Below are 115,343 nucleotides of genomic sequence, written 5' to 3' on the forward strand. Positions count from 1 at the left end.
ACTTGTACATTATGCCTCATAGAAAAAGTTTTCTGGTACAATAGTGACCTTTATTAGCAAAAATATCCTAAAAATCTTTATGAAAATTGGTCTATTTTACGGTTCCAGCACCTGTTATACCGAAATGGCGGCAGAGAAAATTCGTGACATTCTCGGTGAAGAGTTTATTGATCTTCATAATGTTCAAGAGTGCGATATTACTCTGATGCAAGAGTATGACATTCTTATTTTAGGTATTCCAACCTGGGACTTTGGTGAGATCCAAGAAGATTGGCTCGCTATTTGGGAAACGCTACCAACATTAGATCTCAAAGATAAACTCGTTGCTATGTATGGAATGGGTGATCAAATTGATTATGGTGAATGGTTTTTAGATGCATTAGGTATGCTCTACCACCATTTACTGCCAAGTGGTGTTAAATTTATCGGTTTTTGGCCTATTGAAGGGTATGAATTTACCAGTCCTAAACCACTTACTGATGATGGTAAACATTTTGTCGGGCTCGCATTAGATGAGGTGAATCAATTTGAAGAAAGTGATGAACGTTTATCACAGTGGTGTATGCAAATTTTACGAGAAATAGAAGAAAACTTGTAAATCGCAATCAATCTATTGCTTCAGGTTATCTACCGCAAGGTAACACTTTTAACCTTAGTCAATCAGTAAGCATTCTAACGGTTTATATACATACCCAGAATTAAATATCTGGGTATTGCATCAGCAGTTGTGAAAAATTTCGCCACTCATTTTCCGGCATACTATCAAAAGCAACCCATAGCGTGATTTGCTTATTATTTAAGATAGAATCTAACGTTATTTTTGCACCAAATCGGCTGATCCACGGTTGTTTTGCAATCTGCCATTCATGATATTTCCATTGAATACGATTGCCATTAAGCAGCACTAAATCCCCTTTCCTTTTATTGATATTTTTTTGGCTAAAATACCAACCTAATATAAGTAAAAGTAACAAAGGAACCCAGATATAAATAAAGCCAGGTGGCCAAGGATATAACAGCAATGCTATTTCAAAAATAACGTAAACACTAGTTGAAAATAACTGTGTAAACCAAGAAACTGTTAAATGTGATTTCCATAAAGTCACGAGTGATATTAGCTCCTGCTTTAATATCTTATTATTACAACAAGATATCGTCGTCGTTTTTTAATAGCATAACTGATTTTTGTAAAAAAAGGAGAATATAAAAAATAAAATGACGATCCTCTATTTTTTCTTTGAAATGCCACGCAAAATTATTGTCACTAAGATTTAATATTACCTCATTAAAATTTTCTATTCTTCGTTTTTTACTTACTAAAACGCCCTTATTCATTTAATGAATAAGGGCGTGATACTTAGTACTTCAGGCTTTATTTAATGCACTTGGTTTTATATTCTATTTTTATTAGTACTAATACTTATTAACAATTTCAGCCATACGAATTCTATTACGCTCTTGAATTAACTTTACCATGTAATAAAGATCTTCATCATCAGGGCGGCCGTGGTTCATCAACCAATTAAATAAATCAGGATCAGCACATTCAAGTAAACGAACAAAGAGCCTTTTGTCGTCATCAGAGAGTGTGTCGTACTCGTTTTCGAAAAAAGGCATGATAGAAATATCTAGTTCACGCATTCCACGGCGACATGCCCAATTTATTCGTGCTTTATTTTCTATATCGATAGTCATATTCTGCTCTTTAATATGTTCACTTCAAGAAATACCACTATTTCTTCCTGCCTTGATGATAGTCTTATCGCACTCTTTTTAACATCAAAATGATCACAATTTGTCGCTTTCGTCCAATAGCAACGCTTTGAAGCATCAATAAATTGTTATGCACAAAATTCTTTCTGTGCGCTGAAAATAATAATGACTTGCATTGTCTTGTGACTCTTTTACCATAAACAGTGTATCGGATTAACTACATAGCGGGTGATGTCATGACTCAAAATTCTACTCAGACAAAACGCCCTCATGCCGCAATCAATTTACCACTCACCTTGATCTCTTTAGATGATTGGTCATTGATAACTGCAACAGGGGCTGATAGTGAAAAATACTTACAAGGCCAACTAACAGCGGATATTGCCGCATTACCGACTACAGAGCACACTTTAGCCGCTCATTGTGAAGCTAAAGGGAAAATGTGGAGTACATTGCGCATTTTCCATCAACAAGCAGGATTTGCTTATATATTGCGGAAAAATGTTGCTGAAAAACAACTTACTGAGCTTAAAAAATACGCCGTATTTTCAAAAGTGACTTTTACTGAAAATACAGATGCGGTGTTATTAGGACTTGCGGGGCAAGGCGCGGCACAAGCCTTAGCGGAATTCTTCCCTGAGATCCCCCGTAAAGCCAATGAAGTGGTTAATCACCAAAATAGCTACTTACTGCAACTCCCGTTACCTACAGAGCGCTTTTTAATTGTTACAGATGAAGAGACTGCCAAAAAACTAGCCACGACATTGCCCGCAGAAACCAGTGATAGTGACCAGTGGTTAGCCCTTGATATTGAGGCGGGTTATCCCATTATTGATACCCCTAATATCGAACAATTCTTACCACAAGCGACTAACTTACAAGCATTACCATTAAGTATTTGCTTTAAAAAAGGTTGCTATACAGGTCAAGAAATGGTGTCTCGTGCCAAATTCAGAGGCGCAAATAAACGTGCTATGTATCTGTTATCAGGTGGCGCAGCACAATTGCCCGACATTGGCGGTAGCGTTGAGTGGCAATTAGGTGAAGATAAATGGCGCAAAACAGGCACGGTATTAAGTGCGGTTCGTATGGCCGATAACACGATTATCGCCGAAGTGGTGATGAATAATGATATGGATGCTGACAGCGTATTTCGTGTCCAAGGTGATACCACCAGCCGCTTAACTATTAAACCTTTGCCTTACTCTTTAGAAGATGAGTGATAGCACTTCCATATGAACGGATTTTTATGACACAACAAACTAATGGGGCTTTTGGCCCCTTTTCAGATACCATCAATTTTATTATTGAACTTGATAAACTCAAACGCGTTTACCGCAAAAATAATGTATTAGACAATAGCCGTGCTGAAAATACCGCTGAGCATAGTTGGCACTTTGCTGTTGCAGCAATGAGTTTTCAACCTTATGCCGGTGATATTGATATAGGTAGAGCGATCCAGCTAGCTTTAGTGCATGATATTGTCGAAATCGATGCTGGCGATGTGATGGTTTATGATGTTGCTGCTCGTGAAGCGATTAAAGAGCAAGAGCAAAAAGCAGCCAGACGTATTTTTTCGTTGTTACCTGCACCACAAAGTGAATATTTTCTTAATCTCTGGCTTGAATATGATGCAGCACAAACCCCTGAGTCACAATTTGCCAATATTTTAGATCGCGCAATGCCAATGTTAATGAATCTACATAACGAAGGGCAAAGCTGGGTTGAAAATAATATCCGTTTAGAACAAGTGATTGCACGAAATCTATTTATCGAAAAACAGTGGCCAGAATTTTGGCAATACCTCTATCCTCAATTACTAGAGGCTCAGAAAAAAGGCTGGTTAAAATAATTTTTTGCTGTTCATTTGATACTGACCAAAAAAATACCGAAGGTAGATTTTGAATTTACCCTCGGTATTTTATTTAGTAATAGCGCTAAATTAACCTTTATTCATAATCACTTATTGGTGCACAAGAACAATGCAAATGACGATCACCATAAACATCATCAAGGCGTTTTACTGCCGGCCAATATTTATTGCGTTTCGTTGCTTCACTTGGGAATACCGCACATTCACGGCTATAGCTATGTGACCATTCTTGCACTAATTCATACTGTGTATGTGGTGCATTCACTAGCGGATTATCATCAATCGGCCATACCCCGTCATCGACTTGTGCAATTTCAGCACGAATCGAGAGTAACGCATCAATAAAGCGGTCAATTTCAACTTTGCTTTCAGATTCGGTTGGCTCAATCATTAATGTCCCCGCAACAGGGAATGACATGGTTGGCGCATGGAAGCCGTAATCAATTAGACGCTTAGCCACATCCATTTCACTGATACCATAGTTAGCTTTGAGTGGACGAATATCAATAATACATTCATGGGCAACATAACCTTCCGCCCCAGAATAGAGGATGTCATAGTCATCTTTTAAGCGTTGAGCAATATAGTTAGCATTTAAAATCGCTACTTGGCTCGCTTGTTTAAGCCCTTCTGAGCCCATCATACGGATGTACATCCAGCTAATAGGTAATATTGAGGCACTACCAAATTGTGCTGCTGACACGGCACCTTGGGTCGTAACACCGTCCATTTCCACGACACTATGTCCAGGTACAAATGGCGCTAAATGTGCTTTTACGCCAATAGGTCCCATACCTGGGCCACCACCGCCATGGGGGATACAGAAAGTTTTATGTAAGTTTAAGTGTGATACATCAGAGCCGATAAAGCCTGGCGTCGTGATCCCCACTTGCGCATTCATATTGGCGCCATCAAGATAAACCTGTCCGCCATATTGATGAATGATCTCACAAACTTCACGTATACCCTCTTCATAAACACCGTGAGTTGAAGGATAAGTCACCATCACACAAGAAAGCTCAGCTTGGTGCTTCTCTGCTTTCGCTTTTAAGTCTGCAATGTCGATATTACCATTTTCATCACATCCCACGACAACCACCGTCATACCCGCCATATGGGCTGATGCAGGGTTTGTACCATGGGCTGAGCTTGGAATTAAACAGATATGGCGATTTCCTTCTCCTCGGCTTTGATGGTAACGACGAATAGCTAACAATCCAGCATACTCCCCTTGCGCCCCTGAGTTAGGTTGCATACACATCGCATCATAACCCGTTATGGCAGCCAACCAATTAGATAGCTGCTCAATCATTATCTGGTAGCCTTGCGCTTGATAAGGTGGGCAGAATGGGTGCATTTCGGTAAATTCAGGCCATGTGATCGGCAGCATTTCAGCCGCAGCATTAAGCTTCATGGTACATGAGCCTAACGGGATCATTGCTTGGTTAAGCGCTAAATCTTTATTTTCTAAACGATGCATATAGCGCATCATTTCAGTTTCACTGTGATAAAGATGGAAGTTTTCATGGGTTAACACCGCATCTTTACGCAACATTGCCGTTGGAATTGAGATCGATGAAGAAGCTACCAGTGCATCTAATGTATCAATGTCATCAGAGAAAGCTTTACCACTGATAATCTCAATCAATCTGACAACATCTTCGCGAGTCGTCACTTCACTTAAAGTGACACCTACTGCGCCAACAATATCGGTTCGTAAGTTAATTTCAGCATCTTTAGCACGTTGTAATACACCCGCTTTATCCGCTGTTTCAACGGTTAAAGTATCAAACCATGTCTGATGGCGTAATGTCATGCCATTTTGAATTAAACCCGCGGCTAAAATATCCGTTAAGCGATGAATACGCTGAGCAATATTTTTTAGACCTTCAGGCCCATGATATACCGCATACATGGCAGCAATATTGGCCAGTAATACCTGTGAAGTACAAATATTCGAGTTAGCTTTTTCACGGCGAATATGCTGTTCACGAGTTTGCATTGCCATACGTAACGCTCTGTTACCTGCAGCATCACGCGAGACACCGATAATACGTCCTGGCATGGCTCGTTTATATTCATCTCGACAGGCAAAGAAAGCAGCATGTGGACCACCATATCCCATTGGCACCCCAAAGCGTTGGGCTGAGCCTAATACAATATCCGCTCCTTGTTGCCCTGGAGCCGTTAATAGCACCAGTGCCATTAGATCAGCCGCTACACTGGTAATAATTTTTCGCGTTTTTAGTTCACTAATGAGCTGACTATAATCATGAATTTCACCGGTTGTGCCGACTTGCTGTAATAGCACACCAAAGACACCTTCTAGCTCTAATACTTTTTCAGCTTTATCGACAATCACTTCAAAACCAAAGGTGTTAGCTCGGGTTTTTACTACGTCTAGTGTTTGGGGATGAATATCATCAGCGACAAAAAAACGCTCCGCATTTTTTAGTTTACTAACACGTTTTGCCATTGCCATAGCTTCAGCGGCAGCAGTAGCTTCATCTAATAGCGAAGCAGAGGCTAAATCCATGCCGGTATAATCAATGGTTACTTGTTGAAAGTTAAGTAATGATTCAAGACGCCCTTGAGAAACTTCTGGCTGATAAGGAGTATAAGCGGTATACCAACCTGGATTTTCTAGCAAATTACGTAAAATAACAGGAGGCAATACAGAAGGCGCATATCCCATACCGATATAAGAGGTAAAACGTTTATTTTTACGGGCTATCGCTTTTAGTTCTGCTAATGCTTCTTGTTCAGTAGCCCCCCCTCCGACATTAGGCGGCGTTGCTAATTGGATATTATCGGGAACAATCTTTTGTGTTAATTCATTTAATGAGGAGATGCCAACAACATCAAGCATCTCTTTAATCTGTTCTGGCGATGAGCCAATATGGCGACGAATAAATTCATCACGATATTCTAATTGAGTTAAAGTTTGTGTCATTGCGGGTAATTCCTGAATTCACAATAAATGGATAAGCTGTTTTTACTGATTTGAAAATAGGCTGATAAATAAAAACGCCCCGACTTTTTAATGACGAGGCGTTTATTTTTACTCTTCGTTTTCAACTAACTCTTGGTAGCCAGCCGCATCAAGGAGATCGTTTAATTCGCTTTCATCTTTTGCTTTTATGCGAAATAACCATCCATCCCCATAGGGATCACTATTAACCAGCTCTGGTGAACCATCTAACTCCTCATTTACTGCAATAATTTCGCCAGATAATGGGGCATAAATATCTGATGCAGCTTTTACTGATTCAGCCACAGCACAATCATCCCCAAGATCAACTTCACTGCCTACATCAGGAAGATCAACAAACACCATATCACCTAACAACTCTTGAGCATGTTCAGTGATGCCGATAGTGTATTCGCCATTGCCTTCAGAACGGATCCACTCATGAGATTGCGCATATTTTAATTCACTAGGTATTTGACTCATTGACCGTACTCTCCATTTAAAATAATAATGCTTTATACCAATGCTTTACCTGAACGAACAAAACCAGGTTTTACCACCTCTACCGGTATTTCACGATTACGCAATAAAACAATTGCGCTATCTTTAATACCTGCGGGTACTCTGGCTAATGCAATACTAAAGCCCAATGTCGGTGAAAATGTGCCACTAGTAATAACGCCTTCTCTTAATTCACCTAAATCATCGGTAAAGTGCACGGCACTACCTGCACGTAACACCCCTTTTTCTCGCATCACCAGACCAACCAGTTTATCTGTGCCTGTTGCGCGTAATTTTTCTAATGCTTCTCTACCAATAAATTGACGATCTTCGGGTAACCAGGCAATCGTCCACCCCATATTAGCCTCAAGAGGATTAATAGTTTCATCCATCTCTTGACCATAAAGATCCATACCCGCTTCTAAACGTAAAGTGTCTCGAGCACCTAACCCCGCGGGCTTAACCCCCACTGCTAATAACTTTTGCCAATAATCAACAGCTTGCTCTTTTGGCATGGCGATTTCATAACCTGCTTCACCGGTATAACCTGTCGTCGCGACGAAGAGATCATCAAGTTGTACGCCATAGAAAGGCTTCATCGCTGCCACTATTTGGCGATGCGATTCACTTAATAAACGCTGTACTTTTTCTTGTGCGTGAGGGCCTTGTACTGCAATTAATGCTAAATCATCACGTACTTGAATATCGACGACATAATCTTTGGCATGCTCAGTGATCCACGCTAAATCTTTTTCGCGGGTTGCGGAGTTAACCACCAGACGATAGAAAGTCTCATCAAAGTAGTAAACAATCAGATCGTCAATCACACCACCAGACGCATTTAGCATACCAGTATAAAGTGCTTTGCCTTTTTCGGTGAGTTTAGCGACATCATTCGCTAATAGATAACGTAGAAAGTCTTTAACTTGCGGGCCATGTAAATCAACAATCGTCATGTGAGATACATCAAACATACCTGCATCTTGACGCACATTATGGTGTTCATCAATTTGAGAGCCATAATGCAGTGGCATCATCCAACCATGAAAATCAACCATACGAGCACCACAGGCGACGTGCTCATCATATAACGGAGTCTGTTTTGCCATTCTTCCCTCTTTCTATTTTTAGTTTAGATGATCCAGAGAACGCAATTTGTTAAATATAAAATTAAACTTGATTAAAAATCAGCGTGTTAATTACAAGCTTAAGTTTATTTTTAAACATTACTTTAACAAATGTGAGCAATTAACGTACAACGCAAACGATACCTTTACTTTGAACTTATCACTAAGAGAAAAAATAAACCATAAGTTAAAATAGGGTATTACCTCTACCAATCATAATGTAGAGAAATAAGTATGCAGAATGAATGATTGTAATTATGCGTATCAGCCCTCATTTTTAGTGAATAATGACTAAAAAAAGGCGAGCAATACAAAGAATAGACTGAAAAAATAGCTATTTTTAGTGTTATTTTTCCAGTCTGTTATAAAGAAAAGTAATGTGAAATGGCTGTTGAATTAGATTTTTTCAGCTGAAACAGGATTTTTATGCTTTAGCCATTCTGGTAAATCAGAAAGTCCCATCGCCTGTTCAAGTAACTTTGGTTTTACTCCTGGTAAACTATCTGCTAACGAAAGACCGATATCACGCACCCACTTTTTAATAGGGTTATTACCTTCAAATAATTCGCGGAACCCTTGCATAGTCGCTAACATGACCGCAGCGGCATGTTTACGGCGGCGCTCAAAACGTCTTAAATAGAGATACTCACCAAAATCTTTACCTTCTGCTTTTAAACGACGGATTTCACCAATTAATTCAGCAACATCCATAAAGCCAAGGTTAACCCCTTGTCCAGCTAAAGGGTGGATGGTATGCGCGGCATCACCTAATAACGCTAACCGTGGAGCGGCAAATTGACGTGCATAGCGACCCGTTAATGGAATTGTCATACGTTCACTGACTAATTCACACTGGCCTAAGCACATATCAAAAGTAACACCTAGCGTACGTTCAAATCGCGTTTTATCTGCACTCTTATAATCTTCAGCCAATGAGCTAGGTAGCGACCACACAATAGAACAAGTATGAGGATCTGCAAGAGGTAAAAAGGCTAAAATCCCCTCACCATGAAACACTTGGCGCGCCACATTATCGTGGGGTTGTTCTGTGCGTATGGTTGCGACTAAAGCGTGATGTTCATAATCCCAAAAAGTCAGTGGAATATCAGCATTTTTACGCAACCAAGAATTAGCACCATCGGCGCCAACAACCAGCCTAGCGGTTAACATTTCTCCGTCATTTAAACTGATAAAGGCTTCATTTTCTCCCCACACAATGCGTTCAATTTGAGCAGGGGAATAACAGGTAATATCACTATGACTGGTGACCTTTTGCCACAGCACTTCACGAATAAGATGATTCTCAATAATAGTGCCAAGATGAGATAACCCTTCTTGCTGCGCTGAAAACGCAATACGTCCAAAACTATCTTGATCCCATACTTCCATACCTTGATAAGGAGCTGTACGTAATGCCGTTAAGTTTTCCCATACCCCTAATTTCTTGAGTAATAACTCACTGGCAGTATTAATCGCAGATACCCGTAATGCAAAATCATCTTGCGGATGGAAATGCGTGGTGACTGGGTGATTTTCTATTATCGCTATACGTAATCCACAGCCATGTAATCCGCAGGCTAATGCAAGCCCGACCATTCCACCACCAGCAATAACAACATCAAATGATTTCATAATAAAAGTATCCTAAAAAGCAATTATGCTCAGTTTGTCCAACCTAATGTTTGGTGTGCTAATTTGTTACGAAGTGCAGGCACTAATTCCATCGTCATTAAGCCTAGATTACGGGAGATAATTAACGGCATACAACGATTCGCAAACACTTTCACTAAACCATCAGTGATCGTAATAGTACTTTCTCTATCCTGTTCGCGAAGCTGTTGATATTGTGATAATACGCGATAACTGCCGATATCAAGACCTGATTGTATGGCCGAGGTTAATGTATTGGCTAATGTCATTACATCGCGTAAACCAAGATTAAAACCTTGCCCTGCAATAGGATGCAAGGTTTGAGATGCATTACCTATCAATGCTAAACGATGGCTGATCATTTGCTGTGCTTTTTGCAGAACTAATGGATAGCAATGACGCTGCCCTACTTGTTCAATCTTACCCAAACGCCAGCCAAAATCCCGTTGTAACTGTGCAATGGTTGTTTGCTCATCCCATTGTGAAACTTGTTCTAATTTCTCAATAGGATGGCACCACACCAATGAACTACGCCCTTCGCTCATGGGTAACATTGCTAATGGACCAAATTGTGTAAATCGCTCAAATGCACAACCTTTGGGATCAATCTCTGTTTTTACATTGGCGATCACCGCGACTTGATGATAAGGCGTTTTCTGCCATTGAATATGACATTGATGACCAATGGGTGAATGTGTACCATCTGCGGCAACCAGTAAATCACCGCTAAGTTGCGTACCATCATCAAGTGTCACTTCAACGTTATCGAGATGGCGCTGAACATGCTCCACTTTAGCGGGACAATATAGCGTAATATTGGGTTGTTTTTTCAACTGTGCAAACAGTTGACGCCCCGCATCATGTAATTCAATAACATAACCCAGTGCGTCAATATCGTAGTCCTGTGCATTTATGTTCACAAAACCGCAATGGCCTCTATCAGAAACATGAACGTGATTAATAGGTGTCACAAAGGGTTTTAAGACCGACCATAATCCGATTTGTGCTAATCGCTTTGCTGTGCCATGCGCTAAAGCGATCGCTCTAGCATCGAATCCGGGATGCCCATTATCTGGCTCTCGCGCTTCAATAAGCGAAATGGAAATATTACCCTTATTTAATGCAGAAAGTGCTAGTGCTAACGTTGCACCCGCCATTCCACCACCCACAATAATCACATTCATGCTGATTTTAGCCTTAAATTTTTCCTGCCATCAGAGCTTCAATTTCATCAGGATCTTTAACAACCATAGCCGTTAAATTTTCATTACCTGTTTCAGTAATAACAATGTCATCTTCAATGCGAATACCAATACCACGATACTCTTGTGGTACATCTGCATCTGGCGCAATGTAAAGTCCTGGTTCAATAGTCAACACCATACCCGGCTCTAAGATACGATCACGATCGGTGCCATAGTGTCCAACATCATGAACATCAAGACCTAACCAGTGACTTAAGCTATGCATAAAGAAGCGCTGATAGGCTTTTGTCTCAATGAGGTGTTCGATATCACCGTGCATAATGCCGAGCTTAACTAAGCCTTCCACCATGATATACACGACATGTTGAGTGACTTCTTTGATGCTTGTACCCGGTTTATACAATTCGAGGGATACATTGAGTGATTTTAAAACAATCTCGTAAATTTCACGTTGTTGACGGCTAAATTTACCATTAACAGGGAAAGTTCGCGTAATATCACCCGCATAACCTTCATATTCACAGCCTGCATCAATGAGGACTAAATCCCCATCACGCATTTTAGTTTCATTTTCAGTATAATGTAAGATACAACCGTTCTCACCACTACCGACAATACTGTTATAGGAAGGGAAACGCGCACCATGAGAGATAAACTCATGTTCAATTTCCCCTTGTAATTGATACTCATACATACCTGGCTGACATTTTTGCATTGCGCGAGTATGGGCTAACGCAGAAATTTTTCCGGCTTTGCGCAGTAATTCAATTTCAGCATCAGATTTAAATAACCGCAGTTCGTGCACTATTGGGCGCCAATCAATAAGCGTTTGTGGCGCTTTTAAATTACGGCGAGAGCCTTTTCTTAAGGTATCCAGAGCATTAAAGACGATTTCATCGGCAAACGCATATTCACCTTGGGCATGATAAACAATATCCAATCCATTGAGTAATTGATAAAGTTGCTCACCTACATCTTCGTAAGGTAGCGCTTTATCAACACCTAATTTTTCAGGGGCAGCTTCTTGCCCAAGACGACGACCAAACCAGATTTCCGCGGTTAAATCTCTAACCCGATTAAACAGTACGCTATGATTATGTGTTTCATCACTTTTAATCAACACAAGGATAGCTTCTGGCTCACTAAATCCGGTGAGATACAAGAAGTCACTATGTTGGCGATAGGGATATTCACTATCAGCATTGCGTTGTGCTTCTGGTGCAGCAAAAAAGATAGCTGCACTTGCTGGTTTCATCTGAGCTAATAATGCCTGACGACGGGATAAAAATTCTTGCTTATTCATACCCACTCCTATCCTTTATTGATCTTTTGGTTATCTAATTAATAAGGCAATTATTAATGTAATGTCCGTTGTTCATCTTGTTTATCATTTTCTGTTGTTGTCTCTTTTGAGGCGACAAAAGTGATATAGCACAGCTGAACAGAGACTTTGACATATTCTGTAACTTCTTCGAGTGCATCTTCAAGCTCTTGTTGATTTTCATCTTCTTCATAGCCTAATGCACCAATATTACGCAAATCAGTGATAACTTCCGTCAACTCTTTATGCTCAGATAACTTAGGTTGTGCAACACCTAATCCTAATAGAAAATGATTAACCCACCCTGCAAGGGCATCAGCTCGAGGAAAAACAGATTCTGCATCGTCAGGTAACAGCATAGAAAAATTAAATACGCTGTCATCAAGTTGCTCATGAGTGACGTGATAAAGTGATTCAAGGGGTTCTGATAACGATTTAGGGAACGCTAAGCCCTCATTAGTCAGTTCATGTAACAAAGTTTTCCAACTATTGTCATGTACTGCTCCACAAATAAACCCAGTAATTAGGCCATGCATCTCTGCGGCAGTTAAAGGCACGGCATGTTGTTGTAATAATGAATCAATTGCTGAGTAATCTGGTAATGTGTTTTGTATTGACATAAGAATAAACGTCGCATTTAGGGGAATAGTTCAAGATATGCTACCATCAATAGAACGCACTGTACCAGTTAAGCTATGTTAAACATTGGAATTTTTGCAGTAATAGCGTTTAATACTGCCTTATAACCGTATACACTACTAAACACGTAGCACAGATTTTATGTCAGGAAGGAATCATGTCCGCACAACCCGTTGATCTTCAAATTTTTGGGCGCTCATTACGTGTCAATTGCCCACCAGAACAAAAAGATGCTTTACTGGCTTCTGCTGCTGAACTTGAACAACGATTACAAGATCTCAAAGAACGCAGTGGTGTTTCCAATACTGAGCACTTAATTTTTATCGTGGCATTAAATATGAGTCATGAGTTGGCAGAAGAAAAGTTAAAAACGAGAGACTATGCCTACAATATGGAAGAGAAAATAAAAATGCTACAACAATCTATTGAACAAGCTTTACACGATCAAGGCAAGCACCATGATCGCACTTTTTCAACATCAAAGTAGATTTGTTCAGAAAGCATGCGCACACCACGAAATTAACAGATAATAGGTTGCTTTCTACAATTAAAATAATACAATAGTTCATAGATAAGGTGCTTAACAGCACCCACCTAATTTCTCTGAGATGTTCGTCAGTGGGTAAGTCCCCTGAGCCGATATTTCAAAAAAAATAGAATGTGGTGATCTATTACTTGTGAGCATACCTGATTCGTTCAGGCAGCCTAATGGTGATAGCACTATGTTCACCTTGAACCACGGGTTCAAGGGTTACAGCCTACAACGGCATCTTGGAGACCCCAATTCAAGTTCTAAACACTGAGTACTGATTAAGTATTTAATGTTTAGAGCTTTTTTTGTTTCTTTTGCCCCTATCTTTCTTGGCTTTTCTCTTTTTTACCTCTAAAGTGTAATAAATTCATAGAAGTGATATATTTTTATTCATACCAATTCCTTGCTGATGGATTAATCATGACACAACCCCCTGTTTTCCAGCAAAGAGCTCAGATACGTAAAGCTATCCGCCAAAAACGCCGCCAACTGACTGTGGCACAGCAGCAAGATGCTGCACATAAACTCTCTGCACGGGTACTCCATCATCCCAAAGTCAAGCAAGCTAAAACAATTGCCTTATTTCTCTCTTTTGACGGCGAGATTGATACCGCACCTCTAATCACTCATTTATGGGATTTAAATAAACAGGTTTGTCTGCCCGTATTACACCCTTTTCATCGCCATCATTTACTTTTTTTACGTTACGCTCCCACCACGCAGTTAGTGAAAAATCGTTTTAATATTTTTGAACCTCCACTCAATGTGAATAACATTATTCCAATATCTGATATCGATATTATCTTTACGCCACTGGTTGCCTTCGATGAAAGTGGTCAACGACTCGGTATGGGCGGAGGTTTTTATGATAGAACATTAGAAAATTGGCAGCGGCAGTCATTTTATCCTATGGGACTTGCTCATACATGCCAACAAGTTCATTCGTTACCGAGCGCAGATTGGGATATACCGTTACCTGAAATTATTACACCTGATAAAGTATGGTGTTTTGATGAACAACTGATACAGAGAAATTAAGACGAGCTTTTAACGCTATCTTTGTTTTTTTATATTATTATCTTATTTTATAAGATTAAATCTCTATTTTTAACCACATTGCATTTAATATGAAAAATAGAGAAAGCACGAAATTTATAAAAAGCATTAATATCATTCTTAATCTTTCGGGAAAACAATTAGATAATACAAAACCAAACATTAATAAATACGATGATACTATCGCATCATTAGAAAAAAAACATGCTTTTAAACTAAAGAAAAAAAATATTCATTATATTTTTAAAAAACAATTACACTACCCTATGATTTTTTTAGATCGTTCTAAAAATATATTTATTATTTTAAAATATAACAATAATGAATTTCTAATTTATAATCTACAAACTGACAATATGGAGACATGGAATAAAGAGAGATTAATAAATAACAGTGTAAATCACTATTACTATCTGGACTTTGCAGAAAAGCATTTTTTTGATATCACTTGGTTTGTCCCAACCTTTATGAAATATCGTATATTATTTCAAAGTGTATTATTTTACTCGTTAATTCTTCAACTGCTAGCACTTGCCTCCCCGATTATTACGCAAATAATTATGGATAAGGTAATTATCCATCAAGCCCTATCCACGCTTGATGTGTTAATAATAGGTCTTATTTTTGTCGCCGTTTCAGAATCTGTATTAAAGGGGATAAGAGAGTATATTTATCATCATACGGCAAATAAAATTGATATGTTGCTAAGTTTGAAATTAACTAACCATTTATTCAAACTTCCTATCAGTTATTTTAAATCTCGCCAAACAGGTATTATTGTTACACGAGTAAAAGAGCTTGATATCATTCGAGAGTTTATAACAAAAACCTTATTAATGTTATTAGTTGATTTCTCATTTATCTTTATTTTCCTATTTGTTATGGCTTATTTGTCATTAAAGTTAACATTAATCTTTCTTGCCACCATCCCACTCTATTTTATCTTAGCTAAATTAATTGCCCCTAAAATAGAAAAAACCGTACAACAGCTTTATCAATATTCAGCAACAAATAGTGCTTTTTTAACAGAAACCCTAGGAGGTATAGAAACAATAAAAAGCCTTTCATTAGAACCACGTTTTACACAGCAGTGGCATACGCAAATCCATCAACTGACTAATGAAAATTTAAAATTACAAAATATTGATAACTTATCGCAATACATCGTTTCATTTTTACAAAAAATAACGACAGCGATACTTTTATGTCTAGGTGCTTTTGAAGTCATTTCACTTGCAATGACAATAGGTCAACTCATTGCTTTTAATATGCTATTAAACCACTGTCTACAACCTTTAAGTTCTGCAATAGAAGTTTGGGGAAAGTATATCCGAGCCAAAACGGCTATTTATAATTTACAAGACATTCTTAATCTCCCAATAGAGCAAGAAAAAGCCAATAAGAAAATGGCATTACAAGGTGAAGTGAGTTTTGAGAATGTCAGTTTTAGTTATCAACATGATGCCCCCCCTGTTGTAAAGCAAATTTCATTTAGAATAAATAAATATGAAACTATTGGTATCGTCGGGACGTCTGGATCAGGGAAAAGTACATTAGCACGCATCATCGCAGGGCTTTATATCCCACAATTAGGTCAGGTTAAGCTTGATGGCATTCCGGTTTGTGAAATTCCCCCCGCAGTATTACGTCAACAAATAGGGTTTGTCTTACAAGAGAATTTTTTATTTCATTTAACCGTGCTCGACAATATCCGTTTAACGCAACCATCAGCCTCATTAGATGAGGTTATTCATGTCGCTAAATTAGCAGGTGCTCATGAGTTTATTTTAAAACTTCCTTTAGGGTACGACACACTCATTGCTGAAAATGGCAGATCTTTATCTGGGGGACAATGCCAACGTATTGCAATTGCTAGAGCCTTACTCTCATCCCCTAAAATTTTAATTTTTGATGAAGCTACCAGCGCATTGGATGGTGAGTCTCAAGCCATCATCGAAAAAAATCTTCCCCTTATTACCCAAGATAAGACCGTCATTATGATTGCTCATCGCCTTTCCACAATAAAAAACTGTGACCGCATTATTGTATTAGAAAAAGGCCAGATAATTGAAGAAGGCAAACATAATGAATTGATTAGAAAAGATGGCGCTTATAAGAAACTTTGGCAACATCAACAAGGATAACAATGATGAAATCAAAAATAAAACAAATGATTGCTCACTACTTTAAAACTAAAAAAGAGCCTAAAAACTATGATTTTTACCCTAATCATATCGCCGTACTTGAGAAACCGCCGACACCTTATAGTCGTATTATTGCAATAATAATTTCATTAAGTGTGATTATATTTTTACTCTGGGCATATATAGGTAAATTAGATGTGCTTTCTTCAGCTATAGGAAAATTAGTGGTTTCAGGTTATTCGCAACAAATTCAAATTTATGAACATAGTCGCTTAAGCGCCATTCATGTAAAAAATGGCCAACAAGTTACCAAAGGAGAAGCGTTATTAACACTTGATATTTTAGGTGTTGATGAGGAGATTAATAATCTAAAAAATAAGATAGAAAATCTATTATTACTAAAAATTCGTTATCAAGCATTAGGTCAAAACACCCGACCTGATGCAATTGATGATTTTAATTTACTAAATAAAGAAAAAAAAGAAGCGATTCTACTAAGTTATAAAAAAGAAAAGGATGAATTTGATGCTAGTATTAATCATATTAATTCTGAAATAGAAACCAACAATAAAAACAAGCTTCTTACTCACCAAGAAATCAATTCATTAAATGAATTAAAAAAAAATATTGAAAAACGTTTTAATATAAAGAAAAAACTCTATGATAAAAAAATCATTAGTACCATGGAGTTTTTAGAAAATAAAAAGGAGTTATTAGAAATCAATCAAATCATTAAAAGAAAATCATCAGAACTGGTTATTTTATCCAGTCAAGAGCAACAATATATAAAAAATCGCGATAGATTAGAAAAACAAAAACACCTAGAGTGGCATGATAAATTTAAACAATATGAAAGCGAAGTTTTTATTTATCAACAAAATCTTTATCATGCTCAGAAACGTCAACAATTAAAAATTGTTCGTTCTCCTGTTACAGGTACAGTACAACAACTCGCTGTTCATACCCTAGGAGCCGTATTGCAACCTTCACAAGCGGTGATGGTGATAGTGCCCGATACTCAGCATAATGTTGCTGAGGTGAATATTCTCAATAAAGATATTGGTTTTATCTATCCAGGTCAAAAAACGGTGATTAAAATTGATGCTTTTCCTTATACCCGTTATGGCACCATTGAAGGCACCATTGTCAATATAGCAAAAGATTCCATACAACATGAACAATTAGGCTTAGTTTATCCCGTCCTGATTGAACTTGATAAGCAAGTGATGGGTGAAGATGAAGCACAATATAAACTGGCCACAGGTATGTCTTTAGTTGCCGATATAAAAATTGAAAAACGTCGAGTGATTGATTATTTACTCAGTCCAATAGAAGTTTATCAACATGAAGCATTAAGAGAAAAATAATAGCGAGATATCTATGAACTATATAACTAAAAATACGCCATCTCTTCATCCTTCAATTATTGATGGGCTTATTTATTTTTCAAAAAAGAATAAAGGAACATTAAAAAAAGAGCAGCTTATTCATTTTTTAGGTAATGACGACAATCTCTCTGAATTAAATATCATAGAAGCCGCTCAACAACTCAATTTAAAATGCGAATTTTCATTTTTTAATAGTGAAAGTGAGTATAAAGATAAAATAATTATTGATACACTTATCGAAATTAATGGTTATTGGTATATTCTAAAAAATAGAACAAGTGATAAATTAATTATTATTGACCCAAGCACTAACACAGAGAGTCATTATCATATTGATAAAAAAATCACTTATACCACACTGCTAATTATTAATAAGATATTTACCCCTAAACAGAGCAAGTTTAGCTTAATGTGGTGCATTCCATCGCTATTAAAACAAAAAAAATCATTATATTTAATTTTTATTTTATCTTGTTTTATTCAATTATTTGCTTTAGTTAATCCAATTATTTTTGAAAAAATTATTGATAAAGTATTAACGGGGAGAAGCCTCTCTAATTTGCAAGTTTTAGGGGTACTCCTCGTGCTGCTTGCCATTATAGAGCCTATCTATCTTTTATTACGAGATAAACTTTATGCTTTTGTTTCTTGTACCCTAGGTGCCGAATTCTCAGGGAGAATTTATCAACACCTCATTCGGCTACCCAGTCAGTTTTTTAATCAACGTCAATCTGGGCAAATTATTGCTCGTATTCAAGAGCTTGCTCATATTCGCCAGTTTATTACTGGCTCTGCGTTGATGATGGTATTGGATTTTATTTTTATTATCGTATTTCTTTCAGTAATGTTTGCTTATTCCGTATTATTAACTTGGATAACCATAGCAGCATTAGTCGTTTATTTTTTATTTTGGCTGATACTTGGCCCCATGATCCGTTATTGGGTTGAACAAGAGTATCAAGCAAATGCTGATAATACGAGCTTATTAACAGAAGCTATTAATGGTATAGAAACCATAAAAATAACAGCAACAGAACATCAATTTATTGAAAAATGGCAATATAAACTCACTAATTATATCCTTAAGCGTTTTTCAGCGGCCAAAAAAGCGTTACTTGCTCAGCAATTAATTGGGGCTATTCATAAAATTACTATGGCAATTATCTTGTGGCATGGTGTTAATCTGATTATGAAAGCGCAATTAAGTGTGGGAGAATTAGTGGCTTTTAATATGTTTGCCGCCCATATTACACAACCTATTTTACGTTTAGCCCAACTTTGGCAAGATGTTCAACAAACAGGCATCTCTATACGTCGTATTGGCGAGATTGTTAATACGCCCACAGAGCATCAGCATCAAGGACTTGCTACTGTACCTAATATTGCAGGAAGTATAGTATTTTCTCATGTACGCTTTCGTTATACAGCCAATACTCCAGATGTGATTGAGCAACTCTCTTTTTCGATCCCCGCGGGCAAATTTATTGGTATTACAGGCCCCTCTGGTTCAGGAAAAAGTACTATCACACGTTTAATTCAACGTTTTTATACTCCTCAACAAGGCCAGATTTATATTGATGGTATGGATCTCGCCATTGCCAATCCCCTTACTTTACGCCAATCAATTAGTGTTGTTTTACAAGATAATTTTTTATTTAGTGGCACTATTATGGAAAATATTCGGTTATCAAAACCCGATTGTAGTGAAGAAGATATTATTGAAGCGAGTAAATTAGCCGGCGCTTTTCATTTTATTACTCAACTCCCTGAGGGATTTAATACACAAGTAGGTGAAAGAGGTAGTAATTTGTCAGGAGGGCAGCGTCAGCGTATTGCGCTAGCAAGAGCACTTTTACCTGATCCACAAATTCTTATTTTAGATGAGGCAACATCGGCGTTAGATTATGCCTCAGAAGCGGAAATTTTAGCCAATCTTCCGGCTATTTGTAAAAATAGAACGGTAATTTGTATTGCTCACCGACTTAATGCTATTTCTATTTCAGATTATATTTATGTTATTGATAAAGGTCGTATATTAGAAGAAGGTACACATAGCGATTTATTAAATAAGAAAACACTTTATCAGCAATTGTGGCAACAACAGACACAGCAATAAACCGTGATAACTAATGAACCATAAAAATAAAGGCTCTAATTATTGAGCCTTTATACTTAATATAAAAATATGCGATATTAGTACAACATACGAGCACGAATGGTACCCGGTAGTCCTTTTAGTTTCTGCAATACTAACTCAGCTTGTGCTTTCGTTTGTGTAGTAACGTCAATCACTACATAACCCACATTGCCAGCTGTACGTAGATATTGCGCAGCAACGTTAATATTTTCTTCTGTAAATACGTTATTGATACTATTCATAATACCCGGACGGTTTTCATGAATATGCAGTAAACGGTTTACATCATCACCATGACTAGGCAATGATACTTCAGGGAAATTAACCGCAGATAATGTAGAACCATTATCAGAATATTTAGCTAACTTACCAGCAACTTCATAACCAATATTTTCTTGAGCTTCTTGGGTTGAACCACCAATATGTGGCGTTAAGATCACATTATCAAATTTAATTAATTCTGATACAAAAGGATCGTTTGGATCGTTATTTGCCCCCGGCTCCGTTGGGAAAACGTCCACCGCTGCACCTGATAAATGCTTACTCTCTAGCGCTTGTGCTAATGCCGGAATATCAACCACAGTTCCACGAGAGGCATTAATAAGAATAGCGCCTGGCTTCATTCGTAATAACTCTTCGTGACCAATCATATTTTTTGTTGATGGCGTTTCTGGCACGTGTAAGCTAACAATGTCACACATATTCAGCAGTTCGGATAAGTGGCGAACTTGGGTTGCATTTCCTAAAGGAAGTTTGTTTTCAATATCATAAAAATAGACATCTAAACCAACACTTTCCGCCAATATCCCTAACTGGGTGCCTATATGACCATAGCCAATAATCCCCAGTTTTTTACCTCGCGCTTCAAAACAGCCTTTAGCTTGTTTATCCCAAATACCACGATGCGCTTTAGCATTAGCTTCTGGAATACGACGCAGTAATAACAGTAATTCCCCTAACACCATTTCAGCCACGGAACGAGTGTTTGAAAAAGGTGCATTAAAAACAGGGATCCCACGACGGGCAGCCGCATCTAAGTCAACTTGGTTAGTACCAATGCAGAAGCAGCCTACAGCAACTAATTTTTCAGCGGCTGCAAAAATTTCTTCTGTTAAGTGAGTGCGGGAACGGATCCCCACAAAGCGTGCATCACGGATAGCTTGTTTTAATTCTTCTCCCGATAATGCACCTTTATGATATTCGATGTTGGTATAACCTGCTGCTCTTAAATTCTCTACCGCACTTTGGTGTACACCTTCCAATAGTAGGAACTTTATCTTTTCTTTTTCCAAAGATACCTTGACCATTTACCCTGCCCTATTTGTGTTACATGAATAAAAACGAAATCCTGTTTCACCAACATAACAAAAATAGATTTTGAGGCAATACAACCGATTGCACTGTTGACAGAATAAGCGATAGATAAAGTGATTTTCTACCGAGCAAAATGATTTTGACAATAAAAATGGCAGCATTTTAAAGAGAGATATCTCTATCGTGTGATATATATCACTGAATTTATGGTTTTCAAAATAATTTGCAAAAAGTCATCATTCTGATTATCTAAGGGGAAAGATAAAAGAGAGTGGGAAAACAATATAGTTCTCCCACTCTCTTTAAGAGGATGTTGTTATCACTGACTAGAGATGCAGTTTAATTGTACTATTTAATGGTTTTCACACCTTCAGAAGTCCCCATTAATACAATGTCTGCTCCGCGATTAGCGAAAAGCCCGACAGTAACCACCCCTGCAATACTATTAATTTTATTTTCTAGCTCGATAGGGTTCAAAATAGTGAGATTATAAACGTCTAAGATCACGTTACCATTATCCGTCACGACGTTTTCACGATATTCAGGTAACCCACCTAATTTAACCAGCTCGCGAGCCACATAAGAGCGAGCCATTGGGATAACTTCAACAGGCAGAGGGAATTTACCCAAAACATCCACTTGTTTTGATTCATCGACAATACACACAAAGGTTTTTGCCACCGCTGCAATAATTTTTTCACGGGTTAATGCCGCACCACCACCTTTGATCATCTGCATTTGATGGTTAATTTCATCAGCACCGTCTACGTAGATATCGAGCGAATCAACTTCATTACAGTCAAAAACGGGAATGCCGTAGCTTTTTAGTTTTGCCGTTGAAGCCTCTGAGCTAGAAACTGCCCCTTCAATTTGACCTTTCATTGTTGCAAGAGCATCAATAAAATGAGAAGCCGTAGAGCCTGTTCCAACGCCCACGATAGTACCCGGTTTTACATATTCAAGGGCGGCCCAACCTACTGCTTTTTTTAATTCATCTTGAGTCATTTACAAAACCTTATTTTTCACATTTATCGAATAAGAATAGCATAGTGCCCATAAAATCCGCACAAGGTGTATCAAAATTTGAGACACAACATTTTAACTCATAAAAACTAAAAATATGGCATAGTACACAGTAGAACATAAAATCAAAGAGAATCTGTCAATGAAACGTCCTGATTATCGGGCCCTGCAAGCCCTTGATGCCGTTATTCGAGAGCGTGGTTTTGAACGAGCCGCACAAAAACTATGTATTACGCAATCTGCCGTTTCACAAAGAATAAAACAACTTGAGAATCTATTTGGACAACCTTTATTAGTACGTACGGTTCCGCCCCAACCCACAGAGCAGGGGCAAAAGCTACTCGCATTGCTGCATCAGGTCGAAATGTTAGAAGAGCAGTGGTTAGGTGATGAAAATAGTGGCTCGACGCCTCTTTTACTCTCTTTAGCTGTCAACGCGGATAGTTTAGCTACTTGGTTATTGCCTGCTTTGCACCCGGTATTAACACAACTTCCTATCCGGCTTAATATTCAAGTAGAAGATGAAACTCGTACCCAAGAGCGATTAAGACGTGGTGAAGTGGTTGGTGCTATCAGTATTCAGCCCCAAGCATTGCCTAGCTGTCTAGTCGACCAATTAGGCGCATTAGACTATCTTTTTGTGGCATCCCCTGATTTTGCCCAACGCTATTTTGCAAATGGGGTCACTAAATCATCTCTGTTAAAAGCCCCCGCTGTCGCATTTGACCATCTTGATGATATGCATCAGGCCTTCTTACAGCAAAATTTCGGCTTATCTCCCGGTAGTGTGCCTTGCCATATTGTTAATTCTTCCGAAGCTTTTGTTCAGTTAGCTAAACAAGGCTCAACATGTTGTATGATCCCTCATCTACAAATTGCCGATGAGCTAAAAAGTGGTGAATTGATTGATTTAACGCCAGGATTATGCCAACGCCGCATGTTGTATTGGCACCGTTTTGCCCCAGAAAGCAGAACGATGAGAAAGGTAACAGATGCGTTACTTGATTATGGTCGTAAAGTGCTTAAGCAAGATGAAGAGTAAAAAGTAACGTTGATGATGTTGTTTCTTGATCAATATTATCGCTATTCTTAGAAAGGGATTTAACGATAAGTAAGGAAAATGGCGAATTGATTTTCCTTACTTTAGTCTGTTATCTATATTCACTCAGACAGTGACTGGCAGTTGGCTCTAAACTGCATCTTAACGATATAACTCATACAAAAAATATATCACCACAGCTTATTAATCAGACCATTTTTGCAAAAGACTGGCCACTGAGGAAAGTAAGCTGAAAACTTCATCATCAGAGGGAAGATCACTGTCATAAACCAATTCAGAAAATTCGCCGTGAAAAATCCCCCTGATATTTTCCCATATTTCACTAGACTTGGAGAAAAGCACACTCTTATGTAGAGGTTGGTCAAGCCATTGTCCTGCTTCTCTGAACTGATCTCTGTCAGCCTGAATAACAATGTCCATCATCTTCCAAAGACTATCAGAATCAAAAAATTGGCTATAATGCTTATTACGCTTGATCATGCAAAGATCATAAATATGACGGATTTTATCAGCTAGAGCCTGTTTTGGATCTGCTTCGCTCGATGCTCTAACTAATCCTAATATTTTTTCTGCTACTGTTCGTTTGATGTCAAGAACGTTGACTTCAAATTTTTCTAGTCCATAGCGTGTTATGATTTCATTTCCACCCTCAATCTGTGCTTTCTTTATGAATTCAGCAATCAATGATTCAGTAGGCATAAATGAAAAAGGTTCTGGTGAAGTAAAACTATTTGTTTCCAGCAAAATAACATCAGAAGCGTGACCAAATTCTCCGCTAACAATTCGTGGGAATTTATAATAGACTTTTCGGAATTGGCTTCCTTTAGACTCGTCAGGTTTTTGAATATATGTCAATCCAGCAGCAATTGTTTCCTCTGCTGCTTTCATGCACTTTTTAATCTGATTACTGCTCAGTCCTCGGTTATTAAACATAGCAAGATCAACATCTTCTGAAAATCTTTTGATTAGACCAAAGACCTTGGATAGCGCCGTGCCACCTTTGAAAATAAAATCGTTCCTGAATTCAGACAGACTTAATTGGAGAAGGACGTGTGTAACCCAATAATCCTTCTCAACATAAACTTCAGGGATCTTAAAATACTCTGCTGTCCGGTTAATCAATTCCAGAAATACATCTGGATTGTTGTGAAGATTCATTCAATATTCCATTCTTCTGCATTATCCCAATAACTATCCAACCCTATCCGATAATGAGTAGTAGGGTTTAGCTGTTTTTTAAGTTCCAAAGCGAGATTTATATTAATATTCTCTATCAATAATCCTAACAAAGCCCTCGTTACAGGCGAATAAAAACTAGCCAAATTAATAAGCTCATAAAGGCCATCTTTTTTGATATTTTTTAGTTTTTTTGCTATGACTTTCATGACTTCAGATGGGTTACTATCTGGTATTTTCTTAATATTGGAAAGAACATCAAGGATCTCAAGATACTCCCTGTTAGATTCGGAAACAGGCACTTTAGCTTTCACTAATTTTACCTCGACGGTACCAAAATCCTTACGCTGTGGTGATTTGTCACTAGCAATGGTAATTGTTTTCGGGATCTGGGTAGTCAGTCCCAGTCGATTATAAAGCCCCATTCCCGTAATATAACCTTTTCGCTTTCCATTCTGATACATGAATGTTTTTAACTTCTCGGCATCACTCAATTGCATTTCACCAAATATCCCTTTTTTCGGACGGTAAAATTGCCCTTTAGCAAACCTTTTAATGTCACCATTCTTCACTAGGCGACTGACAGCTTTTACTGTTGTTTCAGGATTTGAAAGATATGGTGTTAAATCTCTATAGGTGAAAATTTTACCAAATTCAAACCGGTTTATTTCCTTCTCAACTAAAGGTTTAATCTTCATATTTTTGGCCTCCCGTTAAGTGTTCTACATCTACTTAGCAAATGGTAAAGTTTTTCTGCAGAAAAACATGACATTTTTAGATAAGAATATAACACTGACAAGTGATTACAGTGAATTAGAATATTTCTTTTTTCAATAAACCTGTTATTAGCAGACTACAACGCTGATATAGATGTATCAGCTCACTGCTGAGCCAATACATCTTATCCTTTGATGGTAAAGATTATTTAGCTGTTTTTAATTCAAATACCACGTCAACGTAATCTTTAAACTCAATGCTTTGTTGTTGATAGGTCTCTTTTACTGCTTCCGGTGACGGGGCACTTAATGCCATAGCATCCATTTTCATTCGTGCTATTGGATAAGGTGTTGCTTCTGGTGCGCGATAACTTACACTATAAACAGCCCCTAAATCAGCACCAAACCCTTTTGCCACTGAACTTGCCTGTTGTATGGCATTTTTAATTGCCACTTCTCGTGCTTTGGCTTTGTACTGTTCTGGATCATTAACGCCAAACTCAACATTATTAATTTCATTTAGCCCTGCTGCTAATGCCCCATCCAGTAAGGTATTAAGCTGATCAAGTTTTTTGATTTTTACATCTACGGTTCGTGTTGCTGTATAGCCATTAATCACCGAACGTTCTGCTTTTTTATCATACTCATAATTAGGCTGTGTACGAATGTTGGCAGCATCAATATCTTCTTTCGTCACACCGTTTTCTTTTAAAAAGGCAAAATATTTTGCAACACGCTCATCCACTTGTTTTTTAGCTTGAGCTGCATCTTTTGCTTTTTCACTAACCTGAATATTAAGTGTCGCCATATCAGGAGTCGCTTTAATTGTTGCATTACCTGATGTAGTTATATGGGGTCCTTCAGGTACCGCCCCGGCTAAAGCGATTGAGGGTGCTCCAAGGGCTAACATGGATGCTAATACCATTGCTTTTACTTTCACAAAAACCTCCTGACAAAAATCATGTATGGGTATTGTCACTAAATTACGGTTATAACAACATTAGCATATCTGTTGTAAAGTTCTTTCAGATTAAAAGAGGTTTTTCCATCCCTGAGCGGCCAATTGCAGAGCAATAAACCACATCACACACCCCACAAACAAGTTGATGATACGTTGAGCGGTCACTTGGCTTAAAATAGGTGAAAACCAAGCCGCTAGTAGTGATAAAGCAAAAAACCAACTTATCGATGCGAATACCGCGCCAAAAGTAAACCAAGGACGTAATTCTGCTGATAATTGCCCTCCGATACTGCCAAGCACTACAAAGGTATCAAGATAAACATGGGGATTTAGCCAAGTGACGGCAACTAAAGTTACAATCACCCGCCAACGACTTTTCACTTGATTTTTATGTTGTGATAATTCAATCTCTTTTGTAAAAGCGGTTTTAAACGCATTCCAGCCATACCACAATAAAAAAGCCACACCGCCCCAAGTGATCAGTAATAAAAGATATTCTGATTGGCTCAGTAATGCACTTCCACCAAAGACTCCCCCGCTAATTAATATCACGTCACTTAAAGCGCATAAAAATGCACTCATTAAATGGTATTGTTTTTTACTACCTTGTTGCAAAACAAAGGCATTTTGCGCACCAATGGGCAATATCATTGCTGCGCTTAATAAAAACCCCTGAAAAAATGTTGTTAACATGCAAAATATCCTAATAATTATTCATTAAATTAAGAAAAATAATAAAAGGATTTTGTTATTAGAGGAAATGAATCATTCTTATTGATAATAAGAAAAACTAATAGCGGTAAAAATAAAAGAGCCACGCTTAATCGGTGGCTCTTGAGATGTGTTTTATAACAATAGTGCTTATTCTGCTTTCATCACGGTATTTTGTGCTTGATGCATATAGACATCCATTTGTGGGAATGGAATACCAATATTATTTGCATCTAGCGCGCGTTTAAAGTTTTCCATAAGATCCCAATAAACTGGCCATGCATCATCATTGGTGGTCCAAACACGTACCACAAAGTTTAATGAAGAAGGCGCCATTTCATGTAAACGTATTGTCACGCCTTGGTTATGTTGAATACGTTTATCTTGCGCAACAACATCACCGAGCACTTTTTTGACTTTATCAATATCAGCATCATAAGCAACGCCGACAATAATTTGTGTACGACGATTTGGCTCACGGCTAAGGTTAATAACTTCACTACTGATAATTTTGCTATTTGGAATAACAATGATCCGGTCATCCGCTGAACGTAATGTGGTCGAGAATATTTGTACATCTCGCACCGTACCTTCGACAGCACCAATCATCACGTATTCACCAGCACGAATAGGACGGAAGATAACAATTAAAACACCCGCTGCAAAGTTAGAGAGTGAGCCTTGTAATGCTAAACCAACCGCTAAACCTGCCGCACCAAGTACTGCGATAACAGAAGCTGTTTGAACCCCTAATCGACCTAATACTGCAATCAAAGTGAATGCAATAACGGTATAACGCACCAAGACAGACAAGAATGTCACAACAGTTGCGTCGATATGGCGTAACGTTAAAATTCGTGCAACCCCTTTACTGACCATTTTAGCGACAAAAAGACCAATAAATAGGATCAAGAATGCAGCAACGATATTCACAGCATATTGAATAAAGAGTTCTTGATTAGCAACAAACCAACCTGTTGCTTCATCTAAACTCGCAGGTAATTCATTCATTAGACCACCTTTTAAACTTATAATCCTAATAAAAAGAATAGCAACCAATAGTATATTGTGGCAGATTTATTTAATAAATATATGGGATTTGTTAACTTCTTCTATTTTCCAGAATAAATAACCGATATTTTTGTAGCATAGTAGCAAAATCATCTAATCCACAAAATGCGATGCTTTCATTATCGTAGTAGCTCATCCCTTCTTCTAAATCATCGGTTTCAAAATGGAGAGTATTCGCCCTTACCATAATTTCCTCATCATCAATAGATAAGCTGTATTCTTTACCAATCAATTGCCACTGTTTCTCACTGCCTTTAACTTCGTCCATCTCAGTCAAAATTTGATCGATTAAGCTGATATCACCTTGGATCTCATCATTTAACCAATAACCAATCGCTTCATGATCCATTGAAAAACGGGCCAATATACCGCCAGTAAGATCACGCTGAAATTCATAGTCCATGGTGTATGCCCCTTAAATTAGCTGTCGCCTTTTTCTATATAAAATATCTATTGTTATTATGGCAAAAATAACAAAAAAACAGGAGGCATTGCCTCCTGTTTCAGACTGCTGAACAACGTTATATGTTGGAACGCAGTTGTAATCAATTTTTAGTGAAAAATCAAACTCAGTTATACCGTGGTTTGGAAAATCACTTGTGTTGCTTTATCTGTATATTGCTCTAGTTGGTCAAAATTGAGATAACGGTAAGTATCTTCCGCCGTTTCATCGACTTTATTGATGAAATCAAGATACTCTTGTGGCTCTGGTAGACGTCCTAACAGTGAAGCCACTGCCGCAAGCTCTGCGGATGCAAGGTAGACATTCGCCCCCGTACCTAAACGATTCGGGAAGTTACGTGTTGATGTTGAAACAACCGTTGCCCCATCCGCCACTCGCGCTTGGTTACCCATACATAATGAACATCCCGGCACTTCGATACGAGCGCCACTCTTACCAAAGACGCTGTAATAACCTTCTTCAGTCAGTTGTGCTGCATCCATTTTTGTTGGTGGTGCAACCCATAAGCGTGTCGGTAATTGACCTTTATGTTGGTCGAGTAATTTACCCGCCGCACGGAAATGCCCAATATTGGTCATGCAAGAGCCAATAAAGACTTCATCAATTTTGCTGTTTGCCACTTCTGATAATAGACGAGCATCATCAGGATCGTTTGGCGCGCAAAGAATAGGCTCTTTGATTTCGTTTAAGTCGATCTCAATTACAGCAGCATATTCAGCATCCGCATCTGCTTCAAGTAATTGCGGATCAGCTAACCAATTTTCCATTGCCGTAATACGACGCTCAAGTGTACGACGATCACCATAACCTTCTGCTATCATCCATTTTAATAAGACAATGTTAGATTGTAGATATTCGATAATCGGTGCTTTATCTAATTTAATCGTACAACCCGCAGCAGAACGCTCAGCCGATGCATCAGCTAGCTCAAAAGCTTGCTCAACTTTAAGTTCAGGTAAACCTTCAATTTCTAAGATACGACCAGAGAAAATATTCTTTTTACCTTTTTTCTCAACGGTCAATAACCCTTCTTTAATGGCATAAAGTGGGATGGCATGAACCAAATCACGTAGCGTTACCCCCGGTTGCATTTTACCTTTAAAGCGTACTAACACCGATTCTGGCATGTCTAATGGCATTACCCCTGTAGCCGCAGCAAAAGCGACTAAGCCTGAACCTGCAGGGAATGAAATACCAATAGGGAAACGTGTATGTGAGTCACCACCAGTACCAACAGTATCTGGCAATAACATGCGGTTTAACCATGAGTGAATAATGCCATCACCCGGACGCAGTGAAACCCCTCCACGATTCATAATAAAATCAGGTAACGTGTGATGGGTGGTTACATCAACAGGTTTTGGATAAGCGGCGGTATGACAGAATGATTGCATAACCAAATCAGCGGAGAAACCTAAGCATGCTAAATCTTTCAGTTCATCACGTGTCATTGGCCCTGTAGTATCTTGAGAGCCAACGGAGGTCATTTTAGGTTCGCAATATTCACCAGGGCGAATACCATCACGACCACAAGCGCGTCCCACCATTTTTTGTGCCAGTGAGAAACCACGATCGCTCTGTTCCACTGCTTTGGCATGACGGAATAAAGTGCTAGGTGGTAAACCTAAGGCGCTACGAGCTTTTGAGGTCAATCCACGACCGATGATCAAAGGAATACGGCCACCCGCACGCACTTCATCAATCAGTACTTCTGTTTTTAGTGCAAAGGTTTCCAATAACTCATTGGTTTCATGGTTACGGATTTCACCTTTGTATGGGTAAATATCAATAACATCACCCATATTTAATTTAGAAACATCAACTTCGATAGGTAATGCACCGGCATCTTCCATCGTGTTGAAAAAGATAGGGGCAATTTTGCCACCCAATACAACTCCACCACCGCGTTTATTTGGTACATAAGGGATATCATCCCCCATAAACCAAAGTACCGAGTTGGTTGCAGATTTACGTGAAGAGCCTGTTCCGACAACATCCCCCACATAAGCCAGTGGGAAACCTTTTTTATTCAGTGCTTCGATTTGTTTAATCGGGCCAACGCTACCCGGTTGGTCGGGTTCAATGCCTTCGCGGGCATTTTTTAGCATAGCTAAAGCGTGTAATGGGATATCAGGACGAGACCAAGCATCTGGTGCTGGTGATAAATCATCTGTATTGGTTTCACCCGTCACTTTAAACACGGTTACCGTGATTTTTTCAGCAAGTTCTGGACGTTCAGTAAACCATTCTCCATCAGCCCAAGATTGCATAATTTGTTTAGCGTAAACGTTGCCGGCTTTCGCTTTTTCTTCAACGTCATAAAAGCTATCAAACATCAATAAGGTATGAGAAAGTGCTTTTGCCGCAATAGGAGCCAGTTTGTCGTTATCTAGCGCTTCTATTAATGCATGGATATTATAGCCACCTTGCATAGTACCTAATAATTCTACGGCTTTTTCTGGCGTGATAAGCGGTGATGTTGTTTCACCTTTTGCGAGAGCCGTTAAAAAACCGGCTTTAACATAAGCGGCTTCATCAACGCCGGGTGGAACACGGTTAACAATTAAATCAAGAAGGAATTCTTCTTCGCCTTTTGGGGGGGACTTTAATAGCTCAACAAGTGCGGCTGTTTGTGTGGCATCGAGAGGTTTTGGAACGACACCTTCAGCTGCACGCTCTGCTACGTGCTTACGGTATTCTTCTAGCACGACTTTCTCCTCGCTTCTTTGTCATTTTGTATAACCCGGCTGTCTGCACCCTATCTAGTTGGATGCCAGGTCAGAGGATCTTTTGCTCGCATAAAACATCTATGGTTGTGAAATTATGCCCAGCTAAGGGCTATCAGCATAGCAAATTTTCAACACTATGTTAATTCGTTCACATAAAAGCAACATACAACAAACGTAAATCTCACCTTATTCATATTATGACACTCAATCTAATAGGCATTTTTCACCAGCCTCGTTTTTACCAATAAACTCAGTTAATAAATAGATATCAGTGCTACTCGGTAAACGTAACTTATCTTGTAAATTAAAGTCATTTGATTTAAGTAATAAATAACTAGAACAATAAACCTTACACATACATCCTTTAGAATTATTTTAAATAGAATGCTTATAAAAATAAACCCAACATCACCAACAAATAAAAACTTAATCAATAAACTACTATAAATCCCATATAATAATTATTTTTTGATAGCGTTTTAAAATCTAACAAATTAATATGAAATAGCTTTACCATGCTAATTATTTAAACAATAATTTCATTAAGTTCATTTACAAATAGCACTTAGCAATTACGTTCAACCTTTACATTTAAAAAAAGAAAATTATCGATTTATTCATTAAAATGATTAATTATATGGAGAAAGTCTTTATGGCAATTAACGAAAAATTTGTCCAAAAAACATCAAGCATTAATTATAATAATGGTATATTTTCACTCTATTTTGTCGGTCAAGATCCTCATAAAATAGCACAAGGTATCATGCCAGAAAAAGATGAAGAATTAGCCCTAAAGTAAGTGAACCACATTCCTGCTTCTGGTTTTATTTATATGGCTTCAATAATTAAAAGCATGCTGGAAAATCCATGCATAAACAAAGAGTTTGAAAAGCTAATTGCAGCAGATCTACTTCCTATTCTTCAAAATAAAACTAATATGACTGAAAATTTTACTGCCCTTCATTTAATAAAAAAAACAAGTAATAGAAGAATAATTTTAAAGAAGAACTTATTCATCATAAATTAACTCTTATCCTGTTTATTAACAACTGAAATAAATAAAACTAATTAAAGAAAGGAAACGATTATTTACAATAATCTTCTCTCTTCAGGTTTTTTGTCTTAAAAAAGACAATTCAGTCAAGTCAGACGCTAGAAGGGTATATAGAGATGCTAGAACTACTGTATTTAAAAATTACTGTACTTTTTATTAAAAATAAGTTTGAGGGAAAATGATGTCAAAAATTTTAAAAGATTTAGAGTTTACTTTTGCAGGAAAACGTTATGGTACAGATGGAAATGACGATATTGATGCCATAGGTTTTGGAGGGATCATTTATGCAGGAAAGGGACACGATACAATCACAGTCGGAACATTTGCAGTTACCGCTTACACCGGAGACGGGCACGATTTTGTCAGAGGGGGAAGTGCTTATCTTAAGATTATTGATGAGAACGGTGATTTAGATGTCAGAGGATTAAATGCATGGGGAGAAATTGAAAAGTCCGGTCATGGCGATCTGAGATATGTTGGTGCTTCTGCCGCGATTAAGATTAATCATACTGGATATGAATATGGAAATATCAATTATTCAGGAGCTGCTATTGCAAATATCATCACCCGTAAAGGCGCAATCAGTAATATCAACTACCAAGGTGCTGGCGGTTACAATCAAATTTGGCATGAAACCAATACTGGCAATATGACGTTTAAAGGGGGGGGAGGCTATAATAAATTGGTTCGTACTTGGTTTAATAGCTATCAAAATTCAAAAGGAAATATTAATTTTGAAGGATTAGGCGGAGGCAACGGAATCTTCTCTCGCGTTGAAACAGGTGATATTAAATTTACCGGAGGTGGCTTAGAAAACGTCTTAATACGCGAAGGTAAATCAGGCGATATCTTTATGTATGGAGCAGGAGCCAATAATAGGCTTACACGTATCAGCCGAAATACTGATACCTATAAAGAAACAAGTGGCAATATCTATTTTTCGGGGGGGGGAGGTTATAATCATATCTATTCCAATATAGCACAAGGCAATATCACATTTTATGGAGCTGGGGCTTACAATGAGATCATTCGTACAACTCAAGTTCATCCTCATAATGATTTATTAGTTGAATATACGAAAGCTGAAAATATTTTTCTAACAAGTGCTTATATGTTAAATCTAGACTTAGATAAAAGTATTAATTTTCTAACAAGTGATAATAAGCAAAATTTCGAATTCGGTAAACCTGTTGAAGTAAAAGCGATTAAATCATTGCGAGAACCAAATACTTATTTGTTTAAAACACCGGGCCCAAGGGATACCAATTTATTCATATCAGACTATGGTCGTCGAGATTATACCTTTAATAAAGTCAAAATTTACAATGATCCTGAAACGGGAAAACTTCAATACGATTCCGAACTTTGGCGTATAACGCCTGATAGTGGGGACATTAGGAACATACGTTTTGATAAAAAAAATTTTGATGATACCTATAATCTTAGTGTGGTCAATAATTGTTGGAATACATTAGAAAAACAAGAAATTATCGAATCACCACGTTTCACAAAAATAAATGCTGATAGCCACTATCAATTATCTAATTTAAAAGTATTTCAACACATTAATACAGAACAAATCCAAAGAAAGTCTCTAGAAACAATCAAGTTGGGCGTAGCACAAGAACTTTTTAAAGACGATAATTCTGCTGAATGCTCTGGTGATATCAATTTCACAGGTGGTGGCGCTGGTAATGTCATTAAATCTGATGTTACACAAGGTGATATCAATTTTACAGGTGGCGGCATAGCAAATGTAATAAAACATAACTCTAATTATGGTAATACCAACTTTACTGGTGGAGGCGCAGCCAACATCATTGTAAAAAAAGGTCAAAGAGGAGACCTAACATTTGATGGAGGAGGATTAGCAAATGTCTTACTACATCAAAGTAAAGAAGGAAGAATGAACATTAATGCTACTGGTGCCACGAATGTATTAATCCGAATTGGTGACGGTGAATATAAAGCACATCTTACGGCATTAGGGAATGTTTCTATTCACAAAGGACAAGGTGATAGTCATATCACAATGTTAGGAGGATTAAATACCCATACCCAGATTGATAGTCATCAGCGTGATAAGGCTTTATGGCGAGCATTAGGCGGACTTAATGTCATGACACAAGTCGGTGCTGGTACTATTACATCTTTACTCGGCGGCGGTGGAAATGTCCTGACTAAAATGGGTGAAGGCGACCTAAGTAGCATCATGTTAGGTGGTGCTAACATCATTACACATATCAGCAAAAACAAATCAAAATCAAACACTTACACCATAGCCCTAGGTGGATTAAATATTTTAACAAAAAAAGGTCAAGGTGATATTTTAGCCATAATGGGGGGAGGTGGCAATGTCCTAACACATATCGGAAACGGTAACATACATGGCGTTATGCTTGGAGGTGCCAATATCTTAACTAAAGTAGGTAATGGTGATCTTTCAGGCATTATGCTAGGTATTGGTAATGTACTAACACATGTTGGCGATGGGCAAACCCTAGGTATAATGGGCGCTGTGGGGAATATTTTCACTAAAGTCGGTAATGGAACCAGTATAGGTGCCATGGTCGGTGGTGGCAATATATTCACCCATATAGGTAATGGTGAAGCTTGGGCGCTAATGGGAGGTTTAGGCAACGTCTATACCAAAATAGGCAATGGGAATACTTTGGCACTAATGATCGCCAAAGGGAATGTGTTCACTCATGTGGGTGATGGAATGTCGGTTGCTCTAATGTTAGCGATAGGCAATATAGCCACAAAAGTGGGCGATGGCATGACATTAGCTGCAATGATTGGCAGTGCTAATATTTTTACTCACATTGGGCATGAAGAAACCTTTGCTGCAATGGTGGGTAAAGGTAATGTCCTTACCAAAGTTGGCAATGGATTAACGTTGGGATTAATGCTAGGTGTGGCTAATATTTATACCCATGTCGGTGATGGCATTGGTATTGGGCTGTTTTCTGGTAAAGCAAATATCATGACCAAAGTGGGTAATGGAACCACATTATCAGCGATGTTTGGCAAAGCCAATATTATGACCCATATCGGTGATGGGATAACTGGCATACTTGCATTAGGCCAAGCCAATATCATAACAAAAGTGGGTGATGGCATTGCGGGAATCATTGCTGGTGCGAAAGGAAATATCGTTACTCATGTAGGTGATGGAATAACCGCTGCGATCCTCGGCGGAAAAGCGAATATTTTAACAAAAGTGGGTGATGGGCTCACCGTGGGTCTGCTGATTTCAAAGGTGGGAAATATTATGACCCATATTGGTAATAGCACCACGATTGGTTTTGCCAAAGGCAACGCCAATATCATCACAAAAGTAGGCTATGGTTTAGGCATTAATGCGGCATGGGGTAAAGCCAATATTTTCACTCATATCGGCGATGGTGAACGATATAACTTCGCCAAAGGAAATGCCAACATCATTACCAAAGTAGGTAATGGACAAGAAACCTCTGTTGTTAAAGGTAATATCAATATTATTACACACGTAGGTAGTGGAAATAATTATACTGGTGCATGGGGCAATGGGAATGTTGTAACACAAATTGGTGATGGTCGTCAGGTCACCTTAGCAAAAGGTCATGCAAATATTGTCACTATGCTCGGAAAAGGTGACAACTATGGCATAGTTTGGGGTAAAGCCAATATTTCGACAAAAGTAGGTAATGGCACGCAAGTCACCATAGCAAAAGGCCAAGCAAATATTACAACAACCGTAGGTGATGGCCTAGGTGTTACCGTTACATACGGCAACGCAAATATCAATACTAAAGTGGGGAATGGTGTATCTGTAAACGTTGCTTGGGGGAAATATAACGTAAGTACCAAAGTGGGTGACGGCTTAAATGTTTCGGTCATGAAAGGTACCGCTAATGCAAATATCCATGTTGGTAACGGTTTAGGTATTAACGCCTCTTACGCAAAAAACAATGTCATCGTTAAAATTGGCAATGGTGATATCTACAGCTTATCGGTTGCTTCTAGTAATACTCAAAGTAATAAACTCGCTACTTTCTTCGGCAATATAAAACAGAGTGTACTTGGTATGGTCGGGAGTCAGGCTATTAACTATTTAGTACAAGGTGATGATGTAACCACTTCCGGCTCCCGCAAAGGCAAAGGCGCTATTCATTTAATTGAAAAATCTTCAATCGACGGTTTCAAAATGAACAAAATCGACGAAGTGAAGAGTAACATTGATATAAATTTAAAAGGTCATATCACAGAGGTAGAAACCCCTAGTTTAAGTGATGTTAATACAGATGAATCCAACTTAACCAATAACAGTCCGAATTTGATCATAAATGGTGACTTTAAACATGGATTTAACCCTGTAACAGAAAGTTGGAATATTGCATATACTCAGGATAAAATTACAGCAATTAGCCAATATGGACATAGAGCCTCTATTGATACACCAACTAATACTAATAATAAAGATTATTGGGATGGTGGACTTATAGCAGAATACACGGAAGAATATGAACCAAATATCGCTATATATCAAGATATTAGTGGTTTAATGCAAAATGAGGTGATTGAATTAAGTTTTGAGTATGAACGACAAGATAATACGCCAACAGAGAATAAATTAAGTGTTATCTGGAATGGTGAGGTTGTCTTCACTTCATCAAGTGATGATAAGTCAATAGCATGGCAACAACAACAAATTAAATTAACCGCAAATGCAGAAAATAATCGTCTTATTTTTACCATTCCAGGCTCTGATGGCTTGCAAGGAAATAATTACAGACTAAGAAATATTGTCGCTAAATCAGCTGTAGCAAATATAAACAAGCATATCTCAGATTCTGATGCGACAAAAAATGCCCTCGCTGACAAAAAGAAGGCAGATGCCAATCGTCAAAAACTAACTGATGAAAAACAACGCCTATTAGACCACATCTCTACCACACAGACTGAACTTGAATCGACCGATCACCTTGCACTGGAGAAAAACGGCCATAGAGAACGCGATGCCATTCTTGAAGAAGCTAATTCAGTAACACACAATTTGACCACAGTTGGTCAAACACTGGAAGTACTCAGCGAATATTCACAAGATGCCCCCCCCTCAGATCAACCATGGAGTGAGCCATTCGCGGAAGGAATTTTAAAGGATGTACAGAAGAGCTTAATTAATACTAAAAAAATTGTTTCAGTGCCTGTTAATAATATTAAAACTCAGTATGTTGCAAACCTTACAAAGGTGAAAAAATCGATAAAAAAATCGGAATATGGCGTTATTCAAAGTGAAGAACATTGTCAAGAAGTGCAACTCGATACTTCCAAAGCAAAAAATGATGCAGATAAAAGATACTCAGACGCGATAGATAAAAAAAATAGTGCTCAAATGGCAGAGAAAAAAGCATCAACCATGGTGGAAGATGCGAGATCACGAGGAGATACGGAGCAAAAAACAGCGACTAGCATATCGGATAAAGCACAAAAAGAAGCTAAATCTGTTCAACTGAAAGAAAGTGATAAACCTAATCGTCACAGGGCGCATGGTAGCGGTTTATCCGGAGAAGCGGCCTATGTAGAGGGGGCTGATGATAATCCATCCAGTTATATCAAACCAATATCAACTAAAAAAAATGATGGTCGTTTCAATAATAAACTGACAACATTTAATCAGGAATTACTTGATGATGCTCAGCAAGCCATTAATCGTTTAAGCATTAATGCTGGGATCCGACAAAAATCGGCAAACGTTCTTCCCTCTTTTACATCAGACCTTAATGGAGATGACGTAGCAACCTATCAACAACCTTCTCTTCGTTCAGGCAATCTTCAATATCACAAAATAGGAGCTATCGCGGTCAATCTTTCTGGATTAGGCGAAAGCCCCATTTTTGAAACGCTAAAACAAAAATTCAATGTAAAAATTAAGAATAGAAATACTTACTTTACTTTTATTTTGGAAAAAAATAGTGGTCGTATCCAAAAAAATATTTATTTGGATAACATCAATGATCCCACTCAGCAAAAAATAATAGAACACTTTATTTTAGCTAATTATTCAAATTTTGAAGCAATGCCTAATGAACTTCATTTAGAAAATGACAAAATTAAATCAAGTCATAACAACAAAGATAGGATACTTGCAGAATACGTAGAACATAAATGGCAAATGCTAACTGATTCAAAAGTCATGTCAGTTGATGAACTACATAAAGTTGCAAGTGTTAAAGGCAAAATACAAGGCGAAAGTTATAAATCAATCATTACAACTCTCTCGGAATACCATGAAAAAGAATCGAATACAAACTGCTTACCAATAGAGAAATTGAGAGTGCTAGCTCAGTTGCGAAACCAAATTGATGGTTACCTATTAGGACACCCCGACTCTGAACGCAATGATGGATTGAAACAGTTACAAACTCAAGTCAATACACGTTATAAACACGCATCGGCTTTAATACAAGATAGTCACACCATCAACGCTGATAGCAGCTTTAGTCGCTTATACGATTCACTTTCAAATGCCAATTTAAAAAGAAGTAAACACATTTATATTGATATTAACGGACACTTTGTCACTGAAGGAAAAAACAATCTGCAAGGGAAAAATAGACTAACCAGCGGAAAAGAAGTGATTGAGCGAGTAAAAAATGCCGTAGAAAAAGAATATGGCGCACCGATTGCCAATAAAGTCTTCAGTCAATTTGCAAATAATGAATTCGCTGAAAACGGCGAGGGTATTGATGTTTCAGGGTTAAAAAAAATTCACAGAGCTATTGAGCGGGAACTATCTCCTCATAGTGCAACCTTATATATCTGGAAACCAAGCAATCATAGTAATTTGGGACACGCCACACTACAAATAGGTCAAGGTCGCTTACTGTTAAACACAGAAGACGCACAAAATAATCATAAAGAAAACTACATCAGTTGGTGGCCTAACAAGGCGAAGTCATATTTTGATGTGATGGGAGTCCCCTCACAACCAAAAGAGTCGTTAGCATCGGATGTTGCAGCAGAAGAAAATGATGGCTTTGGTTTAAATTACAAATATAAAGAACTAAACAGATATGACCGACTCATGAATATTGCGAAAGGTGAAACGGTCAGCACTGCAGATGATTTATCTCTTGCAGACGCAAAAAATATATTGACGATCCCAAATTATATAGAAAATTCAAAAATACCGCGAACAATTGGACAACCTTTTATTGATGAATGGGTAATAACTCAGAAAAAACTCAACAACATCGCCACAAATTTTCTAGAAGCTGTACAAGGTAAATTTAGTGGCAATACCATAACTATAAATGGTGCCATGATACTATTGACAGAGCCCACGTTACTATCAAAAAGAAAAATCCCACTTTCTGTTGCACAGCCTTTTATTGAACAATGGGATAATATAAAAACACAACAAGAAGATATATCTATTCAATTATTAAAAGCGATGAAGACTTGGATACAAGAAGGTAAGGATCCAACGTTAACGAAAAAACGAATTGCTTTAGTAGAAAACGAATTTGCTGAGCAAAAACAAAAAAGTATTGACAGATTTAAAACCAGCTTACCTGATGAAGGACGAGTATTCCGTATTAATTTAGAGGGGTTAGACGTTGCTGCTATGCAAGCTGAATGGCAACGAATTAAAAATTCACCTAATGGTCGTTATCATTTATTAACCCAAAATTGTTCGAGTATCGTAGCGAAAATTTTAAAAGCGGGTGGCGCAGATGAACTGATTGGCTATAACTGGCAACCTAAATATAATATTTGGACACCAAATCAAATGTTCGCATTTGCTCAAGAGTTACAAGAAGCGCAAATGGCACGACAACAAAGTAGAATGATTCCACCTAACTTACACGCGTTGTCAGGTTCTGAAAATATCCGTCAAGAGCTAGAAAACACCTCCCCTCTTATTTCTGCTGAACAAAAGCTCAATATTGTTTTTAGTGAACAGGAAACGGGTTTTCTACTGACACAAGCATCAGATGAAACGAATGAAAAATTTATTTATATAAAAAATGGAGATAATCAAGAACAACAAAAAATAATGAGTAATTTTATACTCACTCATTATCGTGATTTTGACTCTATCCCTGAGCAACTTTATTTCTTAGATAATACAATCGTGTCACTCGATAAAAACCATTCACGAATATTATCAGAAAAAGTCGGTGAAAATTGGCAACCTGTTGCCTATTCGAATCTAATGACTGCTGATGAATTAACCTCCGCTGCAGAGGTGACAGGAAAAGCACGCGGTGAAAATTATAAAGCGATCATTCAATCGCTTAGAGATTATGAATTACAAAGTACAAATACAAACAACACACCAATAGATATATTTCAGCAACTATCCACATTACGTATACAAATTAATAGTTATCTGCTTAAACACCCTGATTCAAAACGTAACGAAGCATTGCAACAATTACGCGACCAAGTTGATATACGTTATAAACATGCTTCTATCTTATTAAGTAATAGCCAGCAAGTTGATTCAAATAATACTTTTAGTTATTTATATAAGATTTTTTCAAATGCTAACTTAAAAATCAACAAACATATTTATCTTGATGAAAACGGCAACTTTGTTACAAAAGGGAAAAATAATTTACAAAACCAAGACAAACTTATCAGTGGTAAAAATGCAATCACAAGCATTAAAAGATTGGTCGAAAAAGAGTATGGCAGTGAAATTACCAATCAGGTATTTAATCAATTTACAGAAAATGAATTTGCCCAAAATGGCCATGGTATTGACCTGTCAGGATTGAAAAAAATTCACCAAGCAATTGAACAACAAGTTTCACCAATCAGTTCTACACTATATATCTGGAAGCCCAGCAAACATAGTCGCTTGGGACATGCTGCGCTACAAATAGGTTCTGGGCGCTTACAATTAGATAGCGATAGTGTGCAGGATAACCATGATAATAATTATGTCAGTTGGTGGCCTGCCGGGAGCAAATCGCTCGCAAACCCACTGAATATTACAACAGAAAAAAATCCTGATTTAAAATTACGCTGGTATGATTTAAGCCAACCAGTGAGTCGCTCAACAAATTTCATGACTTTACAAATTGATATTCAAGAAGAGGAAAAGACGAATTTCAAATTAAATAAAGATGAAGGGGAAAATGACAGACAGTTAAAAGAATTTAGAGATAAAACGAATCTTACCCGAGGTCTCGAAAATATTACACCTGAAATCGCAGGCTTACTGTTGAATGCTCCTCATTGGATACCAGAAACACTTATCCCACCTGAAATTTCACACCCCTTTATTAAACAGTGGAAAAGCCCAAATAGTAATCTACTTGAAGTATCAACAAACTTTTCAATCGCAGTGAAAAACTGGCTAAAAGTCGCCTTTCCAACAGCGATGATTAACCAAACCTTTGCATTGGAAATCAAGAAAATTAAAGAAATTGAAGACCGAAAAACAGAAAATTTCAAAACAAGTGTCGCTGATGATACAAATGATGGCGTGGTGTTTCGCATTAATCTAGAGGGACTTGATGCCGCCGCCATGCAAAAAGAGTGGAAGCGCATTAATAGCCAGTCTGATCCTCGTTACCAATTATTAACCAAGAACTGTTCTAGTATTGTTGCTAGAATATTAAAAGCAGGCGGAGCAGATCAACTGATTGGTCATCATTGGAAACCTCGATTTGGCATATGGACACCAAATGAGTTGTATAAATTTTCTCAAAAGATACAGGAAGCACGCTTAGCCCAAATTGCGGTACAACAAGGCAAACCTATACATTCTAATTTACAAGCATTATCAGACCACAATAAAGTGGCTATTGATAATGACGGTACATCACCAAACGAGAGAAAAAATCTTAGCCCATTAACACGTTTTTTTAATGATCATTTTTTCGGCAGCTATGAACGTCGTAGAGACATGACAACGGTGATGAGAATAAAAAATGAAGAAAAAATAACATTAAAAGGGGATGCAGGCCGTCTTACAGGATCATATTACAGAGGAAACGACAATATTCCAGAAGCTACCGATAAGAAAGTAGTACTATTTTTACATGGTTCAAATTCCCCTACCGAAAAACAATCCTCTAGTTTTTATCATTATTATAACCAACAAGGCATCGATATGTTAGCGATTAACATGAGAGGGTTTGGCGAAAGCGATGGCTCGCCAACAGAGCAAGGAATGTATGCTGATGCACAAACCATGTTCCGTTATCTCGTTAATGATAAAGGTATCGATCCTAAAAATATTATTATTCATGGTTATTCCATGGGGGCACCAATTGCGGCTAAATTAGCCAGCGATATTTCAGCTAACGGTCAGCATATAGCTGGGCTATTCTTAGATAGACCAATGCCAAGTATGTCAAAAGCAATTGAATCTTATGATGAATATAGCCTTAAGAAATTGACTGGACAACTCGCAAAAAAAATCAATGGCCAATTCTCCGTAGAAAAAAATCTACAGGGTTTCTCAAAAGATATCCCCATTATATTGCTCACTGACTGTGGCGAGCTGGGCATTGGTGGTGAAAAAATGCGCACTAAATTACTTGATAAAGGATATCTAGTTAAAGGAGAAAGAACCGATGTTTCTCATTTAGAGAGCCTTAAGTTGATGAATCAATACGGTAAACAAATAATATCAAGTTTACTATCCCCAGAGTATGTAAATAACACCAATCACAGAAATGCGTTAGATTCGATACAAAACCCGATAAAAAAGAATAAGGTGACTGATTGGGGGATGGTATATGTAAAACCCAATGATAATGGGGGTGATAGTCGTTTTGATAGCCAGATTATTATCCAAACAGAGGATGATCCGATAGTCGCTCAAGCAGCTTCGGCACTTGCCGCTAAACATGCCAAAAATAGTATCGTGGTACAATTGGATGCCGATGGTCATTACCGCGTAGCTTATGGCGACCCAGCACAACTTTCAGGTAAAATACGTTGGCAGCTTGTTGGCCATGGTCGTGAAACAACCGAAAATAATCATTTACGCCTTAGCAACTACAATGCTGATGAGCTTTCCAATCAATTGGTTAAATTCAATACCGTATTCAGCAAAGAAAATAATATCAATACAACTCCTGAACATATCAGTATTGTCGGTTGTTCATTAATAAGTAATGACAAGCAGGCAGGATTTGCCCACCAGTTTATCAATGCATTAGATCAACAAGGCATTCGTAGTGGCGTTTCTGCTCGAGTAACAGAGGTCGCCGTTGATAGCAATGGTCACAAATACACCAAAGATAACAACGGAGAGTGGGTAGCCAAACAAAACCAAAACAAGGTAGTGTTAAATTGGAATAAAGAAGGCAAAATCACGACTGAATTTGAGCAAATACATAATGGTGTTGCTGAAGGTGATATTGATTTGACTAAAATAGGTGCTTCAGCTGACAACAAAGTACGTGGCGCAATTGCAGATAATAATGAAGTCTTTACCGCCCCCAAAAAAGGTAAAAAATCAACCAAACAAAGCTCATCAGGAAGTGATAATTCATCACTAAGCTATTCTGGCAATATCCAAGTCAGTGTGGGTGACGGCGAGTTTACAACGGTTAATTGGGGAACCTCTAATCTTGGGATCAAAGTAGGTACTGGCGGATTTAAATCACTGGTTTTCGGTGATAACAATGTGATGGTACACGTTGGTAATGGTGATAGTAAACATAGTGTTGATATTGCTGGCTATCAAGCTTTCGAAGGTATGCAATTATTTGTTGGTACACGTAACGTCAGCTTTAATCTGGGGCGTAGTAATGATCTTATTGTGATGTTAGAAAAATCAATTCCAACCCCTCCACTGATCAACCCTTTTGATGGTGCTGCTAGAATCACCAAAGTTCTAGAGTCAATCGCATGCTCAGGTGAAAATAATGATAATGATTGGTTGTCGGTACAAAACGATCAGTGGACACTCGCTGGCGCTAAAAAATTTGCCATAGATATGTCAGGAATAGACCAAACGAGCAATGTTGACTATAAAACACTGACTGATCTGAATTCACAGAATAAGCGTAGTAGCCGTGGATTAAAGAGTGATCTAGAAGCCACACTAAACAAAAAATATAACCAGTGGTTAGGTGGTAGTGGCAATAACAACGAGATGGGAAAAATCAGCCGAGCTGAGCAATTTCGTCAACTAGATAGTAAAATCGCTTTTAATTTCGCCATTGGTGGTCAAGGTGCTGATATTCAAGTTACTGCCGGGAATTGGAACTTGATGTTTGGTGATAATATCCAGTCTATTATAGACACTAATCTTGGCTCATTATTTGGCTTAATGACGCAGCAATTTACAGCAACTGGTATGGTGAAAACCACCTTTACTTATACCGCCCAAAACTTACCAACTAAGTTAAAAAATAAATTGCTAGGTCGGTTAGCCAGCGTGAGTTCAGACACGACTCTGGGGGATATTTTTGGAGTAGACTCTACCACAGATGGAAAAATAATCTCTCGTAATGGTGAGCCCATTGATGTTGTCGCTATTTTGAAAGATATTCTCGCTGTAGTGACTGAGTTTGGAGGTGAAAAACTGTCCGCATTTACTGATCCGACTAAATTATTAGATAACCTCCAATCATCTATTAATCTGGGCAAGGATGGTATTATTTCATTTGCTGAAAGCCATGGTTTAAAAGAAAAAGCGACAGAAGATCAACAAAATGAATCTGAAGTTTCAATTAATGCCCAAACACCAATAACAACGAGTCAAACTGAAAATAGCAAGATCACAGAGGAAAATGATCGCCCTTTCGGCTTCAATTCGCTAAATATCCCCAATCTATTTGCCACAATCTTTAATAAAGATAAACAAACAGATATGCGTGATCTCGCAGAAAACCTCAAAGAAAATTTAGCAGCTGATCTACTGAACATGGAGAAGAAAACGCTCGATTTCTTGCGTAATAGTGGTCATTTAAAAGGCGATGGTGACATACATGTCTCTCTTGGCAACTATAATTTCAACTGGGGGGGAGATGGTAATGATCTCGGCGCTTACCTAGGAGATAATAATAATTTTTGGGGTGGGCGTGGTTCAGATACTTTCTATGCAACGGGGATCTCAAATATTTTTACTGGGGGTTACGGAAATGATCTCGGCGTCTTGATGGGGCGCTCAAACATGATGTTTGGAGGCGATGGAGATGACACTGCTATTATCGCCGGTCGGATCAATAATGTCTATTTAGGTGACGGACTCGATAAAGCATTTGTCTTTGGGGAAGGCGGTGAAATTCACACTAATGCAGGTAATGACTATGCTGTCACTACCGGTAACTACAATCGCATTTTCAGTGGTAGTGAACAAGATTTTGTTGTCACAATTGGTAACCACAACCAAATATCCTTAGAAGAAGGCAATGATTTTGCCAAAATTTTTGGTAACTACAATAGGTTGAATGGAGGGGGCGGTGATGACGAAATTCAACTAATGGGTTATCACGCCGTAGTTGATGGAGGCGATGGAAATGATCAACTAATTGCAGCTTCATTCTCGAAATTTAGCCTTCTTAATGGTAATACAGGTAATGATATTATCATATTAGGTGGATATCAGAACCACTTCAAAGGTGGAAACGGTATCGATAGCTTCCTGATTAATAATAATGTGATTGATTGTTATATAGACGATATTAGCCAAGAAGATAATATTGTACTTGGAGGTATTGATTGGAATAAATTATGGTTTGAACGCAGTGGCTATGATTTAAAGATCTCACATATTCGCTTCCCACAAAATACAGGGGAACAAGCCACATTTGAGCGCATTGGCTCAACTACTTTTACTGATTATTTCAATGGTAATCAGGCAAAAATCGTTATCGCAATGACTGATAAAGATCACTCTGATCAGCGCGAATATACGGCTTTATCAAGCAATGCACTCGCTATTCAAATTCAGGCCATGAGTACATTTCCTATGAAGGCAGGCGCATCCGGATTTTTCGATAATATAAGTGATGAGGCTAAACAAATGATAGCCGTAGCTTGGACAGATACAATTTCAGGAAAAGGCATATTAGTGTAGTTTAACCATACTCTATAACTATAATAAATCCTCTCCGTTGGATGTGAACTGTGACGCGAGAGGTTTTTATCTTAGAGTACTCTCAATGGAAAAATAATATCGTATCAAATTAAATTCCTATGTTGTTTAATCCATCATAATGAAAAAAGAGCCAAGCTCATAATGAACTTGGCTCTTAACATTTACACTTTGTCTTGATTATAAAATCAACTTATTTTTTCTTTTTCGCTTTTGGATTTGGCAGGTCAGTGATGCTACCTTCAAATACTTCCGCAGCCATACCGATTGATTCGTATAGCGTTGGGTGAGCGTGGATGGTTAATGCGATATCTTCAGCATCACAACCCATTTCAATAGCTAAACCAATTTCACCTAACAGTTCACCACCGTTAGAGCCGACAATTGCCCCACCGATAACACGGTTGGTTTCTTTGTCAAAAATCAGTTTAGTCATACCATCTGCACAGTCTGATGCAATTGCACGACCAGATGCTGCCCAAGGGAAAGTTGCTACTTCATAGCTAACACCTTTCTCTTTCGCTTCTTTTTCAGTCATACCAACCCATGCAACTTCTGGCTCAGTATAAGCGATTGATGGAATAACTTTTGGATCAAAGTAATGTTTCTTACCAGAGATAACTTCAGCAGCAACGTGACCTTCATGAACACCTTTGTGTGCCAGCATTGGTTGACCAACAATATCACCAATAGCAAAGATGTGAGGTACATTAGTACGCATTTGTTTATCAACATGGATAAAGCCACGATCATCAACTTCAATACCAGCTTTACCTGCGTCTAATAATTTACCATTTGGTACACGACCGATAGCAACTAATACAGCATCATAACGTTGAGGCTCAGCAGGTGCTTTTTTGCCTTCCATTGTAACATAGATACCATCTTCTTTTGCTTCAACCGCAGTCACTTTGGTTTCTAGCATCAGATTGAATTTTTTGCTGATACGTTTAGTAAAGACTTTAACTACGTCTTTATCTGCCGCTGGGATAACTTGGTCGAACATTTCAACCACGTCAATTTGTGAACCCAACGCATGATAAACAGTACCCATTTCCAAACCGATGATCCCACCACCCATGACCAGTAAACGCTCTGGTACTGTTTTCAGTTGTAGTGCATCTGTTGAATCCCACACACGTGGATCTTCATGTGGAATAAAAGGTAATTCGATTGGACGAGAGCCTGCGGCAACGATAGCATTTTCGAAAGTGATTGTTGTTGTACCTTCACTACCTTCAACAGACAATGTATGTGAGCCTGTGAATCGAGCTTCGCCGTTAACAACATTTACTTTACGGCCTTTAGCCATGCCAGCTAAGCCACCGGTTAACTGAGAAATAACTTTGTCTTTCCAGATGCGAATTTTGTCGATATCTGTTTTCGGTGCATCAAAAACGACACCGTGTTCAGATAATGCTTTCGCTTCTTCGATTACTTTAGCAACGTGGAGTAACGCTTTAGAAGGGATACACCCCACGTTCAGACAAACACCACCTAATGTAGAGTGACGTTCAACTAAAACTGTATCTAAACCTAAGTCAGCGCAACGGAACGCCGCGGAATAACCCGCAGGGCCTGCACCGAGAACCACTACCTGTGCTTTAATTTCAGTACTCATCGTGACCTCATTATTTATTTGTCCGGCGAGTCAGACGATAATCCATATTTAACACCGAGACTTACATACCGCATGCAGTTTACAGAAATGTTAATAAACTGAAAAGCGCTCTAACATGACAGATCTCACAACCTAGAATGTATGACTGCAAAATCTGTCACGGCAATCAGAGAAACCGGCGCTTAGCACCGGTTTAGATGATTACATTACCAAACGACGTAAATCGCTCATGTACTGATTAATCAGAGTGATAAATCGAGCACCGTCAGCACCATCAATCACACGGTGATCGAAAGATAATGACATTGGTAACATTAAGCGTGGTACGAACTCTTTACCGTTCCAGACTGGTTTCATCGAAGAACGAGACAGTCCCATAATCGCAACTTCTGGCGCATTAACGATTGGTGCAAAACCGGTAGTACCGATACCACCAAGGCTAGAAATAGTGAAGCATCCGCCTTGCATATCAGATGCAGTCAGTTTACCTGCACGTGCTTTCTTAGAAACTTCTGCTAATTCATAAGATAGCTCTAAGATGCCTTTTTTGTTTACATCTTTAAACACAGGTACAACTAAACCGTTAGGTGTATCTACGGCGATACCGATATTGATGTATTTTTTCAGGATCAGTTTCTGTCCATCTTCTGAAATTGAGCTGTTAAAGCGAGGCATATCAGCCAGTGCTTTAGCCGCTGCTTTCATCACAAAGACTAATGGCGTGATCTTAACATCCAGTTTTTTCTTCTCAGCTTCTTTATTTTGCTGTTTACGGAATTCTTCAACCTCTGTGATATCTGCTTCATCAAACAGATTAACATGAGGGATCATTACCCAGTTACGGCTTAAGTTAGCGCCAGAGATTTTCTGGATACGGCTTAGTTCAACTTCTTCAATTTCACCAAATTTACTGAAGTCAACTTTCGGCCAAGGCAACATACCTGGTAATCCACCACCGGCATTAGCAGGTGCAGATTCAGCACGTTTAATTAACTCTTTCACATAAGACTGAACGTCTTCACGTAAGATACGTCCTTTACGACCTGTTCCTTTAACTTTCGCTAAGTTCACACCGAATTCACGTGCTAAACGGCGGATAACAGGTGTTGCATGGACATAAGCTTCGTTTTCAACAAATTCTTCTTTTGCTGCTGGTGCAGAAGCAGGCGCTTTTGCTGGAGCAGAAGGTGCTGGTGCTGCTGATGTAGAGGCTGCAGGCGCTGCTGGCGCTTGTGCTGCTGGTGCGGCACCGGCAACTTCAAAGGTCATGATCAGTGAGCCTGTTTTCACTTTATCACCGACAGCAATTTTGATCTCTTTTACTACACCGGCAAAAGGTGCTGGAACTTCCATAGAAGCTTTATCACCTTCAACCGTGATCAGAGATTGCTCTTCTGCAATGGTATCACCCACTTTCACCATCACTTCGGTGACTTCAACTTCATCACCACCGATATCTGGCACATTAACATCTTTAATAGCAGAGGCTGCTGGTGCTGATGCTGCAGGAGCCGGAGCTGATGCAGAAGGTGCTGGCGCGCTACCTGCTACTTCAAATACCATGATAAGAGAGCCTGTGCTCACTTTATCACCGACAGCAATTTTGATCTCTTTTACTACGCCAGCAAAAGGTGCAGGGACTTCCATTGAAGCCTTGTCACCTTCAACCGTGATCAGAGATTGCTCTTCTGAAATGGTATCACCTACATTGACCATCACCTCGGTGACTTCAACTTCATCACCACCGATATCTGGTACATGAACTTCTTTCAGTTCGCTCGCAGCAGGTGCGGCAGCAGAAGGCGCAGGAGCGGCTTCTTGAGCGGGTGCCTGAGCACCCTCTTCAGTATCAAAGATCATGATAAGAGAGCCAGTTTCGACTTTGTCGCCCACGGCAATTTTGATCTCTTTAACAATACCCGCTTGTGGTGATGGCACTTCCATAGACGCTTTATCGCCTTCTACGGTGATCAAGGATTGTTCTTCCTCAATACGATCACCGACTTTCACCATCACTTCGGTGACTTCAACTTCATCTGCACCGATATCAGGGACTTTAATTTCAATAGACATTCACTTTACCTCTTACGCCAGACGTGGGTTTACTTTTTCAGGGTTGATGTTGTATTTTTTGATTGCTTCTTCAACAACCTTCACATCAATCTCACCACGTTTAGCTAATTCGCCTAATGCAGCAACAATCACATAAGAAGTATCAACTTCAAAGTGGTGACGCAGATTTTCACGGCTATCTGAACGACCGAAACCATCTGTACCTAAGACACGATAGTCGTCAGCTGGCACATAAGTGCGAACTTGTTCTGCAAACAGTTTCATATAGTCTGTTGAAGCAACAGCTGGTGCATCATTCATGATTTGAGCAATGTATGGTACACGAGGCTCTTCTGATGGATGTAGCATGTTCCAACGTTCACAATCTTGACCATCACGAGCCAATTCAGTGAATGATGTTACACTGTACACATCGGAACCAATACCATATTCGGTTGACAGAATTTGTGCCGCTTCACGTACGTGACGTAAAATAGAGCCAGAACCCAGTAACTGAACTTTACCTTTCGCGCCTTCCAGAGATTCCAGTTTATAGATACCTTTACGGATACCCTCTTCTGCTCCAGCTGGCATTGCTGGCATATGATAGTTTTCGTTTAACGTTGTGATGTAGTAATAAACGTTTTCTTGTTTATCACCATACATACGCTCTAAACCATCTTGCATAATGACAGCAACTTCATACGCGAAGGCCGGATCGTAAGAGATACAGTTAGGAATAGTCAGTGATTGAATATGGCTATGACCATCTTCGTGTTGCAAACCTTCACCGTTTAGCGTTGTACGACCTGAAGTACCACCAATTAAGAAGCCGCGTGCTTGTTGGTCACCCGCAGCCCAACATAGGTCACCAATACGTTGGAAACCAAACATTGAGTAGTAGATATAGAATGGGATCATTGGCAAGTTGTTAGTGCTGTAAGATGTTGCAGCCGCTAACCAAGATGCACCCGCACCCAGTTCGTTAATACCTTCTTGCAGGATCTGACCTTTAACGTCTTCTTTATAGTAAGCAACTTGCTCACGATCTTGAGGCGTATATTGCTGGCCATTCGGGCTGTAGATACCGATTTGACGGAACAGACCTTCCATACCAAAAGTACGTGCTTCATCAGCAATAATAGGGACTAAACGATCTTTAATAGATTTGTTTTTCAACATTACGTTCAACGCACGAACGAATGCGATAGTAGTAGAAATCTCTTTAGATTGTTCTTCTAATAACTGGCTGAAATCTTCCAGTGTAGGAATTTCTAATTTTTCATCAAAACGAGTACGACGAGCAGGTAAGTAACCTTCGAGTTCCTGACGGCGAGCATGCAGATATTTGTACTCTTCTGAATCTTTATCAAAAGTGATATAAGGCAGTTCTGCTACTTTCTCATCGCTAACAGGGATATTGAAACGATCACGGAAATGTTTCACACCGTCCATGTTCATTTTTTTCACTTGATGAGCGATGTTTTTACCTTCTGCCGTTTCACCCATACCATAACCTTTGATGGTCTGAGCTAAAATAACGGTTGGTTTATCTTTGGTTTCTTTGGCTTTTTGGAATGCCGCAAAAACTTTCTTCGGATCGTGACCACCACGGTTTAACGCCCAAATTTCGTCATCAGTCATATCTTTAACTAATGCGGCAGTTTCTGGGTAACGATTGAAGAAATGCTCACGAACATAAGCACCGTCGCGAGATTTGAAAGTCTGGTAGTCACCATCCAGTGTTTCATTCATTAACTGGATCAGTTTACCGGAAGTGTCTTTACGTAGTAGTGCATCCCAACGGTCGCCCCACATCACTTTGATCACATTCCAGCCAGCACCGGCGAAGATACCTTCTAATTCGTTAACAATTTTGCCGTTACCTGTAACTGGGCCATCAAGACGCTGTAAGTTACAGTTAACCACGAAGCACAGGTTATCTAATTTTTCGCGTACAGCGATAGTGATAGCACCTTTAGATTCTGGCTCGTCCATTTCACCATCACCTAAGAACGCATAAACACGTTGCTTAGTGGTATCTTTTAAGCCACGGTGATCTAAGTATTTCAAGAATTTTGCTTGATAAATCGCAGATAGTGGCCCCAAGCCCATTGAAACGGTTGGGAACTGCCAGAATTCAGGCATTAATTTAGGGTGTGGATAAGAGGATAAACCTTTACCACCAATTTCTTGACGGAAGTTATTTAATTGCTCTTCAGTCAGACGCCCTTCTAAGAATGCACGTGCGTAGATCCCCGGAGAGATATGACCTTGGAAGTAAACTAAGTCACCGCCATCATTGTCATTATGAGCACGGAAGAAGTGGTTAAAGCAAACTTCATATAAAGTTGCAGAAGACTGGTATGACGCCATGTGCCCGCCGAGTTCCAAATCTTTTTTGGACGCGCGCAGAACCATCATTACTGCGTTCCAGCGAATAGCAGAACGGATACGACGTTCCAATTCCAGATTGCCAGGGTAAGCGGGTTCATCTTCAACAGGAATAGTATTGATATAATCACTGTGTACAGAGCCACCTAAAGCAATATCAAGGCCGCCATTACGGGCTTGTTTTAATACCTGATCAATCAGGAACTGTGCACGCTCAACACCTTCTTCACGGATGACCGAGTCGATCGCTTGTAACCAATCGCGAGTTTCGATCGGATCCACGTCATTTTTCAGCATATCTGACATGGTGTATTCCTTATCTGTTATCTGTTTCTAATGGTTATAGGAGCCTATCTTCCCGTGATACCACGGGGATATGACGGGAAGATAGGCCCTGCTGTTATTACCGCTACCCCTGAATATTGCAGGGAGATAGGTAGTACAGACTCAGCGGTCAGGATCTGTGCTACTAAAATAAATCAGGATGTTGTTGGAGCCGGCGTAAAGAACGCTCACGACGAGTATGTTCACGACTCATATCCAACAAAACATCTTCAATAAAGGCCAGATGGCGGTGTGAAGCTTCACGGGCTGCTTCTGGCTCTCTATTAATAATCGCCTGATAAATCTGTGTGCGATGCTCACTTACAGCAGTTAACATCTCTTTACGTGTATAAAGAAACTCAAAATTTTGTCGGATATTCTGCTCAAGCATTGGCACCATACACCTTAATAAGTGTAGCAAAACGACATTATGAGCAGCTTCCGTAACGATTAATTGGTATTGCAATACCGCATCCGACTCCGCTGCGATATCCCCTTTATCATGGGCATCAATAATGCGAGCATGACTGGCTTTAATACGCTCAAGATCATCATCAGTACCGCGTAATGCAGCATAATAAGCCGCAATACCTTCAAGGGCATGGCGTGTTTCTAACAGATCAAATTGAGATTCTGGATGCCCACTGAGGAGTTGAGCGAGAGGATCGCTAAAGCTTTGCCAAAGGTTATCTTGCACAAAGGTTCCACCACCTTGGCGGCGTAATAAAAAACCTTTTGCTTCCAATTTTTGGATTGCTTCACGCAATGAAGGACGCGATACATCAAATTGCTTTGCCAGCTCACGTTCAGGCAGGAGTTTTTCCCCCGGACGTAGGGTGCCTTCTAAAATAAGATGCTCAAGTTGTTGTTCTATCACATCAGAAAGCTTTGGTTGGCGGATCTTTGTGTAAGCCATATTGCTAGAAGCCATTATTGGATAACTATTACCTTGGTTATTGAAATGTCAATTGGTAATACCAATTTAATGTAATGGATAATAAAGTAACAAAGTATTTACTAACTGTCCATACAGTTGTTGAGCGAAATCATAAAAACCTGCAAATTTTAACAAATTATTTGATAAATTCATCAAATTTGATAACTAGATCGCATTATTAGAAAAGATTAAAAACACTATTTTTTAACATTGATTAAACACATAAACAGTCACACTGAAGCGTGACAGCATTCATATATTGATTATCAATGCAAAAATATCAATTATTAATGCGTTTTGTTATGTTATTTTGCTAATAGTGCTCGGTAATATGACCAATTAAAATGAGGTCCTGGATCTGTTTTCCGACCAGGTGCAACATCACTATGTCCGGTAATATTTTCTTTAATGCCCGGATAGTGTTCAATAAGTTGCTGAGTGAGTGTCGATAATTGCTGATATTGCTGCGACGTAAAGTCACACTCATCGGTTCCTTCTAGCTCAATACCAATCGAAAAATCATTGCATTTCTCTCGCCCTTTATAGAAGGAAACCCCGGCATGCCACGCTCGTGCCGTAAAAGGCACATATTGCACAATTTCACCATCACGGCGAATTAAACAGTGCGCAGAAACACACAGATGTGCAATCTCATTAAAAAAAGGATGATCATCAACAACAAGCGTATTGGTAAACAGTTGATCAATATAAGGTCCACCAAATTGCCCAGGAGGAAGACTGATATTGTGGATAATCAACAATGAAGGGATTTCGCCTTCAGGTCTATTGTCATAATTTGGCGATGGAACGTGCTTTACTCCCGTTAGCCAGCCTTGCTTAATCTCCACAACACCCCTCTTTTTTCTACATTTAAAATCATATTAGCTATTTTTATTAATAATATCCGCCAATTAATGCGAACTTGCTCTCAATAATAGTGGTTAATTTTGTATCACGCCTTTTTCTTTTCGATATTTTACTCAATTCTTAGCTTCTCTATTCGCCAATAAAACGCTTTTTTCTCATACTTCAACAGGTTATTTATCAAGGAGAGAAAAATGAATACATTAAATTATCACTCAACAGAGAATGGATTCACGCTAATGGAATTAATGATTGTGATTGCCATTATCTCAATTTTAAGCTCAGTGGCGATCCCTGCTTATCATGGTTATATCCAAAAGGCCGCCTTAACTGATGTATTACAAACCCTGTCGCCTTATCGTTCTGCAGTGGAACTTTGTCACTATGAACATCAATATAACCAATGCCATGCTGATGCCAGTTTTATGCCTCAACAATTTCGTAGTCGATACCTTACTGATATTCATGTTGCCAATGGCGTTATTAGTGCAAAAGGTAAGGCTCAACTAGAAGGGCTAACCATCGTAATGACTCCTGCAACAAACAGTAAAGAGACACTTCCCCAATGGCAAATTAACTGCACATCAACTAACACCGCGTTACAAACGCTATGCCATAAGGTTTTTAAATCTCATTAAACCAATCAAACGACAACCTCAACAAAGGTGGAAAAGCCAATAGGCTCTGTTTCTAGCCCTTACCATCCATAAATCATTTATCGTAAAAAAGAGCTTTCATGAATAATACTATCCATACAGCAACAGAGTTTATTGAGCAATTGTTACGTCACAGTCTTGCTCAACGTGTTTCTGATCTTCATTTAGAGCCACAACAAAATAGCCTGAGAATTCGCGCGAGAATTGATAATCATCTAGTGTTATTTTCTCCCCCTGACAATCAATTAGCTGACGAGATCCTGACACGTTTAAAAATTCTCGCGAATATTAATATTGCCGAAAAACGCCTACCACAAGATGGTCAATTTAATTGGTCTTACCAGAAAAACAATTATTCAATACGTGTTGCGACACTTCCTACTTTATATGGAGAAAAAATAGTGTTGCGGCTCATGAATAATCTGCAACAGCCACAATTAGCACAGTTAGGTTTTCAAACAATACACTTAACACTATTAAAAAAATATCTTACTCAACCTCAGGGAATGATTTTAGTCACCGGCCCCACAGGGAGTGGTAAAACTTTAACACTCTATAGTTGTTTGCAATATTTAAATAAAGATAATCGTAATATTAATAGTATTGAAGATCCTATTGAATTACCTCTCCAGGGCATTAATCAAACACAAATAACAGAAAAAGCCGGTATTACTTTTGCAACAATATTACGAGCACTATTACGCCAAGATCCCGATGTTATTATGATAGGTGAAATACGTGATCAACAAACAGCAGAAATAGCAATAAAAGCGGCACAAACAGGCCACCTAGTTTTATCAACACTGCATACTAACTCTACCCAAGCAACACTCGCCCGTTTGGCTAATTTAGGCATCGCAAAAGATTTAATCGACTCTTGTGTAAAATTAATTATTTCTCAACGTTTAGTTCGATGCTTATGTAGCAACTGTAAATACCCATCACCTGAACAGAGAAATTTCATTATTAATAATCAACAAATTATATTACCCAATTGGCAAGCAACAGGTTGTCAATTTTGTTATTCCGGCTACAAAGGCAGAACAGCTATTTATGATTGTTTTGAACTTGCCAAGCAATCACTTCCCTCACCTTACGCACTATTTAACTCAGGTATTGAACTGATAAAGAAGGGGATCACGTCTTTAGATGAAGTTTATCAAGTAGTCGGAGATATTGAATGAAATTACATTTTATCTATCGCTATAATGCATTAACTTATCAAGGAAAATGGCTAAGTGGCAACGTTGTCGCTCAATCTAAACATGAAGTTATTGATCAACTTATTCAACAACAAAAATTACCAGTAAAAATTCGCCTATATAGGGTAATAATCTTTCAAAATAGTGATAAACAATACCGCATTCAACTTCTTGAACAGTTAGCGTTATTACTTCATTCAGGCTTAGCACTTTTGCCCGCATTAACACTGCTTAAAGAAGAATGTCGTTATTTACATTGGCAATGTGTTTTAAATGATATTATTTTTCACCTCAATCAAGGAGGCGCGCTATCTAAACAGTTAAGTCGTTATCCACTCTATTTTCCTGCTAATTTAACCCATTTTATTTATATTGGCGAAGAGAGTGGTAAACTTGATGAAGTTCTCTTATTACAAACAACGCAATTAAAAAACCAGCGGGATTTAATAAAAAAAATAATAAAAGCTTTTCAGTATCCTCTATTCTTATTATTAACATTAATCGTTATTACAATATCTATGTTGATCTATGTTTTACCTGAATATCAATCTTTATACAGTGCATTTAATACTGAGCTACCGATGCTAACATTAACCTTAATTAGATGTTCTCAATGGTTTTCTCAATATAGTTTAATTATCCTGCTGTTTATATTAATAATTTCTTATAGCTATTACACTATTAAACACCATAGTGCTAAATTTCGCGACATTGAACAACGATGTTGGCTTAATCTTCCTTACTTGGGCATCTTATTAAGATATCACCAGCTACATATTATTTTTCAGATAATGACGATTACACAACAAGCTGGATTACCACTATTACAGGGATTAAAAATTATTACAGAGCAATTAACGCATTCACTGTATCAACGAGCACTCACTGATATGATAGCGCATATTACTCAAGGCAAATCACTTAGCTCATTTATGCGACATAATCCTCTATTCCCGCCAATCTGTTATCAATTTATCTCTTCAGCAGAAAATTCTGGACAACTACAGTTTTTTTGCCAGCAACTTACCCACTGGTTTTATCATCAATTAGAAGAACGTCTTGATAGTGTAAAAACATGGCTTGAGCCTATTTTAATGACACTGATCGCATTGATTACTGGCACGCTTATTATTGCGATGTATCTTCCGGTGTTACAACTAGGTGATACCATACATTGATGCTAGCAATATCCTAAAGTCGTTAACAATGCGTCTAATAATCAAAATATCAGTGATACAATGCATCACCATTACATTTTGATATATTAATAGCCGATTAAGCGAAGATTTAGCCACTTACTGTAAGCTAGGCTGTCAGGGTAGCAGAAAATCGCTTATCATAATAACTGAATAAAACCCAAATATTGCGGTTATTATCTTGTGATAAAAATCAGTTTAAGCTTTAGAATATCGCAATCAACAGTAAATTTTGATTAATTAAAAATAGACGAACGCAATGACTTATACAGTTGCTCTTACAGGTGGTATTGGTAGTGGTAAAACGACCATCGCTAATGGTTTTGCCTCACTCGGCGTCCCTCTTGTGGATGCGGATGTCATTGCCCGATTAGTGGTAGAGCCAGATTCGCCGGGATTAAAAGCCTTACAGCAACACTTCGGTGACACAATTTTATTGCCTGATGGCAAGTTAAATAGAGCACAATTACGTCATATTATTTTTCAAAATCAACAAGAAAAAGCGTGGGTAAACCAGTTACTCCATCCACTGATACAACAAGAGACGCAAAAACAAATTCAACAAATTCGCGCCCCTTATTTTATTTGGGTTGTTCCTTTATTAGTTGAAAATAAACTAACACATTTAGCCGATCGTATTCTTGTGGTTGATGTGACTGAAGAAGAACAAATTACCAGAACTATGCAACGTGATGGTGTAAGCCGAGATCATGTACTCAAAATTTTACAAGCCCAAGCTAAAAGAGAACAACGATTAGCCGTTGCTGATGATATTATTGAAAATCACGATAATAGCTTAAATCAAGATGAACAAATAAAACAACTTCATCAGCATTACTTAGAATTAGCTCAAAAAAGCAATACAGGACAATAGCCATGAGTGAAGAAACCTCAACAATTATTTTTGAACACCCGCTTAATGAGAAAATGCGTTCATGGCTTAGAATTGAAAACTCATTAATTCAATTAAATAGTTTTCAATCTATTAATTCATTATCTTCTGCATTATCTTTTTTTCGTGCCGTTTCAGAATTTATTGAAGTTTTAGATCGCGGGGAGATCCGCGCAGAGCTACTTAAAGAGTTAGAAAAAAGACAAAAAAAACTGCAACAGTGGTTATCCTTTCCTAATGTCGATAAAGAGATTGTCAGTCATATTATTAATGAGTTATCAGAAAGTGCTTGCGCATTAAGTAAAGCACCACGTATTGGACAACATTTAAAACAAGATAAAATCATCAGCTTAGTAAAACAACGCCTCAGCATTCCGGGAGGATGTTGTAGCTTTGATGTCCCTACTTTGCATTTGTGGTTAAATCTTCCTCAAACGGTGCGTACTGAAAAGTTAACTTGTTGGCAGGAAGGGTTATATCCTCTACAAAATGCATTAAATGCCCTATTAACACTTATTCGTCAATCAGATACATTTAAACCGGTATTAAGCCATAATGGTTTTTATCAAGACAGTACGGAAGAAGGTGAATTATTGCGGATCAAGCTACTTGCCAGCCAGCAAATTTACCCTCAAGTCTCAGGACACAAAAACCGTTATGCTATTCGCTTTTTGCCTCTTGATAGTGAGCATGGCACAATCCCTTCTGAACTACCTTTTGAGATTTCATGTTGTTAATATAGCTTAATATCAACAACAGAAATCATCTCAATTAAATTCAGGAGAGATAATGAGCGAAAAATTAATAGTGAAATGCCCAACATGCCGAACCGAGGTAATATGGGATGAAAGTAGCCCTTATCGTCCTTTTTGTTGTAAGCGTTGCCAGTTAATCGATTTAGGCGAATGGGCGGCTGAAGAGAAGCGAATTCCAAGTCAAAGCGAAAGCAATGACAGCGATGAATGGAGTGAAATGCCAGAGCAAGATCCTAAGCCGTTTAATTAAACGCCCATAGCATACTCATACAGCCACAACAATCATGAAGTGGCTGTATTGATTATTTTTGCAATAAGGCAACAATAGAGCGATTAGCTGGCGGAAAATCTTCGGCATTTAAGGACATAATAGGTACCCAGCGGGAAAGTTGCCCCTCTTTACCGTAAGGTTTATTTTCCCACTCAGTGACTAAAAAGAATGATAATGTAATATGCCTATCAATAAAATCATGCTCTACTGTTTCAAGCAACTGGCATTGCGTCACATTAATACCTATTTCTTCTTGCAACTCACGGTATAATGCCTGCTCTGGCGTCTCTTTATCTTCTAGTTTTCCACCAGGAAACTCCCAATATCCTCCCATATGAGATGTCAAAGGGCGTTGGGTAATAAATACATTATTTTGCTTATCACAAATCACACCTGCAGCAATATGTAGTTTTTTTTTATCTATCATAAACAGCCTTATTAGATCATACGTTTCACTGACAAACTTCACCATTATACCGTAGATCCAATAGTATGAGGTTGATTTTCTTTCTTCACTATTCGGCATCTGCTCCCTCCCCTGATGAACGACCCGCAAAAGTTGGACTCTTTTCGTTTAAACTCAATCATCACTATTTATTAAGATAAATAAATAGTAAAAGTATAAATGCTTTTATATTTTATTTATTAAAATGAAATAATTATTCACAGAATGAATATTTTATATAATGAAATAAATAAATCACTGCCAACAAATGAAAAGTCGCTTTTAACTTAATTAAATATTTTCAAAACCGCTCTCAGTATTCTTCTTTTTTCTCTAAAAAACCTATTTTTTGGTTAATTGATTTTTTCTAACTGGTAATTTACATAGCAAAAATCACAACAAATACAATAACAATAAAAATTAAACAAATGATTTTATTTGTAGATAACGCTTATTCTCTCTAACAAAATCATACTGATTATTTTACGTTTATTGATAGTTAATACTAAAAAAAGGGAAAGTTTTACTTAAATCCATCAATTTTAAAAATATATTCAATTAAAGAGTAACTGGTATTTATTATTTTTAATTTCAATATAATAATAAAACATTATTTATTATCTATATATATTAAAGCCCTATTATTATATTTGAATTAATACCTTTATCTCGAGGTAAAATGAAAAAAAAAGTTGTTTTATTAACACTATTAAGCTGTTTTTCTACCAGTGGATTAAGCGCAAATGAAACAGGAAATTTAGGCTCAATCAGTGAATCAAGGCGTGCATTGCAAGATAGCCAACGTGAAATTAATCAATTAATAGAACAAAATCGCTATCAGCAACTGCAAGAAAAAGCGGTAAATATTTCACCTACCCCAACTTTAATTACTGAGTCAGAACACTGTTTGCCTATAAAAGGCGTTTATATTCAAGGTATTACTTTACTTACTGAGAAGGATCTCAATTCATTATCTCCATTACCAGATCAATGTATTAAGAGTGCTGATATTAATCGCCTCGTAAAAGAACTCACTCAGCGTTATCTTCAACATGGTTATATTACCGCACGTATCCAATTCTTACGTCCTAACCAACATGGCGAATTAGGTCTGTATGCTATTGAAGGGTTTGTTGAACGTATTGAAGGAGGTGATCGAGGTGTTAACACCACACTACTATTTCCTCGAATCAAAGGGCAACCATTAAAACTCGCTACACTCGATCAAGGCTTAGATCAAGCTAACCGCTTGCAATCAAATAAAGTCACAGTGGATATTCTTCCCGGTACCGAATTGGGGGGCTCTGTCATTAAGTTGTCTAATCAACGAAAATCACCTTGGCATCTCAATATCGCTAGTGACAATTATGGACAGAAAAATTCAGGCCGCTGGTTAATACGAACGAATGCTAGTTTAGATAGCCCATTAGGTTTATCTGATTTTGTAAGCTTAAATGCCAACATAACAACAGATAACCCGAATACCCGTTTTAATCGTGCTTATACTTTGCTCTATTCAATTCCTTATGGTGGTTTTACTTTTAGCTCTTTTGGTAGTTATTCGGAGTACCAATTTCACCAAAAATTACAAACACGTACTGTCAGCTTATATGGCGATACCACTCAAGTAGGTATTAGAGGCGATTATGCTTTTAGCCGTAGCCAAAAACAAATTGATACCTTAAATATTCAAGTCACTCATAAACGTATACGCAACTATTTTAGCCAAATTCGTTTAGATCTCAGTAGCCCTAAATTAACCACGATTGAATTAGGGATTAATCATTTGCAGATTATTCCAAATGGCGTATTGAGCACTAATTTGAGTGTTGAAAAAGCGGTCGGCTGGTTTGGCGCAGAGGAAACACCCTATATCGCTAACGGTAATGGTAACGACTATCGCTTTACAAAAGTTAAGCTATTTGCCAATTGGTATCAACGCTTTTCTCTATGGCATTCTACATTTTTATTCAATAGTACTTTTTTAGGCCAATACAGCCACGACACACTCCCCGGCGTTGAATGGCTAAGTTTAACAGACAAAAACGCTATTCGTGGTTTTGATCAAAGCACACTTTCTGGTGATAACGGTGGCTATTTACGCAATACCCTCTCCTATCCCTATCGACTTAACCACTTTTCTATCACACCTCGTATAGGGGTAGATATCGGTCAAGTAAAACAACATGGTAACTACAAAGGATGGCAAGGTGGTTACGGCCTAAGCTCCGGCTTAAATATTCAATATCAACAAGCACAACTCGACCTTGAAGTTGCAAAAGGCGAGTTACTGTATCACCAAACAAATTCCAATAAAACCAAAGATCCTACTCAACTACTGGTTAAATTTTCATACTTATTTTGATCTACATTCATAGCAACAAATGGAGATAACTCTATGAAATCAAAAAACTTTAAACTTTCACCCTCTGGGCGACTTGCTGCGTCTTTAGCAATAATTTTTGTCTCTCTTAATGCTTATGGCAATGGCATCGTGCCCGATGCAGGCCATCAAGGGCCGGATGTCTCTGCTGTTAATGGTGGTACGCAAGTGATTAATATAGTCACGCCAAATAACGAAGGGATTTCTCATAACCAATACCAAGACTTCAATGTTGGCAAGCCTGGGGCTGTATTTAATAACGCATTAGAAGCGGGACAATCTCAACTTGCGGGTCATTTAAACGCTAACAGCAATTTAAATGGTCAAGCTGCCTCTTTAATTTTGAATGAAGTTGTTAGCCGCAACCCATCATTCTTATTAGGTCAGCAAGAGGTCTTTGGTATCGCTGCTGAATATGTGCTTTCTAACCCAAATGGTATCACATGTGATGGTTGTGGTTTTATAAATACCAGCCGCTCTTCATTAGTTGTTGGTAATCCGCTCTTTGAAAATGGTCAGCTAAAAGGCTATAGCACCCTCAACAACACAAATTTACTATCGCTTGGTAAAAATGGCTTAAATACAACAGGGTTGTTAGACTTAATTGCTCCTCGTATTGATAGTAGAGGGAAAATCACTGCTGCTGAAATTTCAGCCTTTACTGGACAAAACACCTTCTCACAACATTTTGATATTCTCTCTTCACAAAAACCCGTTTCAGCATTAGATAGCTATTTCTTTGGTAGTATGCAATCGGGTCGTATCCGCATTATTAATACGGCTGAAGGTAGTGGAGTTAAATTAGCAGGTAAATTTACCGCAGATAACGACCTAAGTGTTAAAGCCGATAATATTCAAACAGATAGTCAAGTCCGTTATGACAGTTACGATAAAGATGGCAGTGAAAATTACCAAAACTATCGTGGCGGGATCACGGTTAATAATAGTGGCTCTAGTCAAACACTCACTAAAACCGAATTAAAAGGTAAAAACATCACATTAGTAGCAAGTAGCCATAATCAAATCAAAGCCTCTGATTTAATGGGGGATGATATCACTTTACAAGGTGCTGACTTAACTATCGATGGTAAACAGCTACAGCAAAAAGAGACCGATATTGATAATCGCTGGTTCTACTCGTGGAAATACGATGTGACTAAAGAGAAAGAACAAATACAGCAAATTGGTAGCCAAATTGATGCTAAAAATAATGCAACATTAACCGCAACTAAAGGAGATGTTACCTTAGACGCGGCTAAAATTAATGCGGGGAATAACCTTGCAATTAATGCCAATAAAGATATCCATATCAATGGATTAGTTGAGAAAGAAAGTCGTAGTGAAAATGGCAATAAACGTAATCATACTTCTCGCTTAGAAAGTGGTAGTTGGAGTAACAGCCACCAAACTGAGACGTTGAAAGCCAGTGAATTAACGGCAGGTAAAGATCTTGGTTTAGATGCTCAAGGCTCAATAACGGCGCAAGGTGCTAAACTGCATGCGAATGAAAATGTGCTGGTCAATGCCAAAGATAACATTAATTTAAACGTCCAAAAAACCAATAATGATAAAACAGTCACCGATAATCATGTTATGTGGGGAGGTATTGGTGGTGGTCAGAATAAAAATAATAATAATCAACAACAAGTTAGTCATGCAACACAATTAACCGCTGATGGTCAATTGCTCCTTGCTGCAGATAACAATGTCAACATTACCGGTAGCCAAGTAAAAGGCAACCAAGGTGCTTTTGTTAAAACCACACAAGGTGATGTCGTCATTGATAATGCGCTGAGTGAAACCATCAGTAAAATCGATGAACGCACAGGAACCGCGTTTAATATCACTAAAAGTTCACATAAAAATGAAACTAATAAACAAACATCTACAGGTAGTGAACTCATTTCCGATGCACAATTGACCGTTGTCAGTGGCAATGATGTTAATGTCATTGGTAGTTTGATCAAAAGCGCTGATAAATTAGGTATTCATTCTTTAGGTGATATCAACGTTAAATCAGCACAACAAGTCACTAAGATTGATGATGAAAAAACATCATTAGCCATTACTGGGCACGCCAAAGAAGTTGAAGACAAGCAATATAGTGCGGGCTTTCATATCACTCATACCACCAATAAAAATACTAGTACTGAAACAGAGCAAGCTAACTCAACCATTAGTGGCGCCAATGTTGATCTGCAAGCGAATAAAGATGTGACTTTTGCGGGATCTGATCTAAAGACTACCGCAGGGAATGCCTCTATTACGGGTGATAATGTTGCCTTTGTTAGCACGGAAAATAAAAAACAAACGGACAACACAGATACCACTATTTCAGGAGGTTTTAGCTACACAGGAGGTGTAGATAAAGTCGGTTCTAAAGCCGATTTTCAATATGACAAACAACATACACAAACAGAGGTAACAAAAAATAGAGGCAGCCAAACAGAGGTTGCAGGTGATTTGACTATTACCGCGAACAAAGATTTGCTTCACGAAGGGGCTTCTCACCATGTTGAGGGGCGTTATCAAGAGTCTGGTGAAAATATTCAGCATCTTGCCGTCAATGATAGTGAAACATCTAAAACTGACAGCTTAAATGTTGGTATCGATGTTGGCGTTAATCTTGATTATAGCGGTGTAACTAAGCCAGTTAAGAAAGCAATCGAAGATGGTGTTAACACAACCAAACCGGGTAACAATACCGATTTAACTAAAAAAGTTACAGCAAGAGATGCAATTGCTAATTTAGCTAATCTTAGCAATTTAGAGACCCCCAATGTCGGTGTTGAAGTGGGTATTAAAGGTGGTGGTAGTCAGCAATCACAAACTGATAGCCAAGCCGTTTCAACCTCTATCAATGCAGGAAAAATCAACATTGATAGTAATAATAAGTTACATGATCAAGGTACTCACTATCAATCAACCCAAGAGGGTATTTCTCTCACAGCAAACACCCACACAAGTGAGGTCGCGCAAGATAAACATCAAACGACATTCCATGAAACAAAAGGCGGTGGACAAGTTGGTGTCAGTACCAAAACGGGCAGTGATATTACCGTTGCTATTAAAGGTGAAGGCCAAACAACTGATAACGCCTTAATGGAAACAAAGGCTAAAGGTAGCCAATTTACCTCAAATGGCGATATTTCGATTAATGTAGGTGAAGATGCCCATTATGAAGGTGCTCAATTTGATGCACAAAAGGGCAAAACAGTTATCAATGCGGGGGGTGATCTCACTCTTGCACAGGCGACTGATACTCATAGCGAAAGTCAATCTAATGTTAATGGTAGTGCAAATCTGAAAGTGGGCACCACGCCAGAGAGTAAAGACTATGGTGGAGGTTTCAATGCAGGGACCACTCATCACAGCAAAGAGCAGACTACCGCAAAAGTGGGCGCTATCACTGGCTCTCAAGGTATTGAATTAAACGCTGGGCATAACCTGACTTTACAAGGTACTCATTTAAGTAGCGAACAAGATATTGCATTAAATGCAACTAATAAAGTCGACCTACAATCAGCGAGCTCTGAACGTACTGAAAAAGGCAATAATTTATCTGGAGGAGTACAAGCAGGCTTTGGTAAAAAAATGACCGATGATGCTTCATCTGTGAATGGTTTAGGCAGTGCCCAATTTGCTATTGGTAAACAAGATGAGAAAAGCGTATCTCGAGAAGGAGGAACGATTAATAACTCAGGAAACTTAACGATTAATGGCAGTAGCGTCCATCTTCAAGGAGCACAAGTTAATAGTAAAGATACTCAGCTAACATCACAATCCGGTGATATCGAGATCACATCCGCACAGTCTACTGATTATAAAAACAATTGGGGAACAGATATTGGCTTTAATGGCAAAAAAACCAATACCACCCCAAAAGAAGTTACAGAGGAGAAACCTGCGACCTCTATTCATAACATAGGGGGTAAATTACTGGTTAATGTGGAAGATCAACAAAAAACGAGCCACCAAAATGCAACCTTAGAAACAGGTACATTAACGATTAATAGTAATAAAGATCTGACACTATCTGGTGCTAATGTGACTGCTGATAGCGTTACGGGTAATGTCGGTGGTTCACTCAATATTGCTAGCCAAAAAGAGAGTGATCGCCATGTCACTGTTGGCGTCAATGTTGGCTATAACCACACCAACGATCCTAAATCAAGCCAAGTGAATAAAACGGCTAAAGCCGGAGGGTCATTATTAGAGAAAACCATCAAAGATACGATTGATTCAGGAATTAAATCATCAACCGATGCTATCTCTGATAAATACAATTCCCTCTCTTCAACTCTTGCAGATAAAACAGGTATCAGTGATGAAACTAAAGCCAAAATTGATCAAGGTTTTGGTAAAGTTGGTAATGGTATTAAGAATATCGTAACAGGTGCTGAGGGTCATACTGCTAATGCAGATATCAAAGTCACTCATGTAGATAATGATGCTGTCACTAAAACCACCTCCTTAACTAGCAACAACGACCTATCATTAAATGTGAATGGCTCGACAAAACTCACCGGAGCAGAAATTGTGAGTCAACAAGGCCAAGTTGATTTAGGGGGAAGTAGCGTTAAATTAGAAAATATTGAAGGTCATCATTATGAAGCCGGCGCTGATCTTGATCTGAAATCCTCTGTGGTGGATTTAGCAAAACAACTGGTAGGTGGAGATATTTCTTTTAAATCCCCCGTTAAAACGAATGAAACCGTCAATACAAAAGCATCTATTTCTGAAAAGAAATAATACAAAATAAGACCAGCATAGTCTGTTAGTCACACGGCTACGCTTTATAGAAAAACCCCCAATAATTGGTTATCCAGCTATTGGGGGTTACTTTACTTGTACTCGCTATATTCGATAATTAAATTCTATTGTGTGATGACAATTAACCTAATTTACCGTGACAATGCTTATATTTTTTACCTGAACCACAAGGGCAAGGTTCGTTACGACCCACTTTTTTGCCTGATGCCACTTGACCATCAACGGCAGACATTTGTGATTCTTTTGTCACTTCATGGCTAAGTTGTTGCTGTTTAGCTAAACGCTCCGCCTCTTCACGACGACGACGCTCTAACTCTTCAACTTCTTCAGGTAAACGAACTTGTACTTTACTTAATGTGCTGATCACTTCATATTTCAGTGATTCCAACATATTAGCGAACATAGCAAAAGATTCACGTTTGTACTCTTGTTTTGGATCTTTTTGTGCATAACCACGTAAATGGATACCTTGACGCAGATAATCCATCGCCGCTAAGTGCTCTTTCCACAGTGAATCCAGTGTTTGTAACATGACACCTTTTTCAAAGTTACGCATCATTTCAGCACTGACAATCTCTTCTTTTGCTTTATAGACTTCGATTGATTTTTCTAAAATACGTTCGCGCAGTGTTTCTTCGTGTAGTTCAGGCTCTTTATCTAACCACTCTTTGATAGGTAAATTTAAATCAAAGTCATTTTGCAGACAGGCCGTTAAACCTTCAATATCCCACATCTCTTCTAGTGATTGAGGTGGAATATAGTTATCAATCATCGAAGTAAACACATCTTGGCGAATACTGTCGATAGTTTCACTGACATCAGCAACATCTAACAACTCATTACGTTGAGTATAAATAGCTCGACGCTGATCATTGGCTACATCATCATACTCAAGTAATTGTTTACGAATATCGAAGTTACGGTTTTCTACTTTACGTTGTGCATTAGCAATCGCTTTAGTTACCCATGGATGCTCAATAGCTTCTGTTTCGTTCATTCCCAGTTTACGCATCATGCCTGATACTTTATCAGAGGCAAAAATACGCATTAAGGAGTCTTCCATTGACAGATAGAAACGAGAAGAACCCTCATCCCCTTGACGCCCCGCACGACCACGTAACTGGTTATCGATACGACGTGATTCATGGCGTTCAGTACCAATAATATGTAAACCACCAGAAGCTAATACCGCATCATGGCGTTTTTGCCATTGTGCTTTGATCTCTTCAATTTGCTCTTCTGTTGGATTTTCCAGCTTCGCAACTTCAGTTTGCCAACTTCCCCCTAATACGATATCGGTACCACGACCAGCCATATTAGTTGCGATAGTCACCGCTGATGGTAACCCCGCATTAGCAATGATATCTGCTTCCATAGCATGGAATTTGGCATTCAGGACATTATGATGAATATTCGCTTTTGTGAGTGCTTGGGAGATCTCTTCAGATTTTTCAATCGAGATGGTCCCCACCAGTACCGGTTGTCCATTTTTAGTACGTTCACGAATATCTTCAATAATCGCGGCAAATTTACCTTTTTCATTCATATAAACTAAATCAGGTAAATCTTTACGTACCATTGGGCGGTTAGTTGGAATAACGATAGTTTCTAAACGGTAGATAGAGTTAAATTCAAAAGCTTCGGTATCTGCAGTACCGGTCATCCCCGCTAATTTCTCATATAAACGGAAATAGTTCTGGAATGTAATGGACGCTAATGTTTGGTTCTCATTTTGGATCTTCACACCTTCTTTTGCTTCTACCGCTTGGTGTAGACCATCTGACCAACGACGACCTTGCATGGTACGACCGGTATGTTCGTCAACAATGATAACTTCGCCATCTTTAACAATGTAATCAACATCTTTTGTAAATAATGCATGGGCACGTAAGGCTGCCGTTACATGGTGCATAAGCATGATGTTAGCAGGTGAGTAAAGTGACTCGCCCTCTTTCATCATACCTGCTTCGGCTAATAACCCTTCAATTTTAACTAAGCCACGCTCAGTAATATTCACTTGACGCGTTTTTTCGTCGACAGAGTAATCCCCTTCCCCTTGGAAGGTATCTGAATCTTCTTTTTCTTGAGGCACTAAATGAGGAATAACTTTATTCATTTTAATATAAAGTTCAGAGCTATCCTCAGCAGGCCCTGAAATAATCAGTGGGGTACGAGCTTCATCAATTAAAATGGAGTCAACCTCATCCACTAATGCATAGTGTAATTTACGTTGGACACGCTCTTCAGGGCTAAACGCCATATTGTCACGCAAATAGTCGAAACCAAATTCGTTATTTGTACCGTAAGTGATATCTGCGTTATAAGCTTCACGTTTTGCTGGTGGTGCCATATTAGGGAGGTTGATACCAACACTTAACCCTAAGAATTCAAATAGTGGGCGGTTATTTTCCGCATCCCGTTGCGCCAAATAGTCATTGACGGTAACAACATGCACCCCTTTACCTGATAGCGCATTTAAATAAGCAGGCAGTGTTGCAGTTAAGGTTTTACCTTCCCCTGTACGCATCTCTGCAATACAGCGATCATTTAATACCATACCGCCAATAAGCTGTACGTCAAAGTGACGCATACCAAAAACACGTTTACTCGCTTCACGTACAGTGGCAAAAGCTTCAGGTAAAATATCCTCTTCTTTTTCACCTTTTTTTAAACGCTCACGAAACTCATCTGTTTTGGCTTTCAATTCATCGTCGGTTAATTTTTCAAATTCTGGCTCTAGTTGATTGATTTGAGCAACCACTTTACGCATACGACGAATAGCGCGTTCATTACGACTACCAAAAATTTTGGTTACAATTTTACCTAACATAACTCTTTATTCTCATTTATGGCGTAAATACGCCGAATACAGCCTCTATGTTTATCGACGATAAATCATAGAGATAAGCATAATCTAACAAAGATTAACAAACTCAATTAGGCTGTTAGGTAAGGTCCAGCACGGATACCGCGGATCTGAGCAAGCCATAATCCGGTATGATAGGAAATACGATTTTCCGTTAATACGCCACGGGAAATCGGTAAATTAACCAGGGTAGAAGATGGCGCTTGAGTCAGTAACGCATAAAGCGTATCAAGCATGACCTCAGCAACATTCGCAACAGGTGATGGCTCATCTTTTGCTTTTACCATCAATTCAGGTGAATGAATGGTAAAAGCAAAAGAGAGCTGCTTAATCACATTTTTAACGGCATGCTGTTGCCAGTAATTAAAGGTGAAGGATGAAGCAGGATTCTGTACACTCTGGCGTAAGAATAAATTATCAAAAGCGATTAATGCTTGGCTTTGACGATTTTGTGAGGAAGGTGTATCCGTTTGTGATGGATTTTCAGCATGGGCAGACACCAGCGAAGGCATACCAATACCTGCTGCTACCATCCCTAATAGCAGATGCGACCAAAAATATCGTCTGCCAAATTGTCGCCAAAAATTTATAATGCTCATTAACCTTCGTTATTTAATTTTATAATTTGTGGAGTCAAAATCTATGCGGGATAGCTACCCACAATCATTGGAAAACATCCTAAAAGAGCTTGAAGGTTCCAATAAAAGCACATTACAGCTTATACAACAGCGTGCAACAATTTTACTCAAATTAAATCGTACCGTCATGGCACTTTTACCAGCACCGTTACAAGGTAAATGCCGTGTCGCCAATTATCGCAATGCTATTTTAATTATTGAAGTCACAAACGCAAGTTGGATGACCCGATTACGTTATGAAATTCCATCATTACTTTCTGCATTAAGAAAGGAAATTTTACCATCGTTATCCTCAATAGACATCAAAATAAATCCTTCTTTAAGCATAAAAGCAGGAAAAAAGAGTGCCACTTCATCATTAAAAGATCCAACACCCGTAAAAAAACGCCATTTAAGTGTAGAGAGTGCACAATCATTGAAATATTTGGCAGAGAAAAGCCCGAAGAAATTAAGAGAAAGATTAGAACGGTTGGCTGCACTTGCCGGAGAGAGTACAAGTACAGCCAAAGATGACGCTAATTAGAGATAATTAACGTGCTTTCCAATTGAGCGATTAAGCAAAAACTGTCGATGGCGCTTTAAATGCCACTGGCATTTTCGCTTCGTCTTCAAAGGTGACGAATTCCCAAGCAGACTCTTTTGCTAAAACAGCTTGAAGCAATTTATTATTTAGTGCATGACCTGATTTAAACGCGGTAAATTCACCGATAATGTTATAGCCACACATAAATAAATCACCGATTGCATCTAACATTTTATGACGAACAAATTCGTCTTCAAAACGTAAACCATCATCGTTGAGGACACGATAGTCATCAACCACGATAGCGCAATCAAAGCTACCGCCTAAACACAATCCTTTCGATTGTAAATATTCAATATCACGCATAAATCCAAATGTACGAGCACGACTTATTTGACTCATAAAGGATTCAGCAGAGAAATCTAATTTATAACGCTGAGTACTTGCATCGATAGCAGGATGGTTAAAATCGATAGTAAAATCTAATTTAAAACCATTATAAGGACGCATTTCCGCCCATTTATCGCCATCTTCAACACGTACTGTTTCCTTGATACGGATGAATTTTTTCGCAGTGCGAAGCTCTTCAATACCTGCATCAAGCAATAAGAAAACAAAAGGTGCTGCACTGCCATCCATAATAGGAATTTCAGGTGCATCCACTTCAATTACGATATTATCAATGCCTAAACCAGCCAGTGCTGCATTTAAATGCTCAACGGTTGATATACGCACATCATCTTCATTCACTAAGCAAGTACATAACATAGTGTCACGAACTGATTTTGCGTCTGCTGGAAAATCCACCGGTGGATTTAAGTCAGTACGACGGTAGATGACCCCAGTATTAGCTGGCGCCGGACGCATTGTAAGCGTAACTTTTTTACCCGTGTGGAGCCCCACACCAGTTGCTTGTACAATTCGTTTTAATGTCCGTTGTTTGATCATCATTTTATCTCGCAATATTATCCGTCCTACCAATTATTATACTTATAATTGGCAGGACAGTTTAGCACAAAAAGCGGAGATGCCAATCTTTTTGACGATTAATCAGCCTGTTTTCTTAAGAAAGCAGGGATATCTAAATAATCTGGCTCTTTGTTAGCTTGAGTAGATTGTTCATTAACCGCTTTAGTTGCAGGCTTGCTCTCTTCTACTGTAGAGAAAGAGGACATGCTATTTTGCATTTGCTGATAACGATTTTCCATAGCGTTTTGTTGATTTTGCTTATTAGTTACCAGCGTAATTTCTGGACGTTTATCCATGCCGATACCTGTAGCAACCACAGTAACACGCAGTTCATCGTTCATTTCAGGGTCAAGAGAAGTACCAATCACCACTGTAGCGTTATCTGATGCAAATGCACGAATGGTGTTACCGACGGTTTCAAACTCATCAAGACGTAAGTCAAAGCCTGCTGTAATATTAACTAACACACCACGTGCGCCAGACAGGTCGATATCTTCCAGTAATGGACTTGAAATCGCCATTTCAGCGGCTTCTTCAGCACGATCTTCGCCTTTAGCTGCACCAGATCCCATCATGGCATAACCCATCTCTGACATCACCGTTCTCACGTCAGCAAAGTCGACGTTCATCAAACCTGGGCGAGTGATCAGTTCTGCGATACCTTGAACAGCACCTTTTAATACATCATTTGCCGCACCAAATGCGTCAAGTAACGAAATACCACGGCCGAGTACTTTTAGTAGCTTGTCATTTGGAATAGTGATTAATGAATCAACATGCTTAGATAACTCAGTAATTCCCTGCTCAGCAAATGCCATACGCTTTTTGCCTTCAAAATTAAAAGGCTTAGTCACAACAGCAACCGTTAAAATACCTAACTCTTTCGCAACTTCGGCAACGACTGGCGCAGCACCGGTACCAGTACCACCGCCCATACCCGCAGCGATAAACACCATATCCGCACCTTCTAGTGCAGCGCGTAACGCTTCACGATCTTCTTCGGCAGCATTACGGCCTACCTCAGGGTTTGCACCTGCACCTAAGCCTTTCGTAATGGCATTACCGATTTGGATAGTTTGTCCAACTGCTGTTTTACGTAATGCTTGAGCATCAGTATTGACCGCGAAGAAATCAACGCCTTCAATACGTTCACGAACCATGTGCTCAACCGCATTACCGCCGCCGCCACCAACGCCGATGACTTTGATCACCGCATCGTTGGTTAATTCCATAGGTTCAAACATAATTTCTCTCCGTTTTGTGCCTTTTAGGGTCGCTTGCTCAAACGACCTCTTTTTAAATTTGTCTGATGATTAAAACTCTCTTTTTAACCAGCCAGTGAGTTTTTTTAGCCAACCACTAACTGCAGAGCGTTTTTCGGTTTCAGTTTCCTCACCAAAGTGAGATTCTTTACCGTAATGCAAAAGCCCGACTGCCGTAGAATAGAAGGGATCCTGCGCATAATCTGTTAGCCCGGTAATATTTAACGGTTTACCGATCCGTACTTGCGTGTGGAAAACACGTTGAGCACATTCAACAAGTCCATCTATCTGTGCAGCACCACCTGTTAAAACAATACCTGCCGCTAAATGGTGCTTTATTCCTTGCTGACGTAATTGTTCCTGAACACTCAAAATCTCTTCATTAACAAGATTTAGAAGCTCGGTATAACGCGGTTCAATCACCTCAGCAAGTGTTTGCCGTTGTAGACTTCTTGGTGGTCTACCTCCGACACTTGGAACTTCGACATTTTCATCTTTGCCAACTAAAGAGCCTAATGCACAGCCATGACGCACTTTTATTGCTTCAGCGTCATTTGGTGGTGTACCAAAAGCGTAAGCAATATCGCTAGTCACAACGTTGCCTGCATAAGGAATGACACGAGTATGTCTTAATGCACCACCGGTATATATGGCGATATCCATGGTTCCGCCACCCATATCAACGACACAAACACCTAATTCGCGCTCATCTTCTGTTAGCACAGCAAAACTTGAAGCCAGTCCTGCAAAAATCAGTTGATCCACTTTTAAACCACAGCGCTCAACTGCTTTTACTATATTCTTCGCCATATCGTTATGGCAGGTAATCAGATGTACTTTAGCCTGCATACGTACACCGGATAACCCTACAGGGTTTTTGATCCCTTCTTGGTAATCAATGGCGTACTCTTGCGGTATTACGTGTAAAACACGGTGTTCATCTTTTATTTTGACGGATTTCGCAGTATGCACCACGCTATCAACATCATCTTGTGTTACTTCTTCTTCTGAAATTGGCACCATACCAATTTCATTTTGGCAGCTAATATGTTTGCCTGATAATGCCAAATATACTGACGATATTTGGCAATCTGCCATCAATTCAGCCTGATCTACAGCCCGTTGTACACATTTTACGACGGATTCGAGATCGTTCACGCCACCTTTGTCCATACCCCGAGATGGGCAACTTCCCACCCCGATAATATTCACTACGCCATCAGGCAGGATCTCACCGACAAGGGTGGCTACTTTGGCCGTACCAATCTCAAGACCAACTACTAATTTTCTGTCCGTCGCTTTGATCATTATTGTTCTGCCTTCGCCTTCATCGTGTCATCTGCCACGTCTTGTTTATTCATTCACATCAAGTAATAAAGGAGCCCATCCAACTGCACCACCACTGTCATAACGTAAATCGACATAATCAACCCGTTTGTCAGTTTGTTGTTGCAAGATAGGATACAGCTCAATAAAGCGAGCAATCCGTTTTTCGGTATCCTTACGCCCTAACTCCAATCGGACATCATTGTCTAAGACTAATTGCCATCCTTGACGAGCTGACATTGATGCTGCTTTTAATTTCAGATTACTGGCAAGAAGCTGATCTCTCATTGCTAAATAACCTGCTAATACCATTTTCTCACTTCCTTGCGGCCCATATAATAGTGGGTAATTTCCTTGTGTTTCCAATCGCGTTGGCAGACTGAAAATTCGGCCTTCTCTATCAAGAAAATGTGTGTCATTCCAACGGGTAAATGGCACATACTCCACCAGATGGATTTTTAATTCGTCTGGCCATTGTTTACGTACGGTCACTTGCCTGATCCATGGCATACGTTCAATTTGTTGCTGAATGATATTGACATCCTGTGTCATAAAAGTGCCTGGTTGGCCTAAAGATAAAATGGCCTGACGCACATCATCATTCGTTGTGTAATGCCGCTCACCAGTAAGTACAAGCTTTGATATCGGCAGACGATTAGCATCTTTCATCCAATTCACAACTTGTATTCCGCCCCAAATAATGGTGGCAATCACACATAAGAAGAAGATTAATCCTGATAAATAGCTACCATTACTCGGTCTATCAGAATGACGTTTCTCTTTTATCTCTTTATTATTTAGCGCTGCTTGTGACATAGTAAATTCATTCACCCCTGCGCAACATTCAAATAAGAGAATCGGCTATTCTTTTGTACGATATTCCTACGATTAATACTTCCACTAGATATATATACTCTATAAATACCTTTAGCTTTGATAATTAAATCACTAAATTGTTCAATCTGTTGAGAATTATTTACCTTAAAAGTCAAAATAGCGAGTTTTTCTTTAAATTTCGCTACTTTTAACTGATAATTTTTTCCCACATCTCTTTGAGCAAGCGAATTACCGATCGTATTTTTCGCAAATAAGATCTCTTTTTGACTAAAATCTCCCACCATTACAGTCATTTTCTTAACTATTTCACCATAAATGATGTTCACTTGCTCAAACATCCGTCTTAATCCTCGCTTAAAGATGGTTGTAATTTTGTTTCTGCTAAGCGACGCGCTATTTTACCAATATTTCCAGCACCTTGAACTAAAACAAGATCATTATCTGTTAATACACCCGCTAATATTGAGGAGATGTTCTCAACATCAGAAACCCAAATCGGATCTAGTTTGCCACGTTGACGAATAGTACGACACAGTGAACGACTATCTGCACCGGGAATAGGCGCCTCTCCTGCTGCATAAACATCGGTTAATAATAAAATATCAACTTGATTAAGCACCGTTGCAAAATCTTCATATAAATCACGAGTACGTGTATAACGATGTGGTTGAAATAACATCACTAAACGTTTATCAGGCCAACCTGCTCGTGCCGCTTTTATCGTTGCATCAACTTCTGTTGGGTGATGTCCATAATCATCCACCAGCATGACTTCCCCTTCTTGGCCATTCACATGATCAAGACTGAAATTTCCCAAGAAATCGAAACGACGCCCAGTGCCTTGGAAATTAAGTAGTGCGGCTAAAATATGCTCATCAGCAATCCCTTCTTCTGTGGCAACAGCCACGGCTGCGGTTGCATTTAAGGCGTTATGACGTCCCGGCGCATTTAATACCACATCTAAATCAGGCATATCTTCACGAGAAATAGTGAAAAATCCTTGCGCACCTTTTTGTTCGTAATGAGTAATACGTACATCAGCATCTTCACTAAAACCATAGGTAGTAATATAACGCCCTACTTTAGGAATAATTGACCGAATTACATCGTCATCAATACACATCACTGCGCGACCATAAAACGGTAAATTGTGTAAAAAAGTAACAAAAGTCTCTTTTAAATTATCAAAATTACCGTGATAAGTGTCCATATGGTCAGCTTCAATATTCGTTACCACTGCAACCATAGGTTGAAGATGTAAGAAAGAAGCATCACTCTCATCCGCTTCTGCAATTAAATAGCGGCTACAACCTAAACGAGCATGGGTACCGGCTGATTTCACTAAACCGCCATTAACAAAGGTTGGATCTAATCCTGCTTGTGCATAAATATTCGAAATCATCGCCGTTGTTGTTGTTTTACCGTGGGTTCCTGCAATCGCAACCCCGTGACGATAACGCATTAACTCCGCTAACATTTCTGCACGACGTATCACAGGAATACGCGCTTCTCTTGCTGCAATAATTTCCGGATTATCTGCACTAATTGCGGTAGAAACCACCACAACACTAGCATCACGAATATTTTCAGGGCGATGATTAAAATAGATTGTCGCCCCTAATGCAACGAGTTGTTGTGTGACTACATTAGGCGCTAAATCAGAACCACTGATTGCATAACCTTCATTAGCCAACACTTCGGCGATCCCGCCCATGCCGGCACCACCAATGCCAACAAAGTGGATATGCCTAACTTTTCTCATCTCAGGCACAAAAGATCTTAATTTCGCCAGCTGTTGTGTATTCACTATTTACTTCTTCACTCTAAGTTAATGGTTACAAGTTACGTTTATTTTTTAGCCACTTCGATAATTACATTAGCGACTCGCTCAGTAGCATCCGTAATCGCAACACTTTGTGCTTTTTCTGCCATTAGCATTAGCTGATGTCTATCCCAATTTTCTAGGGTGTCAGCTATCGCTTCTGGCGTTAAATCATTCTGTTCAATAATACGCGCCGCACCGGCATTTTCTAATGGCAATGCATTCCAATATTGCTGTCTATCTTTATGTTGAAAAGGAACAAAAATAGCGGGTAACCCCGCAGCGGCAATCTCGCTAACTGTTAATGCACCAGAACGACATACAACAACATCTGCCCATTGATAAGCTTGCGCTATATCATCAATAAATTCAGTAACTTTATACTCAGATTTAACTGAATTTTTAGAAAGTTCATTTTGATAGCGTAATTTGGTATCACTTTCGCTCCCTTTGCCGGCCTGATGCCAAATTGTAACCCGCTCTCCTAATAATCCAGCCACTACGGGCATTGTATGATTTAAGATACGCGCACCTTGGCTACCACCAATAACCAGCACTCGGACAGCACCTTCTCTGCCTTTTAATCTCTCTGCTGGCGCTTCAAGTGCTAAGACATCGTCACGAACGGGATTACCAACAACAGGCGCATTAGCAAACGCACCGGGGAATGCTTGTAACACACGTTTGGCTATTTTTGACAACCAACGATTAGTTAAGCCTGCAATACCATTTTGTTCATGTAAAACAACGGGAATGCCACAGCTCCATGCCGCAACACCGCCAGGCCCAGAAACATAGCCCCCCATGCCTAATACGGCATCAGGCTGATAGCGCTTCATAATCCGGCGGGCTTGAAAAATCGCTTTTATAATACGAATAGGTGCCGCAATTAACGCTTTTACCCCTTTACCTCGCAGACCCGAAATACGGATATACTCGATTTCAATGCCATGTTTAGGCACTAATTGTGCTTCCATTCTATCCGCAGTTCCTAACCAACGAATATCCCAGCCTTGGGATTGCAGATAATGAGCAACTGCTAATCCAGGAAAGACATGCCCCCCTGTTCCGCCGGCCATCACCATTAATCGGCGTTTACGTTCGCTCATTTAGGACTCCTTACAAACGCCTGAGCCTGTGCTAGGCGTGATTCATAATCAATTCGTAACAACATCACGATAGCCGTTGACATAATAATCAAACTCGAACCACCGTAACTAATAAGAGGTAACGTTAACCCTTTTGTTGGCAACATACCGGCTGCCGCACCAACGTTGACTAACGTCTGGAAGGTAAACCAGATCCCAATCGAACAAGCTAAAAAACCTGAAAAACGTTGATCGAGTAACAAAGCACGGCGTCCAATTTGCATCGCACGAAAAGCGATGAAGAATACCATTAAAAGCACTAAAACCACACCGATATAACCAAGTTCTTCTGCTAAAATGGAGAAAATAAAGTCAGTATGAGCTTCAGGTAGATATTCTAACTTTTGTACTGAATTTCCTAACCCTTGACCCAGTAGATCACCGCGTCCAAAAGCCATCAAGGATTGTGTTAACTGATAACCACTACCAAAAGGATCTTCCCAAGGTTCTAAGAAAGAAGTGATACGTCGTACACGGTAAGGCTCAACAATAATTAACATCACAACAGCGGCAATACCTGTACCAATAATGGCGAGGAATTGCCAAATTTTTGCACCGGCTAAAAAAAGCAACGCTAATGTGGTCACAAACAGCACGACCACCGTACCTAAGTCGGGTTGTAATAGCAGTAATACGGCTAATATTAACATCACCCCCATAGGTTTACAGAATCCCCAAAAGTTGTTTCTCACTTCTTCTACTTTTCTCACCAAATAACTAGAGAGATAACAAAACAGTGCCAATTTAGAAAGTTCTGCCGGCTGAATACGTAAAGGCCCAAATGCAATCCAACGTGATGCGCCATTTACTGAGCTACCCACTGCCAATACCACGAGTAATAGCAAGATAGAACCAAACAGCATTAAGCTACTGTAGCGTTGCCATACCGCCATTGGCACTCGCATTGTCACTAATGCAAGGCAAAGGGCAACAATCATATAAATGCCGTCACGTTTAGCAAATAGAAAAGGATCTTCTGCTAAACGTTGTCCAACAGGCATTGACGCCGAGGTTACCATCACAAACCCGACAACCGCTAATCCGAATGTAAACCAGAGCAAAGTGCGATCATAAGGCACGAACGCGCTGTTATCTGTTTGATAACTTCCCACCAGCCACTGTTTTAATCTTCGCATTGCGTATACACTCATCAGCCAAGCTCCTGCGCTAAACGGGCAAACTCATCACCACGTTGTTCGAAACTTTTAAACTGATCTAGACTTGCACAAGCGGGTGAAAGTAGCACCATATCGCCAGTTTGCACTGTTGGTGCAAGTAATCGCATCGCCTCTTCCATAGTCGCGGTTAATTGTGAGACTTGTGGTCGTAAATTTGCCAATGCTTGACCATCTTGTCCGAAGCAATATAAGCGAATATTATCGCCACTGAGATAAGGTAATAGCGCGCTAAAATCAGCAGACTTACCGTCCCCACCTAACAACAGGTGCAAAGTCCCTTCTACTTCAAGCCCTCTTAAAGCTGCTTCTGTGCTACCTACATTAGTCGCTTTAGAATCATTGATCCAACGTACCCCATTATGGGAGTAAACTAATTGGAAACGATGAGCAAGGCCATGATAGGTGTTTAAAACAGCCAGTGATGCTTTACGAGAAATTCCCACCGCATCAGCTAACGCTAATGCGGCTAATGCATTGGTGTAATTGTGTTGACCAGAAAGGAACATCTGTGAAGTGGCAAGAATATTTTCACCATTTACGTTCAAGTAACGATTGGTATTATCAAGTTGATAATCACCTTGTCCGATACCAAAACTCACACAACGTGCATCTTTGCCAGCTAAAGGCAATGTCAGAACATCATCTGCGTTATAGACACAGGTTTTAGCATTATCATAAATACGTAATTTAGCTTCACGGTATTGTTCTAATCCTAACGGATAGCGATTCATATGATCTTCGCTAATATTTAATACCGTGGCAGCCGCCGCTGTTAAGCTATAGGTTGTCTCTAATTGAAAGCTCGATAGCTCTAAGACATATAAGTCATAAGGCTGTGTTAATAACGTTAAAGCAGGTACACCAATATTGCCACCGACACCGACAGGGATCCCGTCAGCTTTAGCCATTTCCCCCACCAACGTCGTTACGGTACTTTTGCCATTAGAGCCTGTTATCGCCACAATAGGTGCTTTTGCCTCACGGCAAAATAGCTCAATATCACCGACAATTTCCACTCCATGATCTCGCGCTTCAACTAACTCAGGCGTTGATAACGCAATACCCGGACTTGAGACAATTAAATCAGCATCATTAAGCCATACTTGATGAAAACTCCCCGTATGATACTCAACATCAGCAGGTAGCTTATCTAAACCCGCGGGATGCTGGCGAGTATCTATCACTTTAGGTGTTACACCTTGGCGGATAAAAAAGTCAACGCAGGATAGACCAGTAATGCCTAGTCCCACGATAACAACTTTTTTCCCCTGATAATTTGCCATGTTAACGTACCTTTAATGTCGCTAAACCAATAAGGACTAACATAAGAGAGATGATCCAAAAGCGGACAATCACACGAGGCTCTGGCCAACCTTTTAATTCATAGTGATGATGGATTGGCGCCATACGGAAAATACGTTGGCCGCGCAGTTTAAATGAACCTACTTGTAAAATAACCGAGAGCGTTTCAACAACGAACACGCCCCCCATAATCACTAATAAAAATTCTTGGCGTAATAACACGGCGATAGTACCTAATGCGCCACCTAATGCTAAAGAGCCAACATCACCCATAAAGACTTGGGCAGGATAAGTATTAAACCAAAGGAAGCCTAATCCCGCGCCGACAATGGCGGTACAAACAATCACCAATTCGCCTGCATGCATTAAATAAGGAATTTTTAGGTAGCTGGCAAAATTGACATTACCTGTAGCCCATGCAACTAATGCAAATCCAGCCGCTACAAACACCGTAGGCATAATGGCTAAGCCATCTAAACCATCGGTTAAATTTACCGCGTTACTGGTGCCAACAATGACAAAATAAGCCAGTAAGATATACAACATGCCAAGTTGTGGCATGACATCTTTAAAGAAAGGCACGACAAGTTGCGTTGCTGGGGTATCTTTACCAATCGCGTACATACTAAATGCAACCGCTAAAGCTAATACCGATTGCCAGAAATATTTCCAACGCGCTATTAAGCCTCGAGTATCTTTACGCACTACTTTGCGATAATCATCGATAAAACCGATGATGCCATAACCAATTAGCACCAAGAGTACACACCATACATAAGGATTATCTAATCGCGCCCACAATAAGGTTGATACAGCGATAGAAAATAGGATCATGATCCCACCCATGGTCGGCGTACCACGTTTGCTAAAGTGTGACTCAGGGCCTTCGTTACGCACCACTTGCCCGATTTGCATTTTTTGTAACCATGCAATTAAATGGGGTCCCATCCATAACGCAATAATTAATGCCGTCAATAAACCAACAATCGCTCTGAATGTCAGATAAGAAAACACATTAAAAAATGTATGATATTTAACCAAATATTCGGCTAGCCAAACTAACATTCAAAGCACTCCTTTAATGCGTTCACGATATCCTCCATTGCTGAGCTTCGTGAACCTTTTACTAAAACTGAAACAACATCATGCTGCTGTAATAATGGAATTAATTGGGTAAGCAAATCAGCTTTAAATGAAAAATGCTCACCGCCTTCATTTTCTTGACTAATAAACTGGCTGTAATGACCCACGGTTAATACCCGATCGATACCGACTTGATGAGCAAAACGTCCCACGTCACGGTGACATTTTTCTGAATCCTCGCCTAGTTCAGCTATATCTCCAGCGACAAAGATTTTATATCCTGGTAATTGAGATAATACTTGCAGCCCTGCCATCATCGACCCATCATTAGCATTATAGGTATCATCTAACACTATTTTTCCTGTTGTTAATTCAACAGGATAGAGTCTGCCAGGTACGGCTTTCAGTACCGCTAAACCTTGCTGAATATCCGTTAATGTCGCCCCTACCGACAAGGCTAACGCACTTGCGGCTAACGCATTGGCAATATTATGGCGACCAGGTAAAGGTAGGGTGATTGCTACACACCCTTCTGGCGTATGCAATGTAAAATCGGTGGTGAGTTGATTAACAACGATATCCGTTGGGTAGAAATCGGCCTGAGTGTCTGCAGATAAAGAGAAAGACCACTGAGTTTGACGTGAGTTAAAATGCTGTTGCCATAGCGCAACATCATTACTTTGCTGATTAATAATGGCTGTGCCTTGCTCTTTTAAGCCAGTGAATATTTCACCTTTAGCTTGAGCAATCCCTTGTAAGGAACCAAAACCTTCAATATGTGCAGAAAAAAGATTATTGACCAATGCACTATCGGGTTTAACCATATCCACGGTATAGGCTATTTCACCAATATGGTTAGCACCAAGTTCAATCACGGCAAAACGATGTTCAGGGGTTAGACGAAAGAGTGTCAGGGGAACACCAATATCATTATTTAAATTGCCATGTGTATATAAGGTTTCACCACAGTGACGCAGTATCGAAGCCGTCATTTCTTTAACGGATGTTTTACCCGAAGAGCCCGTTAATGCCACAATTTTAGCATTGCTAAGCGAACGGATATAAGCGGCAATATGCCCCATTGCTAAACGGGTATCTTTTACGATGATTTGTGGACATTCAACATCGATTTTCCGATTAACTAAAACCGCAACGGCACCCTTTTGTTTGACATCAGCAATAAAGTCATGAGCATCAAAACGATCACCTGCTAAAGCAATAAACAGACAAGCATCATCAATTTTACGGCTATCGGTAGAAATTGATTTGATCATTAATTGATTGGCTTGGCTTTGAGTAATAGTACTCAACACGCCTTGAGTGACTTGTGCAATGGTTTCGAGAGAAAGCGCTATCATGCGATCACCCCCAATAACCGTGCAACAGTTAATCGGTCAGAATAATCAAGACGGCGAGTGCCAACGATTTGATAATCTTCGTGCCCTTTTCCTGCCACTAAGATCATATCAGCGGGAGAGGCTTGCATTACTACATTCGTCACGGCTTCTGCTCGACCTTCAATCGCTAATGCACGACCAGGATCCATTAACCCAGAAAGGATATCTTGAATAATGGCTTGTGGCTCTTCACTACGTGGATTGTCATCGGTGATAACCACTTTATCAGCAAACTGCTCTGCTACAGCGCCCATTAGTGGGCGCTTACCTTTATCTCTATCACCACCACAACCAAAGATACACCACAGTTTGCCAGTACAGTGTAAGCGTGCCGCTTGTAACGCTTTTTCTAAGGCATCTGGCGTGTGGGCATAATCAACGATCACCGTAGGACGATTATCCGCACTAAATACTTCCATACGACCACAAACGGGCGTTAATGCACTGGAAGCTTTAATCACTGCATCAAGAGGGTATTCAAGTGCCAAAAGTGTAGCTAAAGCACAGAGTAAGTTACTGACATTAAAAGCCCCCATTAATGGGCTTTCAATTTCACCTTCTCCCCAACTTGAATTAAAATGGATAGTGGCACCCGCATCATGGTAATTGATTTGTGTTGCTTGCACATAGCGTCCTTGCCAATTTGCCGGCAATTTATCCGCCATAGTCACCGCCACTGCATCGGGTAGATGCGTCAACCATTTATGCCCTACCGCATCATCAGCATTAATGATTTTTTCGCCACTATGGTGGGTCGAAAATAACAACCATTTAGCCTGTTCGTAATTGGCCATATCACCATGATAATCAAGGTGATCGCGACTTAAGTTGGTAAATACGCTGGCGACAAAAGGTAGCGCACTAACGCGCCCTTGAACTAAACCGTGTGACGAAACCTCCATTGCGGTAAAGGTAGCGCCTTGATTAACTAATTGCTGTAATTCTAATTGGATATCAACCGCTGAACCGGTTGTATTCATTGCCGGAACAATATGATCTAATAACCCATTGCCTACCGTTCCCATAACGGCACTGACTTCACCTAAACCTTGCGCCCACTGTGCTAACAATTGTGTTGTTGTCGTTTTTCCGTTAGTACCAGTGACACCAATCAGCTTTAATTTATCTGCCGGTTGATGATAAAAAATTCCTGCAAGTTTTGATAATTGACAATTTAGGTTTTCAATATAAATAACGGGTATACCATGACTTTCACGAATTTCGCCATGAGTAGCAATACCTTCAGCTTCCGCTAAAACAGCGCAAACACCTTGTGCAATTGCCTGAGGAATATAGCGTCTACCATCCGTTTCATGGCCTTTAATTGCCACAAACAGATCACCACTCGCGGCTTTTCGGCTGTCGAGTGTCATGTCTTTAAGCGTTAAAGACGGTGCTTGTATCCCGAGTGCCCCTAATAGGTCACTTAAATTAGGATCTGCCACTTGTATCCTCTTTTTTATTAATCACTATTTCACTTTTATCGTCTGGCGTTAATGCATCAGGCTCTACATTCATCGTACGTAGAACCGCGCCCATAATTGTGCCAAACACTGGTGCAGAAACTGCACCCCCATAATATTTGCCCGCTTTTGGCTCGTTAATGATCACTACTAAGGCAAAGCGTGGACGGCTTGCCGGTGCAACACCGGCTGCATAAGAAATGTAGGCATTAATATACTTTCCATCTGGGCCGACTTTTTTCGCGGTCCCGGTCTTAATCGCAACACGATACCCTTTGATCGCAGCACGAACGCCACCACCGCCCGGTAAGGCGACACTTTCCATCATATGAACCACTGTTCTCATGACTTTTTCAGGAAAAACGCGAGTACCCGGTACAGGAGGGTCGACTTTAGTAATAGAAAGCGGTCGATAAATACCAAAACTACCGATAGTTGCATAGACACGCGCTAACTGTAATGGCGTTACCATTAGCCCATATCCGAATGAGAAGGTGGCCCTTTCAAGATCGGACCACCGTTGTTTTTTTATTGGAAATATGCCACTACTTTCACCAACTAGCCCCAAGTTAGTTGGTTTTCCGAGGCCAAAACGGGAATAAACATCTACCAGTTCAGACGCCGGCATCGCTAACGCAAGGCGAGATACCCCTACGTTACTCGATTTCTGTAAAATTCCAGTTATCGAAAGCTCACGATAAAGCGCAACATCTTTTATCTGATGACCACTAATTCGATAAGGAACAGTATTAATAACGGTATTTTCTTTAATAATATTATTGTTTAGCGCACTCATAACCACCATCGGCTTTACCGTAGAGCCTGGCTCAAAAATATCGGTGATAGCTCGATTACGCATCGCATCTTTTGGCGTTCCCGCTAAATTATTCGGGTTATAGGATGGGCTATTTGCCATCGCTAACACTTCGCCTGTATTGACATCAACCAAAACCGCCGTACCTGATTCGGCTTTATTTTCAATGACTGCATTGGTTAACTCTCTATACACAACAGATTGTAAACGCTCATCAATGCTTAACATTAAGTTGTGAGCAGCTTGGCTATCTGTTTGAGCAATATTTTCAATCACACGGTTAAAGCCATCTTTGCGTACAACTCGCTCTCCGGGGGCACCGGTAAGCCATTGGTTAAAGCTTTTTTCAACCCCTTCAATACCATCGCCATCAATGTTTGTAACACCAATGATGTGAGCGGTCACTTCTCCTGAAGGATAATAGCGTTTGGACTCTTGGCGCATGTTTATCCCTTTGATTTTCAGCTTACTTATGTAATCACTAATTTCAGGATTAACTTGGCGCGCAAGATAGATAAAACGAGCGGAAGGTGTTGCAGAAATTTTTTGAGAAATTTGATTAACGGGAAGTTTTAATGCATCAGCAAGTGCTAACCAACGTGAATCGGTCATATCAGGGTTAGCTTCTAACACAACTTTAGGATCAGCCCAAATAGCATATACAGGGACACTCACCGCCAATGGTCTTCCCATACGATCGCTTATCATGCCACGAGCAGTGGGGACTTTTTGCACACGTAAAGAGCGCAGATCCCCTTCGCGGATCAGGGGATCTGGGTTAATAATCTGTAAATAGGCAACTCGTATTAATAACGCCGCTAAAGCAATACCAATACCACCGCAAAGCAACGCAAAACGCCAACTCACAAATCCTGTTTTTTCTTCAGGTTTACGGAGTTTGGCATTTGACTTTGTCTTTGTCTTCGCTTTTGCCGAACGTGAAAATTTCATACTTGCCTTAATTATTTAGTAACCACAATATTCTCTTTAGTTGGATCAACATGAACCATGCCTAACTGTTCACTTGCAAAACGTTCAACTCGGCTATGGTCCGCCAATGCATTTTCCTCAAGGATCAAGTTGCGCCATTCAATATCCAATACATTTTTTTCTAACACTAAGCGCTCTTTTTCTGCTGTCAGTAAGCGTGTTTTATGTGCTGTCGTTACCACATAGATCGCTGAGATAATAACGGCGAAAAAAAGAATAAGTGGCAATTTGCCGTGACGCAGTAAATCTTGTCCTATCACTCCCGGTAATGAATGGCGTTCAGTAGACATTTATTCCTCAATACGCTGTGCGACACGTAAAACAGAACTTCGCGCTCGTGGATTCTCCTCAACTTCAACACCGGTAGGTTTCATTTTATGAATGCTACTCAGGCGAGCACTTCCTAGTGCTTTAATTTGTTCTTCTGTTAATGGGATCCCCGCTGGAACAACAGGCCCTTTACTTTCATCTCTTATAAAGCGTTTAACTAATCGGTCTTCTAAAGAGTGGAAACTAATCACCGATAAACGCCCTGCTGGCGCTAAAATAGACACGGCGCCTTTTAATGCTTTTTCAATCTCATCTAACTCGCTATTGATATAGATACGGATCGCTTGAAAGCTACGTGTTGCAGGGTGCTTATGTCGCTCTTTTACTGGACTTGCTTCACTAATCAAATCCGCTAACTGTTTAGTACGTGTTAATGGCTCTTCAGTTTTATTACGCGCCACAATGGCACGGGCAATGCGTTTCGCGAAACGCTCTTCACCGAAGGTTTTTAGCACCCAAGTAATATCATCTTCTTCGGCATTCATTAACCACTGTGCAGCTGATTGTCCTGTGGTTGGGTCCATACGCATATCGAGTGGCCCATCACGCATAAAAGAGAATCCTCGTTCAGGATCATCTAATTGCGGTGAAGAAACGCCTAAATCTAATAATACGCCATCAACTTTGCCACTTAAACCTAACTCATTGATATAGTGTTCAATATTTGAAAAAGGCCCATGAATAATAGAGAATCGTGGATCATCAATTTCATTTGCCACTGCGATAGCTTGTGGATCTCTATCAATCGCAATGAGACGGCCTTGTTCACCTAATTGCGATAAAATCAGACGAGAGTGCCCACCACGGCCAAAAGTACCGTCAATATAAATACCTGAAGGTTTAATATTCAGGCCGTTTACTGCTTCATCCAGTAATACACTGGTATGGCTAAAATTATTCGTTGTCATTATTTAAAGTGATAAATCCAATAGTCGTGTCGATAACGGTTCCTGTGAGGTTTGCTCTGCCAAAATGTCTTCTTTGATCTGTTGATACCAGACCTGTTCATCCCACAATTCAAATTTATTGAATTGACCGACTAACATGACCTCTTTGGTTAGCCCCGCGTGCTGTCTTAGCGTGCTAGCTAACAAAAGACGTCCTGCGCTATCCATTTGGCATTCACTGGCATGCCCAAGTAATAAACGCTGCACTCTTCGTTCGGCGGGGTTCATGGAAGAAAGCGCCGCCAGTTTTAACTCAATTTTTTCCCATTCAGGAAGGGTATACAGCAATAAACATGGCTGATTGAGATCAATGGTACAGACCATTTGACCTTCAGAAGCCTCGTTCAGCGTTGTTCGATAACGGGAAGGAACTGTTATTCGCCCTTTGCTGTCGAGATTAACGAGTGTTGCACCACGAAACATCCTCATTTCCCTCAGCGTTATAATTTACACCACATTATCCCACAAATCCCCACAAATAGAGTTTACGGATCGTATGAAAACGTTGTCAAGCCAGTTGTAGGACGCTTTATTGATATTTACAGTAATTTTATAATCTCATCGAAATGAACAAATTATCAGCAGGCTAAAAAAGAAGAATATTAACACTATGATTCCTATCGGTTATTTTTTATTTTTCTTATTTGTTCTCAAATAGTGATTATTTATAGAGATGAAAAAGGGAAAAATAAGATAAAGAAGTCATAAAAAGAAAATGACCTATTTAATGAGATAATGCCTATTTATTGTCGTTCATTTGCCTTTAACCAACATAACAATACAAAGCCCTCTTTAAATTAAAGAACTGGCTTAATCTACTGAAAAAATAATGTGATATCATGTAGATAATTTTTTACTGTCGAGTTTTCTTTCTGCAAAGTTAATAAATAAATTATTTTATTTAAGTAATATCACTTATAGAAATATCAAAATTTCACCCGCGAATTAAACAAAACACGATAAATTGTAAAAAAACGTTTAAGATTAATCTCAAATTTTATTTTATTTAAGTCACCCGACATTATTTAACCAAATAAACTATCCCTGCTTTAATTTAATAAAGCAGGGATAGTCATTATAAAAAATGCTGAGTCAGAAAGTGAACTCTAATTAACGAGTACGTCCTAAACTACCTCGGCGACATAAATCACGTCGAATACGTGTAATACCGGCTTGTGGTTTTTGCTCTTCTTCAAGACTTGCTAAAACCAACTCTAATACACGTTGTGCAATATCACGATGTCGCTGAGCCACCGATAATACTGGACATTCGAGGAAATCTAATAATTCATGATCACCAAATGTAGCAATCACTAACTGCGTAGGTAAGCGTCCACTTCTTTGCAACGTTACATCCATCACACCTTGTAATAGCGCAAAGGAGGTCGTAAAGAGTGCATCAGGCATCGGGTTATTATTTAACCATTCCGAAAATACCTCTGCCGCCGCTTCTCGTTCATAACTATTCGCATAAAGATAAGTCACTTGTCGTGGATCATCTTGCCACACACTACGAAAGCCCTGTTCACGTAAAAAACTGACTGATAGTTCGGGCAATGCGCCTAGATAGAGAACCGATTGAGAAGGAAAAGCTTTAAGCTCACTCGCTAACATTTTTGCGTCTTCTAAATCATCACCGACGACACTAATAAAATGTTCACTCTCTAACGCCCTATCTAAGGCAATGATAGGCAACGAACGATTAGCCCAACGCTGATAAAATGGGTGCTCTGGGGGTAATGCCGTTGATACAATAATGGCATCAACTTGGCGTTGTAGTAGATGTTCTACACAACGAATTTCGTTGTCAGGTTGATCTTCTGAGCAGGCAATCAGCAATTGATAACCACGTTGACGCGCTTGTCGTTCAAGATAATTGGCAATTCTGGTATAACTGGTATTTTCCAAATCAGGAATAACCAAACCTATAGAACGCGTACGACCAGCACGTAATCCCGCGGCAACAGCGTTCGGGTGGTAATTGTGCTCTCTGACCACCGCCATCACTTTTTCAACAGTCTTGTCACTTACACGGTACTGTTTAGCTTTACCATTAATGACATAACTCGCTGTTGTTCGTGAAACACCAGCCAAGCGGGCGATTTCATCCAGTTTCACTTTAGCCTCTTCTAATTATTAATAGGGTATTTATTACATTATTGCTATGGTTTTCAGTCATCATGCTGATCTGAATCTGTATTTTAACACAATTTACTGATAAAACCGTATGCGTCAACGTTTCCGTTTATACCTTTTACCAATTACTTGCATTGTTACTGCCTATGACTTACCTAAAGTGCAATAAAAAAGCACCTTTACGGTGCTTTTTTGTCTGGTGATCACGACTCTTGATACATCTGCTCAATTTCATTTCGATAGCGTTCAGAAATTATTTTACGTCTTAATTTTAAGGTAGGTGTCAATTCTCCAGACTCCATCGTAAACCCTTCCGCTAATAGGGTAAATCGTTTAACTTGATGGAAACTAGCAAAATTACGTTGCATTTCACGCAAGCGTTCATCAAATAATTCTTTGATCTTAGTATGGCGTAATAACTCTATCCGATCGTGATATTTTAAATTTAATGCTCGAGCATGTTCTTCTAATGCATCAAAGCAAGGCACGATCAGTGCAGAAACAAATTTACGGGTATCTGCAATCACAGCGATATGCTCAATAAAGCGATCTTGCCCTAATGTACCTTCAATCATTTGCGGTGCAATATATTTTCCATTTGAGGTTTTCATAAGATCTTTCAAACGTTCGGTAATATACAACATCCCATCTTCATCTAATGCACCCGCATCACCGGTACGTAACCAACCATCTTCAGTAAACGCGGCAACCGTCTCTTCAGGCTTATTAAAATAACCTTTCATCACGATACTACCACGCACTTGGATCTCGTTTTCTTCGCCTATACGTACCTCAACCCCCGGTAACGGAGTACCAATAGAGCCTAGTTTATAATGGTTTTCTTCCCAACAAGATACCGTGGCACAAGTCTCTGTCATGCCATAACCATATTTAATATTAATACCCGCGGCTAAGAAAAAGCCGATCACCGCATCATCTAAACGAGCACCTGCGGCAGGTAAAAAACGAACTCGCCCACCTAAAATTTGACGTAGTGGTTGAAGAACTTTTTTATCCGCAAAGCGATAACACCATTGAGATAGTACACCTAATGAACGTCCAGCTAAGTGTGCCTGACGTTGTTTTTCACCCTGTTTAAGAGCCCATTTAAACATCCATTGGCGTAGTCGAGGTGCTTGAGAAACTTTCTCTTGAATGGCGCTATATACTTTTTCGTAAAAGCGTGGCACAGCACACATAACCGTTGGTTTTACTGCAGCCATTGCTTCCCTTACGGCATGGGTATCTGTGAGATAAACATTAATAGCCCCAGTATGCATAACATAGAAGCTCCATGCCCGTTCAAATACATGTGATAACGGTAAAAAGCATAATGAAACATCTTTATCCGATAATGAAAGGCGCTGATCATGCAGATAAAGTTGAGAAGCCAGATTGGTGTAATCAAGCATAACACCTTTAGGCTCACCTGTTGTACCCGAGGTATAAATCAGTGTAAACAAATCATCTAAACAACATTCATCAATACGTTGTTGTAGCAGAGAATCATATTGAGATTGACAGTCACTGATTAAGTTTGTCAGATGATAAGAAGGTATTGTCGGATTTAAAACGACCTGAGAATTAAACACAATAATATGTTTAAGTTGCGGGCATAATAGCGCTAACTCAGAAACAACGTCATATTCCTTTTGGTCACCAACAAAAAGAATACGAATATCCGCATCATTGATGATATAAGCGGCTTGTTCCACACTACTTGTTGCATAAAGAGGAACTGTGACAGCACGCAACTGCAAAGTAGCAATATCAGCAATAGACCAATCAATGCTGTTTTGGGAAAAAATCCCCACATTTTCTTGAACAGCCACGCCCATATCGAGTAATGCATTTGAGAGTGCACGTGTTTTCTTTGCTACTGACGCCCATGACATGGCGATTTCAGACTTAGCCTCCCACTGACGATAAGCCGTTTTTTCCCCAGAAGATGAAAATTGCATCTGCAATCTTCTAATTATATGATAATCATATAGATTATTATTATTTATCATGATTTTCCTGTTATTTATGGAAAAGCGTAGGAATAATTAAGTTGAAATAAAGAATAATGTCATCTTCTAATTTCAGCTTACACCTGTTCGCTGACTTATCTGAAAGTCTAAGTGATCCGCAAAAATAAAGGAATCTAATTTTACATAAATTTGTAAAATTGTGAGTCATGAAAAGTTTTGTCAATTTCATCATACTAATGAAAATGTAAAAATGAGCCTGAACACTTTGTGAACAAACAAAGTATTAACAAGAAAAACATAATAAAATCAAAAAGTAATTAGATAAATTTATTCATTTACAAGATTAATGACAGAGAAAATAAAGAAAAAAATCGATTAGATGACAATAGTTGCAACTGATAGGGATAGGATAACAATTAGGGCAAAAATAGTGACAGCTACCCAAGAGACTTATCTTTATTATTTACTATTAAAGAATATCTTTTATTGGTTATTAGCAGTAAGCTAACGTTATCTGCCACTATTTCTGCATAATTAGCATAGAGTGCTAATTATGAGTGAATCACTCTTAGTTTTGACAAACCTCACTAAGTAAATTTTTCATCCATAAATGGCCTTTATCTCGCGCCGTTGACTCATGCCAAATTAAATAGCATGGACGTTCTACCTTCTCCCAAGGTAATGATATCGCCTTAATGTTCAATTGTTCTGAATAGCTTTCAACTAACCATCTAGGCGCAATAGCGACCGAATAAGTTTTTGAGACTAGATTTAATACACTATTTAAATCAGTACCTTCATAAGTAATTAAATCTTCTAACTCTGTATTCTTATAATAAGCCGCACTAAAAGACCCCACATCTTCTAAAGAAACAATAGAATGATGCTCATTTAATAACATCTCTTCAGTAACGCTTTCTTTAATTCGTGGGTGTTGGTTAGAGACAGCCAAAACCACTTCATCATTGAATAAAGGGTGTGAATGAAACTCTGGTTTATCAAATTGTTTATAATTAATAAAGAACTCAACTTCCTGATATTTTAATTGGTGTTCAATATTACTATTCAAATAAGACTTAATATTTACATTAATATTAGGGGTTTTATTTTTTATTCTCTCTACAATTTTTGGCGCTAACTTGATATCTAATGGACTGCAAATAGATAAGCTAAACACACGATCACTTTGTTCCGGTTCAAATCCCGCCCCTGGCAATTCATTATGGACTAATTGTAATGCTTGTCGAACAGGGCCAAATAATTGTTTGGCTCTTAATGTTGGTTGAATACCTCGGCCATACCGAACAAATAACTCGTCATTAAACATGATCTTAAGACGAGAAACTGCATTACTGACTGCCGGTTGAGACATACCTAACACCTGTGCTGCTCGTGTGACATTTTGCATTTGCATAACAGCATCAAACACCGTTAATAAATTAAGATCAACATTACGTAAATGCATATCTGCTGACTCTTTATTGGTCGTTGTTGCTGATGTGTAATCCGTCATTTTTTACTCCACTATGTTATTATAATTGGCGAATTAAAACTTATTAATAATATAAAAGCATATTAATAAATTATATATCTAACCATGACTGTAACTTTTATAAAAATATTACTACTTATTATTCATCATCCATGTACATCACAAAATGTATAACACAAACACCAAAAAATAATTCATCTTTATATTAAAGAGAATAAATTGACATTTAAATTACATATTAATGAAATGATTATACCGATATATATTACAACCTGTTTTACCTTATGCCTTGCAAATAATAAAACAAAATATGATAAAAATCATAATAAAATAATAAAATCTATCACCTTACAGGACACTTTCAGAACTATTACAGTCACCACGGTAATAATTTTTATTCTTATATTCAAAATGTTGCTCAAATTTATTGATATTGTTGTTAACTACAACCGCTCATCCCCCTGATAGTTAGTTGTTCAAAAAAAAAGCAAACAATTGTTTAATTTTTTATTTCACTCCCCGAGAGCGATTATGTGAAACATTAACCTAATCAATGATTGTTTGATAGATATAATCATTACTAAAAATTTAGATATTAGTCAGAATTACTAAGAATAAAATATAATTCACACATCAAAACAAATTAAAAAATTCCAATGCTTGACATAATGATTGGTATCCGGTATCAATAAATAAACATTATTAAGAACAAATGTAAGGATGTTTCATGTTAAACGCAATTTTACTATCAAGCCTACTACTATTCGCAACATTGATGCGCGGTCGGCTGATGGGTAAAAAATGAAACATACCTACCCTTAGAGAAAAACCCGCGCTAATCGCGGGTTTTTTTATACCTGGGAGAGCGCAAAAAACGAAATAAAAAAGTATAAGGAACAGATTATGAGCAACAATGTGATTATTTTTGACACCACATTAAGAGATGGCGAACAAGCATTGCAAGCTAGCTTAAGCGTAAAAGAGAAGTTACAAATTGCTTATGCCTTAGAACGTTTAGGTGTAGATATCATTGAAGCGGGTTTTCCTGTCTCTTCCCCTGGGGATTTTGAATCTGTACAAACCATCGCTCGAGAAATTAAAAATAGTCGCATTTGTGCGTTAGCTCGCTGTGTTGATAATGATATTGACGTTGCCGCAGAGTCATTAAACATTGCCGAGGCATTTCGTATTCATGTTTTTTTAGCCACCTCCGCTTTGCATGCTGAACATAAGTTAAAAAAATCCTTTGATGACATTATTGAAATGGGAACACGCTCAATTAAACGCGCCCGACGCTATACTGATGATGTTGAGTTTTCTTGCGAAGATGCGGGGCGTACCCATATTGATAATTTATGTCGCATTGTGGAAAGTGCCATCAACGCGGGCGCAACAACCATTAATATTCCAGACACCGTAGGTTATACCACGCCTTATCAATTCGGTGGCATTATCACTAATTTATTTGAACGTGTACCTAATATTGATAAAGCGGTGATCTCCGTTCATTGCCATGATGATTTAGGTATGGCTGTTGCAAACTCTATTACCGCAGTACAAGCAGGTGCAAGACAAGTTGAAGGGACTATCAACGGCTTAGGTGAACGAGCCGGTAACTGCGCTTTAGAAGAAGTGATTATGGCGATAAAAGTACGTGAACAAATGATGAATGTACAAACGCGTATTAATCACAAAGAGATCTACCGTACCAGCCAGTTAGTCAGTCAATTATGTAATACCCCTATTCATGCCAATAAATCCATCGTTGGCTCGAATGCCTTTGCGCACTCCTCTGGTATTCACCAAGATGGCGTACTGAAAAATCGTGAAACTTACGAAATTATGACACCTGAATCAATTGGTTTAAAAGAGGTGCAATTGAACTTAACGTCTCGCTCTGGTCGAGCTGCGGTAAAACACCGTATGGAAGAGATGGGCTATCGCGAAACAGATTATAACTTAGATTCTTTATATGCCGCTTTCTTACGTTTAGCTGATAAAAAAGGCCAAGTTTTTGACTATGACTTAGAAGCATTGGCTTTTATGGGGCAACAGCAACAAGAGCCTGATGAGTTTGTAATGAACTATTTTAATACTCAATCCGGCTCCTCAACAGTTGCCACGGCCAGTGTCAGCATTAGTCGTAAAAATGAAGAAATCACTGAAGCAGCAACAGGAAATGGTCCCGTTGATGCTGTCTATCAAGCTATTTCTCGTGCTACAGGTTATCCCTTAAAACTGGTGACTTATCAATTAACAGCCAAAGGTGAAGGACGAGATGCATTAGGACAAGTTGATATCGTAGTTGAATACCAAGGACGTAAATTTCATGGCATGGGATTAGAAACTGATATCGTCGGTTCATCCGCCAACGCCATGATGCATGTTATCAACAGTATTTGGCGTTCAGAGCAAGTCGAAATAGAAAAACGCAAACACCATACAACACAAGAAGCGGTTTAATCATTATGTCTAAACATTATCATATTGCAGTATTGCCCGGAGATGGCATTGGCCCTGAAGTTATGGCGCAAGCACAAAAAGTGATCGATGCGGTAAATAAACGATTTTCACTGAATATCACGACCAAAGAGTACGATATTGGTGGTATTGCTATCGATAATCATGGCACACCATTACCGGCAACCACCTTAGCTGGATGTGAGCAAGCTGATGCGATTTTATTCGGCTCTGTGGGGGGGCCTAAATGGGAGCATTTACCGGCAGATCAACAACCGGAACGTGGCGCATTATTACCTTTACGTAAACACTTTAAATTATTCTGCAATCTGCGCCCAGCTCGTTTATATAAAGGTTTAGAAGCTTATTGTCCATTGCGTGCTGATATTGCGCAACGCGGTTTTGATATTTTATGTGTCCGTGAATTAACTGGGGGGATCTATTTCGGTCAACCTAAAGGCCGTGATGGTGAAGGTCGCGAAGAGCGTGCTTTTGATACCGAGGTTTACCATCGCTATGAAATCGAACGTATTGCTCATTTTGCTTTCAAATCAGCGCAAAAACGTCGTTATAAAGTCACGTCGATTGATAAAGCCAACGTTTTACAAAGCTCTATTTTATGGCGTGAAGTCGTCACTGAGGTCGCTAAGCAATACCCTGATGTGACCTTGCAACATATGTATATCGATAATGCGACAATGCAATTAATTAAAGATCCAGCGCAATTTGATGTATTGCTGTGCTCCAATATCTTTGGCGATATTTTATCAGACGAATGCGCCATGATCACCGGTTCAATGGGCATGTTGCCCTCTGCAAGCGTAAATGAAGCACATTTTGGTTTATATGAACCCGCAGGTGGCTCCGCACCAGATATTGCCGGTAAAAATATCGCCAATCCAATAGCACAAATTTTATCAACCGCCCTATTACTGCGTTATAGCTTTAATGAAGATAAAGCAGCCCAAGCCATTGAAGAAGCAATTACAAGAGTACTAGCAACAGGCTATCGCACCGCAGATTTAGCGGGAGAAGGAAACGCAATAACAACCGCAGAAATGGGTGATCATATCGCTCAGTTTATTCAAGAAGGGGCATAACATGGGTAAAACATTATATCAAAAAATTTACGATGCACATGTTGTCAGAGAAGTAGCGAATGAAACACCTATTATATATATCGATAGACATTTAGTGCATGAAGTGACTTCACCTCAAGCTTTTGATGGTTTAAGAACCAAAGGTCGTGCTGTTCGTCAACCCAACAAAACCTTTGCCACAATGGATCACAACGTTTCAACTCAAACCAAAGATATCAACGCCTGTGGTGATATGGCGCGTATTCAAATGCAAGAGTTAATGAAAAACTGTCAAGAATTTGGTGTGACCTTGTATGACTTGAATCACCCATATCAAGGAATTGTTCATGTTATGGGGCCTGAACAAGGCTTAACTTTACCAGGCATGACAATTGTTTGTGGCGACTCACATACAGCAACACATGGTGCCTTTGGCGCATTAGCTTTCGGTATTGGCACTTCTGAGGTTGAGCACGTATTAGCAACACAAACCTTAAAACAATCACGTGCTAAAACCTTAAAAATCGAAGTACAAGGCAAAACAGCCAATGGCATCACGGCAAAAGATATCGTATTGGCGATTATCGGAAAATTAGGTAGTGCGGGAGGTACGGGGTATATCATTGAATTTACGGGAGAAGCTATTGAAGCTTTGAGTATGGAAGGGCGAATGACGTTATGCAATATGGCGATAGAGATGGGGGCAAAAGCAGGCTTAGTTGCTCCTGATGAGACTACATTTGCTTACTTAAAAGGACGTCAATTTGCCCCTCAAGCCCCATTGTGGGATGAAGCTGTCGCCTATTGGAAAACGTTAAAGTCGGACGAAGATGCTATTTTTGATGCTACTGTGACGATTAATGCCGCAGAGATTGCACCACAAGTGACTTGGGGGACGAATCCGGGACAAGTGATTGCTATTGACCAAATTGTTCCGCGATTGAACAGTTTTAACGATCCTGTTGAACGAGCTAGCGCCGAAAAAGCCTTAGCTTATATGGGATTAACTGAAGGTGTTAACTTAACTGATATTACAATAGATAAAGTTTTTATAGGCTCTTGCACTAACTCTCGTATTGAAGATTTACGCGCAGCAGCAAAGATAGCTAAAGGGCATAAAGTCGCCTCCCATGTACAGGCAATTGTTGTTCCCGGCTCAGGCCCTGTTAAAGCCCAAGCAGAAGCAGAAGGTTTAGATAAAATTTTTATTGAAGCAGGTTTTGAATGGCGTTTACCCGGCTGCTCAATGTGCTTGGCAATGAACAATGACCGATTAAATCCCGGAGAGCGTTGCGCATCGACCAGCAATCGTAATTTTGAAGGTCGCCAAGGTCGTGGTGGCAGAACTCATTTAGTCAGTCCGGCAATGGCCGCTGCCGCCGCCATTCATGGACATTTTGCTGATATTCGCACTTTTGCAACAGTATCATAACGGAGAGCCTAATGAATAAATTCACACAACACACTGGAATTCCAGTACCTTTAGATGCTGCCAACGTGGATACTGATGCGATTATTCCCAAACAATTTTTACAAAAAGTCACTCGCACAGGATTTGGTAAACACTTATTTCATGATTGGCGATTTTTAGATGATGAAGGCACCCAGCCTAACCCATCATTTATTTTAAATCAGCCCATCTATCAAGATGCTTCTATTTTATTGGCGCGCGAGAATTTTGGTTGTGGATCTTCTCGCGAACATGCGCCTTGGGCGCTCACAGATTATGGCTTTCATGCGGTGATCGCGCCGAGTTTTGCTGATATTTTTTACGGCAATTCCTTTAATAACCAGTTATTGCCAATCAAATTAAGTGATGAGCAAGTTACCCAGTTATTTAATTGGGTAACAGAGCATGCTGGTACGCCTATTACCGTTGATTTAGTTGCCCAACAAGTGATCGCCGGTGAATTATGCTTCTCATTTGAAATCGATGCATTTCGCCGTCATTGCATGATTGAAGGATTAGACAGTATCGGATTAACGTTACAACACCAAGCAGAGATAAGTGCTTATGAAGCTAAACAACCTGCTTTTATGCGTTAATCACTGACTCAATTACCTTATTTCACTGTTTGTTATCTGTAAAAATTTAAACTTTGTCATTCTCGCCGCTATTTACCTCGCGGCATTTTTTTTCAATAAAACGAACAAAAAAGCCAGTGAACTATTATCACTGGCCGGTAATCACCGCATGCTCAAAGGGGGAGTCTGTTAGTATTCATAATTTGTGATAACTAACATAGGAGCTAACTTTAAACACAAACATTATCGGTCTAATATAAGGAAATTAAAATTGATCACTTTAATAAGGGATTTCCTCTTTTATGACATCACCCCGCTTAGAGTTGCAATTTATTCGCTTATGGCAAGCTTTTGAGGGAAAAGAGACTGAAACCACATTACAAGAGCTTGCTGAAACATTACATTGCACTCGTCGCCATGTGCGTTCGTTACTAAACAAAATGCATCAAACTGGTTGGATAGATTGGCAAGCAGAAGTAGGAAGAGGAAAAAAATCCACCCTGACTTTTCATTCTAACGCCTTTGACATCCAACAAAGCCGAGCAGAGCGATTACTGGAAGAAAATGATATAGAAAAGCTCGTTGCACTGATGGGCGATAAAGACTCGTTACGGCAAATGGTGCTTTCACAGATTGAAAAAAGCTTTCACCCTAGCCAACAACGTCTACGAATAATTTACTATCGCCCTTTTCGTAATTTATTACCCGGTACGCCGCTTCGGCGCTCTGAATTACATTTAATGAGCCAAATATTTAATTCATTACTTCACTTAAAAGAGGAAAATGGGGAAGTCGAAGCGGAATTAGCCCATCACTGGCAGATGATCAGCGAGCAACATTGGCGCTTTTATTTACGCCCTGCTATCTATTTTCACCATGGACGAGAATTAACCATAGAGGATATCAGCACCTCTTTAATGAGAATGAAAGTCTGCAATCCACTTTATGCACATATTGAGAAAATAACCTCACCGCAACCTTATGTTATTGATATTTATTTAACCGTACCGGATAAACAATTTGCCACCCTATTAGGTAGTCCACAAGCAGCGATCTTACCCCAAGAATGGCGAACTCTCGCTAATTTTTCTCAGCACCCCATTGGCACAGGGGCATACCAAGTGATGAGCAATGATCAACATAAACTGCAAATCAAAGCGTTTGATCGCTATTTTGGTTTACGCGCACTATTAGATAACATCGATATTTGGGTGGTTCCTGAATTAAAAGACAAAATGGTTTGCTCTACCCTTCATTTAACCGATGATGATACTCATAACAACTCACTGGAAAGCCGCAAAGAGGAAGGCTGTTATTTTTTACTTTACGATAGTCGCTCAACACAATGCCAACAACCTGAGATCCGCGAATGGCTTAGTAGTGTATTAACACCGGTGAATATGTTGGCCCATTGTGCGCCCTCTTATCAACGCCATTGGTCACCTGCTTATGGTTTATTGTTACACTGGCACCATAGCAAACTGATCCCACCGCATGCTAAACCCGCTTCGCTCACAAAACTGACCATTACACTGTATAAAGAGCACCACGAATACAGCACTATTGCTGAACTGATCAAAAAAATCTTATCTGACTATGATATCGAATTATCTATTCAAGTGCTTGATTATGAACAGTGGTATTATGGTGATGCAAAGAGTGATATCTGGTTAGCTACCGTCAATTTCTATAAACCGCTCGAGTTTTCTATTTTTGCAGCACTTTATGAACTGCCTCTATTTCACCAGTGCATGGGTAAACGTTATGAAGATGCCCTAGCCTTATGGCGTCAAAAAGTATTACCGCTTGAAGAGTGGTGTCGCCAATTAACACAAAATAATTGGCTTTTCCCGTTATTTCACCATTTACTTGAATTACAAGGGCAACGTACGATACGCGGTGTAAAAATGAATACCTTTGGTTGGTTTGATTTTAAATCGGCATGGTTTATACCTGATTTAGAAACGCCCCCATTCAAATAACGTTTTCACTTATAATTATGTTAATTCACAGAAACCTGCAAAGTTATAAACACCAACAGTAAGGCCTAGGGGATTTATTCACTTTTTCTGTGGATATCTATGTGAAAAAGAGTGAGATAATCAGGGTATAGTTTTTATATTAGCGTACAGGCTGTTGAAACATTTTTTAAAATATCACTTATAATTCAAATTAGTAGATAAGCTTTTATCCCTATTTCAACGATTGGATAAACCAATGAATAAAGTCCAATGGTTAAATTGTACGAAAAACAATCATAGTCGGTTTTATCCACAGGTTGTGCCGATTAGTTAATCGAAATAGGCAGATTTTGGGGAATATCGGCAAAAGTCAAGGCTGTAAATCAGAACAGTGATCTCACTTTTGCGGAGTTATCCCACAAAGCTGTGGATAACCTAGTGCAAAAGCCTGTTTATGATCTAAGGATAACCCTGAACAACTTATATCATTTATTATTAAAACCTCGATTCACATAAAAAAATGATGATATATCATGCTATTATGTTTTAACTTAAATCAGTGAAAAAACATTTTCCATCATCCTTTTTTTCTGTTTATTTATTGTACAGGAAGACAGTTATTTATGTTTACGCCACCAGCAGCACCTGAAAATGAATCCGTTTTACTCGCACGAGCACAAGCGCTGGCTGGTTATACCTTCGGTGAACTCGCTGCTTTTGCACAGCTTTCTATTCCTGAAAATTTAAAGCGTGATAAAGGTTGGGTTGGTATGCTATTGGAATACTATTTAGGTGCCAGTGCCGGCAGTAAACCTGAACAAGATTTTTCTCATATCGGTGTTGAGCTAAAAACCATCCCTATCGACCGTTTTGGTATGCCATTAGAAACCACCTTTGTTTGTGTAGCCGCACTTACAGGAAACAGTGGGATCACATGGGAGAATAGCCATGTAAAACGCAAGCTGTCAAAAGTATTATGGGTACCTGTAGAGGGAGAACGGGAGATCCCATTAGCACAGCGTAGAGTCGCTTCCCCGCTACTTTGGAGCCCCAATCATCTTGAAGAAGAGCTACTGCGTCACGATTGGGAAGAGTTAATGGATATGATTGTCTTAGGAAAAGTAGAAAGCATTACTGCGCGTCACGGACAAGTATTACAAATTCGCCCTAAGGCTGCTAACAGTAAGGCATTAACCGAAGCCATTGGTGAAAATGGACAACGCATCATGACACTTCCCCGTGGTTTTTATTTAAAAAAGAACTTTACAGCGCCACTGATTGCTCGTTATTTCCAACTTTAATGCGTTACAGTAAACAAAATGCCCCGAGTTATCTTAGTGAATAACTCGAGGCACATCGTATTTTTTGCTGGTAAATTATTAAACACAGTGAGTTGATGCTAATCGAACGCCTACTGCTCTGGTGATTTCTGTCAATGTTGTCAGTGTTGGATTACCATTTTCAGATAATGCTCGATAAATATGTTGTCGAGATAATCCTGATTTTTTCGCAATCACGCCCACTCCACCATGAGCCTCAATAATTTGCCGTAATGCAATTAAAAATGCACCTATTCCCCCAGGCTCATAAATACCTTCTAACGCCGTTTGCAAATACACCTCAGCATAATCAGGATCTTCTCGTAGTTCATTTATCATCTCTAAATCATGGTCAAGATATGCAGGAACAGTTTTTCTTTTTACTATATCTATTTTATATGGCATTTGCTTTCCTTATTGCCAAAGTCCTAATTGTTGCTTATAAATCACACTAAAAATGTAACTTATAACAGACAAAAATCAAAGAGGAAATATTTTTCGTACACACATCATAAAAAATGCCCCGAGTTATCTTAGTGAATAACTCGGGGCACAAATAATAATTATGATTAATTAATCAATAATTAACGATAGACAATACCGCCATCTGTTAAGATAGCTTGACCCGTTATATAGTCGGAATCATCACTTGCCAAGAAGGAAACTAACGCAGCTACGTCATCAGGAGTTTGAGCACGACCTAGAGCAATACCGTCCACATATTTTTTATAGGTCTCACCTTTTGGTGCTCCAGTAATTTCAGCGAAACGCTCGTCAATCTCAACCCACATATCGGTGCCGACAATGCCCGGGCAATAAGCATTAACAGTGATGCCTGCGCTTGCATACTCTTTAGCTGCCGCTTGTGTTAATGCACGTACTGCAAATTTAGTGGCAGAATAAACCCCTAACATGGCAAAACCATCGTGCCCAGCAATAGAAGATGCATTAATAATCTTCCCTTTATGGCCTAATGCTTTAAATTTCTCAGAAGCGGCCTGAATACCCCACATCACACCATTAACGTTAATTTTGAAGATCCGATCCATATCTTCCGGGGTCACATCTGCAAGAGGTTTCACCTGTGCAATACCTGCGTTATTGATCATAACATCAAAACCGCCTAAGGTTTTTTCAGCATGTTCAACAGCCGCAAAGACTTCATCACGGTTGCTAATATCTGCAGCAAAGGTCGTTACTTTACGCCCTAAAGCTTCAATTTCTTTTGCTACATCGGATAATTTATCTGCTTTTAAGTCAACCAGAGCAATATCGGCACCCTCTTTAGCAAGACGTAATGCGATACCACGACCAATTCCCTGAGCAGCACCTGTAACTAAAATTACTTTACCATTCAAAGCCATTGTCTTTCTCCTGAATATTTACAGATGAAAAAGCTCTTCCAAAAAAGAACTTTATTAATAATTTAACAGTAGCAATTAAAGTGCGATGTGACAAAGAAATGATCATTCACTAATAAACATAATAAGTAGAATAGAATATAGTGAAAATAATTATCATTTAGAATAACAAGTTACCAAAAGGCCATCATCTGTTGCAAAAGAGCAGATGATCTTTTTTACTCATTAACTTTATAGTTAGCAAAAAATGCTTAACTCATTCATTTAATGGATAAAAATAAGGCAATATCTAAATAGATATTGCCTTGACATTATTTATGACAAAAAAAAGTAATTATTTTTTAGCCGCTTGCAGATATAGCATATCAAGTGCAATGGTTGCTCCGGCAAGGGCAGTAATATCTGATTGATCATACGCTGGCGATACTTCAACTAAATCCATGCCTACAATATTTAACGGCTGTAGAGCACGCAGCATTTTCAGCGCCTTATCCGTGGTTAATCCACCCACAACCGGTGTTCCTGTACCCGGTGCAAATGCGGGATCAAGGCAATCAATATCAAAAGTCAAATAAACAGGAAGTGAACCCACAATCTCTTTAATTTGCGCGACTAAATCATCAACGCCACGATCATTAACTTGTGCAGCATCCAAGACAGTAAAGCCGTTATTAGTGTCATGCTCGGTACGAATACCAATTTGCACTGAATGCTGTGGATCAATCAAACCTTCATTAGGAGCATGATAGAACATCGTACCGTGATCAAACTTACTGCCATTAGCATAAGTATCGGTATGAGCATCAAAATGCACCAAAGCCATTTTGCCAAAGTGTTTAGCGTGAGCACGTAATAGCGGTAATGTCACAAAGTGATCACCACCAAAGGTTAAACATCTTTTACCTGCTGCTAGCAATTTTTCCGTATGAGCTTGTAGCTTATCACTCATATCTTGCGCATCACCGAAGTTAAATACTAAATCACCACAATCAACAACTTTGAGGCGTTCACGCATATCGAAGTGCCAAGGCCAGCGATGTCCTTCCCACGCTAAGTTAGTCGAAATCTGGCGAATAGCGCCGGGTCCATGGCGAGTACCTGCACGACCTGAAGTTGCCATATCAAAAGGCACCCCAGTGATCACCCAATCAGCATCACTGCTATAAGGTTGAAAATTCAGTGGAAAACGTAAAAAACCAAATGCATTTGAGATCAAAGAATTATCAGTCTCATTACCTAACGTACAATTTTTCATGCCATTACCTCTGTTACTTATTTTAACAAGCAACATATAAATCAATATGATAGATAAAGAGTGATGTATCAACACCACTCTGCATTAGGAAGTAAGCATTACTCCTCTTCTTCCAGATAGGTATAACCGTATAAGCCACTTTCAAATTCAGTTAGGAACTGCTCTTGGAGTGCTTTATCTAACTGTGCATTTTTCACTTGAGTACGGAAGCGCTCCAACAATACCGCTGGATTAAGTTTTACATATTGAAGCATATCCGCAACGGTATCACCCTCTTCACTCAACTGATAAGTAAGATTGCCTTTCTCATCAAGATAAACATCAACAGCAGCTGTATCACCAAATAAGTTATGCATATTACCAAGGATTTCCTGATACGCGCCCACCATAAAAAAGCCAATCATTGGTGGATATTCAGGATCATAAGCTGGCATTGGCATCGTGGTTTCGACCCCATCACCATCGACATAATGATCGATAATACCATCTGAATCACAAGTGATATCTAGCAATACAGCACGGCGATCGAGCGGTTTATCTAAACCTTCAATTGGCAATACAGGGAATAATTGATCAATTCCCCAAGCATCAGGCAATGACTGGAACAGTGAAAAGTTGACATAGAACTTATCTGACATACGCTCTTGCAGTTCATCAATAATCGGGCGATGGGCTCGATTACTTGGATCTAAATCATATTGAATATGACGACAGATATTCAGATATAACTCTTCCGCCCATGCACGCTCTGTCAGACTTAACATACCGTGTACATATTGAGTATGGACATCATGTAAATCTAATTGGCTATCATGCAGCCATTCACGCAATGAACGGCTATTCCCTTTGGTTTGCATCTCTTCCCATGTTTCCCAAAGGCTTGCGATAGGTCTTGGTGCATCTTCGTCCGGCGGCGTGATTGCAGTAAATTCGTTACGTTCAACACCAATAACATTGGAAATAAGCACCGTATGATGCGCAGTTAATGCTCGACCTGATTCTGTAATAACGGTTGGATGAGGTAATTCATTTTCATCACAAGCATCACCAATCGCCCAAATCACGTTATTAGCGTATTCATTAAGGCCATAGTTAACAGAGCAATCAGATTGTGAGCGCGTACCTTCATAATCAACGCCCAAGCCACCACCAACATCAAAATACTGAATATTGACCCCTAATTTATGTAACTCAACATAAAAACGGGCTGATTCACGCACACCTGTCGCAATATCACGGATATTAGCCATCTGTGATCCAAGGTGAAAATGCAATAACTGCAAACTATCTAAACGACCAGCTTGGCGTAGCGTATCAATCAGTTGTAGTACTTGTGTTGCAGCTAGGCCGAATTTAGATTTTTCACCCCCACTGGCTTGCCATTTACCTGAGCCTTGAGAAGCAAGGCGAGCACGAACCCCTAAGCGGGGGATCACTTCTAAACGTTCGGCTTCTTCAAGTACCATTTTTATCTCAGACATTTTTTCAATGACCAAGAACACTTTATGACCGAGCTTTTCCCCTGTAAGGGCTAAACGAATATATTCGCGATCTTTGTAACCATTACAAACAATCACCGAACTGGTCATATTGGCATGAGCAAGCACTGCCATTAATTCAGCTTTAGAGCCAGCTTCTAATCCTAATGGCTCTCCAGCATTAATCAGCGATTCAATCACACGACGCTGTTGATTGACTTTAATTGGATAAACTAAAAAGTAATCCCCTTTGTAGCCATAAGACTCACGTGCACGATGAAAAGCGGCATTAATTGAGCGCAAACGGTGCTGTAAAATTTGTGGAAAACAAAACAGCGCAGGAAGGCGTAAATGTGAATGCTCTTCTTGTACTTGCTTAACTAATTCTGTTAAATCCAGCGTTGCTTCAGGCACATCAGGATTTGGGCAAACACTAATATTGCCGCGATTATTCGCGCAGTAGTATCCTCCCCCCCAATATGTGATGTTATAAGTCTGTTGCATCTTACGAGCGATGTTATCATTCATGACATTCTCCTTAGGGAGTATGAGTTTATACCTTGCCTGTCACTATAGTAGTCAATAATTTCATGGCTAGCTGAAATGACCGATAAATAACAGTTAGAAGTAATGACTCACTATATATTTTTGTATGATTATCCAGCCTAACGCAGGATATAGTAGTAGAAAGCGATGAAGTTAACCGACTAATAGTTAACACAATCACCTATTGGCAAGTAACAGACAACTTCGCTCTAAAGAAAAAGAGCTCAAAGAGGAAATCACTCTAGACATACTACGGGTATAGTATTGGCGAGTACTGTTTTGGTTTTTGAAAAGAATAACCAGTAGACAATGGATCATTACCCATTCACTCCACACATGGCTTAACCTTATAAGCCATTTCCCTAACAGAGAAACAGGATCAGCAATCCTGCGGTTTACACTGTGATTCAGTTTTCACAGTAACGGCGAGGTTATACCTGTAGTTGAATCAAAATGCAAAAACAAAATAGATAAATCGCTTTTTTTTATTATTTTTCTTTTTGCTCACTTGAAAAATTGTGTCACACAAAAAATGATATCAACTATTGGATGCGAGTTTATCCCTATATTTGATTAAAAAAAGCTGGAATTAAAGAGAAAACAGTCCTAAAATGGACGTCTAGATGTTAAAACATCCATCCTTAGACCATCTGTATTAAGGTAACGAGATATAATGACTACACACCTTTTTACTTCTGAATCAGTATCAGAAGGTCATCCAGACAAAATTGCGGATCAAATTTCTGATGCCGTATTGGATGCAATTTTAGAACAAGATCCAAAAGCACGTGTTGCCTGTGAAACTTACGTTAAAACAGGCATGGTGATGGTAGGCGGAGAAATTACCACCAAAGCTTGGGTTGATATCGAAGAGATCACGCGTAAAACAGTACGTGAAATCGGTTATACCAGTTCAGATATGGGCTTTGATGCTAATTCCTGCGCCGTTATCAGTGCGATTGGTAAACAATCCCCAGATATCAACCAAGGTGTTGACCGCGCAGATCCCCTTGAACAAGGTGCCGGTGACCAAGGCTTAATGTTTGGTTATGCCACTAATGAAACCGACGTTCTGATGCCAGCGCCTATTACTTATGCTCACCGCTTAGTCCAGCGCCAAGCTCAAGTACGTAAAAATGGCACACTACCATGGTTACGTCCAGATGCTAAAAGTCAGATCACTTTCCAATACGACAATAACAACATTGTTGGTATTGATGCCGTGGTTTTATCAACTCAGCATGCTGAAGATATTTCACAAAAAGACTTACATGAAGCGGTAATGGAAGAGATCATTAAACCTATTCTGCCAACAGAATGGTTAAATGAACAAACCAAATATTTCATTAACCCAACAGGTCGTTTTGTTATCGGTGGCCCAATGGGCGACTGTGGATTAACAGGTCGTAAGATCATTGTTGATACTTATGGTGGTATGGCACGCCACGGCGGTGGGGCATTCTCTGGTAAAGATCCTTCCAAAGTTGACCGTTCTGCGGCTTATGCTGCACGTTATGTTGCAAAAAATATTGTTGCTGCGGGCTTAGCAGATCGCTGTGAAATTCAAGTGTCTTACGCTATTGGTGTTGCAGAGCCAACATCTATTATGGTCGAAACATTTGGTACTGAAAAAATCCCTACCTCACAACTGATCTTATTAGTACGTGAGTTCTTTGATTTACGCCCTTATGGCTTAATTCAAATGCTGGATTTACTGCATCCGATCTACCAAAAAACAGCAGCATACGGTCATTTTGGTCGTGCTGAATTCCCTTGGGAAGCAACAGATAAAGCTGAGATTTTACGTGAAGCTGCGGGTTTAAAATAAATTTCCCTTGTTTCATAGCAAACTCATTAAACCACATCTTTTAGGTGTGGTTTTTTTATTCCTGAAATTTATCTGTTTGTTAACCATAAAAAAACCCCGCAATATTAACGGGGAACTCAAAGTCAGTAAGAGAACAGGGAGTGATGATGAAATAAACAAATCAATCAGGGTAGTCTATCCACTCTCCTTCATTCAATTTGATATAAGATTTCCCTTGATAATCAACCACAATGGTATTTTGATTTTCTGATACCGTCGCGGTTTGTGGTAATTCACGGGTTAAAGCATTCCAATCAATGGTGGGTTGATTAAAGATATCGCCATTCACATTACGGAGAATAAAATCGGATAACGCTAAATAACTGCTTGGTTTATCGATCATCATAGGCGTATGAGGTAAACGTTGATTTTTAAGTCCAGTAAAACGAATACCGACAGGAACCGTAGTAATACTTCGGCTTGGAATATCTCGCAAACCAGACATCTGAGTTATATCACCTTGTAATGCGGCTCCATGTTCAGGAACAATTACCACCATCACTTTTCTGCCACGTTTATCAAGGGTATTAATAAAAGCATTTAAGTTATCAAGTAGTGCTGAGGCTCTTTTGCCATAATCAGCCGTTGTATTTTCGCCAACGAACCTATTACCATCATGAAGTGACACTAAATTGACAAAGGTCACCGTCCGTTTTTCATCTGATTTTTCTCGTGCTTTTAACCAACGCTCTAAAGTCTCTTTATCGTTATAGATTTTAGAGCCATCAAAAGCGGTAATTTGATGAGAGAGCCCGCGTTGATCTTGCAACGGCACATTAAGATTACCTAACTCCCTAATTTCTTGAAGATAATGACCAAACTCGCCATTATGATCGAGCACCAATTTCTTCTCAAAACCTAAAGCAGCCAGATTATCCATCAATAAGCATTGCATATCGGCAGGATCATACAAATCAGCGTGTTGTGTTTGGCCACAACTGGCTCTTAATAAACGTAATGAAGCGGGACCACTATAAGAAGCAACACTATTAAAGCGATTAAATAACACATCAAAGTTACCCCAAATAGGATGTTGCTGTAATCCGACGGCTGCCGCATCAGCGGTAGAGAGTGAACAAATATTAATAATTAAAATATCAAAGGGTTGTGCATAAGAAGAGAGCTGAGCGGGAGCCGGTGTGCTGCGTTTATTTTCGTAACGATAAAACTGAGCAAGCCATTCATCTAACACTTTGTTATTAGCAGGCTGTTTTTGTGGCGGATAAGGTGAACTCAGTACGTTATTATTTGGCGCTCTAGTCTGAGCTGTCGATAATATTTCTGTATTTTGCGGCTGTGGCTGATCGATAGATGTGTTGGTTTGCTGAGTAAAGCTATTGGCAGAAACAGCAGAAGCCATAGCACCTGAAAAATGGGTAAAACCACTAATATTAAGCCACACTACACCCGCGATAATAAACACCGACACTCTTACCCACTGTTCAATAAAGAGATACCCTACCAGTAAAATAAATGCCACCCCGATCATCTTTAAGTTAATAAAATTAACAACTAATTCAATGAGGTAAGAGAATGAAAAATTTTTTAACTGCCCTCCTTGTTCTAATACCGTTGAAAAACTAGGTAGCCAAGTGTCGTGGTAGAAAAGCATAATCCCTATAGGGATCGCTATCCAATTACGTAATTTATGCCAAAATGTTTTCGGTAGTGGAAATAATAAAAATGCTAGAAAGAGTAAATTGCTAAATGCATCAAATTTTAAATAACCATACCAAAGCAAAACAAACTTTAGCAAAAAATAAAAATTCCAGGCGCCCAACCCATGCCAGTAATGTAAAAAACTGAACCGAGTTGTTTTAGTCTTGTTCATTTTAATTACCTACTTATTCGTATCTATATAATATCCGACATTGATATGAATATTCATATTTGCCTTTTTATACTTCTTATTTTTATAAATAACTATAAAGTTAACTCTTAATAGAATATTCCCCCATTAATTAGTAAAACTACTTATATGTAAAAGAAAAAGTACATAAAATAAATTACTGACAAATAAATATAAGCAATCAACTTAAAAATAATTAAGTTGATTAATAAACAAAACGCCACTTTATATTTATATAATAGACATAAATTTTATAGTTGTGTTGTTATTTTAAAAAATAAATAGCAACACAGAGTTATCTTATTTTCTTATATCCAAAACCAAACAAAATAATCACAAATAGATCGATTAAATTAACATAAGCATTACAAAACAAACACCACAAGAACATAAAGCTAAAAAATAAAATGAAAACAATAATAAACAGATGATTTAACTAATTTAATGGTATTCTACTTGATAAAAATCAAATCTTTTTTGATCATCTAAAAAAGACTATCTTAGAATTTGTTATAAATAGGTAATTTACAATTATCTTATATTTCGTTTTTTTGACTAACAATGGTTTAGTTATTATTTAAATGAATTTATTGAGAATATTATCATTGTCAAAGAGGGTTATTATTTATTCCCAATGAAATTTAAATTCGTATATTTAATTTATGTATTTATACGTAATTGAAATAACTATTTTTAAGGCATATCCTTAAATAAAGAATATTAATATTTTATTTAACACTTACCCCTTTTCTGACTAAGAAAAATAAAATTACAGGTTAAGAATTTATTTTTATATGAGGGTTAAAAAATGGAAAATAAAAAAATTATTCGCTCGGAGATAAAAAGAGAAAAAGAGAGTACAAACCAAGATATAAATAAATTAAAGAAATTATTTTCAATAAACAACTATCACTATAGAGATATTAATAACGAAGAAAATCAACATAGCCTTATTTATCGTTGGCCATTACTCAACACATTTAATTCAATAACTAAATGAGAAAAACTATGCCACTAATTGTATTAAAAGGGCTCAGAGGTGGAGTAGGAACCACCTCAATAACCATTGCACTGGCTCGCCAATTTCATCACCATAAATACAATGTCATTGTTATCGATAACTGTGTGAATAATATCTTACATTTCTATTTTCCAGAAAAATCACAAGTCACCACATTAGGACAAGCACTACTCGCGCATACCCCAATAGAACAAGCGATTTGTGATTATCAAAACGGTTATCAAATTTTACCTTTTGGAGTCGTTAATTCAGAAGATAAATTGCATTTGCAAGCATCTGCCACTGCCAATCAACATCTGCAGCATTTTTTTACCGCTTTTACTCAACAATACCCAGACACTTTAATTTTTCTCGATTTACAACCAGAGCACGATACCCTTTTTAAATCATGGGTTGCGAAAGCCAATATCGTATTAACCGTTACCACAGCTGAAAGTAACTGTCATATTCGGCTTAACCAACATACCTTTGCTGCCAATGAGTATATTCTGGTGAATCAATTTTGTGCCACTAGCCAAATTCATCAAGATTTTTATCAATTTTGGCAAACCAGTCAGTTTCCTTTCTGCCCAATAAAACTTCATCGCGATGAAGCATTATTAGAAGCCTGTGCTTCACGCTTACCTTTATATGATTACCGCGCTAATTGCATGTTAGTTGAAGAAATTAATCAACTTCTACAATGGTGTTTGCCTTTATTGTTAAGCAAAAAAGGATAGCCACAATGTCAACCATCGATTATCCAGAGAAAAAAGCGTCCCGCTCGATAAGGCAACAGGCTACTATGCAGTCGCATATCTTAACCCGTTATTACAAATTTTATCGTCATAATGGGGCTTCATTCAGTGCGGCTATCGTGAATGAGCTTTTCTGGGTATTAATGTGGCTCTTTTTGCGTATGGAATCCCCTTTTTGGCAGAAAATAGCACAAAAACAACAACAACTATTTCCTCATATTAATCCGCGTCGCCCTAAATTATGCGATCCGATCCGATACTTATTACAAAGTATTTGGCTTATTTGCCATTATTTGATGCTCACCTTGGTGAAAAAACCGATTCAATTTATTGTCTATATTAGACAGTATTATCAAAATCTCTTTGCTCGCTTATCTCCTGTTGCGCGAGATATGATCCATCATAAGAAAACAAACACGCCACTATGGCAATACGCTCTATTATCGATCATTGCTGTTTTTGCCATTTTTATTATCTTATTAAGTATTACTCAACCTTTTGATTTAAAACTACAATTTGTTTTTGTTCTCGTGATTTGGCTGATAGCTTTAGCTATCCGCGATATCCCTGGCCGACTGTCTTCTATTACCATTATTATTTTATCGCTGACTATTGCTTGCCGATATATTTGGTGGCGCTATCAATACACACTCTACTGGGTGGATAATCTGAGCCTTTTCTTTGGGATCTTACTATTACTGGCTGAAACCTATGCATGGATTGTGTTATTTCTTAGTTTTATGCAATGTATTTGGCCACTCCATCGACAACCTATTTCAATGCCTCAAGATACAACACAATGGCCTACTGTCGATATTTTTATTCCCACATATAACGAAGCGCTACAAGTTGTAAAACCAACACTTTATGCCTGTTTAAACATTGATTGGCCTAAAGATAAATTAACTATCTATTTATTAGATGATGGCTCTCGCCCTGAGTTTGCGGCTTTTGCTAAAGAAATTGGTATTCGGTATATCACTCGCGAAAAACATGATTTTGCTAAAGCCGGTAATATCAACCATGCATTGAGCAAAGCCTGCGGAGAATATGTAGCTATTTTTGACTGTGACCATATTCCGACGCGCTCATTCTTACAATTTACTATGGGCTGGTTTCTAAAAGACGAAAAAATGGCATTGGTACAAACACCACACCATTTTTTCTCTCCTGATCCCTTTGAACGTAATTTAGGCAATTTCCGCGAAACACCGAATGAAGGCACGCTTTTTTATGGATTAGTGCAAGATGGTAATGATACTTGGAATGCGGCTTTTTTCTGTGGCTCCTGTGCTGTATTACGTCGTTGTGCTTTGGATGAAATTGGCGGGCTGGCAGTTGAAACTGTAACCGAAGACGCACATACCTCATTACGCTTACATCGCCATGGTTGGACTTCCGCTTATATTCGTATCCCTCTTGCCGCAGGATTAGCAACAGGATCACTTTCAGCACATATTGGCCAACGCATACGTTGGGCAAAAGGAATGATACAAATATTTCGTTTAGATAACCCGCTCTTTGGCAAAGGGCTGACACTGCCACAGCGCTTTTGTTACCTCAATGCCATGTTGCACTTTTTATCAGGCATACCAAGGATGATCTTCTTATTAGCACCACTAACGTTCCTTATCTTTCATGCCTATATTATTTACGCTCCCGCCATCGCTATCGCTTTGTATGTCGTGCCTTATTTATTACACATTTGGTTAGCCGCGACCAAATTACAAGGTCCTTATCGCCACTCATTTTGGGGAGAGATTTATGAAACGATTTTAGCTTGGTACACCACTCGCCCCGTATTAAGCACCCTATTCTCACCTTATAAAGGTAAATTTAATGTCACAGAGAAAGGGGCAATTATGAAGAAAAGTTTTGTCGATTGGCAAATTAATCGCCCCTATATTCTGTTTCTTAATCTTAATTTGTTAGGAATTCTATTTGCTTTCTGGCGTATCGCAACAGGCGATCCCGATGAAAGGTTAGCCGTACTCATGTGCTTAGTTTGGGTATGCTATAACTTAGTATTACTAGGTGTTGCCATTGCTGTTTCTGTAGAAGCAAAGCAAGAGCGCCAGTTCCCACGGGTACGTCTAAAAGTGCCCGCAATACTATTACTCCAAGACGGTTCGCTTTATTCTTGTCAGCTCAATGACTTCTCTGATAATGGCTGTGCCATTGTATTACCAGATAATTTTACAGTTCCCTTATCTTGTCACCAAGAGATCACCGTTATTCTCAAACAAAATCAACGTGAATATGCTTTTGAAGCACGTATTTTACGGATTGATAATCGCATTATTGGCTTACAACTGCTTAATATGGATACACAAAAATCCATTGATTTTACCGCCTGTACTTTTGAACGAGCCGACACTTGGGCTAATTGGCAACACGCTCTCCCTGCCGATAATCCACTGAATAGTTTAAGAAATATCATTTATATCAGTATGCGGGGCTATAACACCTTACTTAAACGTGCCCCGTATCTTGTTTACCTCTTATTTCGTTTATTAGGGCAGTGTTTATT

At 39.0% G+C, this 115,343-nt stretch carries 81 protein-coding genes and 1 other RNA gene (1 of these 82 only partly in view); 32 read left to right on the forward strand and 50 right to left on the reverse strand.

Features of this window, described 5'->3' with window-relative positions; translation table 11 throughout:
- The first annotated feature begins 79 nt into the window (after positions 1-79).
- Complete coding sequence (gene fldB, locus AACV01_RS09375) at positions 80-598, forward strand: flavodoxin FldB (protein ID WP_004244033.1); 519 nt, start codon at positions 80-82, stop codon at positions 596-598.
- Positions 599-698: 100 nt separating this feature from the next.
- Here the strand turns inward: fldB and AACV01_RS09380 are convergent, their stop codons facing one another.
- Both AACV01_RS09380 and sdhE read right to left on the reverse strand, forming a co-directional pair.
- Complete coding sequence (locus tag AACV01_RS09380; protein ID WP_004244035.1) at positions 699-1,106, reverse strand: protein YgfX; 408 nt, start codon at positions 1,104-1,106, stop codon at positions 699-701.
- A gap of 307 nt (positions 1,107-1,413) precedes the next feature.
- On the reverse strand, positions 1,414-1,689 hold the full coding sequence (gene sdhE, locus AACV01_RS09385) for an FAD assembly factor SdhE (protein WP_026090407.1): 276 nt from the start codon (positions 1,687-1,689) through the stop codon (positions 1,414-1,416).
- 260 nt (positions 1,690-1,949) lie between these two features.
- Between sdhE and ygfZ the strand changes: the two genes are divergently transcribed.
- On the forward strand, positions 1,950-2,936 hold the full coding sequence (gene ygfZ / locus AACV01_RS09390; RefSeq protein ID WP_004248524.1) for a tRNA-modifying protein YgfZ: 987 nt from the start codon (positions 1,950-1,952) through the stop codon (positions 2,934-2,936).
- Between the two features lie 26 nt (positions 2,937-2,962).
- A complete protein-coding gene (locus AACV01_RS09395) occupies positions 2,963-3,565 on the forward strand; it encodes an HD domain-containing protein (RefSeq protein ID WP_004248526.1) in 603 nt (200 codons plus the stop codon).
- Between the two features lie 97 nt (positions 3,566-3,662).
- On the opposite strand, the gene gcvP is transcribed toward AACV01_RS09395, so the two are convergent.
- The 7 genes from gcvP to AACV01_RS09430 form a co-directional block, all read right to left on the reverse strand.
- The gene (gcvP, locus tag AACV01_RS09400; RefSeq protein ID WP_049211450.1) at positions 3,663-6,539 is read right to left on the reverse strand and encodes an aminomethyl-transferring glycine dehydrogenase; all 2,877 of its coding nucleotides are present in this window, start codon (positions 6,537-6,539) and stop codon (positions 3,663-3,665) included.
- A gap of 108 nt (positions 6,540-6,647) precedes the next feature.
- A complete protein-coding gene (gene gcvH / locus AACV01_RS09405; RefSeq protein WP_004248528.1) occupies positions 6,648-7,040 on the reverse strand; it encodes a glycine cleavage system protein GcvH in 393 nt (130 codons plus the stop codon).
- A 32-nt stretch (positions 7,041-7,072) separates the two neighbouring features.
- Positions 7,073-8,167 carry a glycine cleavage system aminomethyltransferase GcvT gene (gcvT, locus tag AACV01_RS09410; protein ID WP_004244043.1) on the reverse strand — a complete coding sequence of 365 codons (1,095 nt, stop codon included), beginning with the start codon at positions 8,165-8,167 and terminating at the stop codon, positions 7,073-7,075.
- Positions 8,168-8,581: 414 nt separating this feature from the next.
- A complete protein-coding gene (ubiI, locus tag AACV01_RS09415) occupies positions 8,582-9,817 on the reverse strand; it encodes an FAD-dependent 2-octaprenylphenol hydroxylase (RefSeq protein WP_004244044.1) in 1,236 nt (411 codons plus the stop codon).
- A 29-nt stretch (positions 9,818-9,846) separates the two neighbouring features.
- Positions 9,847-11,019 (reverse strand): 2-octaprenyl-6-methoxyphenyl hydroxylase, encoded by a 1,173-nt coding sequence (gene ubiH, locus AACV01_RS09420; protein WP_004250387.1) that lies wholly within the window; start codon positions 11,017-11,019, stop codon positions 9,847-9,849.
- A 13-nt stretch (positions 11,020-11,032) separates the two neighbouring features.
- Positions 11,033-12,343: a Xaa-Pro aminopeptidase gene (gene pepP, locus AACV01_RS09425; protein WP_046334650.1), complete on the reverse strand. Its 1,311-nt coding sequence runs from the start codon at positions 12,341-12,343 to the stop codon at positions 11,033-11,035.
- Between the two features lie 53 nt (positions 12,344-12,396).
- Complete coding sequence (locus AACV01_RS09430) at positions 12,397-12,981, reverse strand: YecA/YgfB family protein (protein WP_004244047.1); 585 nt, start codon at positions 12,979-12,981, stop codon at positions 12,397-12,399.
- Between the two features lie 176 nt (positions 12,982-13,157).
- On the opposite strand from AACV01_RS09430, the gene zapA reads away from it, so the two are divergent.
- The 6 genes from zapA to AACV01_RS09460 all read left to right on the forward strand — a co-directional run bounded on the left by zapA (position 13,158) and on the right by AACV01_RS09460 (position 20,236).
- Positions 13,158-13,487: a cell division protein ZapA gene (gene zapA, locus AACV01_RS09435; RefSeq protein WP_004244048.1), complete on the forward strand. Its 330-nt coding sequence runs from the start codon at positions 13,158-13,160 to the stop codon at positions 13,485-13,487.
- 110 nt (positions 13,488-13,597) lie between these two features.
- A non-coding RNA gene (ssrS, locus tag AACV01_RS09440) (6S RNA) lies at positions 13,598-13,782 on the forward strand.
- A gap of 170 nt (positions 13,783-13,952) precedes the next feature.
- Positions 13,953-14,570, forward strand: coding sequence for a 5-formyltetrahydrofolate cyclo-ligase (locus tag AACV01_RS09445; RefSeq protein ID WP_161682765.1), 618 nt, complete (start codon positions 13,953-13,955; stop codon positions 14,568-14,570).
- 89 nt (positions 14,571-14,659) lie between these two features.
- The gene (locus AACV01_RS09450; protein ID WP_104836632.1) at positions 14,660-16,732 is read left to right on the forward strand and encodes a peptidase domain-containing ABC transporter; all 2,073 of its coding nucleotides are present in this window, start codon (positions 14,660-14,662) and stop codon (positions 16,730-16,732) included.
- A gap of 5 nt (positions 16,733-16,737) precedes the next feature.
- A complete protein-coding gene (locus tag AACV01_RS09455) occupies positions 16,738-18,099 on the forward strand; it encodes an HlyD family type I secretion periplasmic adaptor subunit (RefSeq protein WP_339382635.1) in 1,362 nt (453 codons plus the stop codon).
- Positions 18,100-18,112: 13 nt separating this feature from the next.
- Complete coding sequence (locus AACV01_RS09460) at positions 18,113-20,236, forward strand: type I secretion system permease/ATPase (RefSeq protein WP_161682769.1); 2,124 nt, start codon at positions 18,113-18,115, stop codon at positions 20,234-20,236.
- A 77-nt stretch (positions 20,237-20,313) separates the two neighbouring features.
- Here AACV01_RS09460 and serA read toward each other — a convergent pair whose 3' ends face one another.
- Both serA and rpiA read right to left on the reverse strand, forming a co-directional pair.
- Positions 20,314-21,564: a phosphoglycerate dehydrogenase gene (gene serA / locus AACV01_RS09465; protein ID WP_004248535.1), complete on the reverse strand. Its 1,251-nt coding sequence runs from the start codon at positions 21,562-21,564 to the stop codon at positions 20,314-20,316.
- Positions 21,565-21,919: 355 nt separating this feature from the next.
- A complete protein-coding gene (gene rpiA / locus AACV01_RS09470; protein WP_004244058.1) occupies positions 21,920-22,576 on the reverse strand; it encodes a ribose-5-phosphate isomerase RpiA in 657 nt (218 codons plus the stop codon).
- Positions 22,577-22,736: 160 nt separating this feature from the next.
- Here rpiA and AACV01_RS09475 point away from each other — a divergent pair, with 160 nt between their 5' ends.
- Positions 22,737-23,636 (forward strand): LysR family transcriptional regulator ArgP, encoded by a 900-nt coding sequence (locus AACV01_RS09475; protein ID WP_004244059.1) that lies wholly within the window; start codon positions 22,737-22,739, stop codon positions 23,634-23,636.
- Between the two features lie 201 nt (positions 23,637-23,837).
- On the opposite strand, the gene AACV01_RS09480 is transcribed toward AACV01_RS09475, so the two are convergent.
- From AACV01_RS09480 to acnB, 7 genes are all read right to left on the reverse strand, one after another.
- Positions 23,838-24,812, reverse strand: a complete 975-nt coding sequence (locus tag AACV01_RS09480; RefSeq protein WP_081042241.1) for a nucleotidyl transferase AbiEii/AbiGii toxin family protein — start codon at positions 24,810-24,812, stop codon at positions 23,838-23,840.
- Complete coding sequence (locus AACV01_RS09485; protein ID WP_104459312.1) at positions 24,809-25,528, reverse strand: DUF6088 family protein; 720 nt, start codon at positions 25,526-25,528, stop codon at positions 24,809-24,811. The genes AACV01_RS09480 and AACV01_RS09485 overlap by 4 nt, the downstream gene beginning before the upstream one ends.
- A 223-nt stretch (positions 25,529-25,751) precedes the next feature.
- Entirely contained in the window at positions 25,752-26,486 is a 735-nt protein-coding gene (locus AACV01_RS09490) for an oxidative stress defense protein (protein ID WP_004248538.1), read from the reverse strand.
- A gap of 90 nt (positions 26,487-26,576) precedes the next feature.
- Positions 26,577-27,200, reverse strand: a complete 624-nt coding sequence (argO, locus tag AACV01_RS09495) for an arginine exporter ArgO (RefSeq protein ID WP_004244063.1) — start codon at positions 27,198-27,200, stop codon at positions 26,577-26,579.
- Positions 27,201-27,368: 168 nt separating this feature from the next.
- Positions 27,369-28,229, reverse strand: coding sequence for a small-conductance mechanosensitive channel MscS (mscS, locus tag AACV01_RS09500; protein ID WP_004248539.1), 861 nt, complete (start codon positions 28,227-28,229; stop codon positions 27,369-27,371).
- 91 nt (positions 28,230-28,320) lie between these two features.
- Positions 28,321-28,692, reverse strand: coding sequence for a YacL family protein (locus AACV01_RS09505; RefSeq protein WP_004244066.1), 372 nt, complete (start codon positions 28,690-28,692; stop codon positions 28,321-28,323).
- Positions 28,693-28,862: 170 nt separating this feature from the next.
- On the reverse strand, positions 28,863-31,460 hold the full coding sequence (gene acnB / locus AACV01_RS09510) for a bifunctional aconitate hydratase 2/2-methylisocitrate dehydratase (protein WP_004244067.1): 2,598 nt from the start codon (positions 31,458-31,460) through the stop codon (positions 28,863-28,865).
- A gap of 673 nt (positions 31,461-32,133) precedes the next feature.
- Here acnB and AACV01_RS09515 point away from each other — a divergent pair.
- The 3 genes from AACV01_RS09515 (at position 32,134) to rtxA (ending at position 46,576) form a co-directional block, all read left to right on the forward strand.
- Positions 32,134-32,280, forward strand: a complete 147-nt coding sequence (locus AACV01_RS09515; protein WP_162837617.1) for a hypothetical protein — start codon at positions 32,134-32,136, stop codon at positions 32,278-32,280.
- Between the two features lie 33 nt (positions 32,281-32,313).
- Positions 32,314-32,508: a hypothetical protein gene (locus AACV01_RS09520; protein ID WP_202611864.1), complete on the forward strand. Its 195-nt coding sequence runs from the start codon at positions 32,314-32,316 to the stop codon at positions 32,506-32,508.
- A 208-nt stretch (positions 32,509-32,716) separates the two neighbouring features.
- Positions 32,717-46,576, forward strand: a complete 13,860-nt coding sequence (rtxA, locus tag AACV01_RS09525; RefSeq protein WP_161682771.1) for an MARTX multifunctional-autoprocessing repeats-in-toxin holotoxin RtxA — start codon at positions 32,717-32,719, stop codon at positions 46,574-46,576.
- 211 nt (positions 46,577-46,787) lie between these two features.
- On the opposite strand, the gene lpdA is transcribed toward rtxA, so the two are convergent.
- From lpdA to ampD, 5 genes are all read right to left on the reverse strand, one after another.
- Positions 46,788-48,215 (reverse strand): dihydrolipoyl dehydrogenase, encoded by a 1,428-nt coding sequence (lpdA, locus tag AACV01_RS09530; RefSeq protein ID WP_004244077.1) that lies wholly within the window; start codon positions 48,213-48,215, stop codon positions 46,788-46,790.
- A gap of 201 nt (positions 48,216-48,416) precedes the next feature.
- Entirely contained in the window at positions 48,417-50,288 is a 1,872-nt protein-coding gene (aceF, locus tag AACV01_RS09535) for a pyruvate dehydrogenase complex dihydrolipoyllysine-residue acetyltransferase (RefSeq protein WP_017827184.1), read from the reverse strand.
- Positions 50,289-50,300: 12 nt separating this feature from the next.
- A complete protein-coding gene (gene aceE / locus AACV01_RS09540; protein ID WP_004244080.1) occupies positions 50,301-52,967 on the reverse strand; it encodes a pyruvate dehydrogenase (acetyl-transferring), homodimeric type in 2,667 nt (888 codons plus the stop codon).
- A 163-nt stretch (positions 52,968-53,130) separates the two neighbouring features.
- Positions 53,131-53,901: a pyruvate dehydrogenase complex transcriptional repressor PdhR gene (gene pdhR / locus AACV01_RS09545; RefSeq protein ID WP_012368227.1), complete on the reverse strand. Its 771-nt coding sequence runs from the start codon at positions 53,899-53,901 to the stop codon at positions 53,131-53,133.
- Positions 53,902-54,227: 326 nt separating this feature from the next.
- Complete coding sequence (ampD, locus tag AACV01_RS09550) at positions 54,228-54,770, reverse strand: 1,6-anhydro-N-acetylmuramyl-L-alanine amidase AmpD (RefSeq protein WP_161682773.1); 543 nt, start codon at positions 54,768-54,770, stop codon at positions 54,228-54,230.
- A gap of 210 nt (positions 54,771-54,980) precedes the next feature.
- Here ampD and ppdD point away from each other — a divergent pair, with 210 nt between their 5' ends.
- From ppdD to yacG, 6 genes are all read left to right on the forward strand, one after another.
- Positions 54,981-55,424 carry a prepilin peptidase-dependent pilin gene (gene ppdD / locus AACV01_RS09555; protein ID WP_036971246.1) on the forward strand — a complete coding sequence of 148 codons (444 nt, stop codon included), beginning with the start codon at positions 54,981-54,983 and terminating at the stop codon, positions 55,422-55,424.
- 98 nt (positions 55,425-55,522) lie between these two features.
- Complete coding sequence (locus tag AACV01_RS09560) at positions 55,523-56,626, forward strand: ATPase, T2SS/T4P/T4SS family (protein WP_020946015.1); 1,104 nt, start codon at positions 55,523-55,525, stop codon at positions 56,624-56,626.
- Complete coding sequence (locus AACV01_RS09565; protein WP_104836636.1) at positions 56,623-57,822, forward strand: type II secretion system F family protein; 1,200 nt, start codon at positions 56,623-56,625, stop codon at positions 57,820-57,822. The genes AACV01_RS09560 and AACV01_RS09565 overlap by 4 nt, the downstream gene beginning before the upstream one ends.
- A 277-nt stretch (positions 57,823-58,099) precedes the next feature.
- The gene (gene coaE / locus AACV01_RS09570) at positions 58,100-58,714 is read left to right on the forward strand and encodes a dephospho-CoA kinase (protein WP_004244087.1); all 615 of its coding nucleotides are present in this window, start codon (positions 58,100-58,102) and stop codon (positions 58,712-58,714) included.
- A 2-nt stretch (positions 58,715-58,716) separates the two neighbouring features.
- The gene (gene zapD / locus AACV01_RS09575; RefSeq protein WP_004244089.1) at positions 58,717-59,469 is read left to right on the forward strand and encodes a cell division protein ZapD; all 753 of its coding nucleotides are present in this window, start codon (positions 58,717-58,719) and stop codon (positions 59,467-59,469) included.
- Between the two features lie 52 nt (positions 59,470-59,521).
- Complete coding sequence (yacG, locus tag AACV01_RS09580; RefSeq protein WP_004244091.1) at positions 59,522-59,737, forward strand: DNA gyrase inhibitor YacG; 216 nt, start codon at positions 59,522-59,524, stop codon at positions 59,735-59,737.
- Positions 59,738-59,789: 52 nt separating this feature from the next.
- Here yacG and mutT read toward each other — a convergent pair whose 3' ends face one another.
- Positions 59,790-60,185: an 8-oxo-dGTP diphosphatase MutT gene (gene mutT, locus AACV01_RS09585; RefSeq protein WP_017627934.1), complete on the reverse strand. Its 396-nt coding sequence runs from the start codon at positions 60,183-60,185 to the stop codon at positions 59,790-59,792.
- Between the two features lie 697 nt (positions 60,186-60,882).
- Between mutT and hpmB the strand changes: the two genes are divergently transcribed.
- On the forward strand, positions 60,883-62,568 hold the full coding sequence (hpmB, locus tag AACV01_RS09590) for a hemolysin secretion/activation protein HpmB (RefSeq protein ID WP_017827186.1): 1,686 nt from the start codon (positions 60,883-60,885) through the stop codon (positions 62,566-62,568).
- Between the two features lie 33 nt (positions 62,569-62,601).
- Positions 62,602-67,338: a calcium-independent hemolysin HpmA gene (gene hpmA / locus AACV01_RS09595; protein WP_161682775.1), complete on the forward strand. Its 4,737-nt coding sequence runs from the start codon at positions 62,602-62,604 to the stop codon at positions 67,336-67,338.
- Between the two features lie 142 nt (positions 67,339-67,480).
- Here hpmA and secA read toward each other — a convergent pair whose 3' ends face one another.
- Positions 67,481-70,189, reverse strand: a complete 2,709-nt coding sequence (secA, locus tag AACV01_RS09600) for a preprotein translocase subunit SecA (protein WP_004244101.1) — start codon at positions 70,187-70,189, stop codon at positions 67,481-67,483.
- A 107-nt stretch (positions 70,190-70,296) separates the two neighbouring features.
- The gene (secM, locus tag AACV01_RS09605) at positions 70,297-70,824 is read right to left on the reverse strand and encodes a secA translation cis-regulator SecM (RefSeq protein ID WP_004244104.1); all 528 of its coding nucleotides are present in this window, start codon (positions 70,822-70,824) and stop codon (positions 70,297-70,299) included.
- 43 nt (positions 70,825-70,867) lie between these two features.
- On the opposite strand from secM, the gene AACV01_RS09610 reads away from it, so the two are divergent.
- Positions 70,868-71,386, forward strand: a complete 519-nt coding sequence (locus AACV01_RS09610; RefSeq protein WP_046334661.1) for a DUF721 domain-containing protein — start codon at positions 70,868-70,870, stop codon at positions 71,384-71,386.
- A 30-nt stretch (positions 71,387-71,416) separates the two neighbouring features.
- On the opposite strand, the gene lpxC is transcribed toward AACV01_RS09610, so the two are convergent.
- From lpxC to leuO, 19 genes are all read right to left on the reverse strand, one after another.
- Positions 71,417-72,334 carry a UDP-3-O-acyl-N-acetylglucosamine deacetylase gene (gene lpxC, locus AACV01_RS09615; RefSeq protein ID WP_012368233.1) on the reverse strand — a complete coding sequence of 306 codons (918 nt, stop codon included), beginning with the start codon at positions 72,332-72,334 and terminating at the stop codon, positions 71,417-71,419.
- A 98-nt stretch (positions 72,335-72,432) separates the two neighbouring features.
- Positions 72,433-73,599 (reverse strand): cell division protein FtsZ, encoded by a 1,167-nt coding sequence (gene ftsZ, locus AACV01_RS09620; RefSeq protein WP_161682777.1) that lies wholly within the window; start codon positions 73,597-73,599, stop codon positions 72,433-72,435.
- Positions 73,600-73,668: 69 nt separating this feature from the next.
- Positions 73,669-74,925 carry a cell division protein FtsA gene (gene ftsA / locus AACV01_RS09625; protein ID WP_161682779.1) on the reverse strand — a complete coding sequence of 419 codons (1,257 nt, stop codon included), beginning with the start codon at positions 74,923-74,925 and terminating at the stop codon, positions 73,669-73,671.
- Between the two features lie 45 nt (positions 74,926-74,970).
- Positions 74,971-75,759 carry a cell division protein FtsQ gene (gene ftsQ / locus AACV01_RS09630; protein WP_012368234.1) on the reverse strand — a complete coding sequence of 263 codons (789 nt, stop codon included), beginning with the start codon at positions 75,757-75,759 and terminating at the stop codon, positions 74,971-74,973.
- 11 nt (positions 75,760-75,770) lie between these two features.
- Positions 75,771-76,118 (reverse strand): hypothetical protein, encoded by a 348-nt coding sequence (locus AACV01_RS09635; protein ID WP_020946021.1) that lies wholly within the window; start codon positions 76,116-76,118, stop codon positions 75,771-75,773.
- 5 nt (positions 76,119-76,123) lie between these two features.
- On the reverse strand, positions 76,124-77,587 hold the full coding sequence (gene murC, locus AACV01_RS09640; protein ID WP_020946022.1) for a UDP-N-acetylmuramate--L-alanine ligase: 1,464 nt from the start codon (positions 77,585-77,587) through the stop codon (positions 76,124-76,126).
- 41 nt (positions 77,588-77,628) lie between these two features.
- Entirely contained in the window at positions 77,629-78,711 is a 1,083-nt protein-coding gene (murG, locus tag AACV01_RS09645; protein ID WP_004244116.1) for an undecaprenyldiphospho-muramoylpentapeptide beta-N-acetylglucosaminyltransferase, read from the reverse strand.
- Entirely contained in the window at positions 78,708-79,901 is a 1,194-nt protein-coding gene (ftsW, locus tag AACV01_RS09650; RefSeq protein WP_004244117.1) for a cell division protein FtsW, read from the reverse strand. Before ftsW ends, murG begins: the two co-directional genes overlap by 4 nt.
- On the reverse strand, positions 79,901-81,211 hold the full coding sequence (murD, locus tag AACV01_RS09655; RefSeq protein WP_004244118.1) for a UDP-N-acetylmuramoyl-L-alanine--D-glutamate ligase: 1,311 nt from the start codon (positions 81,209-81,211) through the stop codon (positions 79,901-79,903). The genes ftsW and murD overlap by 1 nt, the downstream gene beginning before the upstream one ends.
- A 1-nt stretch (position 81,212) precedes the next feature.
- On the reverse strand, positions 81,213-82,295 hold the full coding sequence (gene mraY, locus AACV01_RS09660) for a phospho-N-acetylmuramoyl-pentapeptide-transferase (RefSeq protein WP_004248563.1): 1,083 nt from the start codon (positions 82,293-82,295) through the stop codon (positions 81,213-81,215).
- The gene (murF, locus tag AACV01_RS09665) at positions 82,289-83,671 is read right to left on the reverse strand and encodes a UDP-N-acetylmuramoyl-tripeptide--D-alanyl-D-alanine ligase (protein ID WP_161682781.1); all 1,383 of its coding nucleotides are present in this window, start codon (positions 83,669-83,671) and stop codon (positions 82,289-82,291) included. Before murF ends, mraY begins: the two co-directional genes overlap by 7 nt.
- Entirely contained in the window at positions 83,668-85,155 is a 1,488-nt protein-coding gene (murE, locus tag AACV01_RS09670) for a UDP-N-acetylmuramoyl-L-alanyl-D-glutamate--2,6-diaminopimelate ligase (RefSeq protein ID WP_017827190.1), read from the reverse strand. Before murE ends, murF begins: the two co-directional genes overlap by 4 nt.
- On the reverse strand, positions 85,142-86,938 hold the full coding sequence (gene ftsI / locus AACV01_RS09675) for a peptidoglycan glycosyltransferase FtsI (protein WP_004248565.1): 1,797 nt from the start codon (positions 86,936-86,938) through the stop codon (positions 85,142-85,144). The genes murE and ftsI overlap by 14 nt, the downstream gene beginning before the upstream one ends.
- Positions 86,939-86,949: 11 nt before the next feature.
- On the reverse strand, positions 86,950-87,267 hold the full coding sequence (ftsL, locus tag AACV01_RS09680) for a cell division protein FtsL (RefSeq protein WP_004244124.1): 318 nt from the start codon (positions 87,265-87,267) through the stop codon (positions 86,950-86,952).
- Positions 87,268-88,215 carry a 16S rRNA (cytosine(1402)-N(4))-methyltransferase RsmH gene (rsmH, locus tag AACV01_RS09685; protein WP_004244125.1) on the reverse strand — a complete coding sequence of 316 codons (948 nt, stop codon included), beginning with the start codon at positions 88,213-88,215 and terminating at the stop codon, positions 87,268-87,270.
- Between the two features lie 3 nt (positions 88,216-88,218).
- Positions 88,219-88,677 carry a division/cell wall cluster transcriptional repressor MraZ gene (gene mraZ, locus AACV01_RS09690; RefSeq protein ID WP_004248567.1) on the reverse strand — a complete coding sequence of 153 codons (459 nt, stop codon included), beginning with the start codon at positions 88,675-88,677 and terminating at the stop codon, positions 88,219-88,221.
- Positions 88,678-89,364: 687 nt separating this feature from the next.
- A complete protein-coding gene (gene cra, locus AACV01_RS09695) occupies positions 89,365-90,372 on the reverse strand; it encodes a catabolite repressor/activator (RefSeq protein ID WP_004244128.1) in 1,008 nt (335 codons plus the stop codon).
- Positions 90,373-90,593: 221 nt separating this feature from the next.
- Positions 90,594-92,402: an AMP-dependent synthetase/ligase gene (locus AACV01_RS09700; protein WP_017627927.1), complete on the reverse strand. Its 1,809-nt coding sequence runs from the start codon at positions 92,400-92,402 to the stop codon at positions 90,594-90,596.
- A 529-nt stretch (positions 92,403-92,931) separates the two neighbouring features.
- The gene (gene leuO / locus AACV01_RS09705; protein ID WP_004244135.1) at positions 92,932-93,876 is read right to left on the reverse strand and encodes a transcriptional regulator LeuO; all 945 of its coding nucleotides are present in this window, start codon (positions 93,874-93,876) and stop codon (positions 92,932-92,934) included.
- 882 nt (positions 93,877-94,758) lie between these two features.
- Between leuO and leuA the strand changes: the two genes are divergently transcribed.
- The 6 genes from leuA (at position 94,759) to mutH (ending at position 102,681) form a co-directional block, all read left to right on the forward strand.
- Entirely contained in the window at positions 94,759-96,318 is a 1,560-nt protein-coding gene (gene leuA / locus AACV01_RS09710) for a 2-isopropylmalate synthase (protein WP_004244137.1), read from the forward strand.
- 5 nt (positions 96,319-96,323) lie between these two features.
- The gene (gene leuB, locus AACV01_RS09715) at positions 96,324-97,415 is read left to right on the forward strand and encodes a 3-isopropylmalate dehydrogenase (protein WP_004244138.1); all 1,092 of its coding nucleotides are present in this window, start codon (positions 96,324-96,326) and stop codon (positions 97,413-97,415) included.
- 1 nt (position 97,416) lies between these two features.
- The gene (gene leuC / locus AACV01_RS09720; RefSeq protein ID WP_004244139.1) at positions 97,417-98,826 is read left to right on the forward strand and encodes a 3-isopropylmalate dehydratase large subunit; all 1,410 of its coding nucleotides are present in this window, start codon (positions 97,417-97,419) and stop codon (positions 98,824-98,826) included.
- Between the two features lie 11 nt (positions 98,827-98,837).
- On the forward strand, positions 98,838-99,440 hold the full coding sequence (gene leuD / locus AACV01_RS09725) for a 3-isopropylmalate dehydratase small subunit (RefSeq protein ID WP_012368238.1): 603 nt from the start codon (positions 98,838-98,840) through the stop codon (positions 99,438-99,440).
- Between the two features lie 281 nt (positions 99,441-99,721).
- Entirely contained in the window at positions 99,722-101,401 is a 1,680-nt protein-coding gene (sgrR, locus tag AACV01_RS09730) for an HTH-type transcriptional regulator SgrR (RefSeq protein WP_161682783.1), read from the forward strand.
- A gap of 602 nt (positions 101,402-102,003) precedes the next feature.
- Entirely contained in the window at positions 102,004-102,681 is a 678-nt protein-coding gene (gene mutH / locus AACV01_RS09735; RefSeq protein WP_049197532.1) for a DNA mismatch repair endonuclease MutH, read from the forward strand.
- A gap of 78 nt (positions 102,682-102,759) precedes the next feature.
- Here the strand turns inward: mutH and AACV01_RS09740 are convergent, their stop codons facing one another.
- From AACV01_RS09740 to speA, 4 genes are all read right to left on the reverse strand, one after another.
- A complete protein-coding gene (locus tag AACV01_RS09740) occupies positions 102,760-103,104 on the reverse strand; it encodes a helix-turn-helix domain-containing transcriptional regulator (protein WP_020946032.1) in 345 nt (114 codons plus the stop codon).
- A gap of 179 nt (positions 103,105-103,283) precedes the next feature.
- Positions 103,284-104,063 carry an acetoin reductase gene (locus AACV01_RS09745; protein WP_004244145.1) on the reverse strand — a complete coding sequence of 260 codons (780 nt, stop codon included), beginning with the start codon at positions 104,061-104,063 and terminating at the stop codon, positions 103,284-103,286.
- Between the two features lie 331 nt (positions 104,064-104,394).
- Positions 104,395-105,315 carry an agmatinase gene (gene speB / locus AACV01_RS09750; protein ID WP_004248574.1) on the reverse strand — a complete coding sequence of 307 codons (921 nt, stop codon included), beginning with the start codon at positions 105,313-105,315 and terminating at the stop codon, positions 104,395-104,397.
- A 98-nt stretch (positions 105,316-105,413) separates the two neighbouring features.
- Positions 105,414-107,321, reverse strand: coding sequence for a biosynthetic arginine decarboxylase (gene speA, locus AACV01_RS09755; RefSeq protein WP_046334668.1), 1,908 nt, complete (start codon positions 107,319-107,321; stop codon positions 105,414-105,416).
- 691 nt (positions 107,322-108,012) lie between these two features.
- Here speA and metK point away from each other — a divergent pair.
- The gene (metK, locus tag AACV01_RS09760; RefSeq protein ID WP_004244148.1) at positions 108,013-109,167 is read left to right on the forward strand and encodes a methionine adenosyltransferase; all 1,155 of its coding nucleotides are present in this window, start codon (positions 108,013-108,015) and stop codon (positions 109,165-109,167) included.
- Between the two features lie 160 nt (positions 109,168-109,327).
- Here the strand turns inward: metK and bcsG are convergent, their stop codons facing one another.
- Positions 109,328-111,037, reverse strand: coding sequence for a cellulose biosynthesis protein BcsG (gene bcsG, locus AACV01_RS09765; RefSeq protein ID WP_060554814.1), 1,710 nt, complete (start codon positions 111,035-111,037; stop codon positions 109,328-109,330).
- 826 nt (positions 111,038-111,863) lie between these two features.
- On the opposite strand from bcsG, the gene bcsR reads away from it, so the two are divergent.
- The 3 genes in view from bcsR to bcsA are tightly spaced (at most 8 nt apart) and all read left to right on the forward strand, a layout consistent with a single transcriptional unit that may run on beyond the window.
- A complete protein-coding gene (gene bcsR, locus AACV01_RS09770) occupies positions 111,864-112,055 on the forward strand; it encodes a BcsR/BcsP family cellulose biosynthesis protein (protein WP_012368241.1) in 192 nt (63 codons plus the stop codon).
- Positions 112,056-112,063: 8 nt separating this feature from the next.
- On the forward strand, positions 112,064-112,795 hold the full coding sequence (locus AACV01_RS09775) for a cellulose synthase operon protein YhjQ/BcsQ (RefSeq protein ID WP_046334670.1): 732 nt from the start codon (positions 112,064-112,066) through the stop codon (positions 112,793-112,795).
- A gap of 5 nt (positions 112,796-112,800) precedes the next feature.
- On the forward strand, positions 112,801-115,343 hold the 5' portion of the coding sequence (gene bcsA, locus AACV01_RS09780; RefSeq protein ID WP_060554815.1) for a UDP-forming cellulose synthase catalytic subunit. The gene runs 55 nt beyond the window's last position; 2,543 of the gene's 2,598 nt are visible here — the first part of the coding sequence; its start codon is at positions 112,801-112,803; its stop codon lies beyond the right edge, outside the window.

The organism is Proteus sp. G2609 (assembly GCF_963896135.1).
In the GTDB taxonomy this organism is placed as follows: domain Bacteria; phylum Pseudomonadota; class Gammaproteobacteria; order Enterobacterales; family Enterobacteriaceae; genus Proteus; species Proteus mirabilis.

Bases quoted from the DNA above. Each gene is read 5' to 3' on its own strand.
- fldB (WP_004244033.1), top strand. From the start codon at position 80: ATGAAAATTGGTCTATTTTACGGTTCCAGCACCTGTTATACCGAAATG.
- ygfZ (WP_004248524.1), top strand. From the start codon at position 1,950: ATGACTCAAAATTCTACTCAGACAAAACGCCCTCATGCCGCAATCAAT.
- AACV01_RS09395 (WP_004248526.1), top strand. From the start codon at position 2,963: ATGACACAACAAACTAATGGGGCTTTTGGCCCCTTTTCAGATACCATC.
- gcvP (WP_049211450.1), bottom strand. From the start codon at position 6,539: ATGACACAAACTTTAACTCAATTAGAATATCGTGATGAATTTATTCGT.
- gcvH (WP_004248528.1), bottom strand. From the start codon at position 7,040: ATGAGTCAAATACCTAGTGAATTAAAATATGCGCAATCTCATGAGTGG.
- gcvT (WP_004244043.1), bottom strand. From the start codon at position 8,167: ATGGCAAAACAGACTCCGTTATATGATGAGCACGTCGCCTGTGGTGCT.
- ubiI (WP_004244044.1), bottom strand. From the start codon at position 9,817: ATGAAATCATTTGATGTTGTTATTGCTGGTGGTGGAATGGTCGGGCTT.
- ubiH (WP_004250387.1), bottom strand. From the start codon at position 11,019: ATGAATGTGATTATTGTGGGTGGTGGAATGGCGGGTGCAACGTTAGCA.
- pepP (WP_046334650.1), bottom strand. From the start codon at position 12,343: ATGAATAAGCAAGAATTTTTATCCCGTCGTCAGGCATTATTAGCTCAG.
- AACV01_RS09430 (WP_004244047.1), bottom strand. From the start codon at position 12,981: ATGTCAATACAAAACACATTACCAGATTACTCAGCAATTGATTCATTA.
- zapA (WP_004244048.1), top strand. From the start codon at position 13,158: ATGTCCGCACAACCCGTTGATCTTCAAATTTTTGGGCGCTCATTACGT.
- AACV01_RS09445 (WP_161682765.1), top strand. From the start codon at position 13,953: ATGACACAACCCCCTGTTTTCCAGCAAAGAGCTCAGATACGTAAAGCT.
- AACV01_RS09450 (WP_104836632.1), top strand. From the start codon at position 14,660: ATGAAAAATAGAGAAAGCACGAAATTTATAAAAAGCATTAATATCATT.
- AACV01_RS09455 (WP_339382635.1), top strand. From the start codon at position 16,738: ATGAAATCAAAAATAAAACAAATGATTGCTCACTACTTTAAAACTAAA.
- AACV01_RS09460 (WP_161682769.1), top strand. From the start codon at position 18,113: ATGAACTATATAACTAAAAATACGCCATCTCTTCATCCTTCAATTATT.
- serA (WP_004248535.1), bottom strand. From the start codon at position 21,564: ATGGTCAAGGTATCTTTGGAAAAAGAAAAGATAAAGTTCCTACTATTG.
- rpiA (WP_004244058.1), bottom strand. From the start codon at position 22,576: ATGACTCAAGATGAATTAAAAAAAGCAGTAGGTTGGGCCGCCCTTGAA.
- AACV01_RS09475 (WP_004244059.1), top strand. From the start codon at position 22,737: ATGAAACGTCCTGATTATCGGGCCCTGCAAGCCCTTGATGCCGTTATT.
- AACV01_RS09480 (WP_081042241.1), bottom strand. From the start codon at position 24,812: ATGAATCTTCACAACAATCCAGATGTATTTCTGGAATTGATTAACCGG.
- AACV01_RS09485 (WP_104459312.1), bottom strand. From the start codon at position 25,528: ATGAAGATTAAACCTTTAGTTGAGAAGGAAATAAACCGGTTTGAATTT.
- argO (WP_004244063.1), bottom strand. From the start codon at position 27,200: ATGTTAACAACATTTTTTCAGGGGTTTTTATTAAGCGCAGCAATGATA.
- mscS (WP_004248539.1), bottom strand. From the start codon at position 28,229: ATGAATGAATTACCTGCGAGTTTAGATGAAGCAACAGGTTGGTTTGTT.
- AACV01_RS09505 (WP_004244066.1), bottom strand. From the start codon at position 28,692: ATGGACTATGAATTTCAGCGTGATCTTACTGGCGGTATATTGGCCCGT.
- AACV01_RS09515 (WP_162837617.1), top strand. From the start codon at position 32,134: ATGGCAATTAACGAAAAATTTGTCCAAAAAACATCAAGCATTAATTAT.
- AACV01_RS09520 (WP_202611864.1), top strand. From the start codon at position 32,314: ATGGCTTCAATAATTAAAAGCATGCTGGAAAATCCATGCATAAACAAA.
- rtxA (WP_161682771.1), top strand. From the start codon at position 32,717: ATGTCAAAAATTTTAAAAGATTTAGAGTTTACTTTTGCAGGAAAACGT.
- lpdA (WP_004244077.1), bottom strand. From the start codon at position 48,215: ATGAGTACTGAAATTAAAGCACAGGTAGTGGTTCTCGGTGCAGGCCCT.
- aceF (WP_017827184.1), bottom strand. From the start codon at position 50,288: ATGTCTATTGAAATTAAAGTCCCTGATATCGGTGCAGATGAAGTTGAA.
- aceE (WP_004244080.1), bottom strand. From the start codon at position 52,967: ATGTCAGATATGCTGAAAAATGACGTGGATCCGATCGAAACTCGCGAT.
- pdhR (WP_012368227.1), bottom strand. From the start codon at position 53,901: ATGGCTTACACAAAGATCCGCCAACCAAAGCTTTCTGATGTGATAGAA.
- ppdD (WP_036971246.1), top strand. From the start codon at position 54,981: ATGAATACATTAAATTATCACTCAACAGAGAATGGATTCACGCTAATG.
- AACV01_RS09560 (WP_020946015.1), top strand. From the start codon at position 55,523: ATGAATAATACTATCCATACAGCAACAGAGTTTATTGAGCAATTGTTA.
- AACV01_RS09565 (WP_104836636.1), top strand. From the start codon at position 56,623: ATGAAATTACATTTTATCTATCGCTATAATGCATTAACTTATCAAGGA.
- coaE (WP_004244087.1), top strand. From the start codon at position 58,100: ATGACTTATACAGTTGCTCTTACAGGTGGTATTGGTAGTGGTAAAACG.
- zapD (WP_004244089.1), top strand. From the start codon at position 58,717: ATGAGTGAAGAAACCTCAACAATTATTTTTGAACACCCGCTTAATGAG.
- yacG (WP_004244091.1), top strand. From the start codon at position 59,522: ATGAGCGAAAAATTAATAGTGAAATGCCCAACATGCCGAACCGAGGTA.
- mutT (WP_017627934.1), bottom strand. From the start codon at position 60,185: ATGATAGATAAAAAAAAACTACATATTGCTGCAGGTGTGATTTGTGAT.
- hpmB (WP_017827186.1), top strand. From the start codon at position 60,883: ATGAAAAAAAAAGTTGTTTTATTAACACTATTAAGCTGTTTTTCTACC.
- hpmA (WP_161682775.1), top strand. From the start codon at position 62,602: ATGAAATCAAAAAACTTTAAACTTTCACCCTCTGGGCGACTTGCTGCG.
- secA (WP_004244101.1), bottom strand. From the start codon at position 70,189: ATGTTAGGTAAAATTGTAACCAAAATTTTTGGTAGTCGTAATGAACGC.
- secM (WP_004244104.1), bottom strand. From the start codon at position 70,824: ATGAGCATTATAAATTTTTGGCGACAATTTGGCAGACGATATTTTTGG.
- AACV01_RS09610 (WP_046334661.1), top strand. From the start codon at position 70,868: ATGCGGGATAGCTACCCACAATCATTGGAAAACATCCTAAAAGAGCTT.
- lpxC (WP_012368233.1), bottom strand. From the start codon at position 72,334: ATGATCAAACAACGGACATTAAAACGAATTGTACAAGCAACTGGTGTG.
- ftsZ (WP_161682777.1), bottom strand. From the start codon at position 73,599: ATGTTTGAACCTATGGAATTAACCAACGATGCGGTGATCAAAGTCATC.
- ftsA (WP_161682779.1), bottom strand. From the start codon at position 74,925: ATGATCAAAGCGACGGACAGAAAATTAGTAGTTGGTCTTGAGATTGGT.
- ftsQ (WP_012368234.1), bottom strand. From the start codon at position 75,759: ATGTCACAAGCAGCGCTAAATAATAAAGAGATAAAAGAGAAACGTCAT.
- AACV01_RS09635 (WP_020946021.1), bottom strand. From the start codon at position 76,118: ATGTTTGAGCAAGTGAACATCATTTATGGTGAAATAGTTAAGAAAATG.
- murG (WP_004244116.1), bottom strand. From the start codon at position 78,711: ATGAGCGAACGTAAACGCCGATTAATGGTGATGGCCGGCGGAACAGGG.
- ftsW (WP_004244117.1), bottom strand. From the start codon at position 79,901: ATGAGTGTATACGCAATGCGAAGATTAAAACAGTGGCTGGTGGGAAGT.
- murD (WP_004244118.1), bottom strand. From the start codon at position 81,211: ATGGCAAATTATCAGGGGAAAAAAGTTGTTATCGTGGGACTAGGCATT.
- mraY (WP_004248563.1), bottom strand. From the start codon at position 82,295: ATGTTAGTTTGGCTAGCCGAATATTTGGTTAAATATCATACATTTTTT.
- murF (WP_161682781.1), bottom strand. From the start codon at position 83,671: ATGATAGCGCTTTCTCTCGAAACCATTGCACAAGTCACTCAAGGCGTG.
- ftsI (WP_004248565.1), bottom strand. From the start codon at position 86,938: ATGAAATTTTCACGTTCGGCAAAAGCGAAGACAAAGACAAAGTCAAAT.
- ftsL (WP_004244124.1), bottom strand. From the start codon at position 87,267: ATGTCTACTGAACGCCATTCATTACCGGGAGTGATAGGACAAGATTTA.
- rsmH (WP_004244125.1), bottom strand. From the start codon at position 88,215: ATGACAACGAATAATTTTAGCCATACCAGTGTATTACTGGATGAAGCA.
- mraZ (WP_004248567.1), bottom strand. From the start codon at position 88,677: ATGTTTCGTGGTGCAACACTCGTTAATCTCGACAGCAAAGGGCGAATA.
- AACV01_RS09700 (WP_017627927.1), bottom strand. From the start codon at position 92,402: ATGATAAATAATAATAATCTATATGATTATCATATAATTAGAAGATTG.
- leuO (WP_004244135.1), bottom strand. From the start codon at position 93,876: ATGACGGATTACACATCAGCAACAACGACCAATAAAGAGTCAGCAGAT.
- leuA (WP_004244137.1), top strand. From the start codon at position 94,759: ATGAGCAACAATGTGATTATTTTTGACACCACATTAAGAGATGGCGAA.
- leuB (WP_004244138.1), top strand. From the start codon at position 96,324: ATGTCTAAACATTATCATATTGCAGTATTGCCCGGAGATGGCATTGGC.
- leuC (WP_004244139.1), top strand. From the start codon at position 97,417: ATGGGTAAAACATTATATCAAAAAATTTACGATGCACATGTTGTCAGA.
- leuD (WP_012368238.1), top strand. From the start codon at position 98,838: ATGAATAAATTCACACAACACACTGGAATTCCAGTACCTTTAGATGCT.
- sgrR (WP_161682783.1), top strand. From the start codon at position 99,722: ATGACATCACCCCGCTTAGAGTTGCAATTTATTCGCTTATGGCAAGCT.
- mutH (WP_049197532.1), top strand. From the start codon at position 102,004: ATGTTTACGCCACCAGCAGCACCTGAAAATGAATCCGTTTTACTCGCA.
- AACV01_RS09740 (WP_020946032.1), bottom strand. From the start codon at position 103,104: ATGCCATATAAAATAGATATAGTAAAAAGAAAAACTGTTCCTGCATAT.
- AACV01_RS09745 (WP_004244145.1), bottom strand. From the start codon at position 104,063: ATGGCTTTGAATGGTAAAGTAATTTTAGTTACAGGTGCTGCTCAGGGA.
- speB (WP_004248574.1), bottom strand. From the start codon at position 105,315: ATGAAAAATTGTACGTTAGGTAATGAGACTGATAATTCTTTGATCTCA.
- speA (WP_046334668.1), bottom strand. From the start codon at position 107,321: ATGAATGATAACATCGCTCGTAAGATGCAACAGACTTATAACATCACA.
- metK (WP_004244148.1), top strand. From the start codon at position 108,013: ATGACTACACACCTTTTTACTTCTGAATCAGTATCAGAAGGTCATCCA.
- bcsG (WP_060554814.1), bottom strand. From the start codon at position 111,037: ATGAACAAGACTAAAACAACTCGGTTCAGTTTTTTACATTACTGGCAT.
- bcsR (WP_012368241.1), top strand. From the start codon at position 111,864: ATGGAAAATAAAAAAATTATTCGCTCGGAGATAAAAAGAGAAAAAGAG.
- AACV01_RS09775 (WP_046334670.1), top strand. From the start codon at position 112,064: ATGCCACTAATTGTATTAAAAGGGCTCAGAGGTGGAGTAGGAACCACC.